At 33.6% G+C, this 115,343-nt stretch carries 92 protein-coding genes, 1 tRNA gene, 1 other RNA gene and 27 pseudogenes (2 of these 121 running past the window's edge); 58 read left to right on the plus strand and 63 right to left on the minus strand.

The window, feature by feature from the left end:
• The 3 genes from M3L71_RS04245 to M3L71_RS04255 form a co-directional block, all read left to right on the plus strand.
• Positions 1-807, plus strand: the 3' portion of a protein-coding gene (locus M3L71_RS04245) for a heme o synthase (protein WP_280143186.1). It extends 81 nt beyond the left edge of the window; only the last 807 of its 888 coding nucleotides appear in the window; its start codon lies off the left edge, out of view; its stop codon occupies positions 805-807.
• Between the two features lie 175 nt (positions 808-982).
• On the plus strand, positions 983-1,420 hold the full coding sequence (gene rnhA, locus M3L71_RS04250; RefSeq protein ID WP_280143187.1) for a ribonuclease HI: 438 nt from the start codon (positions 983-985) through the stop codon (positions 1,418-1,420).
• Positions 1,413-4,349 carry a YhdP family protein gene (locus tag M3L71_RS04255; protein WP_280143188.1) on the plus strand — a complete coding sequence of 979 codons (2,937 nt, stop codon included), beginning with the start codon at positions 1,413-1,415 and terminating at the stop codon, positions 4,347-4,349. The genes rnhA and M3L71_RS04255 overlap by 8 nt, the downstream gene beginning before the upstream one ends.
• A gap of 30 nt (positions 4,350-4,379) precedes the next feature.
• Here the strand turns inward: M3L71_RS04255 and M3L71_RS08430 are convergent, their stop codons facing one another.
• The 7 genes and pseudogenes from M3L71_RS08430 to M3L71_RS04285 all read right to left on the minus strand — a co-directional run bounded on the left by M3L71_RS08430 (position 4,380) and on the right by M3L71_RS04285 (position 9,480).
• Positions 4,380-4,793, minus strand: coding sequence for a YqaA family protein (locus M3L71_RS08430; RefSeq protein ID WP_012481730.1), 414 nt, complete (start codon positions 4,791-4,793; stop codon positions 4,380-4,382).
• A pseudogene (cysS, locus tag M3L71_RS04260) lies at positions 4,762-6,155 on the minus strand (cysteine--tRNA ligase). The gene M3L71_RS08430 and the pseudogene cysS overlap by 32 nt, the downstream one beginning before the upstream one ends.
• Positions 6,148-6,804 (minus strand): exopolysaccharide biosynthesis protein, encoded by a 657-nt coding sequence (locus tag M3L71_RS04265; protein ID WP_007302767.1) that lies wholly within the window; start codon positions 6,802-6,804, stop codon positions 6,148-6,150. The pseudogene cysS and the gene M3L71_RS04265 overlap by 8 nt, the downstream one beginning before the upstream one ends.
• Before the next feature lie 95 nt (positions 6,805-6,899).
• Positions 6,900-7,556 carry an exopolysaccharide biosynthesis protein gene (locus M3L71_RS04270; RefSeq protein WP_280143189.1) on the minus strand — a complete coding sequence of 219 codons (657 nt, stop codon included), beginning with the start codon at positions 7,554-7,556 and terminating at the stop codon, positions 6,900-6,902.
• 95 nt (positions 7,557-7,651) lie between these two features.
• Positions 7,652-8,308: an exopolysaccharide biosynthesis protein gene (locus tag M3L71_RS04275; protein ID WP_280143190.1), complete on the minus strand. Its 657-nt coding sequence runs from the start codon at positions 8,306-8,308 to the stop codon at positions 7,652-7,654.
• 126 nt (positions 8,309-8,434) lie between these two features.
• The gene (gene tatA, locus M3L71_RS04280; RefSeq protein ID WP_006013840.1) at positions 8,435-8,602 is read right to left on the minus strand and encodes a twin-arginine translocase TatA; all 168 of its coding nucleotides are present in this window, start codon (positions 8,600-8,602) and stop codon (positions 8,435-8,437) included.
• Between the two features lie 140 nt (positions 8,603-8,742).
• A complete protein-coding gene (locus tag M3L71_RS04285; protein WP_280143191.1) occupies positions 8,743-9,480 on the minus strand; it encodes an ABC transporter ATP-binding protein in 738 nt (245 codons plus the stop codon).
• Between the two features lie 151 nt (positions 9,481-9,631).
• Between M3L71_RS04285 and M3L71_RS04290 the strand changes: the two genes are divergently transcribed.
• Positions 9,632-9,705, plus strand: a tRNA-Arg gene (locus M3L71_RS04290).
• Positions 9,706-9,732: 27 nt separating this feature from the next.
• Here M3L71_RS04290 and M3L71_RS04295 read toward each other — a convergent pair.
• A complete protein-coding gene (locus M3L71_RS04295; RefSeq protein ID WP_280143192.1) occupies positions 9,733-9,939 on the minus strand; it encodes a hypothetical protein in 207 nt (68 codons plus the stop codon).
• Between the two features lie 50 nt (positions 9,940-9,989).
• Positions 9,990-11,603, minus strand: a complete 1,614-nt coding sequence (locus tag M3L71_RS04300) for an ankyrin repeat domain-containing protein (RefSeq protein ID WP_280143193.1) — start codon at positions 11,601-11,603, stop codon at positions 9,990-9,992.
• Positions 11,604-11,718: 115 nt separating this feature from the next.
• Between M3L71_RS04300 and glpX the strand changes: the two genes are divergently transcribed.
• Together glpX and M3L71_RS04310 are read left to right on the plus strand one after the other, a co-directional pair.
• Positions 11,719-12,642 (plus strand): class II fructose-bisphosphatase, encoded by a 924-nt coding sequence (gene glpX, locus M3L71_RS04305; protein WP_280144132.1) that lies wholly within the window; start codon positions 11,719-11,721, stop codon positions 12,640-12,642.
• 143 nt (positions 12,643-12,785) lie between these two features.
• On the plus strand, positions 12,786-14,222 hold the full coding sequence (locus M3L71_RS04310; protein ID WP_280143194.1) for a hypothetical protein: 1,437 nt from the start codon (positions 12,786-12,788) through the stop codon (positions 14,220-14,222).
• Positions 14,223-14,229: 7 nt separating this feature from the next.
• Here M3L71_RS04310 and ychF read toward each other — a convergent pair whose 3' ends face one another.
• Positions 14,230-15,324: a redox-regulated ATPase YchF gene (gene ychF / locus M3L71_RS04315; RefSeq protein WP_280143195.1), complete on the minus strand. Its 1,095-nt coding sequence runs from the start codon at positions 15,322-15,324 to the stop codon at positions 14,230-14,232.
• 118 nt (positions 15,325-15,442) lie between these two features.
• Here ychF and M3L71_RS04320 point away from each other — a divergent pair, with 118 nt between their 5' ends.
• Positions 15,443-16,624, plus strand: coding sequence for a hypothetical protein (locus M3L71_RS04320; RefSeq protein WP_280143196.1), 1,182 nt, complete (start codon positions 15,443-15,445; stop codon positions 16,622-16,624).
• Positions 16,625-17,017: 393 nt separating this feature from the next.
• Here M3L71_RS04320 and M3L71_RS04325 read toward each other — a convergent pair whose 3' ends face one another.
• On the minus strand, positions 17,018-17,794 hold the full coding sequence (locus M3L71_RS04325) for an enoyl-ACP reductase FabI (RefSeq protein WP_280143197.1): 777 nt from the start codon (positions 17,792-17,794) through the stop codon (positions 17,018-17,020).
• 292 nt (positions 17,795-18,086) lie between these two features.
• On the opposite strand from M3L71_RS04325, the pseudogene M3L71_RS04330 reads away from it, so the two are divergent.
• Positions 18,087-18,348, plus strand: a pseudogene (locus M3L71_RS04330) (IS6 family transposase); the annotation flags it as partial.
• 31 nt (positions 18,349-18,379) lie between these two features.
• Here the strand turns inward: M3L71_RS04330 and M3L71_RS04335 are convergent.
• Positions 18,380-19,386, minus strand: a pseudogene (locus M3L71_RS04335) (IS630 family transposase).
• 551 nt (positions 19,387-19,937) lie between these two features.
• Here M3L71_RS04335 and ssrA point away from each other — a divergent pair.
• The 4 genes and pseudogenes from ssrA to M3L71_RS04365 all read left to right on the plus strand — a co-directional run bounded on the left by ssrA (position 19,938) and on the right by M3L71_RS04365 (position 23,179).
• Positions 19,938-20,275: a transfer-messenger RNA gene (gene ssrA / locus M3L71_RS04340) on the plus strand.
• 16 nt (positions 20,276-20,291) lie between these two features.
• Positions 20,292-20,720, plus strand: coding sequence for a ClpXP protease specificity-enhancing factor SspB (locus M3L71_RS04345; RefSeq protein WP_264375599.1), 429 nt, complete (start codon positions 20,292-20,294; stop codon positions 20,718-20,720).
• A 638-nt stretch (positions 20,721-21,358) separates the two neighbouring features.
• Positions 21,359-22,257: pseudogene (locus M3L71_RS04360) on the plus strand (IS630 family transposase); the annotation flags it as partial.
• A gap of 59 nt (positions 22,258-22,316) precedes the next feature.
• Positions 22,317-23,179 (plus strand): annotated as a pseudogene (locus M3L71_RS04365) (IS630 family transposase).
• 25 nt (positions 23,180-23,204) lie between these two features.
• Here the strand turns inward: M3L71_RS04365 and M3L71_RS04370 are convergent.
• Both M3L71_RS04370 and M3L71_RS04375 read right to left on the minus strand, forming a co-directional pair.
• Positions 23,205-23,705 (minus strand): IS630 family transposase, encoded by a 501-nt coding sequence (locus M3L71_RS04370; protein WP_280144077.1) that lies wholly within the window; start codon positions 23,703-23,705, stop codon positions 23,205-23,207.
• On the minus strand, positions 23,674-24,078 hold the full coding sequence (locus M3L71_RS04375; RefSeq protein ID WP_280143199.1) for an IS630 transposase-related protein: 405 nt from the start codon (positions 24,076-24,078) through the stop codon (positions 23,674-23,676). The genes M3L71_RS04370 and M3L71_RS04375 overlap by 32 nt, the downstream gene beginning before the upstream one ends.
• A gap of 40 nt (positions 24,079-24,118) precedes the next feature.
• Here M3L71_RS04375 and M3L71_RS04380 point away from each other — a divergent pair.
• The 5 genes and pseudogenes from M3L71_RS04380 to M3L71_RS04400 all read left to right on the plus strand — a co-directional run.
• Positions 24,119-25,009: pseudogene (locus M3L71_RS04380) on the plus strand (IS630 family transposase); the annotation flags it as partial.
• Between the two features lie 13 nt (positions 25,010-25,022).
• Positions 25,023-25,337, plus strand: a pseudogene (locus M3L71_RS04385) (IS4 family transposase); the annotation flags it as partial.
• 54 nt (positions 25,338-25,391) lie between these two features.
• The gene (locus M3L71_RS04390; RefSeq protein ID WP_264336399.1) at positions 25,392-25,739 is read left to right on the plus strand and encodes a transposase; all 348 of its coding nucleotides are present in this window, start codon (positions 25,392-25,394) and stop codon (positions 25,737-25,739) included.
• 28 nt (positions 25,740-25,767) lie between these two features.
• Positions 25,768-26,277: an IS630 family transposase gene (locus M3L71_RS04395; protein WP_280144135.1), complete on the plus strand. Its 510-nt coding sequence runs from the start codon at positions 25,768-25,770 to the stop codon at positions 26,275-26,277.
• Positions 26,270-26,677, plus strand: a pseudogene (locus tag M3L71_RS04400) (transposase); the annotation flags it as partial. The gene M3L71_RS04395 and the pseudogene M3L71_RS04400, both read left to right, overlap by 8 nt.
• Before the next feature lie 19 nt (positions 26,678-26,696).
• Here the strand turns inward: M3L71_RS04400 and M3L71_RS04405 are convergent.
• A complete protein-coding gene (locus tag M3L71_RS04405; protein ID WP_280143200.1) occupies positions 26,697-27,584 on the minus strand; it encodes an Rpn family recombination-promoting nuclease/putative transposase in 888 nt (295 codons plus the stop codon).
• Between the two features lie 180 nt (positions 27,585-27,764).
• Entirely contained in the window at positions 27,765-28,544 is a 780-nt protein-coding gene (locus M3L71_RS04410) for a TomO hydrophobic C-terminal domain-containing protein (RefSeq protein WP_280143201.1), read from the minus strand.
• A gap of 227 nt (positions 28,545-28,771) precedes the next feature.
• On the opposite strand from M3L71_RS04410, the pseudogene M3L71_RS04415 reads away from it, so the two are divergent.
• From M3L71_RS04415 to M3L71_RS04435, 5 genes and pseudogenes are all read left to right on the plus strand, one after another.
• A pseudogene (locus tag M3L71_RS04415) lies at positions 28,772-29,786 on the plus strand (IS481 family transposase).
• Between the two features lie 24 nt (positions 29,787-29,810).
• A pseudogene (locus tag M3L71_RS04420) lies at positions 29,811-30,335 on the plus strand (recombinase family protein); the annotation flags it as partial.
• Positions 30,336-30,418: 83 nt separating this feature from the next.
• A pseudogene (locus tag M3L71_RS04425) lies at positions 30,419-31,313 on the plus strand (IS630 family transposase); the annotation flags it as partial.
• Between the two features lie 59 nt (positions 31,314-31,372).
• Positions 31,373-32,231 (plus strand): annotated as a pseudogene (locus M3L71_RS04430) (IS630 family transposase).
• Positions 32,228-32,371 carry a hypothetical protein gene (locus M3L71_RS04435; protein WP_280143202.1) on the plus strand — a complete coding sequence of 48 codons (144 nt, stop codon included), beginning with the start codon at positions 32,228-32,230 and terminating at the stop codon, positions 32,369-32,371. The pseudogene M3L71_RS04430 and the gene M3L71_RS04435 overlap by 4 nt, the downstream one beginning before the upstream one ends.
• 14 nt (positions 32,372-32,385) lie before the next feature.
• On the opposite strand, the pseudogene M3L71_RS04440 reads toward M3L71_RS04435, so the two are convergent.
• The 8 genes and pseudogenes from M3L71_RS04440 to M3L71_RS04475 all read right to left on the minus strand — a co-directional run.
• Positions 32,386-33,076, minus strand: a pseudogene (locus M3L71_RS04440) (IS630 family transposase); the annotation flags it as partial.
• Positions 33,077-33,460: 384 nt separating this feature from the next.
• Entirely contained in the window at positions 33,461-34,348 is an 888-nt protein-coding gene (gene ubiA / locus M3L71_RS04445; RefSeq protein ID WP_280143203.1) for a 4-hydroxybenzoate octaprenyltransferase, read from the minus strand.
• A 3-nt stretch (positions 34,349-34,351) separates the two neighbouring features.
• The gene (locus tag M3L71_RS04450) at positions 34,352-34,702 is read right to left on the minus strand and encodes a ribosome-binding factor A (RefSeq protein WP_264374680.1); all 351 of its coding nucleotides are present in this window, start codon (positions 34,700-34,702) and stop codon (positions 34,352-34,354) included.
• Positions 34,703-34,711: 9 nt separating this feature from the next.
• On the minus strand, positions 34,712-37,033 hold the full coding sequence (infB, locus tag M3L71_RS04455) for a translation initiation factor IF-2 (protein ID WP_280143204.1): 2,322 nt from the start codon (positions 37,031-37,033) through the stop codon (positions 34,712-34,714).
• 7 nt (positions 37,034-37,040) lie between these two features.
• Positions 37,041-38,594, minus strand: coding sequence for a transcription termination factor NusA (nusA, locus tag M3L71_RS04460; RefSeq protein WP_280143205.1), 1,554 nt, complete (start codon positions 38,592-38,594; stop codon positions 37,041-37,043).
• Between the two features lie 173 nt (positions 38,595-38,767).
• Positions 38,768-40,094, minus strand: a pseudogene (locus M3L71_RS04465) (IS4 family transposase).
• A gap of 30 nt (positions 40,095-40,124) precedes the next feature.
• The gene (locus M3L71_RS04470; RefSeq protein ID WP_349292738.1) at positions 40,125-40,832 is read right to left on the minus strand and encodes an efflux RND transporter permease subunit; all 708 of its coding nucleotides are present in this window, start codon (positions 40,830-40,832) and stop codon (positions 40,125-40,127) included.
• Positions 40,833-40,842: 10 nt separating this feature from the next.
• Positions 40,843-43,224: pseudogene (locus M3L71_RS04475) on the minus strand (efflux RND transporter permease subunit).
• Positions 43,225-43,376: 152 nt separating this feature from the next.
• Between M3L71_RS04475 and M3L71_RS04480 the strand changes: the two are divergent.
• Positions 43,377-44,027 carry a hypothetical protein gene (locus M3L71_RS04480; protein ID WP_280143206.1) on the plus strand — a complete coding sequence of 217 codons (651 nt, stop codon included), beginning with the start codon at positions 43,377-43,379 and terminating at the stop codon, positions 44,025-44,027.
• A 3-nt stretch (positions 44,028-44,030) separates the two neighbouring features.
• Here M3L71_RS04480 and M3L71_RS04485 read toward each other — a convergent pair whose 3' ends face one another.
• Positions 44,031-44,768 (minus strand): type I glutamate--ammonia ligase, encoded by a 738-nt coding sequence (locus M3L71_RS04485; RefSeq protein WP_280143207.1) that lies wholly within the window; start codon positions 44,766-44,768, stop codon positions 44,031-44,033.
• Between the two features lie 326 nt (positions 44,769-45,094).
• On the opposite strand from M3L71_RS04485, the gene dnaA reads away from it, so the two are divergent.
• Together dnaA and secF are read left to right on the plus strand one after the other, a co-directional pair.
• Positions 45,095-46,477: a chromosomal replication initiator protein DnaA gene (gene dnaA, locus M3L71_RS04490; protein ID WP_012481713.1), complete on the plus strand. Its 1,383-nt coding sequence runs from the start codon at positions 45,095-45,097 to the stop codon at positions 46,475-46,477.
• A gap of 157 nt (positions 46,478-46,634) precedes the next feature.
• A complete protein-coding gene (gene secF, locus M3L71_RS04495) occupies positions 46,635-47,510 on the plus strand; it encodes a protein translocase subunit SecF (protein ID WP_280143208.1) in 876 nt (291 codons plus the stop codon).
• Between the two features lie 5 nt (positions 47,511-47,515).
• Here the strand turns inward: secF and M3L71_RS04500 are convergent, their stop codons facing one another.
• Entirely contained in the window at positions 47,516-48,040 is a 525-nt protein-coding gene (locus M3L71_RS04500; RefSeq protein WP_280143209.1) for a TIGR02281 family clan AA aspartic protease, read from the minus strand.
• 113 nt (positions 48,041-48,153) lie between these two features.
• On the opposite strand from M3L71_RS04500, the gene yidC reads away from it, so the two are divergent.
• From yidC to nusB, 3 genes are read left to right on the plus strand one after another with little or no spacing between them, the layout of a single operon-like run.
• On the plus strand, positions 48,154-49,863 hold the full coding sequence (yidC, locus tag M3L71_RS04505; RefSeq protein ID WP_280143210.1) for a membrane protein insertase YidC: 1,710 nt from the start codon (positions 48,154-48,156) through the stop codon (positions 49,861-49,863).
• Positions 49,841-50,269, plus strand: coding sequence for a 6,7-dimethyl-8-ribityllumazine synthase (locus M3L71_RS04510; protein WP_280143211.1), 429 nt, complete (start codon positions 49,841-49,843; stop codon positions 50,267-50,269). Before yidC ends, M3L71_RS04510 begins: the two co-directional genes overlap by 23 nt.
• Positions 50,269-50,751: a transcription antitermination factor NusB gene (gene nusB, locus M3L71_RS04515; protein ID WP_280143212.1), complete on the plus strand. Its 483-nt coding sequence runs from the start codon at positions 50,269-50,271 to the stop codon at positions 50,749-50,751. The genes M3L71_RS04510 and nusB overlap by 1 nt, the downstream gene beginning before the upstream one ends.
• 45 nt (positions 50,752-50,796) lie before the next feature.
• On the opposite strand, the gene M3L71_RS04520 is transcribed toward nusB, so the two are convergent.
• The 3 genes from M3L71_RS04520 to M3L71_RS04530 are packed head-to-tail and all read right to left on the minus strand — an operon-like array spanning position 50,797 to position 52,004.
• The gene (locus tag M3L71_RS04520) at positions 50,797-51,396 is read right to left on the minus strand and encodes an IS630 family transposase (RefSeq protein ID WP_349292739.1); all 600 of its coding nucleotides are present in this window, start codon (positions 51,394-51,396) and stop codon (positions 50,797-50,799) included.
• Positions 51,397-51,406: 10 nt separating this feature from the next.
• Positions 51,407-51,754, minus strand: coding sequence for a transposase (locus M3L71_RS04525; protein WP_264336399.1), 348 nt, complete (start codon positions 51,752-51,754; stop codon positions 51,407-51,409).
• Positions 51,744-52,004, minus strand: a complete 261-nt coding sequence (locus M3L71_RS04530; protein ID WP_280143213.1) for a hypothetical protein — start codon at positions 52,002-52,004, stop codon at positions 51,744-51,746. Before M3L71_RS04530 ends, M3L71_RS04525 begins: the two co-directional genes overlap by 11 nt.
• 193 nt (positions 52,005-52,197) lie before the next feature.
• Between M3L71_RS04530 and M3L71_RS04535 the strand changes: the two genes are divergently transcribed.
• Entirely contained in the window at positions 52,198-52,392 is a 195-nt protein-coding gene (locus M3L71_RS04535; RefSeq protein ID WP_039833188.1) for a hypothetical protein, read from the plus strand.
• Between the two features lie 102 nt (positions 52,393-52,494).
• Here the strand turns inward: M3L71_RS04535 and dut are convergent, their stop codons facing one another.
• The 5 genes and pseudogenes from dut to M3L71_RS04560 all read right to left on the minus strand — a co-directional run bounded on the left by dut (position 52,495) and on the right by M3L71_RS04560 (position 55,475).
• Positions 52,495-52,956: a dUTP diphosphatase gene (gene dut / locus M3L71_RS04540; protein WP_280143214.1), complete on the minus strand. Its 462-nt coding sequence runs from the start codon at positions 52,954-52,956 to the stop codon at positions 52,495-52,497.
• Between the two features lie 581 nt (positions 52,957-53,537).
• Positions 53,538-53,693, minus strand: a complete 156-nt coding sequence (locus tag M3L71_RS04545; RefSeq protein WP_410543462.1) for a hypothetical protein — start codon at positions 53,691-53,693, stop codon at positions 53,538-53,540.
• Positions 53,668-54,669 (minus strand): annotated as a pseudogene (locus M3L71_RS04550) (IS630 family transposase). Before M3L71_RS04550 ends, M3L71_RS04545 begins: the two are co-directional and overlap by 26 nt.
• Positions 54,670-54,750: 81 nt before the next feature.
• Positions 54,751-54,852 (minus strand): annotated as a pseudogene (locus M3L71_RS04555) (hypothetical protein); the annotation flags it as partial.
• Between the two features lie 287 nt (positions 54,853-55,139).
• Positions 55,140-55,475: a transposase gene (locus M3L71_RS04560; RefSeq protein WP_280143215.1), complete on the minus strand. Its 336-nt coding sequence runs from the start codon at positions 55,473-55,475 to the stop codon at positions 55,140-55,142.
• Between the two features lie 82 nt (positions 55,476-55,557).
• Between M3L71_RS04560 and M3L71_RS04565 the strand changes: the two genes are divergently transcribed.
• Together M3L71_RS04565 and M3L71_RS04570 are read left to right on the plus strand one after the other, a co-directional pair.
• A complete protein-coding gene (locus M3L71_RS04565; RefSeq protein ID WP_280143216.1) occupies positions 55,558-55,905 on the plus strand; it encodes an IS630 transposase-related protein in 348 nt (115 codons plus the stop codon).
• 28 nt (positions 55,906-55,933) lie between these two features.
• Positions 55,934-56,719, plus strand: a complete 786-nt coding sequence (locus M3L71_RS04570) for an IS630 family transposase (protein ID WP_280144138.1) — start codon at positions 55,934-55,936, stop codon at positions 56,717-56,719.
• Here the strand turns inward: M3L71_RS04570 and M3L71_RS08435 are convergent.
• Both M3L71_RS08435 and M3L71_RS04575 read right to left on the minus strand, forming a co-directional pair.
• Positions 56,689-57,132 (minus strand): annotated as a pseudogene (locus tag M3L71_RS08435) (IS110 family transposase); the annotation flags it as partial. The gene M3L71_RS04570 and the pseudogene M3L71_RS08435 overlap by 31 nt on opposite strands.
• A gap of 66 nt (positions 57,133-57,198) precedes the next feature.
• Positions 57,199-57,672, minus strand: a pseudogene (locus tag M3L71_RS04575) (DNA-processing protein DprA); the annotation flags it as partial.
• A gap of 61 nt (positions 57,673-57,733) precedes the next feature.
• Between M3L71_RS04575 and M3L71_RS04580 the strand changes: the two are divergent.
• On the plus strand, positions 57,734-58,108 hold the full coding sequence (locus tag M3L71_RS04580; RefSeq protein ID WP_010405211.1) for a ferredoxin family protein: 375 nt from the start codon (positions 57,734-57,736) through the stop codon (positions 58,106-58,108).
• A gap of 32 nt (positions 58,109-58,140) precedes the next feature.
• On the opposite strand, the gene M3L71_RS04585 is transcribed toward M3L71_RS04580, so the two are convergent.
• Positions 58,141-58,401, minus strand: a complete 261-nt coding sequence (locus M3L71_RS04585; protein WP_280143218.1) for a hypothetical protein — start codon at positions 58,399-58,401, stop codon at positions 58,141-58,143.
• Between the two features lie 82 nt (positions 58,402-58,483).
• On the opposite strand from M3L71_RS04585, the gene M3L71_RS04590 reads away from it, so the two are divergent.
• The 3 genes from M3L71_RS04590 (at position 58,484) to argS (ending at position 61,596) form a co-directional block, all read left to right on the plus strand.
• Positions 58,484-58,831, plus strand: coding sequence for a transposase (locus M3L71_RS04590; protein WP_264336399.1), 348 nt, complete (start codon positions 58,484-58,486; stop codon positions 58,829-58,831).
• Positions 58,832-58,859: 28 nt separating this feature from the next.
• The gene (locus tag M3L71_RS04595) at positions 58,860-59,372 is read left to right on the plus strand and encodes an IS630 family transposase (protein WP_280144139.1); all 513 of its coding nucleotides are present in this window, start codon (positions 58,860-58,862) and stop codon (positions 59,370-59,372) included.
• Positions 59,373-59,889: 517 nt separating this feature from the next.
• Positions 59,890-61,596 carry an arginine--tRNA ligase gene (gene argS / locus M3L71_RS04600; protein WP_280143219.1) on the plus strand — a complete coding sequence of 569 codons (1,707 nt, stop codon included), beginning with the start codon at positions 59,890-59,892 and terminating at the stop codon, positions 61,594-61,596.
• A 62-nt stretch (positions 61,597-61,658) separates the two neighbouring features.
• On the opposite strand, the gene ccmA is transcribed toward argS, so the two are convergent.
• Together ccmA and M3L71_RS04610 are read right to left on the minus strand one after the other, a co-directional pair.
• Positions 61,659-62,282, minus strand: coding sequence for a heme ABC exporter ATP-binding protein CcmA (gene ccmA / locus M3L71_RS04605; protein ID WP_280143220.1), 624 nt, complete (start codon positions 62,280-62,282; stop codon positions 61,659-61,661).
• A gap of 3 nt (positions 62,283-62,285) precedes the next feature.
• Entirely contained in the window at positions 62,286-62,717 is a 432-nt protein-coding gene (locus M3L71_RS04610) for a hypothetical protein (protein ID WP_064085636.1), read from the minus strand.
• Positions 62,718-63,153: 436 nt separating this feature from the next.
• Here M3L71_RS04610 and M3L71_RS04615 point away from each other — a divergent pair, with 436 nt between their 5' ends.
• Genes M3L71_RS04615 through M3L71_RS04625 form a run of 3 tightly spaced genes read left to right on the plus strand, consistent with a single transcriptional unit; the run spans position 63,154 to position 64,335 of the window.
• Positions 63,154-63,468 (plus strand): hypothetical protein, encoded by a 315-nt coding sequence (locus tag M3L71_RS04615; protein WP_280143222.1) that lies wholly within the window; start codon positions 63,154-63,156, stop codon positions 63,466-63,468.
• Positions 63,458-63,835, plus strand: coding sequence for an IS630 transposase-related protein (locus tag M3L71_RS04620; RefSeq protein ID WP_280143223.1), 378 nt, complete (start codon positions 63,458-63,460; stop codon positions 63,833-63,835). Before M3L71_RS04615 ends, M3L71_RS04620 begins: the two co-directional genes overlap by 11 nt.
• Positions 63,832-64,335, plus strand: coding sequence for an IS630 family transposase (locus M3L71_RS04625; protein ID WP_280144140.1), 504 nt, complete (start codon positions 63,832-63,834; stop codon positions 64,333-64,335). The genes M3L71_RS04620 and M3L71_RS04625 overlap by 4 nt, the downstream gene beginning before the upstream one ends.
• 290 nt (positions 64,336-64,625) lie before the next feature.
• Here the strand turns inward: M3L71_RS04625 and M3L71_RS04630 are convergent, their stop codons facing one another.
• The 5 genes and pseudogenes from M3L71_RS04630 to M3L71_RS04650 form a co-directional block, all read right to left on the minus strand.
• Entirely contained in the window at positions 64,626-65,345 is a 720-nt protein-coding gene (locus M3L71_RS04630; RefSeq protein ID WP_280143224.1) for a hypothetical protein, read from the minus strand.
• A 57-nt stretch (positions 65,346-65,402) separates the two neighbouring features.
• The gene (locus tag M3L71_RS04635; RefSeq protein WP_280143225.1) at positions 65,403-65,654 is read right to left on the minus strand and encodes a recombinase family protein; all 252 of its coding nucleotides are present in this window, start codon (positions 65,652-65,654) and stop codon (positions 65,403-65,405) included.
• A complete protein-coding gene (locus M3L71_RS04640; RefSeq protein WP_280143226.1) occupies positions 65,641-65,952 on the minus strand; it encodes a serine integrase family protein in 312 nt (103 codons plus the stop codon). The genes M3L71_RS04635 and M3L71_RS04640 overlap by 14 nt, the downstream gene beginning before the upstream one ends.
• A 49-nt stretch (positions 65,953-66,001) precedes the next feature.
• Positions 66,002-66,361 carry a recombinase family protein gene (locus M3L71_RS04645; RefSeq protein WP_280143227.1) on the minus strand — a complete coding sequence of 120 codons (360 nt, stop codon included), beginning with the start codon at positions 66,359-66,361 and terminating at the stop codon, positions 66,002-66,004.
• Between the two features lie 298 nt (positions 66,362-66,659).
• Positions 66,660-67,664 (minus strand): annotated as a pseudogene (locus tag M3L71_RS04650) (IS630 family transposase).
• Between M3L71_RS04650 and M3L71_RS04655 the strand changes: the two are divergent.
• The 5 genes and pseudogenes from M3L71_RS04655 to M3L71_RS04675 form a co-directional block, all read left to right on the plus strand.
• Complete coding sequence (locus M3L71_RS04655; RefSeq protein WP_280143228.1) at positions 67,658-67,792, plus strand: hypothetical protein; 135 nt, start codon at positions 67,658-67,660, stop codon at positions 67,790-67,792. The pseudogene M3L71_RS04650 and the gene M3L71_RS04655 sit on opposite strands and share 7 nt — an antisense overlap.
• Positions 67,746-68,813 carry a hypothetical protein gene (locus tag M3L71_RS04660; RefSeq protein ID WP_280143229.1) on the plus strand — a complete coding sequence of 356 codons (1,068 nt, stop codon included), beginning with the start codon at positions 67,746-67,748 and terminating at the stop codon, positions 68,811-68,813. The genes M3L71_RS04655 and M3L71_RS04660 overlap by 47 nt, the downstream gene beginning before the upstream one ends.
• Before the next feature lie 138 nt (positions 68,814-68,951).
• A pseudogene (locus M3L71_RS04665) lies at positions 68,952-69,614 on the plus strand (IS4 family transposase); the annotation flags it as partial.
• A gap of 57 nt (positions 69,615-69,671) precedes the next feature.
• A pseudogene (locus M3L71_RS04670) lies at positions 69,672-70,677 on the plus strand (IS630 family transposase).
• Positions 70,678-70,690: 13 nt separating this feature from the next.
• Positions 70,691-71,037: pseudogene (locus M3L71_RS04675) on the plus strand (hypothetical protein); the annotation flags it as partial.
• A gap of 405 nt (positions 71,038-71,442) precedes the next feature.
• Here M3L71_RS04675 and prfA read toward each other — a convergent pair.
• A complete protein-coding gene (gene prfA / locus M3L71_RS04680; RefSeq protein ID WP_265030360.1) occupies positions 71,443-72,534 on the minus strand; it encodes a peptide chain release factor 1 in 1,092 nt (363 codons plus the stop codon).
• Positions 72,535-72,644: 110 nt separating this feature from the next.
• On the opposite strand from prfA, the gene yihA reads away from it, so the two are divergent.
• On the plus strand, positions 72,645-73,241 hold the full coding sequence (yihA, locus tag M3L71_RS04685) for a ribosome biogenesis GTP-binding protein YihA/YsxC (RefSeq protein ID WP_410543494.1): 597 nt from the start codon (positions 72,645-72,647) through the stop codon (positions 73,239-73,241).
• Complete coding sequence (gene argB, locus M3L71_RS04690; RefSeq protein WP_280143231.1) at positions 73,216-74,154, plus strand: acetylglutamate kinase; 939 nt, start codon at positions 73,216-73,218, stop codon at positions 74,152-74,154. Before yihA ends, argB begins: the two co-directional genes overlap by 26 nt.
• A gap of 370 nt (positions 74,155-74,524) precedes the next feature.
• Here the strand turns inward: argB and M3L71_RS04695 are convergent, their stop codons facing one another.
• On the minus strand, positions 74,525-76,057 hold the full coding sequence (locus M3L71_RS04695; protein WP_280143232.1) for a hypothetical protein: 1,533 nt from the start codon (positions 76,055-76,057) through the stop codon (positions 74,525-74,527).
• A 179-nt stretch (positions 76,058-76,236) separates the two neighbouring features.
• On the opposite strand from M3L71_RS04695, the gene M3L71_RS04700 reads away from it, so the two are divergent.
• The 5 genes and pseudogenes from M3L71_RS04700 (at position 76,237) to M3L71_RS04725 (ending at position 81,967) form a co-directional block, all read left to right on the plus strand.
• Positions 76,237-77,514 (plus strand): adenylosuccinate synthase, encoded by a 1,278-nt coding sequence (locus tag M3L71_RS04700; protein WP_280143233.1) that lies wholly within the window; start codon positions 76,237-76,239, stop codon positions 77,512-77,514.
• 140 nt (positions 77,515-77,654) lie between these two features.
• A pseudogene (locus tag M3L71_RS08585) lies at positions 77,655-78,792 on the plus strand (IS3 family transposase).
• Positions 78,793-78,934: 142 nt separating this feature from the next.
• Positions 78,935-81,064 carry a hypothetical protein gene (locus M3L71_RS04715; protein ID WP_280143235.1) on the plus strand — a complete coding sequence of 710 codons (2,130 nt, stop codon included), beginning with the start codon at positions 78,935-78,937 and terminating at the stop codon, positions 81,062-81,064.
• Between the two features lie 71 nt (positions 81,065-81,135).
• On the plus strand, positions 81,136-81,399 hold the full coding sequence (gene infA, locus M3L71_RS04720) for a translation initiation factor IF-1 (RefSeq protein ID WP_280143236.1): 264 nt from the start codon (positions 81,136-81,138) through the stop codon (positions 81,397-81,399).
• On the plus strand, positions 81,377-81,967 hold the full coding sequence (locus M3L71_RS04725) for a Maf family nucleotide pyrophosphatase (RefSeq protein ID WP_280143237.1): 591 nt from the start codon (positions 81,377-81,379) through the stop codon (positions 81,965-81,967). Before infA ends, M3L71_RS04725 begins: the two co-directional genes overlap by 23 nt.
• On the opposite strand, the gene M3L71_RS04730 is transcribed toward M3L71_RS04725, so the two are convergent.
• Both M3L71_RS04730 and M3L71_RS04735 read right to left on the minus strand, forming a co-directional pair.
• Positions 81,954-84,173, minus strand: coding sequence for a hypothetical protein (locus tag M3L71_RS04730; RefSeq protein WP_280143238.1), 2,220 nt, complete (start codon positions 84,171-84,173; stop codon positions 81,954-81,956). The two genes, M3L71_RS04725 and M3L71_RS04730, sit on opposite strands and share 14 nt — an antisense overlap.
• A 381-nt stretch (positions 84,174-84,554) precedes the next feature.
• Positions 84,555-85,892 (minus strand): alanine/glycine:cation symporter family protein, encoded by a 1,338-nt coding sequence (locus M3L71_RS04735; RefSeq protein ID WP_280144141.1) that lies wholly within the window; start codon positions 85,890-85,892, stop codon positions 84,555-84,557.
• 692 nt (positions 85,893-86,584) lie between these two features.
• Between M3L71_RS04735 and M3L71_RS04740 the strand changes: the two genes are divergently transcribed.
• The gene (locus tag M3L71_RS04740) at positions 86,585-87,316 is read left to right on the plus strand and encodes a hypothetical protein (protein ID WP_280143239.1); all 732 of its coding nucleotides are present in this window, start codon (positions 86,585-86,587) and stop codon (positions 87,314-87,316) included.
• A 305-nt stretch (positions 87,317-87,621) separates the two neighbouring features.
• Here M3L71_RS04740 and M3L71_RS04745 read toward each other — a convergent pair whose 3' ends face one another.
• From M3L71_RS04745 to M3L71_RS04755, 3 genes are all read right to left on the minus strand, one after another.
• Complete coding sequence (locus tag M3L71_RS04745) at positions 87,622-88,074, minus strand: protein-disulfide reductase DsbD domain-containing protein (protein WP_280143240.1); 453 nt, start codon at positions 88,072-88,074, stop codon at positions 87,622-87,624.
• A 339-nt stretch (positions 88,075-88,413) separates the two neighbouring features.
• Entirely contained in the window at positions 88,414-90,072 is a 1,659-nt protein-coding gene (gene groL / locus M3L71_RS04750) for a chaperonin GroEL (protein WP_280143241.1), read from the minus strand.
• Positions 90,073-90,161: 89 nt separating this feature from the next.
• Positions 90,162-90,452, minus strand: coding sequence for a co-chaperone GroES (locus M3L71_RS04755; RefSeq protein WP_007302813.1), 291 nt, complete (start codon positions 90,450-90,452; stop codon positions 90,162-90,164).
• Positions 90,453-90,564: 112 nt separating this feature from the next.
• Between M3L71_RS04755 and ygfZ the strand changes: the two genes are divergently transcribed.
• Entirely contained in the window at positions 90,565-91,362 is a 798-nt protein-coding gene (ygfZ, locus tag M3L71_RS04760) for a CAF17-like 4Fe-4S cluster assembly/insertion protein YgfZ (RefSeq protein WP_280143242.1), read from the plus strand.
• A gap of 885 nt (positions 91,363-92,247) precedes the next feature.
• Here the strand turns inward: ygfZ and M3L71_RS04765 are convergent.
• The 3 genes from M3L71_RS04765 to M3L71_RS04775 form a co-directional block, all read right to left on the minus strand.
• Positions 92,248-92,475, minus strand: coding sequence for a hypothetical protein (locus tag M3L71_RS04765; RefSeq protein ID WP_280143243.1), 228 nt, complete (start codon positions 92,473-92,475; stop codon positions 92,248-92,250).
• Positions 92,476-92,479: 4 nt separating this feature from the next.
• Positions 92,480-92,752 (minus strand): ankyrin repeat domain-containing protein, encoded by a 273-nt coding sequence (locus tag M3L71_RS04770; protein WP_264683355.1) that lies wholly within the window; start codon positions 92,750-92,752, stop codon positions 92,480-92,482.
• A 131-nt stretch (positions 92,753-92,883) separates the two neighbouring features.
• Positions 92,884-93,873: a ribonucleotide-diphosphate reductase subunit beta gene (locus M3L71_RS04775; RefSeq protein ID WP_280143244.1), complete on the minus strand. Its 990-nt coding sequence runs from the start codon at positions 93,871-93,873 to the stop codon at positions 92,884-92,886.
• Positions 93,874-94,002: 129 nt separating this feature from the next.
• Between M3L71_RS04775 and M3L71_RS04780 the strand changes: the two genes are divergently transcribed.
• On the plus strand, positions 94,003-94,341 hold the full coding sequence (locus M3L71_RS04780) for an outer membrane protein assembly factor BamE (protein WP_349292692.1): 339 nt from the start codon (positions 94,003-94,005) through the stop codon (positions 94,339-94,341).
• Positions 94,342-94,433: 92 nt separating this feature from the next.
• Positions 94,434-95,293: pseudogene (locus M3L71_RS04785) on the plus strand (IS630 family transposase).
• A 51-nt stretch (positions 95,294-95,344) separates the two neighbouring features.
• Here M3L71_RS04785 and M3L71_RS04790 read toward each other — a convergent pair.
• A complete protein-coding gene (locus M3L71_RS04790; protein ID WP_280143246.1) occupies positions 95,345-95,872 on the minus strand; it encodes a hypothetical protein in 528 nt (175 codons plus the stop codon).
• Positions 95,873-96,068: 196 nt separating this feature from the next.
• Between M3L71_RS04790 and recO the strand changes: the two genes are divergently transcribed.
• On the plus strand, positions 96,069-96,797 hold the full coding sequence (recO, locus tag M3L71_RS04795) for a DNA repair protein RecO (RefSeq protein ID WP_280143247.1): 729 nt from the start codon (positions 96,069-96,071) through the stop codon (positions 96,795-96,797).
• Between the two features lie 22 nt (positions 96,798-96,819).
• Here the strand turns inward: recO and M3L71_RS04800 are convergent, their stop codons facing one another.
• The 4 genes from M3L71_RS04800 to clpB are packed head-to-tail and all read right to left on the minus strand — an operon-like array spanning position 96,820 to position 105,723.
• On the minus strand, positions 96,820-98,196 hold the full coding sequence (locus tag M3L71_RS04800; RefSeq protein WP_280143248.1) for a PleD family two-component system response regulator: 1,377 nt from the start codon (positions 98,194-98,196) through the stop codon (positions 96,820-96,822).
• On the minus strand, positions 98,168-98,458 hold the full coding sequence (gene tatB, locus M3L71_RS04805; protein WP_280143249.1) for a Sec-independent protein translocase subunit TatB: 291 nt from the start codon (positions 98,456-98,458) through the stop codon (positions 98,168-98,170). The genes M3L71_RS04800 and tatB overlap by 29 nt, the downstream gene beginning before the upstream one ends.
• A gap of 5 nt (positions 98,459-98,463) precedes the next feature.
• Entirely contained in the window at positions 98,464-103,134 is a 4,671-nt protein-coding gene (locus M3L71_RS04810; protein ID WP_280143250.1) for an NAD-glutamate dehydrogenase, read from the minus strand.
• Between the two features lie 27 nt (positions 103,135-103,161).
• Positions 103,162-105,723, minus strand: coding sequence for an ATP-dependent chaperone ClpB (gene clpB / locus M3L71_RS04815; RefSeq protein WP_280143251.1), 2,562 nt, complete (start codon positions 105,721-105,723; stop codon positions 103,162-103,164).
• An 824-nt stretch (positions 105,724-106,547) separates the two neighbouring features.
• Between clpB and M3L71_RS04825 the strand changes: the two are divergent.
• Together M3L71_RS04825 and M3L71_RS04830 are read left to right on the plus strand one after the other, a co-directional pair.
• A pseudogene (locus tag M3L71_RS04825) lies at positions 106,548-107,551 on the plus strand (IS630 family transposase).
• 11 nt (positions 107,552-107,562) lie between these two features.
• A pseudogene (locus M3L71_RS04830) lies at positions 107,563-107,931 on the plus strand (zinc ribbon domain-containing protein); the annotation flags it as partial.
• Between the two features lie 262 nt (positions 107,932-108,193).
• On the opposite strand, the gene M3L71_RS04835 reads toward M3L71_RS04830, so the two are convergent.
• From M3L71_RS04835 to M3L71_RS04850, 4 genes are all read right to left on the minus strand, one after another.
• Complete coding sequence (locus M3L71_RS04835; protein WP_349292741.1) at positions 108,194-108,712, minus strand: IS630 family transposase; 519 nt, start codon at positions 108,710-108,712, stop codon at positions 108,194-108,196.
• On the minus strand, positions 108,691-109,068 hold the full coding sequence (locus tag M3L71_RS04840) for an IS630 transposase-related protein (RefSeq protein ID WP_280143223.1): 378 nt from the start codon (positions 109,066-109,068) through the stop codon (positions 108,691-108,693). The genes M3L71_RS04835 and M3L71_RS04840 overlap by 22 nt, the downstream gene beginning before the upstream one ends.
• Positions 109,058-109,501 carry an ankyrin repeat domain-containing protein gene (locus M3L71_RS04845; RefSeq protein WP_280143253.1) on the minus strand — a complete coding sequence of 148 codons (444 nt, stop codon included), beginning with the start codon at positions 109,499-109,501 and terminating at the stop codon, positions 109,058-109,060. Before M3L71_RS04845 ends, M3L71_RS04840 begins: the two co-directional genes overlap by 11 nt.
• Before the next feature lie 213 nt (positions 109,502-109,714).
• Complete coding sequence (locus M3L71_RS04850; protein WP_280143254.1) at positions 109,715-112,633, minus strand: PD-(D/E)XK nuclease family protein; 2,919 nt, start codon at positions 112,631-112,633, stop codon at positions 109,715-109,717.
• Between the two features lie 108 nt (positions 112,634-112,741).
• Between M3L71_RS04850 and M3L71_RS04855 the strand changes: the two genes are divergently transcribed.
• A protein-coding gene (locus M3L71_RS04855; protein ID WP_280143255.1) for a phosphoribosylformylglycinamidine synthase subunit PurL crosses the window boundary here: on the plus strand, positions 112,742-115,343 show its 5' portion. It continues 485 nt past the right edge of the window; only the first 2,602 of its 3,087 coding nucleotides appear in the window; it begins with the start codon at positions 112,742-112,744; its stop codon lies beyond the right edge, outside the window.

Consider the following 115,343-nt stretch of genomic DNA (forward strand, 5'->3'; position numbering starts at 1 on the left):
GTAGTGTTTACTGCAATTGCTGGAATGGTTGCTGCACCAGGTAGCATTCATCCTTTCCTTGCACTAATATCTCTTATGTGCATTGCTCTTGGTTCAGGATCTGCAGGTGCAATAAATATGTGGTATGACAGAGATATAGACTTGCTTATGGAGAGAACAAAAAACCGCCCTATACCTTCAGGTAGAGTTTCTGCAGAAAGCGCGCTTGAATTTGGCATAACTCTTGGAATATTGTCAGTATTTATCATGGCAATAGCAGTGAACCATGTTTCTGCTGCTTTGCTTGCAATTAGCATATTATTTTATGTTTTTGTGTATACAATTTGGCTCAAAAGGCGTACTCCGCAGAATGTTGTTATTGGTGGTGCAGCAGGCGCTTTTCCTCCAATGATTGGCTGGGCGGTTGTAACTGACTCTGTAAGCTGGGAAAGTTGTATTCTATTTTTAATAATTTTTATGTGGACTCCACCACATTTTTGGGCTCTATCTTTAAATAGATCTGAAGATTATACAAAAGCATCGATTCCAATGTTCAATATCGTTTATGGTCCAGAAAAAACGAGGAAATATATATTAATCTATAGCGTCTTACTCGTATTAACTAGCTTACTTCCAGCACTATTTTTGAAAAAGGCTCTATTTTACCTCAGTATGGCAATTATTGAAGGGTGTGTTTTTATTTGGTTTGCTGCATCCGTTATAAGGCTTAAGAGTCATAGCTCGCAGAAAAAAATGTTTTCTTATTCGATTTCTTATCTATTTTCTCTGTTTGCCAGCGTTATTTACTGTTCTATTGATTTGTTTTAACCATGAAAGAACATAAAAACTATCTTTTACTTTCTCTTCTAATAATGCTCGTTGTAGCACTTTTTTTTATTTCCATAATAAAATTTAAAGGTGCGGCTTAAATTGCCTCTATATCTATAAAAATTGTGATTTTATAGAAGCAACGATATACTTTATTAATTCACTACAGTTAAAGATGAAGAAAAAGGAAGTGACAATATACACAGATGGAGCATGCTCTGGTAACCCAGGGACAGGAGGGTGGGCAGCAATCATATTATTTCAAAATCATAGAAAGAACATCTGTGGTAGAGAAGAAAATACTACAAATAATAAAATGGAGTTAACAGCAGTGATCAATGGACTGAAGGTATTAAAATTTCCTTGTAATATCAGTTTGTATACGGATAGCCTCTATATTAAATACGGTATAACAGAATGGATAAATAAGTGGAAAATGAACGGCTGGAAGGCAAGTAATAAGAAGTCAGTAAAAAATATAGAATTATGGAAAGAATTACACGATGTTGCTTTGCAACATGAGATTAACTGGAAGTGGGTGAAAGCGCATAATGGTGATAAATACAATGAAGAAGCCGACAGCTTAGCAAGAAAAGCAATAATCGATGCTTAAAAAAATAGCTCTATCATTTTCTATAATTTTATTATTTATATTCTGCTTCTTTATCCCTTTTAAAGGGGAAGGTCCTTTAGAAATCAATATTAGTTATATTAATTTTTATATAAAGAAAAAAATATTAAAGATATTTACCAATTCGGATGTCAGCATGGAGAGTACCTCGGTTATTTGGCAGAAAGATGGCAAGCTAGTCATTACAGATTTAAAAATAACAAATCCTGACTTTACCATAGAAGTTCTTGAGCTTTTCGTACACTTTAAGTTAAGTTCCAAAAAGTTCTCTCAGGTTTTAGCTGGTAATGTACACATATATATCAAGAAGGAAGAGACCAGAGGAATAACAACATCTGTAATGACAGATAAGATGAGTAGTACAAAAAATCTGCTGAAGACAATAAGAAAAATTTTTTTCTACTTAAATGCAGACTCAAGGATTGAAATTACTAACATTTCTGTCAATAAAAGCACGGAAGGTGAGTTTTTCATCGATAAAGTATATGCAGGGAAGGGGGAAGATTTCAATGTTTTGGATATTCGTGTTCATACAAAAGATAAAAAGGGGATTCTAGATGATTTATCTATTATGATAAAAAATCGCAATAATTTGTTAAATTTGTATGGAACATTTTATAACCTAAAGTTGGGGCTATTTAACGAGTTTTCCACACTAGTTAAAAGTTACAATTTGGACAAAGAAATAGGGTTCAAAGGGAACTTCTCAATGAGAATTAGTGGAAAGGATGAAGTTATGGATGGAAACATATACGTGTTAAATACAGAGAGTCACTCAGGTAAAAACTTAGCCTTGACTAATGTAAATGTAAATTTGACATATAGTGATGAAATCATTAGCGTAAAAAACTTTCATTTTAAGTTAAATGATACTTACCTTTCTTTGATTGGCAAAATGAACTTTGGCACAAATCATGCTTTGCTTAGAGTTAATATTAGTAAACTTGTTGCAAAAGATTTATGTACTTATGTACCAGATGGTGTAGTAAATAGTAAATTTAAAAGCTGGTATTGTAATAATATTGATGGGGATGTTCTAAATACCATTGTAAGTTTCAATGGCAAAATTAACAATTTGGTTAATGACGATCTATCAGACATTGTAATTGTTGCTGATATAGAAAATTGCAGCGTTAAATTTGATGAAGATTTTGAACGAGTGGAGAAGTTGAACGGTGAGTTAACTCTCAAGGATAACAATCTCAAAATTATTGTAAATAGTGCCAAGTTCCAGAATTTCACTATCGATAGTAGTGATATTGAAATGAACTCTCTAAATAAGGAAGATTCAGTTCTTACCATTAACGGTCAGGCTGTAAGTGATGCTTATGGGTTATATGAGCCTATAAGATTTAAGCTGGATGATGTGGTAAAACTTGAAAAAGATAAAGTAGGTGGAATAGCAAAGTCTGTATTCAATTTTCGCATTTTTAATCTAAACTCTAGTGATAAAAAAGTAGATTTTTCGGCCAAATTTCATTCTGAAATTGATAATTTGGTGGTGTATAATGGAAGTTTTGGTAAGTATGATATTAAGCTCGATTTTGGGAGTGACTTTATAGATTTAAATGGTAGTGGTATGGTGAATAATACACAGCTTCTATTTGACCTCAAAAGTAGCAATAAAAATAGAGATTTTGCCTGGAATTTGACTGGAGATTTGCCTGCTCAAATACTTAATTTCGGTGATGGTTACATCAATGCAAATATAGAATCAGTGGTATATCAAGATAAGACGGGATATATTAATGGTAATATAGATTTATCAGAGCTTGAGTCACGTTCAAGCTACTTAGGGTGGAAAAACCATTTTGAAGATCACAATAAAGTTTTATTTTCTACAAGGCTAAAAGGAGTAGGTGAGTTGCTAATAGACAAACTAGACGTTGTAGGAAATGATCTAGACATAAAATTCAGCGGAAGAGTAGAAAATGGAAATCTATATTTAAATTCTAGCAACTTTAAATTACCTGATAATAATTTTAGTATAGAGATTGAGTCAGGTAAGGAGAAAAATGCCATAACTATTCATGGTGAGAAAATCAACTTAAGTGATGTTTTAGGTTTACTTGGCAAATATAGTAATCGATTAAATAACAACATAGAAGTTACTATGAATGTTGACAATATAATTATGAAAGAAGGAATTATCATAAAAGATGCTAAGCTAAATGTAACTTGTGCTAAAGGTGATTGTAGTGGAAGTCAATTCACAGGACAGTTTTTAGAAGATAACAGTAATATACTAGTAGAACATAGTGAAATAGGGCTTGAAATATATTCGGATAATTCAGGTATGCTTTTGCGTTCTTTAGGTATTGGTAAATCAGTTAAAAATGGCAAATTATCTCTTTATCTATCTTCTAAGAGAGAAAATGGAGAACATTATGGTATGTTATCTATCAGCAATTTCTATATCAAAGATGCTCCACTGCTTACCACTTTATTATCAATGTCTTCACTGCCTGGTATTGTAAATGCTATAAAGAACGAAGGTGTACATTTTTATAAGTGTAATGCACCTTTTTCATATAAAGATGGCACTGTTGAAATTGAAGAATCTTGGCTTGAAGGAGCGGAACTAGGCATTAGCACTAGTGGTACGCTCGATATTAAGGGTTATAAATTCCAGGTTGAAGGACAAGTAATACCGGCATACTCAATTAACAAATCTTTGTTGAAAATCCCTATAATCGGAAAACTTCTGACTGGTGGGAAGAGTAGGGGGATTATTTCAATAGACTACAAAGCAAATGGTGATGATAAAAACAACAACGTATCTGTTAATCCTATCTCTTCGCTAACCCCAAGCTTACTTAAGAGGTTATTAGGAGTATTTGATCGTATTATGACAAAAACTAATAAAAGCATTTTAAAAGGTAGTTTGAAGAAGAAATTTAGCTCAATATGACCAGAAGAAAAGTTGTTTATTGATGTTTAGTTAGATGGTAAACGTTAGATACAACAAACAGAGGAAGTTAGATAAAATAATTAAGGGAACAAGAATATAAAGGTTTAACTTGAAGTAACCGGATAAAATCTGAGTCACACTTCCAAGTGCTGGTACCCACGAAAGCAATGCAACTGCACAAATCAGTAGGTGCCTTACAATTTTTGGTGTTTTGTCTTCATTCTCTAATTTGTGATGTGATCTTCTGATAAAAATTGTTATTCTACCTAAATACCAGTTAGCTATTCCACCAAGACTGGATCCTAATACTCCAAAAAGTAATATAAGTAGTTGATCGTAGTTTGACCTAAAGCATAACATAGTGTAAAGTACAAAACCTTGATGTATGGGTAAGATAAGCGATGATACTAGGCTATCTATAAACAATAGGAGATAATTTTCCATACCAAGTTGTTGTACCATCTTCGTTGTCAGAAATTGTAACCCCCATTTGTTTCAATTGCTCTCTTATTTTGTCTGCAGTATCATAATCTTTATTTTGTTTTGCTACTTTTCTTAAGTCTATCAACCTTTCTATTTCTTGATGACTCACACCACTTGCAAACCACTCTTGATAACTTGACTCAAGAATACCAATGAACCTTGCGCTTTTAACAAACTTCTTAGTTAATTTGAGCCTGTCACATTCATTACTTGTCTTATTGATTTCTGTAGCCATTTCATGCAATATGGCTACAGCTTCAGGAATGTTTAAATCGTTTTTCAAAGCCTCTATAAAATCTTTAGAGACTTCTGCATCACTTTCCTCAATACATGTACTACGTAATAACCGATAAAACTTGTTTAAAGTTTCTTGCGACTCAGAGATAACATTTTCTGTCCAATCAAGTGGTTTTCTGTAGTGAGTTTTAAGCAGCGCATAACGTATTACTTCACCCTTTATTCCACTATCTAACAAATCCCTTACTTTGACTATATTAAATAAGGATTTGCTCATTTTCTCTTCATTTACCGTAAGAAACCCGTTGTGTACCCAATATTTTGCAAACGTTGACTCAGCAAATGCAGATTTACTCTGTGCAATTTCATTCTCATGATGAGGAAATTGCAAGTCTATACCCCCACCGTGAATGTCAAAATCTTTGCCAAGGTAAGCATATGACATTGCTGAACATTCTATATGCCACCCTGGTCTTCCCTCTCCCCATGGACTATTCCAGTGACTTGAAAGTTTATAGTCAGTTTCGTTTGCAGGTTTCCAAAGTACGAAGTCTCCTGGGTGTTTTTTATTTTCACCAACTTCAACTCTACTACCGTAGTTTAATTCATCAATTTTTTTTCCTGATAAAACGCCGTACTCAGGGTAAGATTCTACACTAAAATATACATGTTTATTGGATTCATAAGCATGACCAGCTTGCAGCAAAGACTCAATTAACTTGATAATGTTATCTATGTTTTCCGTTGCTTTTGGTTCATATGTTGGTTCTGCACAATTTATGCTTTCCATGTCTTCATGAAAAGTTTTAGTGTAATATTTGCTAATGCTTTCTATATTACTATTTTTCTCATTTGCTGCATTGATTATCTTGTCATCGATGTCGGTTATATTACGCACATAAGTAACTTTTCCATAACAAAATTTAAGCATTCGAAATAATACATCGTAAACAACAATAGAACGTGCATTACCTATATGTGCTGTATCATATACTGTTGGCCCACAAACGTACATTTTTATATGATCTTTATCGATCGGTGTAAAGGGCTCTTTTTTTTTGTTAAAGTGTTGTAAAGCTTAACCATATACAAAGCTTTTTAGAAAAGAAAATGCTCCAAATATAAGCTGTGGTCCTTTAACTATTACGACAAGAGTAAGTAATAACCCACACAATGATACTAATACTCCCATTATAGAGAGAAATCCATCTTTGCTCATGATACCCAGTGAAATGAGAGTTGTACCAATTGCAGGAATGAAGTTAGTTAAAGGAAGTGGGATTGCTATCGATAATGCACAAAGCAGCATTATAAATGCTAAAATATTTTCACCAGGACCACGAAAAATGAAAGACATTCTTGGTTTCATGAACTTTTCTATTTTTTTTAATGTAGGTGAAGTTTTCTCTACCACGAGAGCTAGTGTTGAACGTTGAAAAGATTTCCTTTCTAGCCAATTAGGCATCCAAGGAGAATCAAACCCAAATAGAAGCTGCAGTGAAAATAAGATTAAAGGTATAGAAAGAATGGTTGTATAGCCAGGTGGAACAGGTATAGGTACTGATAGCGGTAAAGAGAAGATGATTATTAAAATACCAAAACCGCGCTCATGTAAAGCTGTTTTAATATCAAATAATGTTACTTTATCATTATCGTTATTATTAGTATCTGCAACCTCTTTTAGAATATCAGAGGCCAATTTTTTATCTTCAGTCAATTTCACACTTTTTTCCACAGTTACCCTTTAATAACAATATAACTTCTAACTAACATAGTTATTGCTATATTTCAATATCGATTATTCATTTCATGCTGTACTTCATTCTTTTATTAAAGTGTTGTAAAGCTTTTAAGAAAAGAAAGCGTTACGGTTATAAGTTTTGGTCCTTTGGTTATTACAAGAAGGGTAACCAATAACGCACAGAATGAAAATAACACTCCCAGCGTAGATAAAAATCCATCTTTACCCATAATGCCGAGTGAAATAAGAGTTATACCAATTGCAGGAAGGAAGTGAGTAAAAGGTAATGGAAGAGCTATTATTATTGCACAAAGCAACATCATAAAAGCTAGAATCTTTTCACCCGGACCAAGAAAAATAAAAGACATTCTTGGTTTCATGAACTTTTCTATTTTTTTTAATATAGGTGAAGTTTTCTCTACCAAGAGAGCTAGTGTTGAACGTTGAAAAGATTTCCTTTCTAGCCAATTAGGCATCCAAGGAGAATCAAACCCAAATAGAAGCTGCAGTGAAAATAAGATTAAAGGTATAGAAAGAATGGTTGTATAGCCAGGTGGAACAGGTATAGGTACTGATAGCGGTAAAGAGAAGATGATTATTAAAATACCAAAACCGCGCTCATGTAAAGCTGTTTTAATATCAAATAATGTTACTTTATCATTATCGTTATTATTAGTATCTGCAACCTCTTTTAGAATATCAGAGGCCAATTTTTTATCTTCAGTCAATTTCACACTTTTTTCCACAGTTACCCTTTAATAACAATATAACTTCTAACTAACATAGTTATTGCTATATTTCAATATCGATTATTCATTTCATGCTGTACTTCATTCTTTTATTAAAGTGTTGTAAAGCTTTTAAGAAAAGAAAGTGTTACGGTTATAAGTTTTGGTCCTTTGGTTATTACAAGAAGGGTAACCAATAACGCACAGAATGAAAATAACACTCCCAGCGTAGATAAAAATCCATCTTTACCCATAATGCCGAGTGAAATAAGAGTTATACCAATTGCAGGAAGGAAGTGAGTAAAAGGTAATGGAAGAGCTATTATTATTGCACAAAGCAACATCATAAAAGCTAGAATCTTTTCACCCGGACCAAGAAAAATAAAAGACATTCTTGGTTTCATGAACTTTTCTATTTTTTTTAATATAGGTGAAGTTTTCTCTACCAAGAGAGCTAGTGTTGAACGTTGAAAAGATTTCCTTTCTAGCCAATTAGGCATCCAAGGAGAATCAAACCCAAATAGAAGCTGCAGTGAAAATAAGATTAAAGGTATAGAAAGAATGGTTGTATAGCCAGGTGGAACAGGTATAGGTACTGATAGCGGTAAAGAGAAGATGATTATTAAAATACCAAAACCGCGCTCATGTAAAGCTGTTTTGATGTCGAACAATGTTACTTTATCACTATCGTTGTTATTGGTATCTGCAACCTCTTTTAGAATATCAGAGGCCAATTTTTTATCTTTAGTCAATTTCTCACTTTCTTCCACGATTAACCTTTAATAACATTCTAACTAACATAATTATTACTGTACTTCAATCATACCTCTTCAATTCTTTAGCCTTGTTTAAACAAATGACACGCACTTTAGTGCGTGTCACGAAACATAAGGAAGCTAACGATCTGGTTCATTAGATGATAGTTTCTCTGAATCCTTAAGTTCTTGTTTAAGGTTTTTAATGCCTTTGCCTAAATCACCCATAACTTGTGGTAACCTACCTGCACCAAACAGAACTAAGATTATTATTAAGACTAGAAACAGCTGCCATGGACCTAAACTCATTTGTACCTCCGTTGAAAATATTAACTTTTAGGTATTAAAACTTGACTGAAGCCAAGTGATACATAAATTATATCACTTTTATTGAATTATAAATCAAGAGTTTTTAATTATCTTATAATAGTTTTAGCCTAACATTAAGTTTAGTTTAGCTGTAGAGTAAAAGGAAGCTCACTAAAAAATTTTGCTAACGTATCATCTTTAGGTCTGTGGTATATGTAGCTAGGAACTCCTGATTGAATAATTTTACCATTTTTCATCACGTAAATAAAATCTGCAACTTTCAACGCTTCTTGCGGATCATGAGTTACCATGAGTACAGGAATATTTTTGCTTCTAAAAAGTGACAATATATGGTGCCTTATTCGATATTTGAGCAGTATATCTAAATTAGAAAATGGTTCATCGAGCAAAACAACATCAGGATTTTGCGCCATTACTCTTGCTATTGCAACTAATTGTTGCTGTCCTCCTGATAAAGCATGAGGGTACATGTTTTCATATTTTTCTATATCAAATAGCTTTAAGATTTCCAATGCAGTAAGGTATTTTTCTTTCTTAGAAGTACTGCAAATAGCAAAAGTTATATTTTCTATTACTGTTTTATGAGGAAATAATGCAGAATGCTGAAAAATCAATCCGATATTTCTACGCTCTATAGCAATTGACACTTTGTTACCTGCAACTAATTTATCATTTATAACAATGGTTCCAGATTTTGGATTTTCTATTCCTGCGATTAATTTTAGAATTGTTGACTTGCCACAGCCAGAATGACCTAGTAAACAGGCAACACTTCCTTTCTTCACTTGAATGTTGATGTTGCTTAAAGCAAAGCCATCTTGATTACTATAAAAGTAACTAATATTGTTAACTAGCATTAATCTTTCAATTGGAATCGTATTATTAAATATAACAGTATTACATTCAAGAAATACAGAAATATTTTTTATTATTGTGAATTAATTGTACAGGGTGCCTAGAAAAATGCGAGACTTTTTGCTATAATTTTGCATAAATAGCAGAAGACATGGGACTATAGCTCAGTAGGATAGAGCGTTGGATTCCTAATCCGAAGGCCGTGCGTTCGAATCGCACTAGTCCCACTTAATTTTGATAAAGTGGTTTAACAATCAAGAAATTATAATTGGTTTGAAAAGTGATTCTAGGAGCTGGATTGCATGGTTTCTCAAACTTGAATTTACATGTTCAACCTTATTTTCTCTCATTTCGCTGTAACTTGGAAGTGTAAAATTTTTTACATGTAATCCAGTTACTATTACAACTAAAATAGCTAGGACACTGCAAACTAATGCACCAGCTAAAGATGGAACCATCACAGCAGAAGCAACAAACAATCCTGCAATAACAACTCCAACAACATCACTCCTTAATGAGGCGTAAAAACTCTCCTTACTTTTTTTTTGTATTTAGTTTCTTTTTCATGTGGTGGAGAAAGTTGAGCATCTCCAAAGCCGTTAGCTTTATTATCATTATTTGGTGTGACAGTTGGGCCAGTCCTTGTTGATACAGGTGCTTCATTTTTGTTATTATTACCATTAGTGCTAACTGGAGGCACTGTTGCTACAGGTCTACTAATAACATTTCTATTACTATTGGATACACTACTTGTTTCTATGTGGAATGTTTCTTGTTCCTTATTTGTTGCTGATCCATGCGGCACAATTATTTCTCGATCATTTTGTATCAGTGCTGTCGCTGCTACAGAATTCTTTTCTGCAAAAGCAGTGCAGAATGCATCATCTTTTAATTTTTGGTATAATCTGTACAATTCATCTTCAGGATTTAACTTTGATTGCTCTGCATTAACACTTTGCAGTAACGTGCTCAGAATCTCAGCATTGTCATCATCAGTGTAAGAGACAACAAAGCATAATATAGATTTTTCTCCTTCAATTTTGCTAACGTAATACCTTCCTTCTTGACCGATTGCATTGATGATGGTCATTCCATTTTGTAAGAGAAATTTTATAACGTTCAAATTTTGATCTTTAATTGCATATTCTAGTACAGCATTTTTTTCACATTTGCTCTGAAGATTAATTTCCTTCCTTCTTAACCTTTTTTGCAAATCTTCAAAACTAGTAACTGTGCTATCCTGTTTTGTAACCCTATCTATATCAAGACACAGATTCCTAATGTCATCATTATTTAGCGTGAGACCAGTTCTTGTATTACTGACATTGGACTCCGCTCCATCAGGTGTGTTTTGCTTCTCTTTTTTGTTTATTGCTGATCTAAGCAGTGCAATTATTACACAGCTTGAGAGATATTTATTGTGATCAGAATTTCTGAAGTCGACTTTAAACTCAGAATCTATTTGAAGTTGTTCTCTGAGTGATAATTTCCCTTCTTCAATTATTTTTAGAAGATTTCTTATACCATCTTCTGGTACGCCTTTCATATACTTTAAAAGTAACCTAACTTTTGTTAGTTCACCACCTATAGAGGCATGACTCAGAGCCTGAACTTTTTCTTCTCCAGTAAATCTTTTGTTATCCAAGAGTACCTTCATAATGTCAGTGTCCTCATTGCAAGTAGCTGTGTTGAGAGCCTCCAGTATTTTCGCATGATCTATGTAATCTAAAAACGGCTCAAACCCTTGAACATTGACTTGAATAATAGCACTATTTAAAGCAATAATTTTTTCTTCTTCTTCAAACTTACCACTATTCAAAAGTATCCTTACAACATCAGCTTGTTTATTTTCTACAGCTATGTCCAACATAGTTCTACCACCGCTGCTTTTTTTAACTTTAATATCTAACTGCGCAAACAATTCAACAATTCTTAGAAATACAGCAGAATCGTCTGAAACACCGTGCCTTTCTGAATAGATGGCATCTGCAAGTAAATCAAAAATTTTTGCATCTGTTGGCCCACTTTGTTTTAGCTTCTCACCAAATTCCTGAGAAGCTATATTAGGATTATCAGTTACAAATTTCTTTACATCTTCATAAGTTAAATTACCGATCATATTCAAATCTTACTATTATTGCTATACGCTTATTATATCAACTTTTTCATTATTCAGTCAAGTAATCTTGCAGTATCAAATGGCATGATATATATATTGATTTATGATTCTCGAGCAAATGATAGAAGATTTAGCCTATAAGTTAGTGAAAGTAACCGAAGCTGCAGCACTTGCTGCATATAAATTGGCAGGCCTTGGTAATGAAAAAAAGGCCGATCAGGTTGCAGTTGATGCAATGCGTACGGTGCTAAACTCAATGGAAATAAATGGTACAATTGTGATTGGGGAAGGGGAGAGGGACGAAGCACCCATGCTATATATCGGAGAAAAAGTTGGCACAGGAAGTGGCCCTGAGATTGACATCGCTGTTGATCCACTTGAGGGCACTACGATTTGTGCTCATTATAAACAAGGGGCAATGTCTGTTCTTGCTGCAACAAAAAAAGGTAATTTTTTACATGCACCTGATGTTTATATGGAAAAGATAGCAGTGGGAAAAAATCTCCCAGAGGGTGTAGTCTCACTAAAAAATAGGATTGAGAAGAATCTGGACAATTTAGCCAAGGCAAAAGGATGTAAAGCAAGTGATCTTATAGTAACTGTACTTAAACGTGAAAGACATGATGAATTAATAGCAAAAATTAGGAAGCTAGGAGCAAAAGTGAAATTAATAGATGATGGTGATGTTGCAGCCATAGTTTCGCTAATAAATGGCAATCACGATATGTATATCGGCACAGGAGGAGCTCCAGAAGGAGTGCTTGCAGCAGCAGCGCTAAGCTCAATCGGTGGTCAGATAGAAGGAAGATTAATATTTGACACTGATCAATTAAAAGCAAGAGCAAAAAATTTGAATATCACTGACCCAGAAAAAATCTACACCGTGAAAGACATGGCAAGAAGTGAATCAGTGTTCATTGCAACTGGAGTAACAAATGGAGAGTTTGTGGATGGAGTAAAGTTTGGCCAAGATATTTGTCTGACTAATTCATTAATAATATTGCCTGGTAAAGTAATAAAAATACAAACAAAATCAATATCTTAAACATTTGTCATATGCTGATTATAAAATTTTTATAGAAGGAAGATACTTATAATTGTCTTAAAAAAATGAATTTACATATTAATTTTAGCTTTACAACATTTGGCATTAAGTTATAGTTAAATAGTAATACTAAGAGATGCTTAATGTTTAGTTCACTAACTAATTTTTTTACTAATACGTCTAAAAAGAAAAGTTCTCAATCTGAAGAAAATAATAATTCTTTCTCTAACAGCACAGAAAGTTTATTAGTCCAATCTACTAAAAAAAATCCTCAACTTGATGATCAAAGTAGAACTGACGCGTCTCCTCAAATAAATCTTCAATTTAGTGAGGATGATGTAAAAAACGTGCTCCAAGACTTCGAAAAATTGGATTTTAAGAAAAGTAATGAGTGTTTTAACGAAATAGCAGAAGATTATGAAAGGAGGAAAAAAAGTGACCTTTTTAACTACGTAATATTGAATAAGCGAAAATACATAACAGATATATTAGATCAGAAGCTTGCCCACAAAGATCAAGAAAATTTTAGGAAGAAATTTAGTGAATATCTTCTTAAAATAAACGAGAAAATGAATTATGGGAAAGAATTTCAAAATAAACTTCAATTGTTTCAAGATAGGGCAGAAGAAGTATTATCAGATTTTAGAAAATTGAATTTTGGCCTTAAGGATAATTTGTGTACAGATGATAAGGATAACGTAAATTATAATAAAGGCTGGCCTGCAGATCCATTTGACAAAATAGCGAATTATTATCGATGTAATAAGAACATTTTCCTTTTTAATTATGTGGTATTAAGTAAGCAAAAAGAAATAATAAGTATATTGAATGAAAAGTCTATTCCTGAAGACAAGGGAGAGAATTTTAAAAAGAGGTTGGGTAGATATCTTCTTCGAGTCGAAGAAGGGATGAGTAACGGGCAGGAATTTCTCAAAACTGATAGTGCAGTTGCCTTTTTTGATGGATGTTATGTGCCATGCGCATATGCAAAACGTTCTCTTAATCATTATGATCATCTTAGTATTAATATTTCTAAGCCTGGGTTTAGCTTAGAAATCAGCCGTCTTTTCACTGACAAAATTGAAGGGATGGAAAGAAATAAAAATGAGGTAAAGATAGTAGAAATATACAGTAACGATAAAAGAATAGCAACGGTTGAGAAGAATGATAATGGAAAAAAAAATTACCGCTTTGCAAAAGATGCAACATGCAACATGAAAATTAGGTGGAGTGCAGAAGATGAGAAAGGTAATTCTGTTGACTGCTTTATTAGTTTAAATGCAAATCCTAGTAATATTGAGATTGGTCAGGTAACTATTAATGGTAAAGATGTTCAAGTAAGGGAAATTTTAGAATTAGCTAAGCAAAATAAGGATATGCTTATAGAAAATCAAGCTTTATATGAATTTTTAGAAGAATGTCTGGAGAACGTATTATGTGAGGAGGAGAAGAATATACAACCACAGGAGAAAGAAGTTCTTACAACACCTAGCTCCATTCTCCATGACGTGGAACTAGATGAGATCAGCGAAGAGGAAGCCATAAAGAAATGCTGGACTGCCGGGTACTTTGGTAGTTAGATGTATACTACACATTAAACCTAAAGTGCATTATATCGCCATCTTGCACGATATAATCTCTGCCTTCGAAGCGAATTTTCCCTGCATCTTTGCAAGCTAATTCGCTTCCATATTTTATATAGTCTTCAAAGCTTATGGTTTCTGCTTTTATAAAGCCCTTTTCAAAATCAGTGTGAATTACACCTGCTGCTTTGTCAGCTGTTGATCCTATCTTTATTGGCCATGCACGTGCTTCTTTGGGGCCCACAGTAAAAAAAGTTATCATACTTAGCACTTCATACATAATACGTGCTACTCCATCAAGTCCTGATTCTTGTAAGCCAAATTCTGATAAAAAATTCTGTTTTTCCTCTTCACTATCAAGATTTGCAATATCTGCTTCAAGTTTCGCTGAAATACAATAAAATTTGCTTTTATTTTCTTCCGCCATTTTTTCCACCCTTTTAGATAGTTCATTACCAGTTATGATATTCGTATCTTCAACATTGCATACATACATAACAGGCTTTGTTGTTAGCAATTGAAGCAACTTCATCTCATCTTCATCGATATTCTCCAAGCTTCTTGCCGGTTTACCTAATTTTAAAGTAGCTAATACCTCTTGCATTAATTCAAGTTGTCTCTTTAGCTCTTTATCACCTTGCTTTGCTTTCTTTTCCAATTGAGGAAGCCTTTTTTCTATGCTATCAATATCAGCTAGAATTAACTCCATTTCCACTATTTCAGCATCTGATATTGGATCTATTTTACTGTTTACATGGCTGATATCGTCATCCGTAAAGCACCTGAGCAGATGAACAATGGCATCAACTTCTCTGATATGACTCAAAAATTTATTTCCTAGTCCTTCACCCTTGCTCGCACCCTTAACCAAGCCGGCAATATCGACAACTTCCAGTTGATTGTAGATTATTTTCCCCGAGTGAGCAATCGAGGCAATTTCTTTCAAACGCTGATCTCGTATTGGCACTTTGCCAACATTTGGCTCGATTGTGCAAAAAGGATAATTTGCAGCTTCAGCTGCACTTGACTCTGTAAGTGCATTAAATAAAGTTGATTTTCCTATATTTGGTAACCCAACTATACCACAGTTAAAGCTCATATTTGCTATTTAAAGCCTTAATTATTGCATAATTAAAAAATTTTTGCTATAGCTAATTAGTTACTTATTAATAAGTTAGTTAATATAATAACATATAGCTTGAATTAAGGTAGAAATTATGGTTGGGCTTAGAAAACGGAAATTACCAAATGGTTTTGACAGTATTGAAAATGCTAAAGGACGCAAGACTTCAGAGAGTAATGTAGAAAAAGAACCTTCTAATAACCAAGTAGTTAAATATGATACTGCAGGTGATGGCAATTGCTTTTTTCATGCAGTGTTTGGTGATAACAGTTCTGGTACATATAAATCTGAAAGAGCGCAAGATATGAGAATGGAATGGCACAAATTTTTAAGTCGATTTACGTCTTTAGATGATCCAAGTATGCCAGCTCCTTTAAAGGATCATCTAGAAAAGGTTTTTAATATGTTTTTTAATAAGCCAGGGGATTTAACTGGCAAGTCTGATAAAATAAAGGGTCTGGTTAAGCAAACAAATAGGAAAATTGAAAATGCTGAAGGTAATGTGAAGAGGTTAGTAAGTAGAGCTGTTAGCAAATTTAATATATCGCATAATCAAGCTGTGCTTAATCTAAGTGAATATGCAGAGGCTCTTGATGGCATTGGTGAGAGTGACTATAATGCAGAATATAACAGTGATTTTATTACACGCTCATTTCTTGACAAACCTGAACTCTATCAATCCTATCTAGAAGCAATAGAAAGTAAAAGTTATTTTCCTTTTATTGAAGAAATTCAATTATTAGCTTCTTTAGCTAACATTGAAATTAATGTCCGTTGTAAAGTTAGCGGCAGAGAGAAACAACAAAAGTTTGAACCAAATCCTGAAATGATAAACAATGATCAACTAAATCAGATGTTTAATCGTGCGAGTTATAAATTAAATGACGAGTTATGGGGTAGTAAAGAGAGAGAAACAATATATCTTGAAGGAAATCATTACTCTAGGGCTAAAATTGTAACTCAAGAGTTAATAAAACAGCAGCAGGAGCAAGAAGACTTTCTATTAGCAAAACAACTTCAGATAGATGAAATTTTGGAATATTGTGATCTTTCAAAGGATATCTCTGAGAGAGTAGAGATTGAGAGGGAGTTTGATGAGTTATTGGCAAAAAATGCTGATGGAAAAATTGGTGATGTTATAGGGAAGTGCATTAATGATGTACAGCAACGTATAAAATGCCTTGAGGAGCCAGTCTTATCAAGAAGGTGCAGTGTGGAAGAAGCACGTGTAGAAAAAACATTTTATCAACAACAACTACCACAACCTGTAAGATAAGTCTTCATAGTCTATATACTTCTATAGGGGGCATTCTATAATAAAAGCCATGCTCATTTTAACCACTGCTTAATAAGAATAAAGTCTTAGCAAAACAAACACAAGAACAATAGGATTTCTTGCTTGCAAAGCAACTCCAAGATCGGGAGGAAAAAGACTTTTTCCTTGCAAGGCAACTTCAAGAGCAACCCTCACGCACAATCCCTTAACCCAAATGGAGGAAGTAAAAATAGAAGATCAGCAGCAACAAATACTTATAAAATAATAACTCTATGGTTAATGTGCGAGATTTAATTAAAAAATGTTGTCATTCGAGTAGCTGACACTGGGCTCCAATGTCAATTACTCGGATAACAAAAAAACACAGGCTTCACATGCATCTGCAGTACTGTATTAGTCTACTATCTTCATTCCCACAACATTATACCCTGAATCAACATGTAAAATTTCTCCAGTTGTACCACTACTCAGGTCGCTTAATAAGTATAGTGCTGCCTTGCCAACATCTTCTATTGTAACATTGCGTCTAAGTGGAGAATTACTTCTATTCCATTCCGATATGGAGTGAAAGTCACTTATTCCAGAAGATCCCAAAGTTCTGATTGGACCAGCAGAAATTGCATTTACTCTGATGTTCTGTGGTCCGAGATCACATGCTATATATTTTACACTTGCTTCAAGTGCTGCTTTACATAAACCCATCACATTATAATTTGGCATAACTTTTTCAGCACCATAGTAGGATAAAGTAAGTAAACTACCGCCATTTAACATCATTTTTTCCGCTCTTTGCGCTAAAGCAGTAAAAGAATAGCACGATATATGCATTGCATTAATAAAGTTGTTTAGTGAAGTATTGACATATTTACCATTTAGCTCATTTTTATCGGAGAATGCTATTGCATGTACCAAAAAATCAATAGCACCCCACTTCTCCTTTATTTCCTTAAAAGCATTATCTATAGTTTCCTCATTTGAAACATTACAGTGCAATATTAACTCTACATTTAATTCACTTACTATTGGTAATAATTTCTCTTTTATTGTTTCATTTTGATAAGTGATTGCAAGCTCAGCTCCATGTTCTGAGAGGGTCTGTGCTATACCATATGCTATTGACCTTTTATTTATTATTCCGGTTATTAACCCTTTTTTGCCCTGCAATATCATAGAATTATTTGCCTTTTTTATAATTTGAAATATTAACTAGGCAAAGTCAATTATGTTTTAACTGTAGCTAACGTATAAAAAAGGTTCTGTTGCATCTATAAACCATAGGAAAGAAGATCATTAAAGGTGGGATTATAGGAGTTATGAAGCCATTAACATAGCAAAATTCTCAAAAGTAGAAACATTATTTTAATAATTTGTCTTTTTTGAATCATACGAATATTTTCGGTTCTGTCTCATTTGTAGGGAAGTAGAAAGAAGAATGATATAATTGTCTAAAAAAAAAGCAAAGATGTTTCGTATCAATCAAAAATTGTTGCCATATTTCAAAGGATTTAGCTTTTCAGAGGATGTTATCTGTATACATGAAATGTCGATTCTCTTTGAGCTATCGAGATTTGGAAGAAATGATGAGTATAAGGGGAGCAAAATGCTACGTTACAAAGGTGGGTTATCACCACTGATAGATGAGGCAGTAAGGAAAAGAAAGAAGCAGGTTGGTAGTAGTTGGAGAGACTTACATTAAATTAAACGGTAAATGGGTTTATTTATATACTGTACTCTTGTGTGTTATACCAAAATCCATTACTGACGGAACAAATAAGAAACATTACAAACTCGTTTAATAGTAGTACTGGAAATATTGACAATAGAATTACACAAAACATCTTCAAGTAAACCTATGGTATCGTAGATACTATTGCGTAAAGTATTGTATTTGATATATTGCCACAACCTTTCAACAGGATTCAGTTCCGGTGAATAAGGAGGCAAGTATATGATGGTAATGTTTTCCTGAATTTTCAAACTTTTTGATCTATGCCAACTTGCACAATCCATTACAAGAAAGGCTTCTTTCGTGCCTAAATCTTTCGACATCTGCTCCAGAAATATATTCATACAATCAGTGTTTACATATGGAGCAAGTAGGCTGATTTTCTTACCACTTCTTGGATTTACCGCACTTTAGATATAGAAATTTTGTCTACCAATTTTCATTTTAACCTGCGCTCTGACCCCTTTTTTAAACCATCCGTGTCCGATTTTTGAATGAGTCCCAAATCGTGATTCATCAAAAAAAACACCTCCCTTTTAGGGTGGAAATTGACTATTTTATTGAAGTATCTTTTAAACTCTTCTTGCTTGTTTTTATCTTGTTTATGGTGCATTGGCCTCGGTGTTATGTAAGAAAATTTCATCCTTTGTATCTCACGGTGCACTGTTGATTTGCTGATGTTTAGGGCAAATTCCTCTGAGATTTTTATTTGTACTTCCTTAATAGTAATATTTGGATTTCTTTCTACCCATATTTCAATTTGCTCACGTTGATTTTTGTTTAATTTGCTTTTTCTTCTCCGCTGAAACGGGGCAAATAATTTTTCTACTCTACCAAATTTTAGATGCTTTATCCATTCAGTCAAAGCAGTCCTTGAAATTTTACATATTCTTGCCACAGCGCTTATACTACTTTCTTTTCCTGCTATCACCGCTTGTAACTTTTTTGAAACATATGCGTTATTTCTTACCTTTTTTAACATTTCTTTCGCTAAATTTACAACTCTTTCGTCTAATAGTTTTGACCTTAATGCCATTTATACCTCGCTATTTCACTTACTCTAGTATGACTTTTTCCCCATTATTCTCTATCTGTTCTTTCTATAGCGGGAATTGGTATTACCTTCACTACTATAAACTCTTATTTTAAACCGTTTGGACCATTATGAAAAGAGCTATAATTTTCCACAGTTGTCTGCATTTTTTGTTCCACAACTTATCTTTTTTTTCGGCTTGTGCCATTTCTCACACTGTCTCTTGCTTTCTTGAACTCAGAAATTCAATAGCTACAAAAGCATTTGAGTAGTTTTTTGTTAAGAATTAGGCATAGAATCCCCCATATTTATTAATAAAGAACAGAAAAAATGTAACGCACATACGACAGAGATTAAGCATATGTGTGCACCCATGTGCGCTGAAGAAGATACGCTACATTTTTACTGAGTTTGATTATTTGATAGAAAAGTCTGCAGACGAAGATAGATTTTGAGCTCTAAAAATACCTCTACTGTGAGTATACTAAGATTAGATAAATAGGCGAAGTAATTTTTATATTAGTTTTTTAGTTGCCAATCAATTTTGAGTTCAATAACTTGACATTTATTCAATACTACTTTATAATGAGCATGTGTATTTTTTATACACTATGGCAATAAAATTACCTTGTAATAGTTGTATTGGACCCGAGGGCAGTACTCGGCGCCTCCACCATATTTTTTGATTGATACGGGGGCGAGTAAGGATCGACATGCATAGTAAAGATGGTAGCTTTGCTCGGTTAGATACCACCGCTAAGAGTTCACAATTTAGATGCAAACGATAACTTTGCTGCTGAAGACAATGTTGCATTAGCTGCTTAATTTAGGCACTATAACTTCATTGCTATAAGCACGGTTTAGGGAACGCCGGGTAACAGAAGTTCCCCCAAACATGTAAGGGTTATATGGATAAAACAGATTATCAGAAGTCGATTAGTTATGCTAAATTTCAAGTTATCAAAAAGGCTTTGAATACTATATTAGATAATGTTTTTACTCCTCACTTAGAGATACTGTTTTTTACGCGCTTTAATGGTGTTGTCATACCAGACTACTTGAAAGAATCATACCCTACTCAAATGCTTATTATATTACAGCATCAATTTTTTGGTCTAAAAGTTCTTGAAGATAAGTTTAGCGTCAGTTTGAGCTTTCGTGGAAAACAAGAACAAGTCACTGTGCCGTTTTTTGCTATTAGTGAGTTTCATGATAAAATTTCAGGAGATACTTTAGTATTTAGCGTTGATTCTGATAAAGAATATGAAAGTGAGAAATGTGCTGAAAAGTCATCAAATGGTAGTATTATATCTATAGATCAACTTTACGATAAGTAGTTACTTCATTTTATAAATAAAAAATATTGTATCTGTTCAGGATATCGACAAGACCATAGAGTAAAAGTGAGTTTATAACAAATGGTATCATTTGAGTAGCTGACATTGGCTTTCACATAAAAAACGTTGTAAAGCGCTTTCATGTTTACCAACGGTTCTGTTGCATCTATAAACCATAGGAAAGAAGATCATTAAAGGTGGGATTATAGGAGTTATGAAGCCATTAACATAGCAAAATTCTCAAAAGTAGAAACATTATTTTAATAATTTGTCTTTTTTGAATCATACGAATATTTTCTATGCCTGTGATGGTAATCTTTGCGGAATGGAAGCTTTTAAACCCAAGCATTGGCTTTATTAGTTTTTTGATAAATCTATCAACAATATTATTTAGATATTTTATTTGAAGAACTGTAATCTTCAGAAATTTCTTCATTCAAATCATCAAGAGCAGCAGTATTACTGCCGCTTTTATCAATTACAATTTTCTCAGGAAGACAGTTACTCCTGAAGGCTTTACGAAAGAATGCAAGTGCTGAAGACTTGTCTCTACTTATACCAATTACCGCTATAGAAAGAACAGATAGAGAATAATGGGGAAAAAGTCATACTAGAGTAAGTGAAATAGCGAGGTATAAATGGCATTAAGGTCAAAACTATTAGACGAAAGAGTTGTAAATTTAGCGAAAGAAATGTTAAAAAAGGTAAGAAATAACGCATATGTTTCAAAAAAGTTACAAGCGGTGATAGCAGGAAAAGAAAGTAGTATAAGCGCTGTGGCAAGAATATGTAAAATTTCAAGGACTGCTTTGACTGAATGGATAAAGCATCTAAAATTTGGTAGAGTAGAAAAATTATTTGCCCCGTTTCAGCGGAGAAGAAAAAGCAAATTAAACAAAAATCAACGTGAGCAAATTGAAATATGGGTAGAAAGAAATCCAAATATTACTATTAAGGAAGTACAAATAAAAATCTCAGAGGAATTTGCCCTAAACATCAGCAAATCAACAGTGCACCGTGAGATACAAAGGATGAAATTTTCTTACATAACACCGAGGCCAATGCACCATAAACAAGATAAAAACAAGCAAGAAGAGTTTAAAAGATACTTCAATAAAATAGTCAATTTCCACCCTAAAAGGGAGGTGTTTTTTTTGATGAATCACGATTTGGGACTCATTCAAAAATCGGACAGGGATGGTTTAAAAAAGGGGTCAGAACGCAGGTTAAAATGAAAATTGGTAGACAAAATTTCTATATCTAAAGTGCGGTAAATCCAAGAAGTGGTAAGAAAATTAGCCTACTTGCTCCATATGTAAACACTGATTGTATGAATATATTTCTGGAGCAGATGTCGAAAGATTTAGGCACGAAAGAAGCCTTTCTTGTAATGGATTGTGCAAGTTGGCATAGATCAAAAAGTTTGAAAATTCAGGAAAACATTACCATCATATACTTGCCTCCTTATTCACCGGAACTGAATCCTGTTGAAAGGTTGTGGCAATATATCAAATACAATACTTTACGCAATAGTATAGCTCTTTTCATAATGGTCCAAACGGTTTAAAATAAGAGTTTATAGTAGTGAAGGTAAGTATGCCAGCAGCATATAGTTATGATTTAAGAAAAAAAGCAATGGAGGTACTAGACGAAGGGGAAAGCAGAGAAACGGTAGCAGCAAGATTTAAAATTGGAAGAACTACATTATGGGAGTGGCAGCAAAGAAAAAAAAGAAACAGGAGATTTTCAGTCGAAAAAACTTGGAAATGGAGGTTATAATCATAAAATTACCGACTGGAATAAATTTACTGAATTTGCCAAAAAAACATGGTGGAAAAACTCTATCGGAAATGGCTAAGCTTTGGAGTAATGTTAGTATCCCAACGATTCATCTAGCTCTTAAAAAAATTGGACTCACACGCAAAAAAAAGACATATGGATACAAAGAAAGGAATGAAGAAAAACGTGCTGAATTTTTGAAAATTATAGCAACGAAAGAACCTCAAAACTTAGTATATATAGATGAATCTGGTATTGATAATACCGAAGACTATCCCTATGGATATTCTCAGAAAGGACAGCGATTTTATGCCCTAAAATCTGGAAAGAAAACTCAACGAATTAGCATGATTGCAGCTCTAAATAGTAGAAAAATAGTTGTTCCGTTAACATTTGAGGGCCATTGTAATATGGATATCTTTAATAAATGGTTTGAGCAGTTTTTGACACCGATTTTGGAACCTGGACAAACTGTTATCCTTGATAATGCTACTTTTCATAAGTCTAATAAGATTACTGAACTTGCTAAAGAAGTTGGTGCTGAAATTTTGTATCTTCCTACGTATTCCCCAGATTTCAATAAAATTGAGCATCATTGGTTTGCTATAAAAAATAGAGCTAGGAAAAACATCCCTCTATTCACATCTTTTCGTCATGCTGTTGATTCTGCTTTTCTATGAACTTTCCGGACTATTATGAAAAGAGCTATACTATAGTATTTTCTAAAATGAATGGATAAATTTCCATTATGGTATTACCAACCAAAAGTTGTAAGTCTGTACATTTATACATTAGAGGTCTGAGGCGGCTTTTGATGGTATGCCAACAGTGTTCTATGGGATTCAAATCTGGTGAATATGTTGGAAGATACAGCACATGAAAGCCAAAAGACTCTATTAATGATTTTGTTTTAGTGGTCTTATGAAATGTAGCATTATCCATAACTATGGTTGTGCCAAGTGGCAATTTAGGTAATAACATCTTCTCCAACAATATATTGAATACCTCTTTTTCACACCCACCTTTGAAAGTCATTGGTGCAATAAATCTCATTCCAATCCACCCGGCTACTATACTGATTCTCTCTCGAGTTCTCCCTGGAATATCTGCATAAATTTTCTTTCCTCTTGGAGCACGTCCATATTCTCGGTATAACTTATTATCAACTCCTGCTTCATCTATATATAAGATGCTGGAATGTTCTATTTTGAGATTTTATCAATAAATTGCTGCCTATCTTCTTGATTGCGCTCTTGATATAGTGTGACTTTTTTAAAGTAATTTTTAGCTGTTTTAGTCTATACCAAATTGAATTTATTCCAAATCCAAGATTTTGTTTCATCTCTGCCAGAGTATGATCTGGATTCTTTGTAACATATTCTTCGAGTATTTTTGGGTCTATTTTTCGAATAAAGCTACCGTTTTTAGATGGCTTTAAGCTTTCACCATCAGCTTTCTTTTTTAACCAGCGGTACAGAGTTGCTATTCCTATCTCCATGAGCTCTGCTATCTCAACCTTTGTCTTCCCTTTTTCTATCATCAATACTGCCTTTTCCCTTAAATCCACACTATATGCCATTATAACTCAAATACTTTGTTATACCTTTATCATTTGCTTTGGGAAATACTATAGTATAAGCGCTGTGGCAAGAATATGTAAAATTTCAAGGACTGCTTTGACTGAATGGATAAAGCATCTAAAATTTGGTAGAGTAGAAAAATTATTTGCCCCGTTTCAGCGGAGAAGAAAAAGCAAATTAAACAAAAATCAACGTGAGCAAATTGAAATATGGGTAGAAAGAAATCCAAATATTACTATTAAGGAAGTACAAATAAAAATCTCAGAGGAATTTGCCCTAAACATCAGCAAATCAACAGTGCACCGTGAGATACAAAGGATGAAATTTTCTTACATAACACCGAGGCCAATGCACCATAAACAAGATAAAAACAAGCAAGAAGAGTTTAAAAGATACTTCAATAAAATAGTCAATTTCCACCCTAAAAGGGAGGTGTTTTTTTTGATGAATCACGATTTGGGACTCATTCAAAAATCGGACACGGATGGTTTAAAAGGGGTCAGAACGCAGGTTAAAATGAAAATTGGTAGACAAAATTTCTATATCTAAAGTGCGGTAAATCCAAGAAGTGGTAAGAAAATCAGCCTACTTGCTCCATATGTAAACACTGATTGTATGAATATATTTCTGGAGCAGATGTCGAAAGATTTAGGCACGAAAGAAGCCTTTCTTGTAATGGATTGTGCAAGTTGGCATAGATCAAAAAGTTTGAAAATTCAGGAAAACATTACCATCATATACTTGCCTCCTTATTCACCGGAACTGAATCCTGTTGAAAGGTTGTGGCAATATATCAAATACAATACTTTACGCAATAGTATCTACGATACCATAGGTTTACTTGAAGATGTTTTGTGTAATTTTATTGTCAATATTTCCAGTACTACTATTAAACGAGTTTATAATGTTTCTTATTTGTTCCGTCAGTAATGGATTTTGGTATTATTTCATAAGTCGTTATAAATCCGATACTAACATATATGATATAGAGACAGGTCAAAAAATAGATTTACTAGAACATTTGGGAGATCGATCTTTTCTAGAACAGGAGGTATTGTTAGGAAAAGAGACAAGGGTTAAAGTAAGAATTATATTTAAAAAACTAACTGAAGAACAAGCTGTGGCTAGAAGAAGAAAGGCTAATAGGTTAGCAAGATCACATGGATACACATCTTCTCAAAGGAACCAAAAGTTACTAAATTGGTCAATATTTATAACTAATGTTCCAAAAAGTAAGATTAATGCTGAGCAAATACTAGTATAGTATTTCCCAAAGCAAATGATAAAGGTATAACAAAGTATTTGAGTTATAATGGCATATAGTGTGGATTTAAGGGAAAAGGCAGTATTGATGATAGAAAAAGGGAAGACAAAGGTTGAGATAGCAGAGCTCATGGAGATAGGAATAGCAACTCTGTACCGCTGGTTAAAAAAGAAAGCTGCTGGTGAAAGCTTAAAGCCATCTAAAAACGGTAGCTTTATTCGAAAAATAGACCCAAAAATACTCGAAGAATATGTTACAAAGAATCCAGATCATACTCTGGCAGAGATGAAACAAAATCTTGGATTTGGAATAAATTCAATTTGGTATAGACTAAAACAGCTAAAAATTACTTTAAAAAAAAGTCACACTATATCAAGAGCGCAATCAAGAAGATAGGCAGCAATTTATTGATAAAATCTCAAAAATAGAACATTCCAGCATCTTATATATAGATGAAGCAGGAGTTGATAATAAGTTATACCGAGAATATGGACGTGCTCCAAGAGGAAAGAAAATTTATGCAGATGTTCCAGGGAGAACTCGAGAGAGAATCAGTATAGTAGCCGGGTGGATTGGAATGAGATTTATTGCACCAATGACTTTCAAAGGTGGGTGTGAAAAAGAGGTATTCAATATATTGTTGGAGAAGATGTTATTACCTAAATTGCCACTTGGCACAACCATAGTTATGGATAATGCTACATTTCATAAGACCACTAAAACAAAATCATTAATAGAGTCTTTTGGCTTTCATGTGCTGTATCTTCCAACATATTCACCAGATTTGAATCCCATAGAACACTGTTGGCATACCATCAAAAGCCGCCTCAGACCTCTAATGTATAAATGTACAGACTTACAACTTTTGGTTGGTAATACCATAATGGAAATTTATCCATTCATTTTAGAAAATACTATAATGTTCCAAAAGTAAGATTAATGCTGAGCAAATACTAGTAGTTTACCGAATAAGATGGCAAATTGAATTATTGTTCAAATTATATAAGAGTAATATAAGGATTGATAAGCTGAGAGGAAAGCCATACAGAGTATTATGTGAGCTATATGCCAAATTGTGTGCAATTCTTATATTTCATGGAATAGTGGGTTGCACAGAACTGAAAAAAAATACGGAGCTTAGCTTAACAAAGGCATTTATTGAGCTAAAAAGACGGGTTAGAGAGTTATTTTTAGCACTAAATAATAAAATTAAAGGCTTAAATATTTTTCTCAAAAAGCTTACCATAACTTGGTCGCAGTTTTCATTAAAAGACAAGTGCAGAAAAACTAGGGTATCCACCTTAACTTCTCTAAATTTGCTCACAATCTCTTAACTTGACGCGTATGGTTTATTTAACACTCCCAAACTTTCTGCAATTCTTTAATCTCACTTATGGAAAGACCTGTACACTTGAGAATAGTATCAATATCAACATTATTAGCCAGCATCGCTTTTGCTACTTCAATTTTCCCTTCAATTTTCCCTTCAATTTTCCCTTCCTCTCTAGCGTCATCAAGTTTTTGAGCGAGGATGGCTTCTCCTTTACGTAGATCCATTATTCTCTCTTCATAAGCTACTAAATCTTTTTCATTCCAGCGAAACCTATCTAATTCATCATATGCTAGCTTTATTATTGGCGATTCCTTTGCTATTTTCTTTAAATCTTCATCTGTGGTTTCTTCTGCATATTTAAAAAAGAAACACCACCTTTCTATCGTGCTTTCTAACAGCTCTACTTTATTTTTTGCAAATTTAGGTAATTCAATAAAGATAAATTGCAAATCTTTTAAGTAGTGTCCATTGGTTTTTATATCTCGTATATTATGAGTAGAAATATAGTCAACTTCTTCAGGAAGTAAGTTACAATTAGAAATAGCAATAAAGAAGACCTTCTTTAAATCAATGTAATTACCAGATTTATCTAATTGCCTTGAATAAGCCTTAGCAGCGTATAGTTGAGCACGTTTTTCAAAGCCTTTATCACGAGCGAGCTGCATTTCGATGACAAATCTATTACCAATAGAATCTTTGCAAAGGACATCAACAATACTTTGTTTATCAGAGGCAATCTCAGGGTCCATGATAGTGCTTAAGAATTCAATTTCTTTTATTTCATTACTTCCAGAAAATCCTAAGATATCGTTCAAAAAGTGGATAAGAATATTTTTATTTTTTTCCGTTCCAAAGATTTTTTTGAAACATAAATCATTGCGAGGATCAAGAAATTTAGAAATGGCCATAGTACTCAGAGAAAAATTAATAATTATACACTATTCTGCACAAATATTCAATATTTTTACGTCTAAAACCGTATTTGTTAAGCTTCAAATATAAAGAGTGACTTTTATTGAGTGGAATGTTAGGTAAGCAATTTCAAAAGAGTCTCTCTTTGCCACTCCAGTTCATTTAAGCGTAAGCATCTAAACAATAGTATGTTCCTCATTAGTTACAAATTCTTCGACATTGCTATTTTCAAGTGAATTTGAAGGCCTATCATAATAGGATACGATTGCAGCAGCAATTAGACAACAAACTCCAACTGCTATTCCTACCGCTAACATTCCTGAGTAAACTGCAATAGCTACTCCTAAAGCAACTCCAGCTATTGCTAGCGTAGAAGCGGCTACAATAGGTAGTTTACTTTTCTTTTCACTTCGCGTAGCATCATTATTTAAATTACTCGGCTGTTGATTATTATTTTGAATACTATTTTTTTGATCTGAAACTGGTATTTTAGTACTGCCACTTTCAGTAGTTATGTTACTAGAGTTACCGTTGGTTGTTAAAAATTCTGGTTGTGTACTTTGTTGATTACCATTACTTTCGAGTTCTGAAGAAACTTCACTGTGCTCACTAACGTTTGTACTTATCTGTCCAACATTGCCAGTTGTTTCACTTACATGCTGAGGAACTTGCTCATCAACACTGGAAGAATAAGATTGACTAACTGCTTGCAGTTGCTTATTGCTTGGATTGCCAAGGTTTCTGCTTGGTGCATTCAACACTGCAACGACTGCACATAATTGCATCCTTGGAGCGTGCCGTACTGCAACATCTTTAAAGTTAACAAAGTCAATCAGAGATTTTTTATGAACCCCAAGTTTTACTTTCAGCTCATCTCTGTTTTCTTCCAAACAGGCTTTTATTTTATCAATTGCATCAAAAAAGTAGAATCCTTTTTGCCGACAAAATTTGATCAATGGCTTATGGTTGTCTTCGAATATTCTAGCCTCTATTTTAGGCATTATTTTAGCTTTAAGCTGCAGATTTTCCGGACTGACATATAAACCATCAACTTCCAGTTTGTGTGATTCATAGAGGTTATTACATCAAAAATGTAAGATAAAATAAAAACTTTGACTTGTGATAGTTTAAATACCTTATTAAAATAATATGAATAAATTCATCAACAAGAGGCAATCAGTAAATGGATACCAAAGTTAAGTTGCGTCTGAATTGGATAGAATTATACAAAAATTAGGTCATGCAGGCAAAGTATGTCAACACTATAACATTTTACGCTTTACCTTACGAAAATGGTACAAACGTTATGAAAAGCTAGGTGAACAGGGATTGTCAAACCTTAGTAGCAGGACTAAAACTTTACCCTTACAAAAAATCAACAAGTCAAATGAACAGCTCATTCTTCATCTGAGAAAAGCTAGAAAATTAGGAGCAAGACGTATTCGAGCTGAATTAAAGCGTTTACATGATATCTCTTTTGCATTGGCTACTATACACAAAGTTTTGAAGAAACACGATGTAAGTCTTTTACGTATTAAGCGCCACTATCGCAAGCAGATTAAGCGTTATAACTGCAAAGTGCCAGGAGAGCGTGTACAAATGGATGTTTGCAAAATATCTTCGGGGCTTTATCAATATACTGCTATAGATGATTGTACGCGTTATAAAGTTATCGCATTATACTCAAGGCGTACTTCAAAAATACTCTGGATTTCCTAAAACAATTAAGGGAAAGGGCTCCATTTCATTGTCAAAGGATTCAGACCGATAGAGGACAAGAATTTTTTGCTTACGAAGTGCAAGAGTGTCTAAAAGAATGGAAAATAAAATTCCGTCCAATTAAGCCGTTTTCCCCACATTTAAATGGTAAAGTAGAAAGAGCGCAGCGTACAGATTTAGATGAATTTTATAGTAGCGTTAACATTAAGGATTATGAATTGCAAGTCAAGCTTAGGGATTGGGAAGAATATTATAATAAACAACGTCCTCATAGCTCTCTTCAGGGAAAGACTCCTTGGGAAAAATATAAAGAACTGGAAAAAACAATTCCTTGTCTAAGTGAAATACAAAAAAATTATATCTCATCAAAAGAAACATTTGTCATGCAAAATTACAAACACAACCAAGAGTTAAAGTCACTTCAAAAAATAAAACCTCTTAACAGGTATTTTAAGTTCAGACTTGATCTGACAAATTAGTTGCAATAACCTCTATGAATCACACAGTTAAATAGAGAAGGTTACCGAACAAAATCAGATATCTTTAAAAAAGCGACGGTAAGGAGAATAATAACAAATCCAATATATATGGGAAAAATCAGGCATTATGAAAAAGAGTATGAAGGAAAGCATGAAGCAATAATAAAAGAGGAAAAATGGCAAAAAGCACAAGAATTGATAAAGAATCAGCCATATAGAAAAGCAAAATATGAAGAAGCTCTGCTAAAGGGAATAATTAAGTGCAAGAGCTGTGATGTGAATATGACACTGACATATGCAAAAAAGGAGAATAAGAGATATCGATATTACGTATGCAACAATCATTTAAGGGGAAAAGGTTGTGAATCAGAAAACCGAAATGTAATAGCAGGAGAAGTAGAAAAAGAAGTGATGAAGAGAGCTGAACAGCTATATGAAAATTGGACAGAAAAAGCAGAAGAATGGAAAAATTTAAGTTTTGGAAAGCAGAAAGAAGTAGTGAAGAAGTTAATAAAGGGAGTGATGGTAAAAGGAGAGGTGATAGAGGTGATACCAATTCCCGCTATAGAAAGAACAGATAGAGAATAATGGGGAAAAAGTCATACTAGAGTAAGTGAAATAGCGAGGTATAAATGGCATTAAGGTCAAAACTATTAGACGAAAGAGTTGTAAATTTAGCGAAAGAAATGTTAAAAAAGGTAAGAAATAACGCATATGTTTCAAAAAAGTTACAAGCGGTGATAGCAGGAAAAGAAAGTAGTATAAGCGCTGTGGCAAGAATATGTAAAATTTCAAGGACTGCTTTGACTGAATGGATAAAGCATCTAAAATTTGGTAGAGTAGAAAAATTATTTGCCCCGTTTCAGCGGAGAAGAAAAAGCAAATTAAACAAAAATCAACGTGAGCAAATTGAAATATGGGTAGAAAGAAATCCAAATATTACTATTAAGGAAGTACAAATAAAAATCTCAGAGGAATTTGCCCTAAACATCAGCAAATCAACAGTGCACCGTGAGATACAAAGGATGAAATTTTCTTACATAACACCGAGGCCAATGCACCATAAACAAGATAAAAACAAGCAAGAAGAGTTTAAAAGATACTTCAATAAAATAGTCAATTTCCACCCTAAAAGGGAGGTGTTTTTTGATGAATCACGATTTGGGACTCATTCAAAAATCGGACACGGATGGTTTAAAAGGGGTCAGAACGCAGGTTAAAATGAAAATTGGTAGACAAAATTTCTATATCTAAAGTGCGGTAAATCCAAGAAGTGGTAAGAAAATCAGCCTACTTGCTCCATATGTAAACACTGATTGTATGAATATATTTCTGGAGCAGATGTCGAAAGATTTAGGCACGAAAGAAGCCTTTCTTGTAATGGATTGTGCAAGTTGGCATAGATCAAAAAGTTTGAAAATTCAGGAAAACATTACCATCATATACTTGCCTCCTTATTCACCGGAACTGAATCCTGTTGAAAGGTTGTGGCAATATATCAAATACAATACTTTACGCAATAGTATAGCTCTTTTCATAATGGTCCAAACGGTTTAAAATAAGAGTTTATAGTAGTGAAGGTAAGTATGCCAGCAGCATATAGTTATGATTTAAGAAAAAAAGCAATGGAGGTACTAGACGAAGGGGAAAGCAGAGAAACGGTAGCAGCAAGATTTAAAATTGGAAGAACTACATTATGGGAGTGGCAGCAAAGAAAAAAAAGAAACAGGAGATTTTCAGTCGAAAAAACTTGGAAATGGAGGTTATAATCATAAAATTACCGACTGGAATAAATTTACTGAATTTGCCAAAAAAACATGGTGGAAAAACTCTATCGGAAATGGCTAAGCTTTGGAGTAATGTTAGTATCCCAACGATTCATCTAGCTCTTAAAAATTGGACTCACACGCAAAAAAGACATATGGATACAAAGAAAGGAATGAAGAAAAACGTGCTGAATTTTTGAAAATTATAGCAACGAAAGAACCTCAAAACTTAGTATATATAGATGAATCTGGTATTGATAATACCGAAGACTATCCCTATGGATATTCTCAGAAAGGACAGCGATTTTATGCCCTAAAATCTGGAAAGAAAACTCAACGAATTAGCATGATTGCAGCTCTAAATAGTAGAAAAATAGTTGTTCCGTTAACATTTGAGGGCCATTGTAATATGGATATCTTTAATAAATGGTTTGAGCAGTTTTTGACACCTATTTTGGAACCTGGACAAACTGTTATCCTTGATAATGCTACTTTTCATAAGTCTAATAAGATTACTGAACTTGCTAAAGAAGTTGGTGCTGAAATTTTGTATCTTCCTACGTATTCCCCAGATTTCAATAAAATTGAGCATCATTGGTTTGCTATAAAAAATAGAGCTAGGAAAAACATCCCTCTATTCACATCTTTTCGTCATGCTGTTGATTCTGCTTTTCTATGAACTTTCCGGACTATTATGAAAAGAGCTATATCTACGATACCATAGGTTTACTTGAAGATGTTTTGTGTAATTTTATTGTCAATATTTCCAGTACTACTATTAAACGAGTTTGTAATGTTTCTTATTTGTTCCGTCAGTAATGGATTTTGGTATTATTAGACTTATGAAAAGTAGCATTATCAAGGATAACAGTTTGTCCAGGTTCCAAAATAGGTGTCAAAAACTGCTCAAACCATTTATTAAAGATATCCATATTACAATGGCCCTCAAATGTTAACGGAACAACTATTTTTCTACTATTTAGAGCTGCAATCATGCTAATTCGTTGAGTTTTCTTTCCAGATTTTAGGGCATAAAATCGCTGTCCTTTCTGAGAATATCCATAGGGATAGTCTTCGGTATTATCAATACCAGATTCATCTATATATACTAAGTTTTGAGGTTCTTTCGTTGCTATAATTTTCAAAAATTCAGCACGTTTTTCTTCATTCCTTTCTTTGTATCCATATGTCTTTTTTTGCGTGTGAGTCCAATTTTTTTAAGAGCTAGATGAATCGTTGGGATACTAACATTACTCCAAAGCTTAGCCATTTCCGATAGAGTTTTTCCACCATGTTTTTTTGGCAAATTAAGTAAATTTATTCCAGTCGGTAATTTTATGATTATAACCTCCATTTCCAAGTTTTTTCGACTGAAAATCTCCTGTTTCTTTTTTTTCTTTGCTGCCACTCCCATAATGTAGTTCTTCCAATTTTAAATCTTGCTGCTACCGTTTCTCTGCTTTCCCCTTCGTCTAGTACCTCCATTGCTTTTTTTCTTAAATCATAACTATATGCTGCTGGCATACTTACCTTCACTACTATAAACTCTTATTTTAAACCGTTTGTACCATTATGAAAAGAGCTATACCTTTCATTATGTATTGTATAACATTAATAATTGCTTATTTTGTGCTTTCTTGGCCACACTTTGTGCAACTCTTGGCTCAAGAAATTTCCATTCTTTGTCACTTACATCACCTGGATATATTTTTTACTGATCCTATCATATTATCTTCCTGATTTCCTTTCAAGATATGTTCTAAAAAGTAGAATCCGTTCAGCAGGGTGACAAAATAAGATAGAAAAGACAGCAATAGAAATAAATGGTGTCATTTCAATATGATGCTTTCTCTGTCATCCCAGTACTTGACACTGGAATGACAACATTTTTGCTTCGATATTTACACATTAGCCATGCATCTGAACGGATACAAAAGTAGAATTTAGAATTCTATCTAAAAGGATACCGAAAAAGAGCAGGAGTCCTATCTGGGAATTATTTTTAAATATGGACATGCATTGATTAGAATCGTCTGGATTGAAATTTTTGTGTTGGTGGTGAAATATGAATCCTATGGCAAGTAAAGCAATATAAAAGATGTTATTTAATGATGATAGTATACCAGCGTACAACCATGCCATTAAGGATATTAAATAAAATCTTTTCAACCAAGATTTTGTTGTATTGCCAAAATATAATGCAGTAGATTTCATTCCTAATTTCTCATCATCTTTTTTATCTTGATGAGCGTATATAGTATCATAACTAAGCGTCCAAAAGACGCATCCTATATAAAATAGCAAGGATTCTATGCTAATCTGGTTTGTTATTGCTGCTGAACCCATGAGTGATCCCATGTTGAAAGTAAAACCTAAAAACAATTGTGGCCACCAAACGTAACGCTTTAGCAAGGGATAGATAACTATCATGCACATTGAAATTATTCCAAGTATAAGAGTAGTTTTATTGGTTAATAATAAGATTACCAGGGCAATAGACAGTAACAGTGAAAGTAAAGCCAAAGCCTGCTTTATGTTTAATGAACCACTTGCAAGTGGCCTATATTTTGTTCGTTCAACATGTGCATCTATTTCTCTATCGAAGATATCATTGATTATGCACCCTGCGGGTCTCATTAAAAATGCACCTATAGTAAACAAAACAAGGAGAAAAAGAGCCTGATACGATAGAGAAGTTGAGGCTAAAAGAATGCCGCTTAAGCTAGAAAATAGCACAAGCCATAAACCTGTTAAACTGTTTATTCTCATTAATGAGAAATAATGGTTGAAATACATTAATTAAGTGTGATTATGTAATATTTTGCTTACATTGACAAAATTATCGAATGCTAAATCAGGCTTAAAAACTAACTCAGGTATAAATCGCAAATCAACATAACACAATATAGATTTACGTATTGACCATGCAGATTGGTTCATTTCATTAACAACAGTGCTGATATCATCATTATCATTTTGGATGTTTAATGAAGATAACACAATATATACATCTGCTTTCTTCAAATCTTTGCTTAGCTTTACATCAGATACTACTACTTTTTCATTAAGCACATTACTTTCCATTAAGACTTTTGATATTGCCCTATGTAATACCGATGCTACTTTTAGGTTTCTAATTTCCTTTTTCATATTCAACTACTATAACGTCCTTTCTTCTTGCACTAATTGATAAGCTTCCAAAATGTCTCCAACTTTAATATCGATATTACCCTCTAGCGATATTCCGCATTCAAAATTTACACCCACTTCTTTAACATCATCTTTAAATCTACGTAGTGCTTTTAACTTTCCTTCATGTACCAATTTGCTGCCACGTACTACCTTAATTAAAGAATCTTTTTTTATAACTCCATCAGTGACATAACATCCGATTATATTACCGGCTTTGGATGCATTAAATATTTGCCTTACAGATGCAGAACCAACACGAACCTCTCGTGTAACAGGCTTTAACATTTTAGTTAGATACATCCTCATGTCTTCAATAAGCTCATATATTATATTGTAAGTATGTATTTCTATACCTTTTTGTTTTGCTAATTCTCTTATTTTTGAATCCACTTTTACATTAAAAGCTAAAATTACTGCGCTTGATGCTTCTGCAAGCAGCACATCTGAATCTGTTACTCCTCCTACTGCTTTGTGTAGAATATTTAATTTCACTTGCTCTTTACCAAGCTTATCAATTGAGCTTGATATTGCTTCAATAGAACCAGTGACATCGCACTTTAAAACTACAGATAGTTCTTCTGTTTCACTATCATTACGACTGAATATATCTAAATTACTGTCGTCTAAATCTTCTTGCTTTTTCTTGATTAATTCTAACCTGTATTCAACAATTTCACGAGCCTGCCTTTCAGAGTTTACAACAACAAATTTATCTCCAGCATTTGGTACACCATTTAAACCAGTAACTTCAACTGGAGTAGAAGGTAGTGACGCTTTTTCTCTTTGACTAAGGTGATTAATCATACTGCGTACTTTGCTGTATGTTGTACCAACTATCAATATGTCACCAATCTTTAATGTTCCTTCTTCAACTATTAATGTAGCTGATATTCCTTTAGCTTTATCTATTTTGGACTCTATTACCCATCCAAGTGCTCGACAATCCTCTATGCCTTCTAGCGTCATTAATTCAGCAATTAATAAAATTGCCTCTTCTAGTTTATCTAAGTTGATTTTCTTTTTTGCTGATACTGGCACAATTATAACATCACCACCAAGTTCTTCGGGGATGAGGTCATACTGAGGCAAACTATTAATTATTCTTTCTACATCGCCAGGTTGTGATTTATCAATTTTATTAATGGCAACTATAATAGAGACATTTGCTGCTTTTGCATGGTTTATTGCTTCAACTGTTTGTTTCATGATTCCATCATCAGCTGCAACTACTATCACAACTATATTAGTAATATTGGCACCACGTGCACGCATTGCAGTAAACGCCTCATGCCCTGGTGTATCAATGAAAGTAATTTTTTGCTTATTTTTTGTCGTTAATTGATAAGCACCTATATGTTGAGTGATGCCACCTGACTCTTTTTCTGCAACATTGGATTCACGAAATGCATCAAGCAATGATGTTTTACCATGATCCACATGTCCCATAAAAGTAACGATAGGTGGTTTTGGTCTTTTAGGTAAGTTTTCTCTGTTGCTTATGAAGAGTAAATTCTTTTCTTTATCAGCATCACTTACTCGTTTAGCCGTATGATTAAATTTTTTTGCTATTTCGCATGCTATATCTGGATCTACTAGATCATCTACTCTATAGCTCTCCCCAACTTCTTCTTTGAGCATTTTTAGCACACTCTTGCTATCTTCTGCCATACGAATAGATAACTCCCTGATAGTTATTTTGTCTGGTATAATAACTTCTCTTGCTATATTTTTGCCCTTAGTAAACTTTGATTGTTTACTTCTTATACCAAATTTTTGCTTAAATACAGGGAGGTGTTCATTTCTTTCATCTATTGCCCGTGTAATTACTAGCTTAGAATGCTTAGAGTATATATCTTTGCTAGCTTTAAAAGACTTTTTATCATTGTTCTCATATTCAATACTATCTTCTTTTTGTTCAACTGAGTTAGTATTACTTAAAACTTCCTTATTTATTTCTTTAGGTACAGAGTGTGATTCATTTTTATCTTCAGCTTCTTGATTGCTTTCTTCTTTTTTTACTTTCTCTTCTTGTTCTCTCTGATTCCTTTCTTTCAGCAAAGTAGCATTCTGTACAGCATTAATGCGGGAAATTTGTTCTTTTTCAGTTAAAGAGCCTGATTTACTCTCGTCAAATAAACTATATTCTTCTGCAGAATGAATTTTTCTTCTTTTTTTTACTATTGTAGTACCAGTACTTTGACTATTTAAAGAGTTTAAATTAATGTCTAATTTAAGCTTGCTTAAGCCTTGTAGGGTTAATTTTTTATTACTGATATCTTCATTATTCATATTGTTTTTATATTAATCCAAGCTTTTTACGTGCTTCTATGATTATTAAATCTGCTGTATCTTTTAGATTGTCTTTATTATTAGTTGAGGAAGAGAGTATGCTACAAAACTCATAATTTGATAAATCTGCTATGTCCTCTAAAGTTTTAATATTATGTTTACTAAGAGCAATTTTATTATCTATTGATAAGGCTAAGTTGATTACATCGTCTTCCATACCTAAATTTTTTAGCTCTTCTATTTTTCTATCATTCTCTGCTTTCAGGTAATTATTTGCTCTATTATGAAGTTCATTTGCAATATCTTCATTGAAGCCCTCTATTGAAGCAAGTTCCTTAATTGAAGTGTTAGATATATCTTCTACACTTGAAAAACCTTCTGTTACCAATAATTGGCCCATAATCTCTTCTAAGTTTAAAGCTTCAGCAAATAAAACTGAACATTGACTAAATTCTTTGTTTCTTCTTTCTGATTCTTGCTGAGTGCTTAATATCTCAATTTTCCATCCAACAAGCTCTGAAGCTAATCTTACATTCTGACCCTTTTTTCCTATAGCTAAACTCAATTGATCTTCAGCAACTATTAACTCTATACAATTTTCATTTTCGTCAATAATGACCTTTGATACTTCTGCAGGAGTAATGGCTTTAATAACAAATTGACCCAAATCTGATGAGTAATGTATGACGTCGATTTTTTCACCGTTTAATTCGTGTATAATAGTTTTTATTCTATCTCCTTTAACTCCAACGCAAGCACCTACTGGATCGATATTCTTATCAGATGAAAAAACAGCAACTTTAGATCTTGAACCAGCGTCTCTAGCTATACCTTTAATTGTTATCAATCCGTCAGCAACTTCTGGTACTTCTTGATTCAACAATGCCTCTAAAAAGCCTTCATGAGTCCTAGAAAGAATGATTTGACGTCCATCGTCATAGCGCTTAACAGCCTGTATGTAAGCTTTAACCTTATCGCCTTCACGAAATGACTCACCACCAATTAAGTTTCGTAAAGGGAGGTATGCTCCAATTCCGTTTATGTCTATAATAAGATCTGAATATTCTACTTGTTTAACGATGCCATACCTCATTTCTCCTACCTTATCTTTAAACTCCTCATATTGCTTTTTTAACTCTTCATTTTTGATTATTTCAGAAATCTTTTGCTGGGCAATTCTTGCTGAAACAAGATCAGTGTTAAGAGAAATCAACTCACTAATAGTATCTCCAACTTTTGCATCTTCTTTTATTAACTTAGCTTGTGTCAACTTAATTAAGTCACACTCATTTTCATTTGATTCATCATTAATGACTTTTAGTTGTCTATATGAGGTAACTTTGCCTGTGTTTCTATCTATATTAACTACAATTTTACTTTTGCTACCATACTTTTGTTGAGCTACTGCTTCGATAGCACTTTTAAGTGCATTTATTATAATATTAAAATCCAAACCTTTTTGAAGTGAGAGCTCTCCCGCTGTTTTTATTACATCAAGGCTCCCAACTATGTTATTCTTGTTGCTTTTCTGCTTAACACTGCTTTTACGATTAGCAATCATATAAATAAATCCAATTTAATTAGTTATAATTATAGCTTCAACAGGTAAAGAACGCTATCTTAAATGTTAAATGATTGCTAATTTAAGTCAAGTTTTTTCATGTCTTTGTATGACAAGCAACGCCGGAGTAAAGAGTAAAGTTAAGACCGTTGCAGCCAATCATACGCGTCGAGTTAAGAGATTGTGAGCAAATTTAGAGAAGTTAAGGTGGATACCCTAGTTTTTCTGCACTTGTCTTTTAATGAAAACTGCGACCAAGTTATGGTAAGCTTTTTGAGAAAAATATTTAAGCCTTTAATTTTATTATTTAGTGCTAAAAATAACTCTCTAACCCGTCTTTTTAGCTCAATAAATGCCTTTGTTAAGCTAAGCTCCGTATTTTTTTTCAGTTCTGTGCAACCCACTATTCCATGAAATATAAGAATTGCACACAATTTGGCATATAGCTCACATAATACTCTGTATGGCTTTCCTCTCAGCTTATCAATCCTTATATTACTCTTATATAATTTGAACAATAATTCAATTTGCCATCTTATTCGGTAAACTACTAGTATTTGCTCAGCATTAATCTTACTTTTTGGAACATTAGTTATAAATATTGACCAATTTAGTAACTTTTGGTTCCTTTGAGAAGATGTGTATCCATGTGATCTTGCTAACCTATTAGCCTTTCTTCTTCTAGCCACAGCTTGTTCTTCAGTTAGTTTTTAAATATAATTCTTACTTTAACCCTTGTCTCTTTTCCTAACAATACCTCCTGTTCTAGAAAAGATCGATCTCCCAAATGTTCTAGTAAATCTATTTTTGACCTGTCTCTATATCATATATGTTAGTATCGGATTTATAACGACTTATGAAATAAGCTCCTATTTCATTGATGTGTTTAAAAGAACTTGGCACAAAATAACCCAAATCAGATATTAGTAAATCGTTGTTCGATATATTGCTTAAATGGCTTCTATAACCCTGATCTGACCTTATTCCTTCAGTTATATTAAGCTGGTCTAATGTCTGGTTTAGGTAGTCAAAAACTAATTGTAACTTTATTCCAGACTTAGTATTGCTTTCATAACCACTGTAGCTGGTACCATAACCTTTATACATGTCTTCCATACTGTTAGGTAAGCTAATGTAGCTGCTGTCTAATAATTTAACACCTCCAAAGTGCTTCAAGATTCTGCAATCAACTTGTAAGGTATTTTTAAGTAACGTTAAAGATTCATTATACATTCTTTTCATAAATTCCACTGCTTCCTTGGTAAATCTAAAGTCCAGACCTTGTTTTGTTATATTTATCGAGTCTTCATTCAATAATTGACACACTGTCTCTATACTACAATTATCAACCCCTATATTATCCAAAACGATGGCTTTTATGAACGACGAGCCTTTTAGCTTCCTCTTTCTTTTTATGAACCCTGTTGTAGCTGAGATTTTATCTGCTTTTTCATTAAAAAATTCTTTGAGCTTTTTTGAGATGCAAACTATTCTTTTCATTGTATAAGTTCTCCGTTTTCTTTGTTAGATTTAAGAGAACTTATATCTTTTTTTTCTCTTCCTTACACTAAGTTTATTACCACAGTTCCTTAACTTGACGCGTATGGTTGCAGCCAATATTCCACTTGCTATGGTTGCTGAAATATCAACCCACCACTGGCTTGATGGAGCATCATATGTGATTTGTAGCGTAAAAAAACTGATATTTAACCTAGTAATCATAGGTATTAAACCAAGAACTGTAGTTGCAACGGTAAGTAGTATTGGCCTGATGCGAGAAATTGAAGCGTTTATTATACATTGCTTAATGTTATTTTTGCGCACCTTAATTTGCTGATGAAAGGCATCAAGCAATAGTATATTATTATTCACTATAATTCCTGCTAAAGCAATTATCCCCACTCCACACATGACAACTACAAAAACTTTCTGAATAAGAAAGAAAATGAAAAATACACATGTTGTTGATAAAAACACTGCTGTCATTACGATAAATGTATAGTATATGTTGTTAAACTGTGCCACTAGCACCAATATCATCAATGTAATTGCTAATATAAAAGCCTTTAATAAAAATGCTCCTGATTTTTGTTGATCTTCCTTATCACCTTTGAAATCAATCTTTACTCCTTTACTACAGTCTTGAGTAATCGAATTTTGAATGAACTTAACTCTTTCATCAACAAGATAGCCAGTATCAACGTCAGCATAGATTGTTACTGTGCGTGATCCATCAATCCTACTTAGTTTATTTGCCTTTTTTTTCGGGAACGTATTTCACTATTCTACTCATAGAATATGGTCCATTTGCTGTATTAATAAAAAAGTTATCTATAGTTTTCATGTTGCGATTCTTTCTGGGAAAGCGTAGTACAATATCAATTTCTTCATCTGCGTTATTTGGTCTATATTTTCCAATTAATACTCCATTTGTAACCATCTTTATAAAATCACCGATGGTTGCAACACTTACTCCAGAGCTTGTAGCCTTACTCTTATCAATACTCATATTCCACTCTATTTCAGGTGATGATCTACTATCTTGAATATTTATAAATACAGATGAAGGTTGGTCCATAATTTTTAGGATTTTCTCTGCTACTGAATTCAAGTTGGATGCACTTCCGCTTAAGTTAATTTGTATTGGCTTGTCAGCTGATGGTCCTGACTTTTGTTCCTGTACGTCAATTATTACTCCTTTTATGTTTTGTACACTACTCCTTATATCATTTAGTATTTGCGTATCTTTGCCCCTGCAGCGCCAATCTACAAGTTCCAATTGAATTTTGGCAATAACGTTGTCTGAAAATTTTCCTGATCGAGCATAAAAAACATAAATTTCCTTTTCAACACCCAAAATACGTTCTTCTACTTTCTTAAGTATCAAATCTCGTTCTTTGGCTGATAAGCTTTCTTTTACTTTAACGCTGATTAAAATGTTATCTGAATCTACATTCGGAAAGAACTTTAATCCAGGACCAAAAGTAAAATATAATATACTAGACAAAAATAAAACAAACACAACAACACATACAAATTTTTTGGGGTGATCTAAGACTTTCTCTAACATACGTACATAAGTTCTTATTATAAGCCCAGTATTTTTTATCTCACCACTTTCTATAGCACTCATTCTTATTATTTCTTTTTTTGAAGTTATGGAAGGTTTACCAAATATTGCACCAAGTGTTGGTATAAAAACCAAAGCCATAATTAGCTATCCAGTTAAAGTTAGAATTATTGTAATTGGTATGTACTGCATAAATTTACCGACTGTATCGGGCCAGAGTAACAGAGGGAAAAACACTGCTAATTTAGTCAATGTTGATGATAAAACTGGATAGAACATATCATGAACTGAGGTGCAAAAGGCTTCTACTTTATCCATGCCACAAATCATCTTTCTATCAGCATATTCGCTGATTACAATTGCATCATCAACCAGCATGCCAACTGCCATAATTAAACTGAAGAGCACAACTATATTTAGAGTAATACCCATGAGGTAAAGAGCCATTATTCCTATTAGAAAGGAGCTAGGTATTGATAGTGCAACAAGAATAGCAGCCCTTGTTCCCATAAAGAGCATTATTATGGTTAATATTAGTAATACGGCAAATATTATACCATTTTCCAAGTCGTCAAGCACATCACGTACATTTTTTGACTGGTCATTCAAATAAACTACTTTTAAATTTTCAGGTAATTGATCTTTTGCTTTGTCCATTAAGTATTTTACTTGATTTACCGTGTCTATTATGTTTTTTCCATTACGTTTTGAAATTTCTAGTACAATGCTAGGTAGTCCATTAATACGAGCAAATCCTTGGTGATCCTCAAACCCAAGGTATACTTTTGCTATATCTTTGATTCTCAAAACTGCATCACTTTGAGATCTAATAGGAATATTCATAATATCTTCTATGTCTTTTAATAACCCTGATATTTTAATCGAATATTTACCGGTATAATTTTCTAGTGATCCGGCTCCTACCAATCTGTTGTTGTTTGATATAGCTTGAAATATCTCATTTGATTGAATGTTATATTTTGTTAGAACTGTGGGCTCAATTATAACTTCCACTGTTTCTTTACGCATACCTGCTACTTCAACTTTAAGAACATTTGGCAGAGATTCTATTTCTTTCTTTAGTTTGCGTGCTATTTCAGTTAAAGTTCTTTCCGGCAAATTACCAATCAAGCCAACGTTTAGTATCGGAAATAAGCTCAAGTCTATTTCATTGATTATCGGAGATTCTGCTTCAATAGGTAATTTTGATTTTATGTTTAAAAGCTTTGAACGGACATTATCGAGCACTTCTTTATTATTATACTCTGTTCTAAATTCGATTATCATGTGAGCACCATCATTAGTTGCAAAAGCTCTCAATTCTTTTACACCTTGGATGGATCTTAGTTCATTTTCTATAGGAAGCACTAATAGCTTTTTACTATCCTCGACAGAAATACCAGGAAACCCGACAAATACACTAATTATAGGAATCTGTATATCAGGATTGCTTTCTCTTGGCATCTTTATATAAGTGTATGAGCCGAAGGTAAAAATCACGATAAGCAATAATATTACTGTTCTATTCCTCTCTACAAGTAAGCTTTTCATGCCAAACATTATACGTATTTATATCATATTATATCTAAGATAAATTATATATTAATTAATCCTCATATAGCTTTATGTAAATGATTAAAATTTTTACAATTTTGCAAGCGTAAGAAAATTTCTATATAATATGACTTTAGTATGATATTTGAGGGATTATTATGGTAGCAGTTTTAAGTGTGACAGAAGGCAAGAATAAAGTGATCGTATCTGGGTTGGTTGGTGTTTCATCAACTTTAGTATTTTTAACAGTGATTCACATTGCTGCAAAGATAGCCATTATAGTTACTGCTGCTGCAGTTACTTACGCATTACTTTCATTGCTTAATAAAGCAGGAGCTAAGTCTGTTAAAACTGATGATATGTCAGAAGATGAAGGGTATAGCAGTGTTGATGAAGGTGAAGAAAAAGATACCGTAAAAGAACCAAAAAGAACTGAAACTGAGCTAGAAGAAGAATTAAAAAATAAAAGGGCAGAAGAAGAAATGAAAAATGGACTACCTAAACATATGGATTTCAAAGGTAATTCACTTTCTAAAAGTGCTGATACTAAAGATAGTCATTTCGTTTCTAGTGCTACAAATATTGTTATGGAACCTTTACCTAAACACATGGATGCACTTGGTAATCCACTTCCTGAGCAGCCACCGAGCAACCTTACCAATATAGGGCTTGGATCATCTAAAAGTACGCAGAAACTATCTGCTGCAGACTTGCTATTACAGTATGGGAATGTAAATAATGATGTGAGGAAAGTGCTAGAATGGCCAATTACCTCAAAGGAGTTTAATGGGTTAGGGTTTAACAGGTAGTTGCTATATCAAACTCTCCATCTTATATTGAGGATCAGATGCAATGCCATACACTCTATTTGGCGGAGCAATTTTGTTCTCTATACCAAAAACTATACCTTCAATTATTGCTGTGAGTACTTTTTCAAGGTTACAATCTGCTCCAGGAACACGGTGCTCTAGGCGGCATCTTTTGGAATCGTTGCCAAAATAGGGAATTCTTATCGCAGAAGTTCTGTTATTCACTCCCCAACTAATCGTAGTTGGAGTATGAATATCTGGGTGCTGAAATCTTAAATATGAATCATCATTTGGAGCAAAAAACAACATATGTTTTTTCATCATTGCACATAATCCACCTATGCTGTGAATCAGGTGGTCACTATATTTTTGCTTATTGCCATAAAATAAGTTATTATTATTTGAATCCATGAGGCTAACATGTACATTTAGTGCGCTGCCTGCTCTATCCAAATAAGGTTTTGCTTTAAAAGAAACATTACCATCAAACTCTTGTGCTGTTCCAATCAGTAATTTTTTTACTAACTCAAAATGCATAATTAAATTATCAGGACTCGTATAACAATCACTTTTTATCTCGTATTGGTTTAAAGAACTCTCTTTCTCACAAAAAAATCCAAGAGAAGCTATTTTATTTTTGATGCTATTCAGAAATAAATATTCTTTTTTTATTCCCTCAGTGTAAAACTCCAGTTCAATACCGAATACAGTATTATGACTCAAATTACTTAATATAATCACAAATTTACTTCAATAAATTTATACTAAATCAGCTATATTTATACAAGTACTTTACTTATTTATCAGTAAATTTAATATCTTATTTATACATAATATATTACTATTTTTTAATAACATACTTCTAATCCTCGGTACAAGCGACATTTACAAATTGATTGTTTTTATTTCAAAAAAATGATCAATTTTAGTGCTTTTATACTCTTTACAACTCGTCAAAAAATCCTCATAATTTTAGATATGTATTAAGTAGTGTTAGCTTTTTATCTTGCAGTAAGCTATTGATTATCTTGCATCTTTCTGATTATTATTCTTTCTTGGTGTGGTATATGAACTTAACTAACCCTAAGGTTTCTACTATGTTTTTTGATCAGATTATTACAGTAACGGACCACAATGTTACTTGGGAAAAAATCCAAAATTATCTCCATAATCTCTATGGAGAAGCAACATATAACAGCTGGCTGAGTTCACTAAGATTTATCAGCAACAGAAATGGAGAAGTTTTGTTGTCTGTACCAACAAGATTTATAAAGGAGTGGATTACAGTTCACTACATGGAAAAAATATTGTCATTATGGCAAAGCGAAGATCAAAGTGTATGTTCTATTGATATTCAATTAATTGAAGAAAGAAATTCAAATTCTAATACGATACTAAAAAATAGAGAGGAAAATAATCATAATCTTGGTTCACCACTAGATACCAGATTCACTTTTGATAATTTTGTGGTAGGAAAGTCAAATGAGTTAGCATTTACAGCGGCAAAGCGTGTAGCGGAATCTATAGATCCAATATCAGGAAGCAACCCTTTATTTCTATATGGTGGAGTGGGACTTGGTAAAACACATTTAATGCATGCTATAGCTTGGGACATAGTCAATTCTCCGTCAGCAAAAAGAAAAGTGGTGTATTTATCAGCAGAGAAATTTATGTATCAATATATTACGGCGCTGCGGAGCAAAGATATTATGTTATTTAAAGAGCAATTTAGATCAGTAGATGTATTGATGGTAGATGATGTGCAATTTATCAGTGGTAAAGATAGTACACAAGAAGAATTTTTTCACACTTTCAATGCATTGATAGACCAAAATAAACAATTGGTTATATCAGCTGATAGGTCTCCTAGTGATCTTGATGGAGTAGAAGAAAGAATAAAATCACGACTTGGTTGGGGATTAGTTGCAGATATTAATGAAACAACTTTTGAATTAAGACTTGGTATATTGCAGGCGAAAGTGGAACGAATGAATATGTATGTTCCCAAGGATGTCCTAGAATTTTTGGCAAGGAATATAAAATCCAATATAAGAGAACTAGAAGGAGCATTAAATAAGGTTGCTCATACCTCTTTAATTGGAAGAAGCATGACAGTAGAATCAGCTAGTGAGACCCTAATTGATCTTCTTAGGTCAAATCATAGGTCAATCACAATAGAAGAAATACAGAAAAAAATAGCTGAATTTTTCAATATAAAGATTGCAGATATGCAATCTAATAGAAGGCTCCGCAGTCTTGCGAGGCCGAGACAAATAGCTATGTATTTCGCAAAGAAGTTTACGCAAAAAAGTTTACCGGATATTGGAAGAAATTTTGGTGGTAGAGATCATGCTACTGTTATACACGCAGTCAAACAAGTGGAAAATTTCATAAGAACTGACCCAAAATTTGCTGATGAAATCAATCGATTAAAAAAGATGTTTAAGTAGCACTTTATTAATGACAACCATGCTGTTTTCATTTTTTTGATCAAATATCTTTTTCAAGTAGATTAAGTAAATCAAAGATCATTATTAGTATAAGCTAAGAGAAAATAGCTAGTCGATTGCTTAAAAAGTATATAAAATCACAATTTAAGTAGGAAATATGGCAATTAGACTTATTACAGATAATCTTGATATAAAATTTAGTAAATATAGAAATTTGACAGCACTTGTTAGCGTTATTCTTATCATTTTTTCAATGCTTACTTTTATGCTGCGAGGAATGAATTTGGGTATAGACTTTACAGGTGGAATTTTGATAGAGATAAAATCTTCAAGCAAGGATGATTCTATTCTCGGTATATTAAAAGAGAGTGGATTTACGATACAGAGTTCAAAAGCTGGTGATAACTTAGTTGTGCGGTTTAAAGATGAGGGAGATGAAGATAAAATTAAAAAGGTTAAAAGTATATTAGAGAGCAAATTAGGTAATTTAGTAACTTATCGCAAAATAGATTATGTTGGTCCACAAATAGGCTCAACGCAGATATTTGAAGGGATATCAGCCATGTTAATTGCAATTATTGGAATATTTTTTTATGTTTGGCTTAGATTTAACTGGCAGTGTGGACTTGGTGGAATAATGGCACTGATCCATGATGTGATTTTAACTCTTGGCTTTATCAGTTTAACGAGTATTGAGTTTAATATTTCATCAGTTGCAGCTCTCCTTACCGTAATTGGCTACTCAATCAATAACTCAGTGGTTATATATGATCGGATTCGAGAGTATCAAAAAAGTGGAAAAAATGCAAAAATAGGTGAAGTAGTTGATGCCAGCATTAATTCGACGCTATTTCGCACTATGTTAACTTCAGGTACCACTCTTCTTGCCGCTCTTCCTTTAGTGCTGATTTGTACAGGTGTGGTCAGAGACTTCTGCTTAATCATTTCTTTTGGCATTGCAATCGGCACCTGTTCCGCAATATTTATCTCTGCTCCTATATTGACCTGCAGAGCGTTGATAAGTAGAGTATAGAACGTTTAACTACGATATAATATTAGCTTGTTATCCCTAATAGTGAAATGAAAATATCTCAAAAAGCTCATACCAAGTAATGAATGGGACATAGAGTGAGTATTAACACTAGCGTGCACATCATTAATTAAAAAATTTCCTATTTTAACTTGAGGTATTTGAACCACTCCAGCTTTTATTTGACCTTTTGCAGTTTCATATATTTTAAAGTCTTGAATGTTTTGTAAGTTAATACCAGCATGTAACGCATCTTTTTGCGATAGAACAATATCAGTTGCTCCGGTATCAAGCAAAAACGTTATATTACGATCATTGACTTGAGCTTGAATATAAAAGTGTCCATCGTATGACTTTGTAAATTCAATACTTCCGCCATTTTGAACCCTTCCTTTGTACGGTAGAAAAGTGCTCAGAAACCTATTGATTAGTTTATCCCCTTGTGAATCAATAAACATTGCAGTAATGACTGTTATCAGTAGCCAAATAACTAGATTTTTTGCTGCATTCATATTATTAAAATTTGAAGCCATAAGAGTAAATTTTTAAGATTAGCGTTAAAAGCTATTATTAAAAATAAGTAAATTTTATTGTTTTAGTACAATATTTAATATATACTTTAAGGAGGTATCTTCGATTTCATTTCATGTCAGAAGCAAAAAATTTAATTTTAGCAACAATTCTTTCTATATTGATTATAGTATTATGGCATATTATTTATGATAATTTTCTTAACACGAGCCAAAGCCAACCATCGATTGAAAATATTGAAGATATCGAATCTTCTAACGACCTTGCTCCTATGATATACCAAAATCGTTCTGAAATTATTAATTCTACTAGAGAACAGAGAGTTAATTTAACCAATAACATGCTTGAAGGATCAATTTCTCTGAAAGGTGCAAGGTTTGATGACTTAATCTTAACTAACTACCACTTAGAACCGAGTTCTTCTTCTCCACAAGTGGTGTTACTGTCACCTGCAGAATCAAAAGATGTATATTTCGCAGAATTTGGGTGGCTCGATCCGAATGAAAAGATTAAAGTTCCAGATTCTAAAACAGTATGGCAAGCAGATAAACTCAATCAAAAAGAGGTCGATTTATTTTGGGATAATGAAAATGGCATTTTATTTAGAATGAAAATTAGCCTTGACGATAACTACATGTTTAAAGTTGAGCAAATTATTGAAAACAATACAAAAGATAATGTAGTTTTGGTTCCCTATGGTAAAATCAATCGTAAACGTGATAATATTAACGAATCCTATTGGATATCACATGAAGGAGTACTAGGTGCATTTAACAATAAACCAGAGGAGTGGACATATAAGGATATTTCCAAGAAACGTTTAATAAAGGCCAGCACAAGTGAAAAAAGTTGGTTTGGTTTTGCTGATAAATATTGGTTTACAGCTATCATACCTGAAAAATCTGATCAAATAAATGTAAGTATTAAGCATACGAATGTTAATAACATTGATAAGTTTCAAGTAGATTTTGTTAAACCTTACAAACACATACTCCCTGGTGCAAGTGTTTCTACTCTGAACTACTTTTTTGCTGGGGCAAAGAAGTTGAATTTACTTGATTCTTATAAAGACACTCTTAATATACCTTTATTTGATAAGGCTGTAGATTTTGGTGTACTTTATTTTATAACCAAGCCAGTGTTTTTACTGCTTGAATATTTTAACTTTGTTTTGAAAAATTTTGGCTTAGCAATATTATTGCTAACTTTAGTAATCAAACTTTTGATGCTTCCATTATCTAATAGATCATATATTTCGATGTTCAAGGTGAAAAGCCTGCAGCCTGAATTAACTCGTATAAAAGAGTTGTACAAAAATGACAGCTTAAAGCAGCACAAAGAGACAATTGCGTTGTTCAAGAGAAACAATGTAAATCCAATGTCGAGCATTTTACCTATGCTCATACAAATACCAGTATTTTTTTCTCTGTATAAAGTATTATTTGTTACTATAGAGATGAGACACGCCCCTTTTTATTTATGGATTAAGGATCTTTCAGCTTCTGATCCAACAAACATTTTTACATTATTTGGGTTGTTTAATTATAACTTTCCTATTTCTATAGGCATTTTACCTATAATTTTCGGCGCTACCATGATAATTCAGCAGAAGCTAAGTGAGAAAGATCAAACCAGTAAAGATGATATTCAAGTAAATGTTATGAAGTTTTTACCTTACATTTCTGTCTTTATTTTTTCTTCTTTTCCTGCCGGCCTGGTAATATATTGGATATTTAGTAATATTATAACTCTGGTTCAACAATCATTAATAAAGTTGCTTTTAACAAGAAAAGTAGGAATGAATGTCGAAAATACTAATAGTTAATTCAGTTTATTATACTGAAATAGCAAACCTTTTGCTTGAGGGTGCAACTGATAAATTCAAAGGAAATAATATTGGTTACGAGATAATTAAAGCGCCTGGTACGTTTGAGATACCAGCTGCAATTCTTTTTGCGGTCAAAGGCAAGAATACTAATTATGATGGTTATTTAGCTCTTGGGTGCGTGATTCGCGGTGAAACTGATCATTATAAATACGTTTGCAAAGGAGTAATCGAAGGCTTAAATGAAGTTATTATGCATTATGCAATACCCCTTGGTATGGGCGTAATTACCGCTGACAGCAAAGATAAAGCACTAATTAGAGCTGACAAAAATAAAAAGAACGTTGGTGGCCATGCAGCCTCAACTGTTTTGCATATGATAGATTTATACAACAAATTAAAGTAATGGAGGAAAAACCGGTAGATAAAAAGTGGCGTATAAAAAGAAGTGCGGCAAGATTTCTTGCTGTACAAATTGCTTATTCAAATATTTTCGTAGGTTACAACAAAAGCACCTTTAAACTGGAAAATTGTGAGCTTAAGGACTACATAAGTAAGTTGAAAGATATATTTGAATGTGAAGAATTTGAACATCAGTTCTTAGAAAACTTGTTATATAAGGTTATAAAAAGCAGTGAAGAATATGATAAAATAATAGAGTCTTACTTACACCCAAGCTGGTCCCTTTCACGGTTAAATCTTATAAGCTTATCTATTTTGCGTGTTGCAATATGTGAGTTGATTAATTGCGATACACCAGTTCCAGTTGTTATCAATGAGTATACTAATATTGCATCTGATTTACTTGATAAACCAAGCGAAATTGGTTTTATTAATGGGTTATTGGATAAGGCAAAAGATGCAGTCAGACTAAATAAAAATCCTTAGCAAATTTCTTATAAGTATGTGAATATCTATTTTTTGAGATAGTTTCTACAATAAGTTTAAGTAAACTAACACTAAAAAATGAAGGGCAGACTTATTTAGTCTACCCCTTTTATACTTAGCTGGGTAATGATCTATAGTATTTTCTAAAATGAATGGATAAATTTCCATTATGGTATTACCAACCAAAAGTTGTAAGTCTGTACATTTATACATTAGAGGTCTGAGGCGGCTTTTGATGGTATGCCAACAGTGTTCTATGGGATTCAAATCTGGTGAATATGTTGGAAGATACAGCACATGAAAGCCAAAAGACTCTATTAATGATTTTGTTTTAGTGGTCTTATGAAATGTAGCATTATCCATAACTATGGTTGTGCCAAGTGGCAATTTAGGTAATAACATCTTCTCCAACAATATATTGAATACCTCTTTTTCACACCCACCTTTGAAAGTCATTGGTGCAATAAATCTCATTCCAATCCACCCGGCTACTATACTGATTCTCTCTCGAGTTCTCCCTGGAACATCTGCATAAATTTTCTTTCCTCTTGGAGCACGTCCATATTCTCGGTATAACTTATTATCAACTCCTGCTTCATCTATATATAAGATGCTGGAATGTTCTATTTTTGAGATTTTATCAATAAATTGCTGCCTATCTTCTTGATTGCGCTCTTGATATAGTGTGACTTTTTTTTAAAGTAATTTTTAGCTGTTTTAGTCTATACCAAATTGAATTTATTCCAAATCCAAGATTTTGTTTCATCTCTGCCAGAGTATGATCTGGATTCTTTGTAACATATTCTTCGAGTATTTTTGGGTCTATTTTTCGAATAAAGCTACCGTTTTTAGATGGCTTTAAGCTTTCACCAGCAGCTTTCTTTTTTAACCAGCGGTACAGAGTTGCTATTCCTATCTCCATGAGCTCTGCTATCTCAACCTTTGTCTTCCCTTTTTCTATCATCAATACTGCCTTTTCCCTTAAATCCACACTATATGCCATTATAACTCAAATACTTTGTTATACCTTTATCATTTGCTTTGGGAAATACTATATCTTTCTTTTGTTGTTCAGCTTCTGGTGATTTAACAATTGAGCTTGGCACAAGTCTAATGATGAGTTCTTTAGGATCATTTTCTTCAGTGCTAAAACCTAACGTTTTTGACTTTTCTTCATGTATTAATTCATACTCACCTTTATCATTTTTTCTTCCTAATGAATTTATCTTTAATAATCCATCATTGTTATTCATTTCCTTACTTGTAGCAGTAATGTATTAACTTTTACTTTCTAAGCTAAAATATATAAGATACTCATCGGTGATAATACTGCCATCTGGATTCTTATTTCGGTTGTGTTTTTTGATATACTCAAAATCTTCATCTTTTACTTTCACAAATAGATCTCCTGTCTTTTTGATAATAGAAACTACCTGAGTTTTAGTCATGGAATATATTGCTAAACTAGCCAGTGCAACAGCAGCAAATGCTAAAACACTTATTCCAAGTGGTGTAGCTGCAAAAACTGCAATTGGCGCTAAAATCGAAGTTGAAGACACCCAATACGGTGTTGAAAGTGCTACTGCTGTGCCTATAACATACAGAGAAGTAAGCGCTACAAGTGCAATGTTTGTTTTGTGACGGTGGTTTTTAAAAATTGATATAATTTCCTCTTAAAATAAGTTAATAATATATTAATATTACATATCAAAAAATCAATACGGTCAACTTACATATAAAAAACTACCTACCGCTTGAGCCAAAGCCCCCTTCATTGCGGACGGTTTCTTCTGTGCAGAATTCTTCTCTGTCATCCCAAATTACCTGAGATACAGGAGTGATGAGGATTTGTGCGATTCTATCTCCTCTTTTTATTTCATATGGCTGATTACTTAGATTGATTAGGCAAACTTTAACTTCACCTCGATAATCGGAGTCTATAGTGCCCGGAGAATTTAAGACAGTGATTCCATGTTTTGCAGCAAGCCCAGAACGTGGGCGAACTTGTCCTTCAAAACCGTTTGGTATTGCAATCACAATGCCAGTTGGAATAAGTAACCTTTCAAGTGGATTTAAAATAATAGAGTCGTCCAATCCAGCATAAAGATCCATGCCAGCACTCTGCATAGTTGCATAACAGGGAAGAGGCAAGCTTTTGCCATGTGATAACTTTTTTACTTCTACTTTAATTTTATCTCTTTGCATTTTTATTCACCAGTTATGAAAATTTGATTGTAGCATGTAAATTATGCCTGTAAAAGATAAGAAAACTACTTGACAAATCTTTCAGCTTACTTACTATAAAATTCAAAGTGTTTTATTACCTTCAATCTGTTCAGATTAAACGACAAAAGTATTATACAGTTGGCGTCTTATAAATCTTTCCGCTATGTGCACTTTATGTCTTCACAATAATTTCTACCTAATATAAGCTGAAACGGGCTTATAAAACGTTTAAAACAGTACGTTTGTATAGAGGGTGTCATTCCAGCGCGTGACGCTGGTTCCTGGATCTAAGTGTCTGGGCACTGGGATGAGAAAAAAGGGGCTACTTGAATGACACCTTATGTTCCAGCACGTGACACATAATTGTACGAACATTCATTTTTGAATACAGCAAATGGTCAATGACCAGACACTGGCATCCAGAAATTTTATTAGGTTGGTAAGCACAAAAGTAGTTGCTTTATGCTAAAACACAACGGTTGAAAGACTCGATTCCAGCGTCACGCGCTGGAATGACATCAAAGGGTGTAATAGTTTAGACTTGATCTGACAGGCGTGAATTATCTGACAGAAGAATTGACAAAGTCAAAACCAAAATCAGCATCCTGTTTAATGCTATCAATATTTTTCTGATAAGCAATATGCATGCTATCAAAAAAGGTTTGCATAGGAGTCTTATACCAAAATCCATTACTGACGGAACAAATAAGAAACATTACAAACTCGTTTAATAGTAGTACTGGAAATATTGACAATAAAATTACACAAAACATCTTCAAGTAAACCTATGGTATCGTAGATACTATTGCGTAAAGTATTGTATTTGATATATTGCCACAACCTTTCAACAGGATTCAGTTCCGGTGAATAAGGAGGCAAGTATATGATGGTAATGTTTTCCTGAATTTTCAAACTTTTTGATCTATGCCAACTTGCACAATCCATTACAAGAAAGGCTTCTTTCGTGCCTAAATCTTTCGACATCTGCTCCAGAAATATATTCATACAATCAGTGTTTACATATGGAGCAAGTAGGCTAATTTTCTTACCACTTCTTGGATTTACCGCACTTTAGATATAGAAATTTTGTCTACCAATTTTCATTTTAACCTGCGTTCTGACCCCTTTTAAACCATCCGTGTCCGATTTTTGAATGAGTCCCAAATCGTGATTCATCAAAAACACCTCCCTTTTAGGGTGGAAATTGACTATTTTATTGAAGTATCTTTTAAACTCTTCTTGCTTGTTTTTATCTTGTTTATGGTGCATTGGCCTCGGTGTTATGTAAGAAAATTTCATCCTTTGTATCTCACGGTGCACTGTTGATTTGCTGATGTTTAGGGCAAATTCCTCTGAGATTTTTATTTGTACTTCCTTAATAGTAATATTTGGATTTCTTTCTACCCATATTTCAATTTGCTCACGTTGATTTTTGTTTAATTTGCTTTTTCTTCTCCGCTGAAACGGGGCAAATAATTTTTCTACTCTACCAAATTTTAGATGCTTTATCCATTCAGTCAAAGCAGTCCTTGAAATTTTACATATTCTTGCCACAGCGCTTATACTACTTTCTTTTCCTGCTATCACCGCTTGTAACTTTTTTGAAACATATGCGTTATTTCTTACCTTTTTTAACATTTCTTTCGCTAAATTTACAACTCTTTCGTCTAATAGTTTTGACCTTAATGCCATTTATACCTCGCTATTTCACTTACTCTAGTATGACTTTTTCCCCATTATTCTCTATCTGTTCTTTCTATAGCGGGAATTGGTATCAGTAATTACTAACCCGCCATTTTCAGTGATTCTTTTATATAGATCAAAATTTTCTCTTGGGTATACTACGTCAATTCCTCTTGCTGTGACAGCAATGGTTCTCTAATTGCGTACAAGTCAACAATAATTTTCACATAGATCAAAATAGCATATTTCCTCCATAATCCTTGATATAAATTAAAAATAGCATGCTTCCATGGTTCTCTCCGCGGTCTGATATGGCTAGTTTAATTTTAGCCAAGCCGCACTATACTTGTTAGGGCGGAAGTGGATGGCAACATGTTGTTTACGAAGTCTACGCTTCAACCATAGCTCTTGCTTATCCCTTCCATCGGCATTACTATCTTTACTTTCAATAAAATTATTGTCCTATACTCCTTTAGTGTTTATTGATAATAAAATTCTGTTTTATCAACCAACATTCTATGCATAATTAAAGCTAGTTTTCTTGCTAATGCAACTACTGCTTTCTTTACACCCTTCTTTTTTGCAAGCTTTATTCCCCAGCTTTTTAATTTGAATTTTTTCTTGCTAACTGTCAGTATTGTATGCGCAGCTTCATACAACATATTTCTACATTCTACCGGTCCCATCTTTGATATGCTACCATGACGATTAACTTCTCCAGAAGCGTACTGTCTTGGCGTCAATCCCATATAGGCTCCGACTGTATCAGATGTTTCAAACCTATGTGGATTATCAATTGTAGCCTTATACGTCATTGCTACTATAATACCAACTCCTGGTACAGTATAGTATTTCCCAAAGCAAATGATAAAGGTATAATAAAGTATTTGAGTTATAATGGCATATAGTGTGGATTTAAGGGAAAAGGCAGTATTGATGATAGAAAAAGGGAAGACAAAGGTTGAGATAGCAGAGCTCATGGAGATAGGAATAGCAACTCTGTACCGCTGGTTAAAAAAGAAAGCTGATGGTGAAAGCTTAAAGCCATCTAAAAACGGTAGCTTTATTCGAAAAATAGAACCAAAAATACTCGAAGAATATGTTACAAAGAATCCAGATCATACTCTGGCAGAGATGAAACAAAATCTTGGATTTGGAATAAATTCAATTTGGTATAGACTAAAACAGCTAAAAATTACTTTAAAAAAAAGTCACACTATATCAAGAGCGCAATCAAGAAGATAGGCAGCAATTTATTGATAAAATCTCAAAAATAGAACATTCCAGCATCTTATATATAGATGAAGCAGGAGTTGATAATAAGTTATACCGAGAATATGGACGTGCTCCAAGAGGAAAGAAAATTTATGCAGATATTCCAGGGAGAACTCGAGAGAGAATCAGTATAGTAGCCGGGTGGATTGGAATGAGATTTATTGCACCAATGACTTTCAAAGGTGGGTGTGAAAAAGAGGTATTCAATATATTGTTGGAGAAGATGTTATTACCTAAATTGCCACTTGGCACAACCATAGTTATGGATAATGCTACATTTCATAAGACCACTAAAACAAAATCATTAATAGAGTCTTTTGGCTTTCATGTGCTGTATCTTCCAACATATTCACCAGATTTGAATCCCATAGAACACTGTTGGCATACCATCAAAAGCCGCCTCAGACCTCTAATGTATAAATGTACAGACTTACAACTTTTGGTTGGTAATACCATAATGGAAATTTATCCATTCATTTTAGAAAATACTATAGTTAATAATTTGCAATCTTCGTCTTTCTTGCCTTTCTCTGATAATATTTTATCAAGCTTTTTTATTGATTCTTCTATTATTTCCAAACTACAAACTAATGCTTCAATTGAATCCTTACTGACTTTATCTAGATCTTTTATTGCTTCTTGCACTTTTAAAGAAAAGATTACAATCTTTGACTTCTTGCCAAGATTTATTCCGTATATCTTCAATAGCCCTCTTATTGTTCCCATAATTTGCTCTCTGCAATACATTAACTGCCTTCTACTTCCGAGCGTTACCTTAACTTGACAAGACTCATCTGATTTTACTAATACCTCTTTATACAGCCCAGCTCTCATCATTTGTGCTATACCCCTTGCATCATTTTTATCGTTTTTATTGATTCTCGCAGACAATGATGCTGCCATATGCCTCGCATCTACACAAATTACTGGTAATTCAAAGCTCCTTAACTCTTTGCACATCGATATTGACAATTGCCCACTTTCTATTCCTATGGATTCGTATTCTCTGCTTTGACTAAGCAGAAACTCAGCTATTGCACTGCTCTCACTTGCAACAATTTCTTCTTTAACAATTTTTCCTTTCTCATCAACGATACTTACAAAAGTTTCTTTGAGTGACAAATCTAATCCGCTATAATATTTCATAAGACTACTCCTACTGTAAAGGTTTAAATTATTTTTGAAGAACAGATTCATTGAACTTGTTACTTCGTGCTAAAATAATGGAGTATGTCTCTCCATCATTCAATCGCAATTACAGTATGTTGGGTGATTTTTGTATATTACACTGTTTGCTGGAGTATCGATCCCTCTTGCAAGTCCAGAAATTACGATGAAACCAACTTCGCTTAAATCAAGTGCCAACTTATTGGCAAAATTTCTTCCATTGATTGAAGAATTACGTCCACCGATTATTGCAATTATCTCACGGCTTAACAATGATATATCACCAAGTGTAGTTATTACAGGAGGACAACTCGGTATATTCCTTAAAATGTCAGGGTAATCTGGATCACATGCTGGTATTATTTTGGCTCCAATTTTTTCTGCATTCTTAATTTCTTCTTGTACATTTTTAATTCCATAATCCTTGTTAGCCAATTCATTAAGATACTTAAGCACTTCATCTAGTGAGCCACATGCTCTTAGTATACTAAAAAACTTTACTGGTCCCAAAGTTCTAGCCAAGCTTAGCCATATTTCTAATTCTTCGTTATTTAATTTATTTATCTTCATAAAAGGCTTGAATTTCTTATCAGTTTAGTGTACTCAAGACAATGCAAATATACAGTATTTTATGACGCATTTTGTTACAGATAAATGCATAAAATGTAAATATACGGACTGTGTAGAAGTATGTCCCGTTGACTGCTTTTATGAAGGTAAAAATATGCTCGTGATTAACCCAGATGAGTGTATTGATTGTGGAGTGTGTATACCTGAATGTCCAGTAGATGCAATTGTAACTGATGATTCCATAAAAGATATTCTAGAGCTAGATGAAGGCTTACTGAACAATGAACAAAAAATCTTTAAATCATTTTACAACATAAATGTAGAATATTCGCAAAAGTGGCCAAATGTCACAGCTAAAAAGCAACCCCTAGATACAGCAGAAGAGTATAAAGAAAAAAAGGATAAAACAGCTTATTTCGACGAAAATTTAGGGTAATAGAGTACGAAAGTGGACTCACACTTTTTTGATTAAATAGACATTGAATTGTAAGCATCTATTTCATCTGCCATAGACGATAATTGTGCACTCTCAAAACGGAGATTGCTTGCAATGTCTATTAATTTCTCACTAATTTGTGAACGAGGTTCAGGCACTGAAAAGAAAGCATCACATCTAGCCTTGCACAGAGATTTGTCTGTTTCATTGAACGCCTCTTCACAGTTTTTATGGCAAATATGAGATAGGTTGCGTGCCTGAAACGTTAATGAATTCGAGTTTTGTGTAGACATAACCATAATATACTCTTAAATTAAAAAACTATAGTATTTCCCAAAGCAAATGATAAAGGTATAATAAAGTATTTGAGTTATAATGGCATATAGTGTGGATTTAAGGGAAAAGGCAGTATTGATGATAGAAAAAGGGAAGACAAAGGTTGAGATAGCAGAGCTCATGGAGATAGGAATAGCAACTCTGTACCGCTGGTTAAAAAAGAAAGCTGCTGGTGAAAGCTTAAAGCCATCTAAAAACGGTAGCTTTATTCGAAAAATAGACCCAAAAATACTCGAAGAATATGTTACAAAGAATCCAGATCATACTCTGGCAGAGATGAAACAAAATCTTGGATTTGGAATAAATTCAATTTGGTATAGACTAAAACAGCTAAAAATTACTTTAAAAAAAAGTCACACTATATCAAGAGCGCAATCAAGAAGATAGGCAGCAATTTATTGATAAAATCTCAAAAATAGAACATTCCAGCATCTTATATATAGATGAAGCAGGAGTTGATAATAAGTTATACCGAGAATATGGACGTGCTCCAAGAGGAAAGAAAATTTATGCAGATGTTCCAGGGAGAACTCGAGAGAGAATCAGTATAGTAGCCGGGTGGATTGGAATGAGATTTATTGCACCAATGACTTTCAAAGGTGGGTGTGAAAAAGAGGTATTCAATATATTGTTGGAGAAGATGTTATTACCTAAATTGCCACTTGGCACAACCATAGTTATGGATAATGCTACATTTCATAAGACCACTAAAACAAAATCATTAATAGAGTCTTTTGGCTTTCATGTGCTGTATCTTCCAACATATTCACCAGATTTGAATCCCATAGAACACTGTTGGCATACCATCAAAAGCCGCCTCAGACCTCTAATGTATAAATGTACAGACTTACAACTTTTGGTTGGTAATACCATAATGGAAATTTATCCATTCATTTTAGAAAATACTATAGTGTTACTGATAATCTAACGAATGCTGTTCAATATGAAGAAGATAGGGAAAAACTTACCGCAGATGAAGTAGATAAAAAAGATGAGGAAAAACCTACCGCAGATGAAGGAAATAAGGTAAAACCTACCGTAGATGAGTGTAAACTACACCCATGCTGCAAGTATTATTATAATTTGTGTTTCAACGATTGTTATGATTCATGTTGTAGTAATCATGACGTAGCATGGTTTAATACTTGCGACGATGGCAACACAGTAATGCTGAATACAACTTGGGATTGGGAAATAGAACTACCTGGAATTATATGGTATCCGGAGTTTTTTGACTTTGGTTATTCTGAATTAATGTTGATCTAAGTTTATGGTTTCAGAGTATAATGCTATGATATACGAAAAGTTGCTGTCTAAGTTTAATCTATCAAGTGTTACATCAGCCTGTTAAAGCAAAAGAGAAAATGAAGGTAAAATAGTTAAGATAACCCTTCAACTCCTTCCATTTATCAACTATACTGCTATAGATTTTAGCAGTATAATAAATGAACATTTTCAAGCAGGTTTCCTCTCTAATTTCCAGCAAATTAAATAAGTTGAAGCAAAGGGGTGTTATAAGTACGAATGCAACAAACTTTATTGTAGAGCCTCCGAGCAATAGAGCACATGGAGATATTTACACAAATGTTGCTATGGTGCTTGCAAAGCATGAAAAAAAGAATCCAGTTGAGATTGCAGGGATCTTAGCAGAAGAATTTAAATCTTTTGATGAAGTTGCAAAAGTGGAAATAGCAGGTCCTGGGTTCATCAATATGCACTTAAAAATGGAAGTATGGCATGGGATTTTAAAACAAATAAATGAGCTAAAAACGGAGTTTGGCACTCTCAACATTGGAAACAATCAGGCCATCAATGTTGAGTTTGTATCCGCAAATCCAACTGGGCCACTACATATTGGTCATGCAAGAGGGGCAGTGTTTGGTGATGTTTTAGCAAATTTGCTAAAGAAAGTTGGTTATAAAGTTACTAAGGAGTACTATATCAATGATGCTGGAGCGCAGATAGATACGCTAATTCGGTCAGTATATTTGCGGTATAAGGAAGCTCTGGGAGAGAAAATTAGCATCGAAAAAGGTTTATACCCAGGTGAATATTTAAAACCAATAGGGGAGGGGCTAGCTAAAAAATATGGCAAGGAGCTTAGAGAAGAGGAAGATAATCGAGTAATTATAGAATATACTTTAAGTTCTATTTTAGAACTCATAAAGGAGGACATGAGCTTGCTTGGAGTCAATCATGATATTTTTACTTCAGAGTATGAGCTACAAAAAAATGGCAAAATCGAAGAGAGTATAAAGATATTATCTGATAAGGGTCTTGTGTATGAAGGATACTTGGAGAAACCAAAAGGCAAAGAAAGTGAAAGTTGGACTTCCAGAAAAGAAATGTTATTTCGCTCTACAACATTTGGTGATGATGTTGACCGCGCACTAAAAAAAGAGGATGGTAGCTGGACTTATTTTGCATCGGATATTGCTTACCATTTTGATAAGATATCACGTGGTTTTAACAATATGATCGTAGAGCTCGGCAGTGACCATGGCGGTTATATTAAAAGGCTTAGAGCAGTTGTCTCTGCGCTCAGTGATGATCAAGCAAAGATAGAGGTAAAACTGCATAATATTGTGAATTTCTTCGAAAATGGCAAACCTGTTAAGATGTCGAAAAGATCAGGAAATTTTCTTACAGCTAGGGATGTAGTGGAAGAGGTTGGCAGGGATATAACTCGTTTTATAATGTTAACACGCAAGAATGATATGGTCTTGGACTTTGATTTTGCTAAAGTTAAAGAACAGTCAAAAGACAACCCTATTTTTTATGTGCAATATGCGCACGCCCGTGCTCATTCGTTAATGCGTAATGCTCCAAAAGAACTCCCAACAGCAGACCCTTCACTTTTAAAGACAGATGGGGAGCTATTCCTGATAAAAACCTTAGCAAAGTGGCCAGATGTGGTAGAAATATCTGCAAGACTTTGTGAGCCACACATAATCACTTTCTACTTACTTGAAGTTGCAGAAGCGTTTCACGTTTTATGGGGATATGGCAAAAGTGATTTAAATATGCGGTTTATACTGGAGAATAACTTAAATTTCACCGCTGCAAGAATGTTTCTCGTCCAAGCCTTAGCACACGTCATTGCTTCTGGACTTTCGATTTTTAATATAGAGCCTTTGCAAGAGATGAGTTAATTTTAATGCGTAATATTAAATGTGATAATAAATTATTGATGTAAGTACAATAAGGCCAAAAATTATACAAGAGGTCTGTTAAAATGACGTATGTCGATTGTCTTGAAGTCACACAATTGTTCTGTAGAGCTATGTCCTGTAATAATTACTGTACCGTTCTGCTCAGAGCGTATTGATATTAGGTTCAATACTAATTCACATGTTGTGCTATCAAGATTACAGAAAGGTTCATCTATCAGCCAGATATTTGCATTAGAAATTAAAAGGCGGGCAAGCGCAACTCTTCTTTTCCAGCCTGCAGAAAGTTCACCATATCTAATGTTAAATACAGGTCGCAACTCTAAACAATAAGCAGCTGCCATAACTGATTCTCTAGTGTTCCGTATTCTTGCCCAGAATTCTATGTTTTCACCAATTGTTAAGCTATCTTTACAGGCGTTTTTATGTCCTACGTAAACCATGGAAGATATAAAGGATTTTGGATCATCATATATGTCTTTTCCGCAGTATCTTATATTGCCTGATACTGGCGGTAAGAGTCCAGATAAACTTCTGATTAAGCTGGTTTTGCCGCTACCATTTGGACCAGTGATTAAGATTTTTGATTTTGGCTCAGCTTTTAAATTGAGGTTTTTAAATAATACTTTGTTATTACGAGCACAGGATAGATTTTTACATTCAAGCATGGATTATCTGCCTTTCCCTTTATATTTACCCTTAGTTGAAGACTGAGCTTTTATAAATAGCTCCCAAAATCCTTTCTTATCACCTTCTCTGTGTATCAATTGTGCAAAATGTTTCATTAAACTATTACCCATCATAACCATCTTTGTCCATTTACCTAACGGTTTTGCTATATCAACTATTTCTAGATCTTCTTTGTAAACTTGCATATTCTTTTGTTTCTCCCTTAGCATTTCCTGTTGTTTCATCAACTCTTTTTGCTTATTTTTTTGATATAATTCGTTAAATCTTCTATTTTCTTCCCACTCTTCTTTGAGAACTTTTAGAGGAAATATAATTTTTCTAATATGATTTTTGTATATTTTTCTCAAAAAGAGAAATACTGCAATTATAGTAAGTAATATCGTGCTATATGTAATGATTTGTCCGAATGGCATTTTTATACTCAGCTTATTGGCAAGCGGTATTTACAATTATACCATAACTATAGAAATTTTACAATTTTTTTCTGGATAAAGATAGTAGACTAAAAATTTCTAAAGAACACAAGCAACGTATTTACGTACAGGCTATCAACTACTACACTCAAAACTGACAAGTGATTAATCATTGGAGAGTAGAGGAATCACGGCTCTCTAATGAATAAAGGTGGACTGTGTCAAGCTGGTGAGTAAGGTGGAAATTGAAGAAAATCTAATTGTTGGTTATCATGCTAGATCTACAATATAAGTTATAAAAATTTTAATCATTTTGGCTTATAATAATTTCTGAGTTAACCTTAGATTTCCTGAGCTGTGGTTTCTTTTACCCATGTTGAATTCCTAGCTTTTATACTCTAATTTAATTCCAGTTTTGACTATATAGGAGGTCACAATGTCAAACAATATCTATAGCGATCAAGTTGATAATAGTAATTTATATGCCAACAAACTTTTTTATGATGAAGAGGGTGAGCAAGTCGAAAATCTAGGAGATCAGGTTGCGGAAAAAGAGGATGATAAATCAGAAGAAGATTTACTTCGTGACTGTAGAGATGAAACTAAGAAGGAAAAAGATAAGTTAATACAGTGTAAAAAAGATGCTGTGGAATCACAAAGAGAAATTACACAATTAGAAGAAGAAGCTATAGTATTTCCCAAAGCAAATGATAAAGGTATAACAAAGTATTTGAGTTATAATGGCATATAGTGTGGATTTAAGGGAAAAGGCAGTATTGATGATAGAAAAAGGGAAGACAAAGGTTGAGATAGCAGAGCTCATGGAGATAGGAATAGCAACTCTGTACCGCTGGTTAAAAAAGAAAGCTGATGGTGAAAGCTTAAAGCCATCTAAAAACGGTAGCTTTATTCGAAAAATAGACCCAAAAATACTCGAAGAATATGTTACAAAGAATCCAGATCATACTCTGGCAGAGATGAAACAAAATCTTGGATTTGGAATAAATTCAATTTGGTATAGACTAAAACAGCTAAAAATTACTTTAAAAAAGTCACACTATATCAAGAGCGCAATCAAGAAGATAGGCAGCAATTTATTGATAAAATCTCAAAAATAGAACATTCCAGCATCTTATATATAGATGAAGCAGGAGTTGATAATAAGTTATACCGAGAATATGGACGTGCTCCAAGAGGAAAGAAAATTTATGCAGATATTCCAGGGAGAACTCGAGAGAGAATCAGTATAGTAGCCGGGTGGATTGGAATGAGATTTATTGCACCAATGACTTTCAAAGGTGGGTGTGAAAAAGAGGTATTCAATATATTGTTGGAGAAGATGTTATTACCTAAATTGCCACTTGGCACAACCATAGTTATGGATAATGCTACATTTCATAAGACCACTAAAACAAAATCATTAATAGAGTCTTTTGGCTTTCATGTGCTGTATCTTCCAACATATTCACCAGATTTGAATCCCATAGAACACTGTTGGCATACCATCAAAAGCCGCCTCAGACCTCTAATGTATAAATGTACAGACTTACAACTTTTGGTTGGTAATACCATAATGGAAATTTATCCATTCATTTTAGAAAATACTATAGTGAATTAAAGTCACAGGTTCAAGAAGAGAAAGGGAAGGTAGAACAAACTAAGAATGAAGCTGAGGCAGCAAAGGCAGAAGTTGATGAGTTAAAATTACAGGTTCAAAAAGAAAGGGAGAAGGTAGAACAAACTAAGAATGAAACTGAGGCAGCAAAAGCAGAAGTTGATGAGTTAAAATTACAGGTTCAAGAAGAGAAAGGGAAGGTAGAACAAACTAAGAATGAAGCTGAGGCAGCAAAAGATGAGTTAATACAGTGTAAAAAAGATGCTGAGAAGATGAAAGAAGGCTCTGAACAGTCAATTAATCAGGCAAAGTATGATGATGCTCAAGCAGAAGCCAAACAAGCAAAATTGGAAGCTGAGCAAGCAAGAATAGAAGCTTTGACTACTACGACAATGTTGTAAATTTTGACCTTTTTCATTGTGATGTTCTGTAGAATGAGGTATATCTTTTACTCGAAACACTATATTTACTTCTTCAATATCAACCTCAATTCGCTTAACTAATATTCTGATAACATTACGTTTAGTTAGCCAATCTAAATCATCAAGCTTTGATTTAATATTGGAAAAAAACTCTTCTAAATTGTTTACAACGAGAGTTAATTCTTGTTGTAGATTTTTTCGATTGAATATTTTTTTCTTTTCCTCTTTAACTATTTTTAAGCTCTGTTTTGCTGCTTTAATTCGTGGTTCAAATTCTTCTTTGCTAATATACCCTTGAGTATAGCTATCAATAAGTCTTGAAATGCCTTGTTTCAGCTTATCATCTTGTTTTTTAAGTGAATCAGTTATTTGATCACATGGTGATTTTTGAAGTTCTGAGAGCCTACGCTGATATTCCTTTAAAATTCTGTTTGGATTTTTTAATAGGCTTTTAACTTCTTCCCACACAGCTGTCTCTAATGTAGAAGCACGAATTGTTTTACTATTACAAATCTTATTACCAGCAAAACGGTAAGCATCTGAGCCAATACAACGATAACATTTTTTGAGACTTGCCATATCTTTTAGCATAATAAGAATACTGGCAACGCTTGCATACCAATAAGCCTTGCAATAGATTAGTTGTTCCTATTTGTCTTGCTCTTTGCCTTTTGCGTTCTCAGCTAATTGCTTTTGAACTATATCAAACAAATCTTCATCAACTATTTTAGGTACTGGAATGTAAATCCAATGTTCCCTTCCAACACGATAGGTAGAACTATTATTTTTAGGTTGTTCACAGGAATGTTTGTATGGTCTTATTTGCGGCAGCTTTGCACCTACCTTTGTTTTACCAAAAGCTGCTTGTCCTTTATAGACAGGATTTTTAGTGTACCACAAAGCGTGCCTTTATTCCAGAATTTCCCTTCGCTGACATGATAGACATGGTATTTAGCTGGCGACATACTTCTCCAGCACTCATTCTTTCTCTGCCTATCCAAGAAAATAGCTTACGAACCACTTCCGCTTCTTCTTCATAAACTTCAAACCGAGCTTGTCCTCCTTCCATCTGTTTATTTATATAACGGTAGCCGTAAGGAGCTCTACACATTACATTTACACTACCTTTTTTAGCTGCATAAATTTTTCCTCGACGACATCGTTCAGTAATCTTTGTGTGTTCATATTCTGCTATCATACCTTGCATTTGTAACAATAAATGAGCTTATGGACTATCATTAATCTGATTATTTAAAAAAAATTACTTCTACTTTTGCTTTCTGTAATTCTTCAAGTAAAACCATCTGATATGCATATTTACGCGATAAACGATCAGGAGAATGAATATAGATTATGTCAATTTTACCTTCTGCTACTTTATTACGTAATTTTTCTAAGGCAGGACGAACTAAATTAGATCCACTATAGCCATTATCAACGAATTTATGTTCATCTAGCAATTCATGCCCATCTGCTTTAATTTTATTTTCTAAAGCTGAAAGTTGACTTGCAATCGTATTCTCTTGTACTTGTTTTTCTGAAGAAACTCTTGCATATAAGCTTACTGTTAACATTTGATCCTCCTTGAAGTTCTTTTTTATTTGCATTTACTGAATACTTTAGCACTGGCATTAATTTTGTGTAGGCGTATAATAAATATACCTCTGCCAACCTATCAGGTTCATAACTAACTCGTATGGCAAATCTTTCTTTACTGTTCATAACATTCCATTTAAATAATATGCTCATTATTAATCCACTACATTAAAGCTGATAATTAGTTCGTCATTAGCGTCATAAATAAATGGAGCTCTTACTTTTGGACATAAAAGTTTTCTGGAAATACTTTTTTCAAGTTTTAAATTATTGGCAACATTGTCGTAGGTGTATTGATACCAAAATCCATTACTGACGGAACAAATAAGAAACATTATAAACTCGTTTAATAGTAGTACTGGAAATATTGACAATAAAATTACACAAAACATCTTCAAGTAAACCTATGGTATCGTAGATACTATTGCGTAAAGTATTGTATTTGATATATTGCCACAACCTTTCAACAGGATTCAGTTCCGGTGAATAAGGAGGCAAGTATATGATGGTAATGTTTTCCTGAATTTTCAAACTTTTTGATCTATGCCAACTTGCACAATCCATTACAAGAAAGGCTTCTTTCGTGCCTAAATCTTTCGACATCTGCTCCAGAAATATATTCATACAATCAGTGTTTACATATGGAGCAAGTAGGCTGATTTTCTTACCACTTCTTGGATTTACCGCACTTTAGATATAGAAATTTTGTCTACCAATTTTCATTTTAACCTGCGCTCTGACCCCTTTTTTAAACCATCCGTGTCCGATTTTTGAATGAGTCCCAAATCGTGATTCATCAAAAAACACCTCCCTTTTAGGGTGGAAATTGACTATTTTATTGAAGTATCTTTTAAACTCTTCTTGCTTGTTTTTATCTTGTTTATGGTGCATTGGCCTCGGTGTTATGTAAGAAAATTTCATCCTTTGTATCTCACGGTGCACTGTTGATTTGCTGATGTTTAGGGCAAATTCCTCTGAGATTTTTATTTGTACTTCCTTAATAGTAATATTTGGATTTCTTTCTACCCATATTTCAATTTGCTCACGTTGATTTTTGTTTAATTTGCTTTTTCTTCTCCGCTGAAACAGGGCAAATAATTTTTCTACTCTACCAAATTTTAGATGCTTTATCCATTCAGTCAAAGCAGTCCTTGAAATTTTACATATTCTTGCCACAGCGCTTATACTACTTTCTTTTCCTGCTATCACCGCTTGTAACTTTTTTGAAACATATGCGTTATTTCTTACCTTTTTTAACATTTCTTTCGCTAAATTTACAACTCTTTCGTCTAATAGTTTTGACCTTAATGCCATTTATACCTCGCTATTTCACTTACTCTAGTATGACTTTTTCCCCATTATTCTCTATCTGTTCTTTCTATAGCGGGAATTGGTATGAGGTGCGAAATTGGACAAGAGAGAGAAGAAGTTATGCGGTGTAAAATTGACAAGGTAAAAGAAGAACTTATGCAGTATAAAATTGACATGGCAAAAGCAGAGAATAAGTGTTATAAAAAAGCAGCTGAAGAATGTAAAAAAGAGAAAGGAAGTGATAAAGAAGAACTTATACAGTGTAAAATTGACACGGCAAAAGCAGAGACTGAGTGGTATAAAAAAGCAGCTGAAGAATGTAAAAAAGAGAAAGGAAGTGGTACAGATAAACCTTGTCCCAATGGAGGAGGTGGAACTAATGTAGTCAAACCTGTTACTAATGGAGGAAGGGATGAAAATAGAGAAATTACGTCTCAAAAAATAACCCCAGATTGTAGCAAGGAAGAAATTTGTGGATCTTATGCTCGTTTTTATGGAGAAAATGGAAAGATAGGTTATCAAGGTTTTAATACATCTGATTTATTAAAGAATTTGTATTCTGAGATGTGCGGTAATCCTAACATTGCACCATATATAGAAAAGGGAGCAGAGGGTGGTTATGGTGCAGTAAATTTTAAATTTGCCTTTACTGATACTCTTAGTTCAATAAGCTACTTTAGTGATATAAAATGTGATAAATGCATTAATAGTCCACAAGAGTTAGCGTGTCAAGAAGAAGGGATTAAGAGTTTCTTCTACTCTAACGACTACTATGCTACTAAAGAATGCAACAAGAATTTTTTTTCTAGAGAATCATGTCCTGATCTCGTTAAAGAGTTCGGTGAAATAAGTGTTATGAAAGCAAAACAAGTTGCACAATTGATACTTGTTAATAACTCAGGACAAATGATAGATAAAGAGGGCAATAACACTCAAATACACTATAATTTATTAAAGCCTTATCTAAAGGCTAATGGTAAAATCAAGTACTGTGGAAATGACCAAAAGTGTAAGGATTATATTCCAATCATGAAGAAAGTTGCATGGGATACTGATAAGGAAGTACTGTTAAAAACTGTTTTTGATGATATGCAAAGAGCGAGTCCTTACTATGAAGATAATCATGTTTCTGATGATACTAATTTTATATAAGACTAAATGTTTCTGGGGAGTGTTAAATAAACCATACGCGTCAAGTTAAGGAACTGTGGTAATAAACTTAGTGTAAGGAAGAGAAAGAAAAGATATAAGTTCTCTTAAATCTAACAAAGAAAACGGAGAACTTATACAATGAAAAGAATAGTTTGCATCTCAAAAAAGCTCAAAGAATTTTTTAATGAAAAAGCAGATAAAATCTCAGCTACAACAGGGTTCATAAAAAGAAAGAGGAAGCTAAAAGGCTCGTAGTTCATAAAAGCCATCGTTTTGGGTAATATAGGGGTTGATAATTGTAGTATAGAGACAGTGTGTCAATTATTGAATGAAGACTCGATAAATATAACAAAACAAGGTCTGGACTTTAGATTTACCAAGGAAGCAGTGGAATTTATGAAAAGAATGTATAATGAATCTTTAACGTTACTTAAAAATACCTTACAAGTTGATTGCAGAATCTTGAAGCACTTTGGAGGTGTTAAATTATTAGACAGCAGCTACATTAGCTTACCTAACAGTATGGAAGACATGTATAAAGGTTATGGTACCAGCTACAGTGGTTATGAAAGCAATACTAAGTCTGGAATAAAGTTACAATTAGTTTTTGACTACCTAAACCAGACATTAGACCAGCTTAATATAACTGAAGGAATAAGGTCAGATCAGGGTTATAGAAGCCATTTAAGCAATATATCGAACAACGATTTACTAATATCTGATTTGGGTTATTTTGTGCCAAGTTCTTTTAAACACATCAATGAAATAGGAGCTTATACCAATTCCCGCTATAGAAAGAACAGATAGAGAATAATGGGGAAAAAGTCATACTAGAGTAAGTGAAATAGCGAGGTATAAATGGCATTAAGGTCAAAACTATTAGACGAAAGAGTTGTAAATTTAGCGAAAGAAATGTTAAAAAAGGTAAGAAATAACGCATATGTTTCAAAAAAGTTACAAGCGGTGATAGCAGGAAAAGAAAGTAGTATAAGCGCTGTGGCAAGAATATGTAAAATTTCAAGGACTGCTTTGACTGAATGGATAAAGCATCTAAAATTTGGTAGAGTAGAAAAATTATTTGCCCCGTTTCAGCGGAGAAGAAAAAGCAAATTAAACAAAAATCAACGTGAGCAAATTGAAATATGGGTAGAAAGAAATCCAAATATTACTATTAAGGAAGTACAAATAAAAATCTCAGAGGAATTTGCCCTAAACATCAGCAAATCAACAGTGCACCGTGAGATACAAAGGATGAAATTTTCTTACATAACACCGAGGCCAATGCACCATAAACAAGATAAAAACAAGCAAGAAGAGTTTAAAAGATACTTCAATAAAATAGTCAATTTCCACCCTAAAAGGGAGGTGTTTTTTTGATGAATCACGATTTGGGACTCATTCAAAAATCGGACACGGATGGTTTAAAAAAGGGGTCAGAACGCAGGTTAAAATGAAAATTGGTAGACAAAATTTCTATATCTAAAGTGCGGTAAATCCAAGAAGTGGTAAGAAAATTAGCCTACTTGCTCCATATGTAAACACTGATTGTATGAATATATTTCTGGAGCAGATGTCGAAAGATTTAGGCACGAAAGAAGCCTTTCTTGTAATGGATTGTGCAAGTTGGCATAGATCAAAAAGTTTGAAAATTCAGGAAAACATTACCATCATATACTTGCCTCCTTATTCACCGGAACTGAATCCTGTTGAAAGGTTGTGGCAATATATCAAATACAATACTTTACGCAATAGTATCTACGATACCATAGGTTTACTTGAAGATGTTTTGTGTAATTTTATTGTCAATATTTCCAGTACTACTATTAAACGAGTTTGTAATGTTTCTTATTTGTTCCGTCAGTAATGGATTTTGGTATAACTATGAGCAAGGAAGGACTGCTGTTCCACTTGATAAATTATATGAAATGGCAGAAACGTTATCGATTAATATTACAGATCTACTAATAGATGAAGGTAGTAAAGTAGAAAATGAGCTACAGGATTTGATAAAAGAATACAAAGAAATTGAGAGCCAAGTAATGCATTAAGAGAGTCTCTGTTTGAAAGCATGCAAATTTGCGAAGAGAAAGTGAAAAGAGCAGAAAAGATGAAAATTGCAAAGGATTTAGTGAAAGGAGGAATTTCTATTGATACTGTCTTTATTGTCAACAAGTTATTTAGCTATAAAACAACAAAAAATTTATCTGCATTTTCTATAAATTAGTGTAACTGTGGATAAATACTTTAAGTGTGTGTGGACGTAGTGTTCCGTAGAGACACAAAGAATGGTCATAAATGAGCAAACTGAGTGTTTAAGCTACGCAATAGATGAGGGTAGGTCCCTCAAAGTCGGTTTGCAAGAGCAGGCTTTAAATAACCATAAGCTGCTTTGGTAAAGAGCTAAATATTTTGCTTTTTCTGTAAAAAGTTTACTAGCTTCTCCATATATACATATAGATTATTTAACTCTAAGGTGTTACTATTAACATATTGATTAAAGTCAACTTCCATAGTTTCCGTAAGTTATAGAGCTGCTAATTACAGCATAAATTTAAATAATTGTCAACCTTATGAACAACTAACTTTACTTCTTTTTAACCTGATACCTATGCTTTGTTTCAAATTTCCATCAAAAAGTAACATTACCCCCTCCAGTCAACCTTTCTGCTTCATTTCGTGAAGTCAATGCCTCAATAAATTCATCTAGTTCACCTTCTTTTATAATCTGTTCTAGTCGATGTGAAGTGAGATTAATTCTATGATCTGTTATTCTTGATTGTGGAAAGTTATAAGTTCTTATACGTTCAGAGCGATCTCCAGAACCAATTTGGCTTTTCCTCATTGTTGACCTTTCCATTTCTTTTTTTTGTCTTTCAATTTCGTATAGCCTTGCTCTCAAAACTTTGAGCGCTTTAGCCTTATTTTTGTGCTGCGATTTTTCATCTTGCTGTATTACAACTATCCCTGTTGGCAAGTGGGTGACCCTTACTGCGCTGTCAGTTGTATTCACTGATTGCCCTCCAGGACCACTGGATCTATAAACATCTATGCGTAAATCTTTTTCTTCTATTTCAAAGTCAACCTCTTCTACTTCAGGTAATATTGCAACAGTAGCTGCGGAAGTGTGCAATCTTCCTGAGGATTCAGTTTCTGGCACTCTTTGTACTCTGTGCACCCCTGACTCAAATTTCAGTCTTGCAAAAACTTCTGTTCCATTAATGAGTGCAGAAGCTTCCTTATAGCCACCTATACCTGTATTGGAAATACTTATTGGCTCAAACTTCCAATTTCTTCTTTCTGCATATTTTTGATACATACGAAATAACATCGCTGCAAATAATGCTGCTTCTTCTCCTCCTGTGCCTGCTCTAATTTCTAATATTGCATTTCTTGAGTCATCTTCATCTTTGGGTAATAATGCCAACTTTAGTTTTGCTTTTACTTTCGGTAATAGTATCTTTTGCTTCTCAAGAAGTTCTTCTTTTGCTAACTCTTTTATATCACCATCGCTGTTCTCATCTTTCATGATTTCTTCTAAATCTGAAATTTCCTCTTTTAATATATTATATTCATCGATTATCTCGATAATTGGTCTGAGTTCAGAGTATTCCTTTGAAAAACTAACGAATTCTTTTTGACTCAAATTGGTAGGGTTTTCCAGATTTCTCTCTACATCAGAAAACTTTTTTTTTAAGTCTTGTAAATTATTCTCTATATCCATATAGTACAGGTCTAGTTTTCAGCTGTTTAAGTAAGTAATATATACTGAAATAAAAAATTTCTTATATCAAGCAATAACACTATAATTGTCTCGAATATTTCTACCTAAGTATAATGGCAAAACAGATAACATCAATCTGCAGCTTCATATTTGGAGCTTCAGACAAAAAATCATTACCAGATGAGTCGGCTCCAGAGATTGCATTTGCTGGTAGATCAAACGTAGGAAAATCAAGTTTAATCAACTTGCTGATAAACAGCAAAAAAGCTGCAAGAGTTTCTTCTAAACCTGGATGCACTAGACAAATAAATTTTTACTCTATGTACAATGATAAGTTTAGGATTGTCGACCTACCGGGTTATGGCTATTCTTGTGCAAGCAAGGAAGAAGCAGTACAATACTTAAACCTAATTGAGTACTATCTAATTCACAGGAGAAATCTAAAAAGAGTGTTTGTGCTTATAGATAGCAAGGTAGGATTAAAAGAAATAGACAAAGACTTTGTTTATTGGTTAATATGTAATAATATTAACTTTAATATTGTGCTAACAAAAATAGATAAAGCGAATCAGGAAAGTCTAGATGCTATTCTAGAAAATACTCAAAAGTGGGTTAATAATGAACATGTATCAATTCATCAAATAAGCATTCGTGTTAAGCATAAAATCACCAAGGTAAGAGATGAGTTTTTCAAATTTACAAGATAAAAAAATGAAAAGTGATGAATCTTTAAATGGTAAGATGCCATTGAAGGAAAAAACAGAAATATTATTTGAAGTTCTGTCTAACATACCTAAATTTGTAGGCGAAACTTTTATCATCAAATGCAGCAGTGTAATAATCTCAGATGAAACGCTGCTTAGTGCTTTTGCGCATAATGTTGTTCTGTTGAAACAGCTTGGTATAAATACGGTGGTAGTTCATGACGGAGAATATGAAATTAACTTAGTGTTAAAAATGCTAGGTATGAATGATAAGTTTATAAATGGTGTCAGACTTACAGACAAAAGCACTATGAAAATCATTGAAATGGCACTGTGTGGTTCAATTAATAAAAAAATTGTTCAGCATATAAATTCTGCTGGTGGTTCAGCCATTGGACTATGTGGAAAAGACGGCAACCTCATAAAAGCTGAAAAGATAAGCACTACTCTTAGGGAAAATAGATTAAATAATATTGAAAAAATACTAGACATGGGATTTATCGGTAGACCAACTGAAATCAATCCTGATATATTATTCTTTATTGAAGAATCAGATTCTATACCAGTTATTGCACCTATCGGTTATGGAAAAAATGGAGAAACATATCATATTGATACTGATAGCACTGCAAGTGCAATTGCACTTTCAGTTTACGCATCTAAAATGATAATCTTGAGTGATACAGATGAAGAAATAAACAAAGTTGGCAATGGAAGAGTCTTGATTAAAAATTTAAAAGAATCGATTGATTGTGGAAAAATTAAAGGAGAAAAATTTGTTGAAAGGATTATGTCATATACTAAAATGGTAGAAGAATGTGCAGGGGTTGTTCACATGGTTGATGGTAGAGTACCTAACATTATACTTGATTTATTTACTGAGAATAATTCAGGTATATCAATAATGGATGATTAATAGCTGTACTGCTTATAACCATATGAACATTGAAAATTTGGGAATAGCTTATGTCAAATTCCTATTCTCTTTTCCAGTTTTTTAGGTTTTTTTTCTTGCAAGCATAATAGTTTCGTATACATAATGAAAGCAAATGGTATTTTTAGCTTGATAACAGAGGAAAATAAAGAGGGCTTGGGTGTAACACTCAAATAATGATTTACCTTATGGATACCGCTAGAAAAGTTGACTAAGGTATACAATTCTCTCTGCGTCAAGTTACTCAAGATATCGAATCTACAAACGCTTTTGATTGAGTGTGTTTTATCAATTTGAGTGCTTTAAATGAAAGGCGAAAATTGAGCATACTACGCCTCTTTACACAGTATCTTTAATGCAAATGCCCATGTGATTCCATAGATAATCTCTGTTTTTTTATTTTATCTGTCCATTTATCATTCTCTATATCTTGTTTGTTGGTTGCTCTTTTTTCTTGCTCAACAATTGCCTTATCTATCTTCTGATGAATTGCATCAATTGCATTAATTGCATTTTTTTCTTTGTATACTTCGCTTTTTCCTTCAACAATTAAATTGGTAAAAATATTTACAACAAACTGCACTTGATTATGATTAACCTGACCTTTTATCGAAGAAGGTAAAGAGTTTAATTCCATCAATACTTCTGATGCTGTTTTATCTTGAGTGGAAAGCCCTAAATTATCTGCTACTTCACTTATTAATAACTCTCTGTTTTCTTTATTATCTTCCAATTTAGTATAATCACGCAGTAGATCCATAACTGCAGATACTCTGACTTCAATAATATCATCAACATCTTCACCTACTAGAGCAACTCCTGATTCCAATAACTTCTCTCTGAGGTTTTTGCTTAAAAGATTAATAAATTCTTCATTTGCATCTGATCCTATGGTTGATATCGTACCATCTAAATAGTTATTTACTTTGATTTGAGTACCTAAGTCATGCTCTATTTGTATTTTTGTCTCATATTTAAATCCTAGTTCTGCACAGAATTTCTGAAAATATTCTTTAATAATGTCAAACAAGGTCTTGCCATTATCTTTATAATTTTTTAACTCTTCAGGAATAGTGAGTGATAATTTACCTTCTTTATATATTATATCATCTTTGTCATTTTGAGATTCGAGTATGAATTCTAATGAGCTGGATAGGTCACATATTTTCTCTTCCGGATTGTCAATCGTGGTTATAGGCATTGCCATATCAGACGTCACTTTTATGCAGTTGTGGTCGGTGCAGTAAATGTTTAGCGCTTTTTTAGGACTGTGTGGAGTTAAATTACAACTACTGAGTGCGGCATGAGATTCATTAAATATACCAGCCCCATACCCTGCTTGATTACAATTGGTGACTAACTCTTCTAAAATAGCATCACTTGGTATTTCTGCTTCAGCGTATCTAAACATTTCCTTGAAAGTTTCCTTTGCTAATGCACGGTAATCTTTTTTGGAGAATAGATGATAAGAGCTTCTCCCTGTGTTATAAAATCTCTCAAATTCCTTTCTATATTCATCAGTTTTTTTCTCATCAGCAACTGTAGGGCTATTACAATGATTTTCCCAAACTTCAGATAGTCTATCTTGATCAAGCTCCTTAAGTACTGGTTCCATAAAAGCTTTACCTTCTTCGGACAGATTATCAAAATTATCACGGTTAAAAATCTCATTTCTATAATCTTTAGCTCCTTCCTTAAATGCAATAATAAGATTTTTATCTATCTCTTTTCCGTTAATAATAAAATTCATCCTTTGAAAATCTAAGAACATTGTTTCACCGGAATTCGCTAATTTATTATCTTGATCTGTTCTTAATTTAAGAAAATTAAATTCTTTAGCTGTAGCCTTTAATCTAACTACTGGATTCTTCTTTGCCTCTTTCATGATTAACACCTTACTATAAATATGCTGTAAGTTGTACCATATAATGATGAATAATTTTATAATATATAAAAAAGTCGATAGTCTATTTCTTTATTTTAGGGATATAGGAAAGGCGTAGATTTCTCTTTTCATTTGTAGCATGCTGCATTAATATTTACGTATTAATCTAGAAAATAGTGATGAATAATATTGTAATTGTTGGTCTGCAATGGGGTGACGAAGGCAAGGGTAAAATAGTAGATTATCTTTCTGAGAATGCAGATGTAGTTGTGAGATTTCAGGGAGGAAATAATGCAGGGCACACTATAGTAATAGATGATGAGGTTTATAAATTAAATTTACTGCCCTCTGCTGTTTTGAGAGCGGACAAAATATCTATTATAGGAAACGGTGTTGCTCTTGATTCACATGCTCTAGTCTCAGAAATAGAGTCATTGAAAGTTAAAGGAGTGGACGTAAACTATAACAACTTGATGGTATCCGAGAGCTGTCCATTAATACTTAGCGTACATAAGGACAAGGAAAAGCTATTTGAAGATTTAAACGGAAATCACAAAATTGGTACAACAAACAAAGGGATAGGGCCATGTTATGAAGATAAAGTTGGCAGGAGAGCTATACGCCTTTGTGACTTAGAAAACACAGATGAGCTCAATCAAAGAGTGGATGCTCTCCTGAGTTACCATAATGCTATCAGAAAAGGACTTAACTACCAGGTAGTTAAAAAAGAAGAAATATTAAAGGAAATTCAAGAGATTTCAGAAAAAATTCTTTTATATAAAAAACCTGTGTGGAAGATACTAAATGATTTTATGAAAGAAGGTAAGAAAATAATATTTGAAGGCGCTCAAGGCGCATTTTTAGATATCGACCACGGAACTTACCCTTTTGTTACTTCAAGTAATACCGTAGCATCGCAAGCGATAACAGGATCAGGATTATCCTACAATGCTCACATTATTGGTGTAGCAAAAGCGTATACAACAAGAGTGGGTAATGGTCCATTTCCTACTGAACAAAATAACGAGATTGGAGACAGCTTATTTTCTATAGGTAAGGAACTTGGAACAGTAAGCAATAGAAGAAGGCGCTGCGGATGGTTTGACGCAGTTTTAGTGCGCCAGGCCGTACAACTCTCTGGAGTTTCAAGCATTGTATTAACCAAATTAGATATTCTTGATTCTTTTGATACTATTAAAATAGGCACTGGTTATAAGTATGGCGGAAAAATGTATGATTATTTACCCGCATCACATTCAATACAAAAAGAATTAGAGCCAATATATGAAGAATTTCCTGGTTGGAAAGACAAAACTCAAGGCAAAAGGTCAGTTAAGGAATTACCTGCAAATTTGATGAAATATGTGAGAAAAATAGAAGAATTAATAGGTGTACCAATTCATCTAATTTCAACTAGTCCCAATAGAGAGGATGTTATTAAGCTTAAAAATCTATGAAAACGTCTTGTTAACTTTTATCTAATAAAAAACGATACTTGTGTGACTTCAAGCAATCTATTTGACCTTACCCAGAAAAAGTAGACAGGTAGTTAAGACGTTTTGAGGTAAAATAAAAGGTTATTTCAAAGAGGTTTAACATGGCAAGTAGAAGGGAATATACAACAGAGTTTAAATTGGAAGCAATAAAATTAGTAAAAGAAACAGGTCAATCATCAGCAAAAATAGCAAGAGATCTGGGTATTAACGGCGATTCATTAAGCAGGTGGGTAAAAAAATACAATGATAAAATGTCTGGGACAGACGCGTTTCCAGGAAAAGGAAAGTTGGATCCTTATGACAAAGAACGGTTTGATTTAAAGAAAGAACTGGCAAGAGTAACTAGAGAAAGAGATATTTTAAAAAAAGCCCTGGGATATTTTGAAAACCAAAAAGAGTGAAATATTCTTTTATAAAAGAGCATGAAAACTGCTGTAAAATAAGAGAGCTATGCAGGTTTTTGAACGTATCTGCTTGTGGTTATTATAAATGGATTTCTAAGGAAAAAAGTAATAAAAAATCAACAAGAGAAGAGCTCATAAAAGATATTCAAAAGATATATCAAGCGTCACAATGCAGATACGGAGCTCCACGCTGAATTAAAGGTTTTAGGTAAAAATTATAACATCAAAACAGTGCAAAATGTTATGCAGGAAAATGGCATTCAAGCCCAACTTAGACGAAGGTTTAAGACTAAGAAACTTCAAACAGACAATAGAGTTATAACTCCTAACATATTGGATCAGAATTTCACCACTGATCAGCCAAACAAGATATGGGATTACATACATAAACACCAACGAAGGATGGCTATATTTGGCAGCAATAATAGATTTATATTCACGCATGGTAGTTGGTTGGTCAATGAGTAATTCAATAAATAAGCAATTAGTTATAGATGCTTTATTGATGGCTGTTGATAGGCGCAAACCCGTTAAAAATCTACTATTTCATAGCGATCAAGGATCACAGTACACCTCTAAAAATTATCAATTTTTACTGAATACAAAAAGTATTATTTCTAGCATGAGTCACAAAGGTTGTTGTTACGATAATGCTGTTTCGGAGAGCTTTTTTAGTTCACTAAAGAGGGAATTACTCATTGATACCTCACAACACTCCGCACAAGAAGCTAGAACCGCAATATTTGAATACATAGAAATTTTTTATAACAAACAACGTAGACATTCTACTATTAACTATTGCATTCCTGAAAAATTTGATTCATCATTTTCATGAAAAAAACGTCTTAACTACCTGTCTACTTTTTCTGGGTAAGGTCAATTATGCAAGGTAGCAGCGTAAACGTACAGTGACCAGTGTGTTTTTCTTAAATACATGTTGATTGTTATAATATAAACATAGTTAAAGGAGGCGTATTATGATTGCAGGTTTGACTAAGGGAGACAAAGCAGTAAAAGCGGAAAAAACAAGTGATCAGCTGAGAGAATTGTCAGTTGCAGAATATGTAGTTAAGTCAATACATGACTTGCAAAAATTGCATAATAGATTATGTTCATCACAGGGCAACAATTGTGTTAATGATAGAGAGAAGTTTGTCCAAGGTAGTGATGGGCTTGGTATATTTCAATTTCTCAAAAGCTATATTAATGATGCAGAAAAAAATGATCCTTCCATTAAGAACCTTACTATAATGAAATTTCTTCGCTCAATTATAGAAGATAGGGAACTGTATAAAAAGTTATGCAGTTTCGATGATTTTCTCGATTGTGAGTTAGAAAATTTGAGAGATAAGATAAGCTTATTAGCGCTTTTGAGAGAAAAGATGGACTTTACTGATATACAAAAAGCTTATGGTAATTGGCGTTTTAGTAATCTAATAGGTGATAATGATTTTAAGCGAATGTATGTGGATGAAGCAGTAAAAGAAAGAGAAAAGCCTGTTAATGAGGACTTTGAGAAAAATATAGGTAAATACATAGAGTTAGTAAAGGAAGGAAAAGAAGTTGCAAGTAGGTATTTTGGAAAATGGAAAGAGGACTTTCAAGTTTACTGTGAAGAAATTGACAATAATAATAAAGTTTTGAATATTAACCTTACTCATTACGACAATAGTGAGCCAACAAAGATTAGTGACGTTTTACAGCAAGAGAAAGATATTAAAGAACTGAATATCTATTGCAATAAAAAACATGAAATACACGCTCATAAAAAAGATAAGAAAAGATATTATGAATTTAAAGAAGGTGCATATTATGAAATGACAATCACTTGGGCTGCAAAAGATGGATCAGGAATGTGTACCATGATTATGAATGTGAGTAGCGATGGCATAACTGAAATACTAAAATTTAATGGTGAAGATTTTGTTTCATCGAAGGAGATTCTAGAATTAATAAAGCAAAACGATGAATCATATATTCAAGGTCTCTCCTTATATGATGCTGTAATGGAATCACTAGAAGAGAATAGGGCTACTCCTATTAATCTTTACAATGAATCTATGGTGGCTTATCAAGGTAAGGAACCAGAGGGGAAGTTAGATCATAAAGTTGATGCTGATAATAGCCTTCCTTCTTCTCCTTCTATTAATAGCAATGCATTGGAAGACAATTTACTGCACACTGAAACTCAACCAGAAATTGCTTCACAACAAATAACTGATTTACAAAACAGTTTTGGAAAAGAAGAGGGAAAAAACACGGAATTGCAAACTGAACTGGCACAAAAAGATGAAAAGTTAGCAAGTGTGTTAGCAGAGTTACAAGAGAAAGCACAAGAACTTAAAAATGTATGTGAAGCAAAAGGAAAGCTAGAGGGTAAGCTAAAAGGTGTTAATACAGAGAAGAAGGAGTTAGAAGACAAATTAAAAGAAGCAGCACACATAATGAAGGAAAAGGAGAAGTATATAAGCAATTTAAAACTTCAAGTGCAAGAGTTGAAACATGAGCATAAAGCACAACTGGAATCTTATGAACAAGGGATATGCAAACTAGCATGGGAAGTTGAAGAGTTAAGAAGCAAGCTAGAGTGTGAGAATGAATGGGATGATAAAGTTGTAGAAATAGCTGATCGACTGGGAGAAAAAATTCATGCTGATGAACAAAGAAGCCTCAATAATCAATTTTATACTCCAACAAGAAATATTTTTAATGAGACTAATAATGAGTCTTGTGTTCCACTGCAAGAAAAGATGACGTTACTCAGATCTTCAAGCTCTGATGGCGGGTATGGTAGTGATAATGGTTTATCTTCTAACATGAGTTCTATTGAACAAAGAAGCTTCAATCATCAATTTTATACTCTAGCAGGAAACGTTTTTAGTGAGCCTGATAGTGCCTCACAAAAGAAGACAGAGTTATCCAGATCTTCAAGTTTTGATAGTGGAGTTGATAGCGATGAGGAAAATTGTGATAATGATTTATCTTCTAACATAACTTCTATTGAGAAGGTAGTAGAGAGTAGAAGCGTAGGTAGCTCGCTTTCCTCTTGCATTGTTAAGGAGATGATTGGAGTTAAGTTGCAAGAGCAATACTCAAGTAGAGTATAAAAATCTCCTGTATTGATAATAATTTAAAATCTATAGTAGACTGAAAAAGATTATTAAATTATAATACGACAATGATAAAAGAAGACAAATCAAAAACAATTTGTGAAGTGGAAGGGGCAGTAACTGCTTTACTACCTGCAGCAGAATTTAGAGTGAAGCTGGACAATGAACATGAGATTATCTGTCATGTATCAGGGAAAGTGAGAAGAAGTAAAATACGCATAATTATAGGCGATAGGGTGTTGGTTGAGATGAGTGTTTATGATAGGAATGCAAAAAAGGGTAGGATAATTAGAAGGCTTAAAGGTACAAGTGACAGAACGATCTCTAAATAATCTTATTCTTGCTTCATCATCGAAAAGGCGTATAGCTTTACTAAAACAAATAAATATTGAGCCAGGTTTAATTGTGCCAGCAGACATAGATGAAGTTCCTTTAAAAAAGGAACTTCCAAGAGATTACTCAATCCGTATGGCAAAAAGTAAAGCTGAGAAAACACAAAGTTCAAATCCAGATTACTTTGTGCTTGGTGTTGATACAGTTGTTGCTTGTGGTAGAAGGATACTGCTCAAAGCTGAAAACGTTGAGCAAGCAGAAAAATGCGTTCGCTTGTTATCAGGAAGAAGGCATAGAGTATACACCAGTGTGTGTTTATTAACTCCTGATCAATCTAAACAGCATATTACGACTGTAGTTACAATAGTGAAATTTAAGCGTCTCAGCGAACAAGAAATTAAATATTATTTAGCATCAGAAGAGTGGAAAAACAGGGCAGGGGGTTGCAACATACAAGGTCTTGCAGGAATGTTTGTATTATTTTTACGTGGCTCATACTCTTCTGTAATAGGGTTACCATTACATGAAACCCATTGCTTGCTAAGTAATTACTTTAACCTATACTAATACCACTGTCCTTTTTTTGTTTTTCTTCAGCAATAAGTTTAGCCCAGATTCTATTTCTATTTGCCAATGCAATTCTATTGCGATCAGGACTATCATTGCGTTCTGTTAAAGTATCTTTTCTTTCCTCTTCTACTATTCCAGATTTCAGTTGTGCTGCATCTTTTTCTAGCAATTTATATAGTTCGCTATTTTTGTCTATAGTCAGATTAGTATTATCATTTTCTTGTTCTGCCACTTTTCTTTCTAATAACTTACGTACAGGGTCATATTTTTTACCTTCTTTTATTTCTTTCAACATACTTTCTGAGAATAAATCTTTAGTAGCCTGGTCTCTCAATCCTTTATTCAATTTTTCCAATGTATCTTTTGGTTCAATGGTTTCTAATTTCTTCTCTAATTGCTCAGAATTGACCTGAAAATTATAGTTACTAGTGTAAGTTGGAGATGAGTAACCTGAGTCGTTTGTTTTTGTTTCTGCTGCATTTTCTTTTAGCAATCCAGCTGCTAATAAATGTTCTTTGATTTGTTCGCTCATTTCTTTCTGATCCACCGGTTTTAGTGGGAACTTCTGAGTTTCTTTATCCAACTTACTGGTAAATTCCGTAAGTAGGGTATCATCTCTTTGTTCAACATTCATTAGGCTCGCTTTTAACTGTCCAGAATTTACTCGAGATTTTTCATGATTAGAGTGAGTTGTAGATGAATAGCCCGAATCGTTTGTTTTTATGTCTGTTGAGCTGTATTCTAGAGATTCACTTTCTTGTAATTTATCTTCGGTTTCTTTTTGTTTATCGTTTCCTCTTTCTTCGTTTTCCTTAGTGCTAAGATAATCTTTTTCTTGTTTATAATCTGACTGAGGATTTGAAAGCGTTATATACTCATCTTCGTTATCGCTCCAACCATCTTCGAAGTCAGAAAATTCTTCATCATACTCACTTTCACTACGTAATAACTCATTTTTTGCTTTCCATGCAAGAATAGAAGCTACATCATTTAGTGGTTGCTTATTTCCAGTATTGCGTGATTCTTTAACTTTTTTGAATGCAACGTCTTGTGCTGGTGCAGCGCTTTCAGTAGCTGTAGGATCAAAAATTGCACCTTTTTGCCGATTATTAGATATTTGCTCACTTTCATCTGATTTTTGGCTTACAGGTACAGCATGTCCAAATGTAGCAAATGTAGGATTGTCATACCGTTCATCCTCTTGTGTATTATCTTGATTGTAGATTACAGACTTGGTGAAAATAGTACTGCTTGAAGAAGCATCAGAATATGGAGAATTGTAGTTATTTCTACTATTAATCCGTATTGGCTGATACTCATCTTTTTTCTGATTATTAGGTAATGAACTAGCTCTAGGTGGCAGTGACGGTGGAATCTTTTTAGCAGATGCGTTATTAGAATTTGTAGTGCTAGTCGTTACATGCTTAAACTCAACTTCTTGATCTTGAGTAGCTTGAACGCCAATACCTTTACTAATATCACTTTCTATGAAAGTTTCAGATGATTGTTGTTTCTCTTGTTCTTGTCCTTTCTCCTTGAATTGTATTTGATATAGGAATAAGCCACCTATTTTTACATCTGTGTTTGCTTTTAATTGTTCCTCAGTAACACCATTACGTTCAGTGAGATCTACACCATCTTTATCAATCTTGATTTTGATAGTACATTTTTTTCCATTTTTGTCATGCCAATTCAAAGTCATTTCATATGAACCATCGGTTACAACATAATGCCTTATTCTTTTCTTTCCTTCTTCGGCAACAAAACCGTGCATTCCGCTCTTTCCATCACTATGCAGCGTTGAAAATCCCAAAATTCCTTTCTTCTGACAAAAGTCACTATTTAAAAACTCGCTGATTTTAAACTCTTTTTTGTCATCTACCAGTGTAATACTTGCGTGATCGCCATATATTGAAACTCCTGCGATATCATCAACATACTCTTTTAACCTTGCTTTAACTTCACTTTCAAGCTTTTGTTCGGCTTTCTTTATCTTGTTCTGCTCTGGAAGAATAACTTCATAAGCTTTATTTTTGTCTTCATCTGTCTCCAAATTCCAGATGGGGTGCTTTATTAGAAACTTTACTGCATTAAAACCAACTCTGGAATTATAAATTGGGTCGTCTTCCTTTTTTATTTCATCGAATAAAGTAAAAAATCCTCGAATGAATTCATGATATTGTTGTGTGCTTTTAGTATTCATATTTTTCCTCACTAATAACCCTCTGCCTTTTAGCCTTATCTAGTACAATTATTACGGGAATTGATTTAGTTTTTATTAAAGAAGTTGTATTGCTAACGTGATGACATGAGCTATTTTATGTTCACATCAAGCAATTTAAGTTGTCATTCCAGTCTGGAATATAGATTTTTCTAGACTTGATCCTATAGTCAAATTCATAACTACAAACGTTATAATATAAGAGTAATTTTCACCAAAAAGTATGTCATTCTAGTATCTGACACTGGGATCCAGTCGCAACTCAGTTAGTGAGCATACAATTATTATGTTAAAACATAACATTTTTGATGAAGTTCATGAAAGGCTGGATTCCAGACTGGGATGACAACTTAAAATATTGCTTTAGCTCTGTTTTTGCAACTTCAAGTATTTGCTACTCATAGTAAATACTTCTGGATCTTGAGAAGTGAGCTTGAGTATAGCAAGTATGTTAATAAAAAGCAAAGCAGCAATCGAGATATCAGCTATATCCCAGAGTAACTTAACTCCACCAATTGCACCAAATGGAATGATTAAGGTAAAAACTACAGTCCAGATTTTGGTGTATTTATTATCCATAGATACATAGCGTATTGTTTGTTTTGAACAAAAAAACCAAGTAAAGATAGTAGTAAAGGCAAAACAAAACATTATAGCCATAATTAAATAGTCAGTATAGGGCCAATTCATAGCTTTTCTAAAAGCAAATATGCACATGTTAGTGCTCTCCAAATCAGTAATCCAAGAATCTGTGACAAGCAGTACCATTGTTGTAATGAATACTATGAGTGCAACTATAAAAGGAGATATTATTGTGATTAGACTCTGTTCAATGATAAATTTATTGTTATTTTTTTTAGGAGTAATCGAGGAGTGTACAATTCCTTCGAGGCCAAGTCCTATATCTGTTGCAAAAATACCTCGCAGAGTTCCTACTTGAATAATAGTCAATATTTCTAAAATTAAACCTAAAGATAAGCCAGAGTTAAAGCTACTAGTTATAAAAAAATTGCTTGTTATTAGTTTTAGAGAAGGAAGAATATTTTCACTAAACTTAAATAATATGATACCGCAAAGTGTGAGGTAACTTACCGTCATTATCGGTATCATAGCCGATATAAAAATTTTAATTTTTTTTAAGCTGAGAGCTGCAACAACAAAAAATATTATGGCCATTACAATGCCGCCAATGACTACAGGTATATCTACCATGCTTAGTGGTATTGATAGAGAATTTACCTGAACAAGGTTACCAACTGTTATTGAAACCATCATCATAATAACTAGAAACACAACTGTAGCTTTTCTAGAGTTAAATGCATCAGCCATGTAGGCTACAGGTCCACCTATAAAACGTCCATTTCTTTCTTTTCTGGTTTTTATACTTAGGTAACAAGTAACATATTTTATCACAGAAGTAACAACAATAATTATTGCCATCCATAAAATGGATCCCGGTCCTCCGGTTTTTAGAGCAACAGCAGTTCCTGAAATATTTCCTACTCCTAAATTTCCCCCTAAGATTGTAAACAGAGCAGCTATAGAAGAAAATTTATTTTCTCCTCTTTTAGCTCCAATAAATGAAAGGGCATACGGTAGTCTAAATATCTGCAACCATTTTAGTTTAACCGATAGGTAAACAGCAGCAACTAGTATGAGTAGTATTGTTGGCAGTAATAAAACAAACTTTACTGTATCCATCTGTAAAAGAGAGATTTTTACTTGAGTATATAGCAAAAGTTGAAAAATACCTAACCTATTTTCTATGTATGACTTCGGTTCCATTATTCTAGCACCTCTTATCTTGTCATACCAATCACAACTGTATGAACATTGTAATATGGTACAATGTTAAAACAATGTCATTCCAGACTGGAATCCAGAAAATGAACAATGGATCCTAGTTTTAGCTACTCGGATGATAAGAAAAGGATACTTGAATGACAAGAACGGGGACACTAGAAAGAAATGGGTGTCATTCCAGTGCTTGACACTGGGATGGCTTTGTTGCACACTCAAGAGAAAAGAACTGGCAGTTACTGACAAAATTCATTATAGAATAGCCATTTAACCATTGAAGAAAAAATATGCCACAGCAAATGAAAGTCAGTAAATGCAATGAATATAACAAATTTCTCCAAGAAAGAGGAAATATTTTTCATTTAGGTAAGGTGTTGATAAGAAGTTTAAGCTACAAGAGCATTAAATACACTGATGAAGTACAGAGAATATCTAAATCACATATTGAAGCAACCTTCAACAAGTGTAGATGGAGCACAAGCACAATCTTTAGCAGGTGAAAAGAAACAAAACTATAGTTTTTGTTATTGTTTAGTGTTGACTTAGAAGGTCAACACTAATATACCTCTATATAATTTAATGTGTGCAGCTATATGTTAGATAATCCTAAAGGTCTAATTAAAACTGACCTGAATCAAAATACAAATGAAAATTTTTATTTACGTGCAAAGGATAAGTTCTTTAAAAATGTAAGCCCAGGTAGCAAAATATCTATAGATTCTGAAGATAAGAACGAAGAAGTTAGTATTGATTATGATGAAGTGTGGTTTAAACACTTTTCTACTGTGGTTCCTAGTGAAGAAGGACAGGAAAAGTATAGATATGAAGTTAATGGCAGATATGAATACAAATATGCTAATAAGTACGATAGCAAAAATATTGTAGGCAAAATTGCTAACAACATTGCACAAGATGTAAAGGAAAGTATAAAAGACAATACTTTAGAATATATAGGAATTAAAGAAAGTAGAAAGAAAGGTAAGATTAAGCCTGCACTCAGAATTATGCTTGGCGATTCTACAAAATCAATAAATGTGGTTGATGTTTTAAATAGTGATCTATGCAGAAAATATGGTGTAGATGGAATTACATTATTACTGCCTAGTAAAAGCAAGTGTGAAACAAGGGGAATACGCTGCAGAGTTGATGAGAATGGAGTAAGAATTTATGAAGTAGCTAATGGCTCATATTATATGAATTTAAATTGGTATTTTGAGGGGAAAGAGTGTAAAATGAAAATTAGCATTAGCGATAATGGTTCTGTAGAGTTTATTGAAAGCAATGGTGTTACTTGGGATCAATTAGCTGCACATATAAAGAAGTAAAAGTAGGAAGACAATATGAAGCGAAGCCTTTATATGAAGCATTGTCATATTTAAAGCGAGAAGGCTCTGAAGTAATAAAAGGATTTTATCCTTCAACAAGTGTGGAAAGCATACAAATTACTACAGGAGTTAATAAGCAAGCAGCTCTTTCAAAGTTATAATTTTCGTTGTTGATTGAAATGAAGCCTTTTGGGGACCAAAAGGCTTCATGATCGAAATTTTTGGAAAGATCTTTATTGGAAAATTCAGGGACAGGAATAACATTTTTAAGCTATCGTATAACTATCACTTGCTCGCTGGGAGCTCTATTTTTCATACCACTCATTTATGAGTTTATTGATATCAGAATCTATAAAATCCTTTAGTGGTTGACTGGTTTTTATCTCGGCATTTTTATGGATACACCTATCTTTACATATTGCGTACTTTATATGAAAGTTAATATCAGCGTATTCCTGATTTGGAATGATATTGTTTTTAAAGGGAAATAACACCATATCTTCATATATGTTACTAACAAATGTAACTTCCCCAACTTTATCTTCATGTTCCTTGGGAGTAGGACAATGAATATCTATATTTGATATGTTACCCTGACAGTCAAAGGAAGTAGGAAGGCCGAAATCTCCAGGGTCTTTGTAATATATATGCCAACCTGGTTTTATTGTAACCTTTATTGCGCCTTCAATGGTAAGGTTTGCTTTATTTACCTTACCAATGAGCAGATCAAATTTTGCAACTTCTTCTTCAGCGCACAATTGAGTGCAAGAAAAAAAGTAAAAGTAGGATTGAGTATATACGTATTTTCATAAATACTCTATTTATGAAGAAAATAATTTAAGTTCTATCTATTATAATAAAAATATTATATAAATCATTTGTTAATATAATATTATGCTAATACAAATATAGTAGCAATTATAACTTTCATATATTATTTTTTTATTTTTAAGCAGTTATAATATTAAAGGGACGTAACAAATATAAATAGTAGTGGCTTTGCATAGAAAATCACAAATTTATTTCCTTTATAAATGTAAGACTTTTTAGAACTAGAAAGATACCTTGGAGCAAGTTGCTCCAAGGCTCTTGTTTACTTAGAATCCACCCATTCCGCCCATTGCTCCTGCACCCATAGGTGATGAAGCATTTTCTTCTTTGTTTGGTAGATCAACTATCATAGATTCAGTAGTAATAAGTGCGCTTGCTACAGACACTGCCGTTTCAAAAGCAATACGAACTACTTTTGCCGGATCAATTACACCAGCTGTTGATGCATTAGCGTAGTTCATAGCCTCAACGTTGTATATAAGCTCTTTATCATTCTGCTTAATCAAATAGTCAATTATAACAGCAGATTCAAGACCAGCATTTTTAACCAATCTTTTGATTGGAGCACTGAGAACTTTTTTGACAATGTTGATACCTATTTGCTCTTCATCGCTTGAAGCTTTTAGCTTATCAAGAGAAGATGCAGCATAAAGAAGCGCAACTCCTCCACCTGGAACTATCCCTTCTTCAATTGCAGCTCTTGTTGCATGCAGAGCATCTTCGACTCTATCTCTACGCTCTTTAACTTCCACTTCAGTTGCTCCACCAACTTTGAGCACAGCAACGCCGCCTGATAATTTCGCTAAACGCTCTCTCAGCTTTTCTTTATCATAATCAGAGGTTGAAGTTTCAATCTGAGATTTAATCTGGTTAACTCTAGCATCTACTCTGTTTTTTTTATCAGAGTCGCTGTCTTCACTAACAATTGTAGTATTGTCTTTAGTGATTTTAACATTTTTGGCAGTACCAAGATCTTCAAGAGTCAAATCTTCCATCTTGATTCCAAGCTCATCTTTTATTACATACTTAGCACCTGTTAAAGCTGCTATGTCTTCGAGCATCTCCTTTCTCCTATCACCAAAACCTGGAGCTTTTACTGCAGCAACTTTTAGACCACGTAATTTGTTGATCACTAAAGTGCTTAATGCTTCACCTTCAACATCTTCTGCAATGATAAACAAAGGTTTACCAGACTTAAAAATAGCCTCAAGAATAGGAAGTAAAGGTTGAATAATATTAAGTTTTTTTTCTGTAATCAGCAAATATGGATCATCAAGCTCCACGCTCATCTTTTCATTATTTGTAACAAAGTATGGAGAGAGATAACCACGGTCAAACTGCATACCAGTTGTAAGTTCAACTTCTAATTCTTTTGAACCCTTACTCTCTTCAACAGTGATGACGCCTTCTTTTCCAACCTTTTTAACAGCATCAGCAATGCTATTACCAATATCTTTATCACCATTTGCAGAAATTATTGCAACTTGTGCAACTTCATCCATTTTCTCTAAAGAAATTGTGCGAGACATTGATGTAATCTCCTTTAATATCACATCTTTTGCCTTCTGTATTCCATTTTTGATACAAATACGATCATTTCCAGCTGCAATTGACTTTGAAGCTTCCATTATCATATTGCTAGTCAGTATTGAGCATGTTGTGGTACCATCACCAACTTTGTCATTACACTGAGAAGCACTTTGAGCAATGGTGCTTACTATCGCAGAGTGTAATGGTTTTTCAGGCTTTATACCTTTCATTACCTTATAGCCATCCTTTGTGACCTCTGGTCCACCATATGGCTTGCTAATTCCTACTGTATTTCCCCTAGGCCCTGCAGTTGCTCCCACCGTTGAGTCAACCATTGCTGCAACTTCACGAAAGGCTTCTTGCAACTGTTCGCCTGATACTACTATGTTAGCCATTTTTATCACTCCTTAAATTAATAAAAAATTTAGAATATTAAAATACATAATGCACTATATAGCGCATTAGTTTAGTAAAATAGGAATACCTACTTGATAACAGCAAGTAGGTCTGACTCCTTCATCACGACATACTTTTCATTATCATGCTCTACTTCTGTCCCAGCCCACTGCCTGTAGAAAACCTTATCACCAGTTTTTACAGTTAAAGCTATACGCTCTCCGCTTGAGTTGCGTGAACCACTACCAATTGCTATAACTTCACCTTTAGTAGGCTTCTTTTCAGCACTTGATGGTAGTACAATTCCACCTTGTTTTTCTTCAGTAATAGGCTTTATTAGCACGTTATCATCTAATACATTCAAATTTACACTTGACATTTATGTTTCCTCATTAATAGATTAACCTACAATTCTATGTAGTCATCTAAGGGTTACATTTCAAGGGTTGGAGTTAGTAAAAGTGTATAATTAAGGTTTGAACAGAAGTTTTATGGGTTACATACCGCTAGCAAACCGTAGTCTAATATCTTTATACGGACCAGATACGAGAGATTTTCTTCAGGGTGTTATAACAAATGATATTAATAAACTAAGTAGCCAGCAGGCAATTTACTCTTTATTACTCAACCCTCAGGGAAAATATCTGTACGATTTTTTCCTCATTGAGCATGATAAATATATTTATTTGGAGTGTGAAAATGCCCATCTACAGCAAATAATTGAAAAATTAGACTTGCTCAAAACTTACCTTAGAGTGAGGATTAAAGACATTAGTTCACTATATAAGGTTGGAGTTTTGTTTGATGCTAAGTTGGCAAAGTGTAGTAGTAAGTCACAAGTTATTTTTCAAGATCCAAGGCACAAGCTGCTAGGAATGAGGATCATACATAAAGATGAAATAAAAGAACCGGTTGGAGATTTTATTCAGTATGAAAAAGTTAGAATTAAAAACCTTGTCCCAGATGGAGCAAAAGATATGGTGCAAAATTCATCATTTCCTCTGCAATATGTAATCGATAAGATAAATGGTATAAGCTTTAATAAAGGGTGCTATATAGGTCAGGAAGTTGTAAATCGAATGAGCAGACAAGAAAGATTCAGAAGGAAACTTTACCTTGTTGAGGGAAAAAATGTACTTCCAAATATTGGCACTAAAGTAATCAGTGAACATAATGAAGAAGTAGGAGAACTACGCTCTAGTGTCGACAATATTGGACTTGCATTGCTTGATACTGGAAAAAGCCACGCAAATTTATATGTCGGTGGAGTTAGCATTAAGACGTTATAAAATATCTATTCGGGTAAAAGCCCCTTTTTCTTGTTTAAGTTATTCACAGAATTGTTAATAACTAAGTTGATAACCTAGTAGAGTATATAATTTTACATTTCTGAGTACTTTGGAGATCTATAATAAATATGATCTCCAAATACTAATATATATATAATTGAGAACAAAAAAACTGTGGATAAATTTGAAAAAGATCAAAAAAGACATCAAAAAGAGTATGAAAAGAGTATGATTAGATTGAAATATTTACAGAAAAACTTACTCAATTGATAAATATCTTAACACTTTTTTGATAAAAGACAATATAGAGGGTCGTATTGGAGCTAAAAGATAAAATTTTTAAGTGCTTTTGAAGTGATACTTTAGGTATTTTAAAAGTAATACTTTTAAAGTATCAATTGAACATTTTTGAGCATTAATCTGGAGGTTCAACAGGCACTTTTTTATGCTGTTTGAGAAGAGCAAAAATTGCATTTTCTCTTGCTGAAAGCTTGTTTTTCTTATATTTTCCATAATATACATTATGTAATTTTCGATACTAATAAAAATATCTGCCAATCTTTTAAACAACAACCTATCGAACCTCCGGATTAGTACTTAAAAGGAACTATTAAAGTACCTCTTTAAGATTAAGTTCCTACTTTCAAAATACTTAAAATTCTAACCTTTAGCTCCAATACGACCCTCTATATTGTCTTTTATCAAAAAAGTGTTAAGATATTTATCAATTGAGTAAGTTTTTCTGTAAATATTTCAATCTAATCATACTCTTTTTGATGTCTTTTTTGATCTTTTTCAAAGTTATCCACAGTTTTTTTATTCTCAATTATATATAAAAAATTTGGAGAAAAGAGGAAGAAGTCTCTTCTTCCTTTTTTTACTTAACTACACTACCATACTTGCCGCTGTACTAGCTTTTTGTTCTGCGTCAACGCTATCTAGCTTCTCACTAGGAACCATTGCATATGTAATACCAAAAACAACAAACCCTATTGCTATAGCAACAGCTGCGCCAATAAAAGCCGATATTAGTAATGAAAGACCAGCAGCAGCAAAAAGTCCATTACCAACTCCCACTCCAGCCGTAATACCAACAATAGCACCAAATTTCATTGCTTTATTGCTTGTATTTATCTTCTGCCTTTTTTAAAAGCTGCTTTGATTCATCACGGGCATGTTTTCTTGCAGTCATTCCATAATGATCCTTTATAAAAAGATTAGCACCTGCATCTAGTAAAATTTGTGTTACCTCTTTGTCATGACTATTGTGCAAAGGAGTTTTTCCGAAAGAATCTCGTGCATTAACATTAGCACCTTTGTCTAATAGATATCGTATTAACTTCTTCTTCTCCTCCTCTAAGCAATCAAAATCTCCAACTATTACATGCAATAATGTAACTTTATATCTATACTCTCTTTTCTCTAAGCTAAATAGATGATTTATGTCAAATTCTTCCTCCTTCCACCTTTGATATGTATCGCAAGCTTCCGTTGAAACGATAAAAAAGGTTGAAGTTACTGCTATTCACTTTTTGTATAGTTTTTAGCAAAAGCTTCCTCCCAAGTGCCTTGAGTTGCTGCACGGCTATACTCTGTTACTGTATTTTCAAAGAAATTTGTATGTTCCACGCCATTTAGTATTTCATCAAGCCACGGAATAGGGTTATCTTTAACATTATATATAGATTTAAGACCTAATTGCGTTAACCTTCTGTTTGCTATGTAACGTATATAATTGCGCACTTCCTCTGCAGATAGCCCTTCAACATCTCCTAAATCAAAAGCAAGACTTATAAATTCATCTTCAAGTTCAACAATAGTGCGACATGCAGAATATAATTCTTCTTTGAACTCGTCATTCCAAATTTCATTATTCTCTTTAATAAACGTATTGAACAAATTGATAATTGAATTGGTATGCAAGGTTTCGTCACGTGCTGACCAAGCAATTATTTGCCCCATACCTTTCATTTTTCCAAACCGTTGAAAATTGAGCAAAATTGCAAATGATGCAAATAACTGCAATCCTTCAGTGAAGGCACCAAATACTGCTAAAGTTTTAGCAACATGTTTTTTATCGTGCTTTTTACTTTCCTCAAATTCTAACATGTATTCATACTTCTTTCTCATAGCATCATATTTTAAGAATGCTTGATATTCACTTTCTGGCATGCCAATCGTATCTAGAAGGTATGAATAGGCTGCAATGTGTATAGTCTCCATATTGGAAAAGCTTGCAAGCATCATACATATTTCTGTTGGCTTAAATATATTTGAATAATGCCTCATATAGCAATTATTTACTTCAATATCTGCTTGAGTAAAAAACCTAAAAATCTGGGTCAATAAATTTTTCTCTACATTAGAAAGTTTAGTTTTCCAATCTTTCACATCATCAGCAAGAGGAACTTCTTCAGGTATCCAGTGTATCCTTTGTTGCTGCAACCATGCATCATATGCCCAAGGATAATTAAAAGGCTTGTATATTGGATCTGCTTCTAGCAATGACATAAGGTACCTAATTATTTTGAAGTAAATATTATATTAAATGATATTGAGAATCAGTCAATTTAACTTTTTTGAAATTTGACGACAGATAGTTTATCAGTGTATTATGATTTCAAATAACTAATTGATAAAATGCGGGTATTAATATTTTCTGTTTTACTGTTTTCAGTAGGCTGCATGCACACTATCTATAATCACGGAGTTCCTGGCATTAATCTTGAACTGTGGAGCAAAATAAAAGTAGGTGATGATAGAGAAAAAGTGGTTCATACTTTAGGATTGCCAACATTAGTATCAAAGTTAGACGAAAATGTTTGGTACTATGTCTCATATAAAATTAAACAAGCTAACTTCTTGGGAAAAAGGAAGTACAGTAGTAAGTCTCTGCAAATTTCGTTTAATCATAATGACGAAGTTACAGATATAAGAGAAATCAACGTTGCAGAAAGGTCTTTAGCTGTTGTTGATTGAAAATTTGCTGATCTATTTTTCATCACAAGTATAGCTCTTTTCATAATGGTCCAAACGGTTTAAAATAAGAGTTTATAGTAGTGAAGGTAAGTATGCCAGCAGCATATAGTTATGATTTAAGAAAAAAAGCAATGGAGGTACTAGACGAAGGGGAAAGCAGAGAAACGGTAGCAGCAAGATTTAAAATTGGAAGAACTACATTATGGGAGTGGCAGCAAAGAAAAAAAAGAAACAGGAGATTTTCAGTCGAAAAAACTTGGAAATGGAGGTTATAATCATAAAATTACCGACTGGAATAAATTTACTGAATTTGCCAAAAAAACATGGTGGAAAAACTCTATCGGAAATGGCTAAGCTTTGGAGTAATGTTAGTATCCCAACGATTCATCTAGCTCTTAAAAAATTGGACTCACACGCAAAAAAGACATATGGATACAAAGAAAGGAATGAAGAAAAACGTGCTGAATTTTTGAAAATTATAGCAACGAAAGAACCTCAAAACTTAGTATATATAGATGAATCTGGTATTGATAATACCGAAGACTATCCCTATGGATATTCTCAGAAAGGACAGCGATTTTATGCCCTAAAATCTGGAAAGAAAACTCAACGAATTAGCATGATTGCAGCTCTAAATAGTAGAAAAATAGTTGTTCCGTTAACATTTGAGGGCCATTGTAATATGGATATCTTTAATAAATGGTTTGAGCAGTTTTTGACACCTATTTTGGAACCTGGACAAACTGTTATCCTTGATAATGCTACTTTTCATAAGTCTAATAAGATTACTGAACTTGCTAAAGAAGTTGGTGCTGAAATTTTGTATCTTCCTACGTATTCCCCAGATTTCAATAAAATTGAGCATCATTGGTTTGCTATAAAAAATAGAGCTAGGAAAAACATCCCTCTATTCACATCTTTTCGTCATGCTGTTGATTCTGCTTTTCTATGAACTTTCCGGACTATTATGAAAAGAGCTATAACTAATTCAGGTAACGTAAATTCACCTATTTAGAATAAAATCTAACGTTACTTCGCGCCAAATGTGATGATGCTCAGCAGGTAAGCCAATTAACGGGCTACATTTATACACTGCACGCATTGCATTATCTGCTGCTGATCTAAAAAGAGGATTATTTTGATAAGAACTGCTATCTGCTACGTTGGCTACAACGATCTCGCCTTTACTGGATAATAATAAGTTAATTTTTATACTAAAATTTTCTTTATAAACTATGCCCTCAGGAATGCTCCAACACTCTGTCAGTTTATCCCTTATAGAATTAATAATTTCTGTTACAGCCAATTCATCATCTTTGTTCTCAATATTTTTCTTATCTCTTATTTCATTTTTCACCTCTTTGATGTCTTCTCTTAGTTTTCTTTCTACACCCTTTTTTCTTTTGGGAATAGGAATACCCTCATCAATTTCCTGTATTTCAATAATTTGCCTCGGTTGTACTAACTCAACTAATTCTTTTTTTCTTTGTGGTATATGAATAACTGATGAATCATTCGTTTGGGCTTTCATTGAAAAAAGCAAAAAACAACATAGAGACAAAAGAAGAATATAATTAAAATAGAGAGGGCGCATATGTTAAGAAGCTTGTTTTACTGGTTTAAAGCTAATATTGCACATAAAGTCAATATATTTCAGTTGACTTAAACTCAAATTTGCTACACTAATTTTATTATCTCTATAATATCATATGGTCAATATACTCTAAATGAGATGGAAAGATGAAGGTGTTATTATAGCTGTTAAAAAATACGGTGATAAAAATTTAATTCTTTCTCTATTTACAAAAAATCATGGAAAGTGCAGAGGATTAACTAGGTTAACAAACAATAGCAATTATAAGTTTCAAATAAGTAATCTATTACATGCAGAATGGAGTGCTAAGCTACCTGAAAATCTAGGTTTTTTAAAGTGCGAATTGATTGAATCTCCATTTCATCATTTCTTTCAAGATAGGTTAAAAAGCATTGCTATTGTTTCTTTCTCGTCTATATTAGAAAAAGTGCTTCCAGAAAGTGAATCCTGCATCAAGTTGTATGATAATTTTAGACACTTCATCGATGTAATAAAACATAATAGCCAGTTTTGGCAAAGTCATTACCTTAACTTAGAGCTTCTGCTTCTTACGCAACTTGGATTTAAGTTAGACCTATCAAAATGTGCTGTAACAGGTGTGAAAGAAAATCTACAATTTATTTCTCCAAAAACTGGTAGAGCAGTGTCAAAAAAAGTAGGTGACTGTTATGCAGATAAATTACTACCTTTTCCACAGATGTTGCATGATGTATACAATAACAACCTACAAAATAGCTACTCATATCAAGAATTCAGACTAGGGTTAAAAATTACAGGGTATTTTTTAAATAAATATCTATTTCTGCAGTTAAATGCGAAATTTCCGGAGTTGAGAAATTTTATGATATCATTTGAATCTTAGTTACTACTTATTTAAAAGAACTTCAACCAGTAACCACTCTATTTCTACCACTGTTTTTTGCTTTATATAAATATTTGTCAGCACGTACTATAAATTTTTTAACATCATCAAGGTCAGATCTTTTCATTGCTGAAACTCCAATGCTCACAGTTACATTATGGGTTGTATTTTTATCCACAAGTATAAAAGGTTCTTTGGCAATAATTTTCCTTATTCTCTCTGCAATAGTATACGCATCTGATACATTGGTATCTGGCATTACAACAACAAATTCCTCACCACCAAACCTAGCTAATAAATCTGTCACTCTGATATTTTCAGAAATTCTTTTCTGTATTTCCTTTAAAAGTTCATCTCCAGCATTATGCCCAAAGTTATCATTCACCATCTTAAAATAATCTATATCAAGTATCATAAGAGATAAACTTCTATCTTTTTCCACAGAATCCTTAACAATATTTCTTAAGTGTGCATCAAAATATCTTCTATTATAACAGTTAGTTAATGGATCCTTTATAGACATTTCCACATTATTAAATAAATTCATTCTCAAGGCATCTTGATACCTTTTGCGTTTCACTTGCAAATTAACCCTAGCTATTAATTCACTCTCATCTAAAGGTACTGTTAAATAATCATTAGCACCTACATCAAGTGCCTTTACTAAATTGCTTTTATCATAATCTTCAGAAAGGATCAGAATTGGTGTATAACGTGTTTCTACTTTACTACGAAACTTAGAACACAACCGTAGGCCGTCAGTTTTTGAAAACTGCATGTCAGAAATAATCAGGTCGTAATTATCCTTAATACCGACCTTTAATGCTTCTTTTGGATCGTGCAGTATTTTAATTGATCTGAAGCGTTGCTTTAGAACATTGTGTATCTGCTCTGCTTGAAAGGTGTCCTCATCTACAACAAGTATGTTAGCATCAAAAATCTGATTAGAATAATCCATAATACTGCTTTCTGCTACTCCACCAATCTCAGCATTAGTTTCTCCTCTCAAGCACAACTCATCTATTATCATCTTTAAGCGCACAAGAGACTTAATTCTTGCAGATAAAGCAGTTTCATCTATCGGCTTAGTTAGAAAGTCATCCGCACCAGCATTAATTCCTTCCACTCTATCATGAGTGTCATGCAGCGCAGTTACCATAATTATTGGAATATAAGTCGTTAAGGGATCATTCTTTAGCTTCTTACAAACCTCAAAACCACTCATTTTTGGCATCATGACATCAAGTAAGATAATATCTGGCTGATGTTCCGCTACTAAATCTATCGCCTCCTCGCCATCATAAGCTACAATAACTGTATAGTACTCTGCTTTTAGCTGAGCCTCCAAAAGCTTAACATTAGATGGTATATCATCTACTACTAGGATTTTTGCTGTCATTTTTTGTACTATCTACATTGTAAGTAGGATAAAGCTTGCCATCTTCACCAATTATGTAATTGACTTTTTCAACGTTATGCTCTTCATATAATTCTTTAATTCCGGTATCCTTCAACAATTTCCTAACTCTTGATTTTACAACCCAGAAATACCTATATATATTTTTAATAAGACTAAGAAATACAGGTACTTTACTTTTATCAAGAACAATTATACTCACTAAAGCTACAACTAAAATTTCTGAAAGACCTATATTAAACATTTTTCCTATGAAGCAAGTACTTTAACTCTCCTGATTATGAGTATTAATTTACTTAAATCAAGTTTATAAGCGACCATCTCATCTAAAAAGCTATTGTAGCGCTCTATATAATCCTTATCATTAATAGCCCAAGTTTGAACCTTGTCTACATGATTATCAGTAGCTTTTATAACTTTAACAGCTAGCTTATGTTGATAATTGCTTAAATCATCTAATAAATCATTAATTAAGCTGCGATCCCAATAGGAAGAATGGCTTTTCATCTTGCCAGCAACTGTTCTAATCATATCAAATCTTAGCAGCGACTTTAATTCAAAGTATATTCTACCAGCCTCAAGGATGGACAAAGATGTCTGCTCAGCAACAGATATAACGTCCAGCGCATAAATAAGAATACGTAGATCAGCAACCCTTTTTGCTAGATCTTTATTTATGTTAAGCTCTAACAAAGAAGCTAATCCATGATTATAGACCTCTAATAGGTGCTCATCTAAAATATCATGGCCTAAAGTTTCAATTGCACCCCTAAATTTTGTAACACCATCTAGTTCTACAAGATTAAGCTTACCAAGATTTTTTACTAACCAAAATGATACCCTACCAATAAATTTTTGCACACTTCTCACTACTTGCAAATATGAATCAACATCAATTTTTCCATCCAATTCATCAATTTTCTGCCAAAGGCTACTTAAATTATATAGGTGATTAACAACGATATATATGTTAACTGCTTCATGTACTTTAATTCCAGTACTCTCAACCAAATTATTAATAAATATACAGCCCATCCTATTTACTACATCGTTTGTAATGCAAGTAGAAATAATTTCCCTACAAAGTTGGTGTTTCAATATGGAATCCTTGAACTCTGTTACCATCCTTTGTGGAAAGTAATTTAGTAAGTAATCACGGCACAAAAAATCTTTTTCAGGTAGCTCAGAGTGTATAACTTCATTTTTTATTGCTGTTCTTGCATAAGACATCAGAACAGAAAGCTGAGGAGAACAGAAACCTTCTCCATCAGTTAACATTCTTGCTACCTCTTCTTCAGCTGGAAGAAATTCTACATCTCGGTTTAGCAGCCCAAATTTCTCTAAACTGAGTAACAATTTATGGTGCTGCTCCAACTTTTCTTTAGCTTGCAAGCACTCAAGAAGCAATGCTTTTGTTTCAATCCTGTTATGGTTTTCAAGTACCTTAGATGCAACTTCATCTATCATGCTAGCCAGTATTTCATTCCTTTTTTCCAAGGAAATTCCCCCTTCTTTCATAATTGCAACAAAAGCAATCTTGATGTTAACTTCAAGATCGGAACATATTACTCCTGCTGAATTATCAACAAAATCTGCATTGATGTACCCACCTCTCTTAGCATACTCTACCCTTCCAAGATGCGTGCAACCAAGATTGCCACCCTCTATAAACATAGAAGCTCTAATATCCTCACCATTCACTCTTAACTCATCGTTTGCTTTATCACCAACCATGCCATGGCTTTCACTCTTTGCCTTAACAAATGTGCCAATTCCTCCATTCCATATGAAGTCCACTTTTGCCTTGAGCAGATACCGAATCAAATCATTTGGAGATAAGATATCTTCCACTATATCAAAGCACTTTTTCATTTCTTGAGAAATGTCTACTTGCTTGCTGCTACGCTCAAATACCCCACCACCATAAGAAATCAAATCTTTATTGTAATCCATCCAAGTGGAAAACGGTAATTCAAAGAGGCGTTTACGCTCTGCGAAACTTTTTTCTGCGTCAGGGTTTGGATCAACAAAAATATGCATATGGTTAAATGCACCAATCAAGCGCATATTTTTTGAAAGCAGCATACCGTTTCCAAACAGATCGCCAGCCATATCTCCAATTCCAATAACAGTTGCATCTTGGTAAATATCCTTATTCATTCTCCAAAAATGCCGCTCTGCTGCAATCCATGCACCTCTTGCTGTAATACCCATTTTTTTGTGGTCGTAACCTGCTGATCCACCAGATGCAAATGCATCTCCAAGCCAAAAATTACATTCATAAGCTATTTGGTTAGCATAATCAGAAAATGAAGCAGTGCCTTTATCTGCCGCAACTACCAAATATGGATCATCTTCGTCATACCTAATTACATTCTCTGGTGGAATTATTTTGCCATCAACTACATTATCAGTAATATCAAGCATTCCTCTAATGAAATTCTTGTAGCATTCAACACCTTTCTCTCTTAAAGTGTTTTTGTCTTTATAAACTTGCTTTATTACAAACCCACCTTTTGCACCAACAGGTACAATGACCGCATTTTTTGTCATCTGGGCTTTCATGAGGCCCAAAACTTCAGTGCGAAAATCTTCCGTCCTATCTGACCATCTCAAGCCGCCACGGGCCAATTTCCCTCCTCTTAGATGTATTCCTTCAAAAAGGTTTGAATAAACATACAATTCACGATATGGACGCGGATCAGGTAAATCATTTATCTTACTTGAATCAAATTTTATAGATAAGTAAGGTTTATCATCCTGATAATAACTGGTCCTCAAAATGGCCATCATCAAATTAAATATCGAACGTAAAACATAATCATGTGAAGCATTGCTGATTTCCTTTAGAAGATCCTCGATTTTTTCTGTCAAAATGCTAGTAGTTTCTGCCCTATCAATATCTATTTTAGTATCAAATCTTGAATGAAATAATTCTACTAAATACCTTACTACTTTTGGATACTCTGATACTACTTTCTGGATATATTCTGGGTTATAGCTAAATGATGTCTGCTTTAGGTAGGCGCTTAGCGCTCTAATCAGAAGCACTTCCTTCCACTCGAGCCCAGCAACAATGATCAAGCTGTTAAAATAGTCATTTTTTATTTCCTTGCTGAACACTTTTACAAGTGTTACCTCAAACTGCTCTTTTAAAGTAATGTTGTCTATTAATTCATCAACTCTTGACAACACAAAATGATGTGTCCATATTCCACCGTTGATTTCTATATAATAACCATTATGAGATAGAATCTTAGCCCCTAAATTCTTAGTAACCTTTAATATCTTTGACAATTCAAGGCCTCCGTTGCTTGGAGTGTAAACCTTCAATTGATAGTTGAGATTGTCACGAGTAAGCCTCAAATCAACTTCGCTGACTTTTTTCTTTCTCACTATCTCCAATTTTTTCATATCATAATACGCATCATGAGGTTCAAAATTCTCTTGATAACTTATCGGAAATGCCTTGCAATAGCGGATAAATATATCCTCAACAGTGCTAAAAGTATTATATAAATTGTCTATAAAACGATCTTCCCACTTTTCTGTAATGTTTCTTAACTTGTTTTCGATACGCAAAACTTCATCATCAAAAACGCTAGCGCTTTTGGTTCTTAGCACCACGTGTAATTTCATCAAATCATATTCATTGATAATGTGATTGTTATAAATATCTGAACTTTCTGCATTCGTTTCATCTTTCAATATATCGCGTATCTTAAACATTAGTCTTGCACTAGCATAACGCATCGGTATCAATACTATGCAACTAATAAAGTTCCCTACCTTTCTCAAAAATAATTTGACTCTTGGTCTAATCGCAAGAAACATGATCGAGGTGCAAGTTTCAAATAACTCATCTTCATTTGATTGGAATAATTCGTCACAAGAAAATGCCTGTAAAATGGAAATTAAAGCTTTATTGTTATGGCCACCAGGAAAAAATCCCGCCTTTTTTTCTATTGTTGTAACCTTATCCTTTATTACCGGAATAGTTCGAATATCTTGCACTTCTGCTATAGAAGTAAATAGCCCAAAAAAATGCTGTTCCCTTATTACATCACCCTGATCATTAAATTCTTTCACTCCTATACAATTCATATAGGTACGCCGATGAACTATTGAGATTAGGTCTGATCTTAGTATGTATAAAGAATTCAAGCTTTCAGAAGAAATTGATGAATTTTGGTACTCTTCACTTGCTCTCATTAACCCGATGCTCTCCTTACCACTTAGAGCAAGCTTCCCTTCTTTATTAGTAATGTATTCTTGATAACCTAAAAATACAAAATTGTTATTTTTCAACCAAGCTAGAAAATCTCTGCCTCCAGCATCCAATGCCGGATGCTCAAGAAGCTTCTTGAGCATCAATTGCCAGTCCTTTACAACGCAGTTAACTGCTTTTAGCGTCTTTCGTAGAGATTCTTCTAGTGTATCAACAAAGCTACCACTTATGCCTTTAATAATTACATATATTACTGACTCTTTGATTCCATTACTTTCTTCCAAAAGATGAATTTTATCTATTAGGCTATTTTTTCTTTGAACATTAATTATGCTGTTACTATAATAGCATATAGTTAAACCGTGTGACTTAATAGTGGAAATGACAGAATCCACTAAAAAGGGCATGTCATAATTTGTGATTTTAATTATAGTGAAATTGCCTTCTATTCCTGAAATATCATTTACATTACTTACTGCCAATTTACTTTCTTCTTTTTCTTTTTTAAGAATGAAGTTGTATGCATCTTCTGCAATGTATAAAAGAAATTTATCGTTGACTTTTAGGTCACTATTATAAACAAAATTATAAAAGTACTGTATAAACTCTTTAATTTTTTCTTTCTCTTTTTTATTCCCTTGATCAACTAGCTTAAATAAAGACTCAACATTAACATTATGATTTATACACATTTTTCAAAACAAAAATACACAGCGAATCTAGATCTTTTTAACTAAGATTTCGTTACCAGAAGTATACACTATTAGCTCATCTCCTTCTACTATTTCCCCCGATAAAACTAACTTAGCTAGATTATTTTGAATGCATTCTTGTATTACCCTTTTCAGAGGCCGCGCTCCATATTCAGGGTCATATCCAGTTTGTGCTATTAGTTCTTTAGCTTCTTGCGATAAACTAATACTCATTTTACGCTTAGCAAGCATCTTTTGTAAATAAGAGAATTGAACATCTATAATTTTATCAATGTCATCTTTGGTTAAGCTGTGGAATATAATAATTTCATCCAGTCTATTTAAAAATTCTGGACGAAACGCTGACTTAACTATTTTCATCACCTCATCTTTCACAGATTCGGTAGCTCCTCTTAGCATCACCTCAGCACCAAGGTTAGAAGTTAGAATCAGTATGGTATTGCGAAAATCAATCAATTTACCGCGGCTATCGGTGAGCCTGCCTTCATCCAAGATCTGCAGCAATATATTAAATATATCTGGATTTGCCTTTTCTATCTCATCAAACAAAATTACCTGATATGGTCTTCTCCTTACTGCCTCAGTTAACCTGCCACCTTGTTCATAGCCAACATATCCTGGAGGCGCACCAATTAACTTTGAAACGGAGTGTTTTTCCATATATTCTGACATATCAAAGCGTAGAAGTGCTGATTGATCATCAAACAAAAATTCGGCAAGGGATTTTGCCAACTCTGTTTTTCCAACTCCGGTTGGACCTAAGAATAAAAATGAACCAAAAGGTCGATTAGTATCCTGAACACCAGAGCGGGAGCGCCTTACTGCATTACTTATCGCTTCAATTGCATCTCTCTGCCCTATTACTCTTTTTCCTATTTCATTTTCCATGTTAAGGAGCTTTTCCTTTTCACTATGCATCATGTTATCAACTGGAATGCCTGTCCATTTTGAAACAATATTTGCAATATCACTCTCAGTCACTTCTTTCTTTAGGAAACTATCAGTAACTTTTTCCTGATTTTTTAACTCATTTTCAAGTTGAGGAATCACACCATACATCAACTCCCCTGCCCTTCCTAAATTTCCATTGCGCTGAGCCAGTTCCAACTCTTTTCTCGAGTTATCCAATTTTTCAGCTGTTTCTTGTATTTTAGCTATCTTATTCTTTTCCATCTGCCATTTACTGCTTAAGTCAGCAAATTTACTGTTTAGACTCTCAATTTCCTCATTTATCTTTTTTAAACGTTGCTTAGAGTTTTCATCACTTTCTTTTTTCAAAGCCTCTGACTCAATTTTCAGCTGTATAATCTTTCTTTCAAGCTCATCAACAACCTCAGGCTTGCTGTCCATTTCAATTCTAACCCTACTTGCTGCTTCATCAATTAAATCGATCGCTTTATCAGGTAAAAACCTATCTGTTATATATCTATTAGAAAGCGTTGCAGCAGCGATTATTGCACCATCTGTGATTCTAATACCATGGTGCAGCTCATACCTCTCCTTCAAACCCCTCAGTATTGAAATAGTATCAGTCTCAGTCGGTTGAGAAATAAACACAGGCTGAAAACGCCTTGCAAGCGCAGGGTCTTTCTCTATATGTTGACGATACTCATCCAAAGTTGTAGCCCCTATACAGCGAATTTCTCCACGCGCAAGAGCAGGCTTGAGCAAATTTGAAGCATCCATCGCACCACTTGTCGCTCCTGCTCCCACTAAAGTATGAAGCTCATCTATAAACAAAATAACTTTTCCCTCTGCTTTTGAAATCTCATTAATCACTGCTTTTAGTCTCTCTTCAAACTCCCCTCTAAATTTTGTTCCAGCAATTAATGCACCAAGATCCAAAGCTAAAACTTTTGCATCACGCAAACCAAGTGGTACATCATTTGCAACAATTCTGTTTGCTAAACCTTCAACTATTGCAGTTTTTCCAACACCAGGTTCACCTATCAGTACTGGATTATTTTTTGTTCGCCTCAACGATACCTGCATAGTTCTTCTGATTTCCTCATCACGACCAATTACAGGATCAAGCTTACCTTGCATAGCAAGCTCTGTAATATCTTTTGTATACCTCTTTGCCGCATTTAATTTTTCCTCGCTATTTGGAGAGTCTGCACTGCCACCTTTTCTCATTTCTGCAATAACTGAATTTAATTTTTGCGGTGTTACACCACCTTCTGCTAAAATTTTACCTACAATTTCATCTTTTTGTGCAGCAAGGCCCTGCAGTAACCGCTCAACAGTAACAAATGTGTCTTTATTTCTCCTCGCAATACCAATTGAATCATCAAAAACTTTTGCTACCTCTCTTGAAAGCTGAAGCCCACCACTACCTGGTCCTCCAACCACTGGAAACTTTTTAATTGCACTACTCACAGCATCAGAAATATTCTGAACATTTCCACCACAAGCGCCTATCAAATCCTGAACTAAACCTGACTCATCTTCAAGCATTACTTTAAGTAAATGTTCAGGCATAAAAATCTGATGCCCAGCTCCCAATGCTTTCATTTGAGCGCTCTGGATTAGGCTTTTTGCTTTTTCGGTAAATTTATTCAAGTCCATAATACAAATTTAACTCATACTTGCTGTTATATATAACAAATACTTTCTCAATTTTAAACTTAAAGTCATTTATAAATAAAAATTTTCTAAGTTCATACAAAACAAGAAAAAGCAGATTCTCTACAAAAGAGAAAACTTATATTAAAATATTAATTTGTTTTAAAACTAAATTAATGTTAAGATATAAAGCATATAGCTTAATTTTTTTTATAAAAGAGCAATGGATATCAATGATTTTAACATAAAGAACTTAACAACAATTTCTATAGTACAAGAAATAAAGAATGGCGTTAGGCTTGTTCCAGACATAATCAAACCTGGAATACAGGGTATATTTTAGGTTCTGTTGCATCTATAAACCATAGGAAAGAAGATCATTAAAGGTGGGATTATAGGAGTTATGAAGCCATTAACATAGCAAAATTCTCAAAAGTAGAAACATTATTTTAATAATTTGTCTTTTTTGAATCATACGAATATTTTCTATGCCTGTGATGGTAATCTTTGCGGAATGGAAGCTTTTAAACCCAAGCATTGGCTTTATTAGTTTTTTGATAAATCTATCAACAATATTATTTAGATATTTTATTTGAAGAACTGTAATCTTCAGAAATTTCTTCATTCAAATCATCAAGAGCAGCAGTATTACTGCCGCTTTTATCAATTACAATTTTCTCAGGAAGACAGTTACTCCTGAAGGCTTTACGAAAGAATGCAAGTGCTGAAGACTTGTCTCTACTTATACCAATTCCCGCTATAGAAAGAACAGATAGAGAATAATGGGGAAAAAGTCATACTAGAGTAAGTGAAATAGCGAGGTATAAATGGCATTAAGGTCAAAACTATTAGACGAAAGAGTTGTAAATTTAGCGAAAGAAATGTTAAAAAGGTAAGAAATAACGCATATGTTTCAAAAAGTTACAAGCGGTGATAGCAGGAAAAGAAAGTAGTATAAGCGCTGTGGCAAGAATATGTAAAATTTCAAGGACTGCTTTGACTGAATGGATAAAGCATCTAAAATTTGGTAGAGTAGAAAAATTATTTGCCCCGTTTCAGCGGAGAAGAAAAAGCAAATTAAACAAAAATCAACGTGAGCAAATTGAAATATGGGTAGAAAGAAATCCAAATATTACTATTAAGGAAGTACAAATAAAAATCTCAGAGGAATTTGCCCTAAACATCAGCAAATCAACAGTGCACCGTGAGATACAAAGGATGAAATTTTCTTACATAACACCGAGGCCAATGCACCATAAACAAGATAAAAACAAGCAAGAAGAGTTTAAAAGATACTTCAATAAAATAGTCAATTTCCACCCTAAAAGGGAGGTGTTTTTTTTGATGAATCACGATTTGGGACTCATTCAAAAATCGGACACGGATGGTTTAAAAAGGGGTCAGAACGCAGGTTAAAATGAAAATTGGTAGACAAAATTTCTATATCTAAAGTGCGGTAAATCCAAGAAGTGGTAAGAAAATTAGCCTACTTGCTCCATATGTAAACACTGATTGTATGAATATATTTCTGGAGCAGATGTCGAAAGATTTAGGCACGAAAGAAGCCTTTCTTGTAATGGATTGTGCAAGTTGGCATAGATCAAAAAGTTTGAAAATTCAGGAAAACATTACCATCATATACTTGCCTCCTTATTCACCGGAACTGAATCCTGTTGAAAGGTTGTGGCAATATATCAAATACAATACTTTACGCAATAGTATCTACGATACCATAGGTTTACTTGAAGATGTTTTGTGTAATTTTATTGTCAATATTTCCAGTACTACTATTAAACGAGTTTGTAATGTTTCTTATTTGTTCCGTCAGTAATGGATTTTGGTATGAGTTCAGAGAATAAGGTAGAATTTATACCAATAAAAAAGAAAGGAAACAAATGCACATTAATCGAACCAGAAGGAAAAACAAATAATGCGTTACTGAAAGCATTGGTAAGAGCCCATTCGTGGAAACGGCAACTAGAAGAAGGTAAATACGCAAATATAGAAGAGCTGAGTACCAAAATTAATATAGGTACAAGACGTATACAGCAAATTTTGAGGTTGAACTATTTAGCACCAGAAATTAAAGAAGATATAGTAAGTGGAAGACAGCCAAGAGGTTTGAAGTTAGTGGAATTGAGAGAAATACCGATGCTGTGGAGTGAGCAGATGGAGAAGTTTTACGGGTTTAAGCAAGCTGTCTGCCAGTAAAAATAAGATAATTTCTTCGGAAGAATCTATAAATTATTTACAATTCTTTAATCTCGTTTTTGGAGAAATTAGTAAACTCAACACTCCCATTAAATTTGATAAATTGATTGCAAAAAGATAGGATTTTCAGTAAGTTGGCCTTTCATAGGTAACAAAGCCAACCTTCCTGATATTTCTCTTTACCTTGAGTTATAATCCTGCCACTGTTGTTTTATTCACTACAGCTTCAGCATTGCTATTCTCAAGTGAGTTTAAAGGGTTATTACAATATAGTATTTTCTAAAATGAATGGATAAATTTCCATTATGGTATTACCAACCAAAAGTTGTAAGTCTGTACATTTATACATTAGAGGTCTGAGGCGGCTTTTGATGGTATGCCAACAGTGTTCTATGGGATTCAAATCTGGTGAATATGTTGGAAGATACAGCACATGAAAGCCAAAAGACTCTATTAATGATTTTGTTTTAGTGGTCTTATGAAATGTAGCATTATCCATAACTATGGTTGTGCCAAGTGGCAATTTAGGTAATAACATCTTCTCCAACAATATATTGAATACCTCTTTTTCACACCCACCTTTGAAAGTCATTGGTGCAATAAATCTCATTCCAATCCACCCGGCTACTATACTGATTCTCTCTCGAGTTCTCCCTGGAACATCTGCATAAATTTTCTTTCCTCTTGGAGCACGTCCATATTCTCGGTATAACTTATTATCAACTCCTGCTTCATCTATATATAAGATGCTGGAATGTTCTATTTTTGAGATTTTATCAATAAATTGCTGCCTATCTTCTTGATTGCGCTCTTGATATAGTGTGACTTTTTTAAAGTAATTTTTAGCTGTTTTAGTCTATACCAAATTGAATTTATTCCAAATCCAAGATTTTGTTTCATCTCTGCCAGAGTATGATCTGGATTCTTTGTAACATATTCTTCGAGTATTTTTGGGTCTATTTTTCGAATAAAGCTACCGTTTTTAGATGGCTTTAAGCTTTCACCATCAGCTTTCTTTTTTAACCAGCGGTACAGAGTTGCTATTCCTATCTCCATGAGCTCTGCTATCTCAACCTTTGTCTTCCCTTTTTCTATCATCAATACTGCCTTTTCCCTTAAATCCACACTATATGCCATTATAACTCAAATACTTTGTTATACCTTTATCATTTGCTTTGGGAAATACTATAGTTAGAAGTTTTGCTACCTCCGTATGGCCATTTACAATAGCATATGTTAGGGCAGAGAATTGACCTTTACGTTTCACATTTAAATCAGCTCCATTTGCTATTAGAAGTTGTACTACCTCAAGATGACCATGGGCAGCAGCATGAATTAGAGCAGTTATGTTTCCCCGAGATTCTGCATTAACATTTGCTCCCTCTTCTATCAAGTATTGTAATATCTCTAGTTGACCATTGTCAGCAGCCCATATTAAAGCAGTTCTCCCATAATCATCATCTATTGTATTAATAATTGCTCCACTCTGTATAGCTTGCTGAACAAAATCTAGCTGTCCTTTTTTAGCAGCATCAATTAGCTGCGTATTTAGCTGTTTTTGTGATGGCATATACTCCTCCTAAAAAATATACAATTTAAAGCTATTTTAGCCGCTATTTAAGTTTTAATGGCTAAAATTGATTGAATCACTTTTTAGTGTTTTTTTATGATTATTTGAGTCTAGCAAAGATGAGTCTATATCACAATCTAGTAATTCTCCTACTGCACTTAGTAAACCAGCTGTACAACCAGCTATTTTGATCTGGATGAGAGGAGATATAATTTATAACCACTCCCCTATCCTTTCTAGTTGTTTGTAGATGTTAAATCTCAGGAATTTATCAAAATAAGGAGAGGCAATGAAGGGAGTAGTATCTCTTAAGTAATTAGATAAGAAATCTGGTAGAATATTCTGAAATTCATGCATTTTTTGTCTATAATCTTTCAAAGCAATAACCTTTATTTTATCATAATCAAGTTTCCAATAAGCAAGCTCCGAGACTTCTTTTTTTGTTGTGTATTCCACTGCTAAAGCTTGTAAAATTAATTGCGGGAAAAATCCTGACATAACTTCCTCATTTGAAGGTGGTGAACCAAGTTTATAGTCTATAATTGCTACTTGCCCACCTGGTAGATACTCAACTCTATCACATCTTGCTGTCAATAAAATTTCCTCTGTCATTCGAGTATCTGACCAGCTCTTATTACACAATTGTCTGGTGTGTTCATTTGCAATCAAATTTTCTGGATCCAAGTAGTCAAGCACTGGGATGACACCCTTATTCTTAGTGGAAGTTGTACAGCATCCGCGCAGTTGTGTGTCACGCGCTGGAATATGAAATATCGGATAGGAAAAGCTCTTCTCCAACTCAACTTGATTGTTTCCAGTACTATCAAACTCAACAAAAGATTGAATTATCCTCTGCAACCTTACCCACCACATATTTGAAAAGTGGAATCGATTAGACGAGAATATTTCTCGTGCAATACTCATCAGCGACTTTTCGTTGCGTAAATATCTTGCAAGAATATTGTGTACCATAGTGCCAAACTCCAATATCGATGGCTTAAAATTTAAGTCTTTCAACTGTCTAAGGTTCAGTATGTATTCAACATAAAATGAATAAGGGTTACGAATCAGTTTTTCTACCGCACTGCAAGACATCACTTGCATTTTTTCTTCTCTGACTTTGGCTTGAGGTTTTGGCATAGGCTGAGTACATGGAACAATGCACTCAGGTGTATTTAATATTCTTAGCCAATTGCGATAAGGATATTTTGGTTCTTGTAACAGAACTTCCAAACGGCGCAATAGAATTGATTTTCTATCACTCACTAGCCTCGTAATATAAACCTTGCCGGCACCAAATAAATTGCGCAAAGTATACAAAAAGTACCCTTGCTCTTCTTGCACAGAAGGAAGGTTAAATTTTTCTCTATTCAGTGCACTCAAAAACGGATTCTGAAAATTTGGTATATCATTAAATCCAGCAAGTATTACAACTTTATTTTGATATAAGCTAAATTTATCAAAGTTATTTTCTGGAGAAAAAAACTTCCTTTTTAAAAATAATATCAGGATTTGACTATATAACTCTAAGGAACACTCAATTGCTATACCGTCACATGCATTTAAGAAATCACGAGTAAAATTACCTATTTCACCATTTAGCTCTAGAAAATTCACATTAGAAAGCACATTAACACACTGTAAATGAGCTGATGCTATATCAGAAATAGGATAATTTATAAGATTAAGTAAAAGATTAAATATAGTTTCTAATCTACTGATAATAATTAATATATCTTCTTTATATCTTAGCTTTTTACAAGTACTAATAGCGTTGATAATATCCTTAAGACCATTTATATCAAAGCTACGCAATACTTCTATCTCAAACTCAGATAAAATACGAGTGTACTCTTCTTGAGCGTAACCAAAAGTCACTAGACTATGTTTAAGAAGAGAAAGCAATGCCACACCGTTCCATTTTGAGTTCAAAATCTCAATACTATAAAGCAGAAGCGTCACATAAGAATAGTTTTTCGATATGGGGCACACCATACGAGCTGCAAGTAATTTATCAAAGACAAACAAAGAAACGTTTTCATAACCTTCATTCTCCATAATTAGTGACGTCACCTGTGCTTCTTCCTCTCTGGAATCACAAGTGATGACTTCAATATTGCCAATATATCCATTACTAACTTTACTTAGATCGGCAGTTGTATCAAAGACATAATCTAGTTCAGGACTGCCTGTCATCCCAGCCCTCTGATTTTTAGTGTACGAACATTGTAATTTGCAGGTAATTTGAGTAGTAGATGATGTCATTCCAGTGCTTGACACTGGAATCCAGTTTCTATTGTACAGCCACCTGGTGCACTCATTTAAAGTTAAGTTTTCTGGATCCGAGTGTCTGGGCACTGGAATGACATCAGAACACTCTTCTGGCAGAAAACTTACATCCTCTCTGCCTATACTTAAATAATCGAGCAGATCTTTCAGGCAACATTGATAATGTTTTTTATCAAGTGATTGCCAATCTTTCTCTTTAATTTTCAAATTCAGATTAGGTAAAATTATCTTTCCAAATGGCAGGTCGTATACAGCTTTAATCAACAACTTATAAATCTCCTCCTTTCCAATTCCAATAAAGATCATATGCTGATCTTTCTTCAGGGAGGATATCATATTGTTTATGTAGTCACTCTTATGCTTTAGTATATCTACTACTCCTAAATTTTTTAAAGTGTTACTCCAAGTTTTGATAAGTAAATTTATGAAATTCTCCATTTTCTTCGAATGCTCATCAAGCTGATAACAATCCGCTATTTGGGTATATTGAAGTAATGACGGCAAACTGTAAACTAGATCGATTGGAAAACTATCATTGTGTTTTTTATTCCACTCCAATATAAATTGAATGAGTAGCAGCGTTCTCTTTGTCGGGTTAATAACTTCAACTCTATCAAGATTTAATATTAAATCTTCTTCATCAATGTTTTCTAGTGAAACTATCTCTGGCAAAATTATAGTTCTGTAATTCTTGAATGCACTCAGCAATGCTATCACATCCCTCTTGCAGGGAAGTATGATCTTTATCTCGGGAATTTTTTCTCTTTCATATTCAGAAAATATGTGCTGAACCAATACATTGAAAAAGGACTCATTCACATTAACGGTAAAAACTCTTCCCACTAACAGTAACAATTAATACAACAGTTTTATTGTATAGAAATTATTTAAAATATAAATGTGCTCGCAGTTTATTATGCTATGATATATTAAAGTCTTTCACAATATTACATGGCAAACATCAGAATAGAAGTTTTTAATAAATGTGAACAAGTTGGCCGCAGAAGGGTAGTTAATGTTTACTTGATTTACATAAGCAAAGAATTACCATCAAAATTACATGAAGAAATTTGTGGGCTATTTTATAATAAAGTCATACAAGACTGCCGTTATTATTCCTACAATGAAAACCTTGAAAAAGTTCAATATAACTTCATAGAATCACAAGCAAAGTGGGGCTTGGAGATAAGCTTTTTACCTGGCATGACCGATAACGTAGGAAACACGGCAAAACAAATTGTTAGAGAATATCTAATGAGCAAAGGCCACATTGATGAAAGTGTTTCTATCAAGGCAAGAAGTTCAAAATTGATTCTAAGTCAAGGAGGTTTTCCAACCGAAGATGACATAAAACAGGAATTCAATCCTATTACTGAATATTGCACACTTGTCTATAAAGAAAACGGCAATTGCCATTGGAAGTATTACAGTAAACCAAATACCCCACCTGGTGTCATTACAGAGCGTGACCAGGAAAAAAAAGAATGGATTCCAGTGTCAAGCACTGGGATGACACCAGGTAATAATGGAGCAAAATCTGTCAAACTCAATGTAAGTGACCAAGAGCTTGAAAAAATCAGCAGAGATGGAATCGATGGTAATGGCACTTTGGGGCTCTCGCTGGCAGCAATGAAAGCTATAAAGGATTACTTTAAAAAACTCGGTAGAAATCCATATGATATTGAACTTGAGTCTCTGGCACAGACTTGGTCTGAACATTGTAAACACAATATTTTTTGCTCCCCTATTGATGAAATAAAAGATGGTCTATATGCTCATTATATTAAGCGTGCAACGCGTGAGATAAATTCTAACATATGCGTGTCAGTTTTCTCCGACAACGCAGGAGGAATAATTTTTGATGACGATTACTTGATTGTAGATAAAGTTGAAACTCACAATAGTCCTTCAGCTCTCGATCCGTTCGGTGGAGCAATGACTGGAGTGCTTGGAGTTAATCGAGATATAGTCGGTTTTGGCAAAGGTGCAGAACCTATCATGAATACTTATTACTTTTGCTTTGCCAAAGAATCAAAAGGCAAATTTTATAGAGATAAAGAGCGTACTGATAAAATCTTACCACCAAAATATATAATGAAAGAAGTGATTCACGGTGTTAATGTTGCTGGTAATTGCTCCGGTATTCCAACGCAACTTGGATCGGTATACTTTGACGATAGATTCTGTGGAAAGCCATTAGTTTTTGTTGGAAGCATCGGAATTATTCCACGGAATATAAATAATGCACCTTCACACATAAAAGAACCCAAAAACGGTGATAAAATCGTAATTATTGGTGGAAGAGTTGGAAGGGACGGAATTCACGGTGCAACTTTTTCTTCAGAGGCATTGTCGGGAAACAGCCCTTCAACAATTGTGCAAATTGGTGATCCTATAACACAAAAAAAATTATCCAACGCCGTCGTAAAAGCAAGAGATCTTGGTCTTTATAATGCAATAACGGATAATGGAGCAGGCGGTCTATCATCGTCCATTGGTGAAATGGGAAAAGACGGATTTGAAGTTGATTTGAGCAAGGTTCTCCTTAAAAACGATGGTATGGCTCCGTGGGAAATATGGATATCAGAATCACAAGAGAGAATGACCTTAGCAGTGCCAGAAGAAAATCTTCCTGCGTTTAAGCAAATCATGAAAACACATGATGTGGAGGTCTGTGTAATTGGAGAATTCAACAAAAGTGGCAAAGCCGTTGTTAAATGTCCCCCAGGGGCAGTAATAATGAACATCGAAACTGAATTTCTGCATGACGGTAATCCCAAAGTGCATTTACAAACAAAGCCATGGTCTGGAAAATCTAACCCATACGCTGTCATTCCAGAATTCTCTCCTGTTATCCCAGTGCTTGACACTGGAACCCAGCAGGCTTTGTCTGCAAATAAATCTAAAACTTTATGTCAAAATACGTGCGATGGCAGAGTTGAGCTTGAGATAGATTCCAGTGTCAATCACTGGAATGACACCTTTGCACTAAAAGAAATGCTAAGCAGACCAAACATACGCAGCAAAGAGTTTATAGTGGTGCAATATGACCATGAGGTTCAAGGATCGTCAATACTGAAACCACTGCAAGGCAAGGGAAGAGTGTGCAGTGAAGCTGTTGTCTCGAGGCCAGTCCTTTCTTCAAACAAAGGTGTTGTAAAATCGCAGGGATTTGGCTCAAGTTATGGAGAAATTGACACTTATCACATGGCAGCATGTGCGATTGACACTGCAATACGCAACTACGTAGCTGCAGGAGGAAATATAAATCATCTAGCGTTGCTCGACAATTTTTGCTGGTGTGATGCTTATAATCCAGAAAGGCTGTGGCAACTAAAGAGAGCTGCAGAGGCTTGTTACGACTTTGCAACTGCATTTAAAACACCATTTATATCCGGAAAAGATAGTATGTTTAACGACTTTAAGGGATATGATGAAAATGGCGAGAAAGTGATGATATCTGCACCACCTTCACTACTCATTTCAGCAATTGGAGTTATAGACAATATTGAAAATGCGGTATCGCTTGATGTGAAAATGCCGGGGGACTTGA

Source organism: Wolbachia endosymbiont of Frankliniella intonsa, from assembly GCF_029856955.1.
In the GTDB taxonomy this organism is placed as follows: Bacteria; Pseudomonadota; Alphaproteobacteria; order Rickettsiales; family Anaplasmataceae; genus Wolbachia.

What these genes read in the sequence shown, in the direction of transcription:
- rnhA (WP_280143187.1), top strand. Translation starts at nt 983, where the DNA reads ATGAAGAAAAAGGAAGTGACAATATACACAGATGGAGCATGCTCTGGT.
- M3L71_RS04255 (WP_280143188.1), top strand. Translation starts at nt 1,413, where the DNA reads ATGCTTAAAAAAATAGCTCTATCATTTTCTATAATTTTATTATTTATA.
- M3L71_RS08430 (WP_012481730.1), bottom strand. Translation starts at nt 4,793, where the DNA reads ATGGAAAATTATCTCCTATTGTTTATAGATAGCCTAGTATCATCGCTT.
- tatA (WP_006013840.1), bottom strand. Translation starts at nt 8,602, where the DNA reads ATGAGTTTAGGTCCATGGCAGCTGTTTCTAGTCTTAATAATAATCTTA.
- M3L71_RS04285 (WP_280143191.1), bottom strand. Translation starts at nt 9,480, where the DNA reads ATGCTAGTTAACAATATTAGTTACTTTTATAGTAATCAAGATGGCTTT.
- M3L71_RS04310 (WP_280143194.1), top strand. Translation starts at nt 12,786, where the DNA reads ATGTTTAGTTCACTAACTAATTTTTTTACTAATACGTCTAAAAAGAAA.
- ychF (WP_280143195.1), bottom strand. Translation starts at nt 15,324, where the DNA reads ATGAGCTTTAACTGTGGTATAGTTGGGTTACCAAATATAGGAAAATCA.
- M3L71_RS04320 (WP_280143196.1), top strand. Translation starts at nt 15,443, where the DNA reads ATGGTTGGGCTTAGAAAACGGAAATTACCAAATGGTTTTGACAGTATT.
- M3L71_RS04325 (WP_280143197.1), bottom strand. Translation starts at nt 17,794, where the DNA reads ATGATATTGCAGGGCAAAAAAGGGTTAATAACCGGAATAATAAATAAA.
- M3L71_RS04345 (WP_264375599.1), top strand. Translation starts at nt 20,292, where the DNA reads ATGGATAAAACAGATTATCAGAAGTCGATTAGTTATGCTAAATTTCAA.
- M3L71_RS04375 (WP_280143199.1), bottom strand. Translation starts at nt 24,078, where the DNA reads ATGGCATATAGTGTGGATTTAAGGGAAAAGGCAGTATTGATGATAGAA.
- M3L71_RS04390 (WP_264336399.1), top strand. Translation starts at nt 25,392, where the DNA reads ATGGCATATAGTGTGGATTTAAGGGAAAAGGCAGTATTGATGATAGAA.
- M3L71_RS04405 (WP_280143200.1), bottom strand. Translation starts at nt 27,584, where the DNA reads ATGGCCATTTCTAAATTTCTTGATCCTCGCAATGATTTATGTTTCAAA.
- M3L71_RS04435 (WP_280143202.1), top strand. Translation starts at nt 32,228, where the DNA reads ATGAACTTTCCGGACTATTATGAAAAGAGCTATATCTACGATACCATA.
- ubiA (WP_280143203.1), bottom strand. Translation starts at nt 34,348, where the DNA reads ATGTATTTCAACCATTATTTCTCATTAATGAGAATAAACAGTTTAACA.
- M3L71_RS04450 (WP_264374680.1), bottom strand. Translation starts at nt 34,702, where the DNA reads ATGAAAAAGGAAATTAGAAACCTAAAAGTAGCATCGGTATTACATAGG.
- infB (WP_280143204.1), bottom strand. Translation starts at nt 37,033, where the DNA reads ATGAATAATGAAGATATCAGTAATAAAAAATTAACCCTACAAGGCTTA.
- nusA (WP_280143205.1), bottom strand. Translation starts at nt 38,594, where the DNA reads ATGATTGCTAATCGTAAAAGCAGTGTTAAGCAGAAAAGCAACAAGAAT.
- M3L71_RS04480 (WP_280143206.1), top strand. Translation starts at nt 43,377, where the DNA reads ATGGTAGCAGTTTTAAGTGTGACAGAAGGCAAGAATAAAGTGATCGTA.
- dnaA (WP_012481713.1), top strand. Translation starts at nt 45,095, where the DNA reads ATGAACTTAACTAACCCTAAGGTTTCTACTATGTTTTTTGATCAGATT.
- secF (WP_280143208.1), top strand. Translation starts at nt 46,635, where the DNA reads ATGGCAATTAGACTTATTACAGATAATCTTGATATAAAATTTAGTAAA.
- M3L71_RS04500 (WP_280143209.1), bottom strand. Translation starts at nt 48,040, where the DNA reads ATGGCTTCAAATTTTAATAATATGAATGCAGCAAAAAATCTAGTTATT.
- yidC (WP_280143210.1), top strand. Translation starts at nt 48,154, where the DNA reads ATGTCAGAAGCAAAAAATTTAATTTTAGCAACAATTCTTTCTATATTG.
- M3L71_RS04510 (WP_280143211.1), top strand. Translation starts at nt 49,841, where the DNA reads ATGTCGAAAATACTAATAGTTAATTCAGTTTATTATACTGAAATAGCA.
- nusB (WP_280143212.1), top strand. Translation starts at nt 50,269, where the DNA reads ATGGAGGAAAAACCGGTAGATAAAAAGTGGCGTATAAAAAGAAGTGCG.
- M3L71_RS04525 (WP_264336399.1), bottom strand. Translation starts at nt 51,754, where the DNA reads ATGGCATATAGTGTGGATTTAAGGGAAAAGGCAGTATTGATGATAGAA.
- M3L71_RS04530 (WP_280143213.1), bottom strand. Translation starts at nt 52,004, where the DNA reads ATGAATAACAATGATGGATTATTAAAGATAAATTCATTAGGAAGAAAA.
- M3L71_RS04535 (WP_039833188.1), top strand. Translation starts at nt 52,198, where the DNA reads ATGGAATATATTGCTAAACTAGCCAGTGCAACAGCAGCAAATGCTAAA.
- dut (WP_280143214.1), bottom strand. Translation starts at nt 52,956, where the DNA reads ATGCAAAGAGATAAAATTAAAGTAGAAGTAAAAAAGTTATCACATGGC.
- M3L71_RS04545 (WP_410543462.1), bottom strand. Translation starts at nt 53,693, where the DNA reads ATGTTTCTTATTTGTTCCGTCAGTAATGGATTTTGGTATAAGACTCCT.
- M3L71_RS04560 (WP_280143215.1), bottom strand. Translation starts at nt 55,475, where the DNA reads ATGACGTATAAGGCTACAATTGATAATCCACATAGGTTTGAAACATCT.
- M3L71_RS04565 (WP_280143216.1), top strand. Translation starts at nt 55,558, where the DNA reads ATGGCATATAGTGTGGATTTAAGGGAAAAGGCAGTATTGATGATAGAA.
- M3L71_RS04580 (WP_010405211.1), top strand. Translation starts at nt 57,734, where the DNA reads ATGACGCATTTTGTTACAGATAAATGCATAAAATGTAAATATACGGAC.
- M3L71_RS04585 (WP_280143218.1), bottom strand. Translation starts at nt 58,401, where the DNA reads ATGTCTACACAAAACTCGAATTCATTAACGTTTCAGGCACGCAACCTA.
- M3L71_RS04590 (WP_264336399.1), top strand. Translation starts at nt 58,484, where the DNA reads ATGGCATATAGTGTGGATTTAAGGGAAAAGGCAGTATTGATGATAGAA.
- argS (WP_280143219.1), top strand. Translation starts at nt 59,890, where the DNA reads ATGAACATTTTCAAGCAGGTTTCCTCTCTAATTTCCAGCAAATTAAAT.
- ccmA (WP_280143220.1), bottom strand. Translation starts at nt 62,282, where the DNA reads ATGCTTGAATGTAAAAATCTATCCTGTGCTCGTAATAACAAAGTATTA.
- M3L71_RS04610 (WP_064085636.1), bottom strand. Translation starts at nt 62,717, where the DNA reads ATGCCATTCGGACAAATCATTACATATAGCACGATATTACTTACTATA.
- M3L71_RS04615 (WP_280143222.1), top strand. Translation starts at nt 63,154, where the DNA reads ATGTCAAACAATATCTATAGCGATCAAGTTGATAATAGTAATTTATAT.
- M3L71_RS04620 (WP_280143223.1), top strand. Translation starts at nt 63,458, where the DNA reads ATGGCATATAGTGTGGATTTAAGGGAAAAGGCAGTATTGATGATAGAA.
- M3L71_RS04630 (WP_280143224.1), bottom strand. Translation starts at nt 65,345, where the DNA reads ATGCTAAAAGATATGGCAAGTCTCAAAAAATGTTATCGTTGTATTGGC.
- M3L71_RS04640 (WP_280143226.1), bottom strand. Translation starts at nt 65,952, where the DNA reads ATGATAGCAGAATATGAACACACAAAGATTACTGAACGATGTCGTCGA.
- M3L71_RS04645 (WP_280143227.1), bottom strand. Translation starts at nt 66,361, where the DNA reads ATGCAAATAAAAAAGAACTTCAAGGAGGATCAAATGTTAACAGTAAGC.
- M3L71_RS04655 (WP_280143228.1), top strand. Translation starts at nt 67,658, where the DNA reads ATGCCATTTATACCTCGCTATTTCACTTACTCTAGTATGACTTTTTCC.
- M3L71_RS04660 (WP_280143229.1), top strand. Translation starts at nt 67,746, where the DNA reads ATGAGGTGCGAAATTGGACAAGAGAGAGAAGAAGTTATGCGGTGTAAA.
- prfA (WP_265030360.1), bottom strand. Translation starts at nt 72,534, where the DNA reads ATGGATATAGAGAATAATTTACAAGACTTAAAAAAAAAGTTTTCTGAT.
- argB (WP_280143231.1), top strand. Translation starts at nt 73,216, where the DNA reads ATGAGTTTTTCAAATTTACAAGATAAAAAAATGAAAAGTGATGAATCT.
- M3L71_RS04695 (WP_280143232.1), bottom strand. Translation starts at nt 76,057, where the DNA reads ATGAAAGAGGCAAAGAAGAATCCAGTAGTTAGATTAAAGGCTACAGCT.
- M3L71_RS04700 (WP_280143233.1), top strand. Translation starts at nt 76,237, where the DNA reads ATGAATAATATTGTAATTGTTGGTCTGCAATGGGGTGACGAAGGCAAG.
- M3L71_RS04715 (WP_280143235.1), top strand. Translation starts at nt 78,935, where the DNA reads ATGATTGCAGGTTTGACTAAGGGAGACAAAGCAGTAAAAGCGGAAAAA.
- infA (WP_280143236.1), top strand. Translation starts at nt 81,136, where the DNA reads ATGATAAAAGAAGACAAATCAAAAACAATTTGTGAAGTGGAAGGGGCA.
- M3L71_RS04730 (WP_280143238.1), bottom strand. Translation starts at nt 84,173, where the DNA reads ATGAATACTAAAAGCACACAACAATATCATGAATTCATTCGAGGATTT.
- M3L71_RS04735 (WP_280144141.1), bottom strand. Translation starts at nt 85,892, where the DNA reads ATGGATACAGTAAAGTTTGTTTTATTACTGCCAACAATACTACTCATA.
- M3L71_RS04740 (WP_280143239.1), top strand. Translation starts at nt 86,585, where the DNA reads ATGTTAGATAATCCTAAAGGTCTAATTAAAACTGACCTGAATCAAAAT.
- groL (WP_280143241.1), bottom strand. Translation starts at nt 90,072, where the DNA reads ATGGCTAACATAGTAGTATCAGGCGAACAGTTGCAAGAAGCCTTTCGT.
- M3L71_RS04755 (WP_007302813.1), bottom strand. Translation starts at nt 90,452, where the DNA reads ATGTCAAGTGTAAATTTGAATGTATTAGATGATAACGTGCTAATAAAG.
- ygfZ (WP_280143242.1), top strand. Translation starts at nt 90,565, where the DNA reads ATGGGTTACATACCGCTAGCAAACCGTAGTCTAATATCTTTATACGGA.
- M3L71_RS04765 (WP_280143243.1), bottom strand. Translation starts at nt 92,475, where the DNA reads ATGAAATTTGGTGCTATTGTTGGTATTACGGCTGGAGTGGGAGTTGGT.
- M3L71_RS04775 (WP_280143244.1), bottom strand. Translation starts at nt 93,873, where the DNA reads ATGTCATTGCTAGAAGCAGATCCAATATACAAGCCTTTTAATTATCCT.
- M3L71_RS04780 (WP_349292692.1), top strand. Translation starts at nt 94,003, where the DNA reads ATGCGGGTATTAATATTTTCTGTTTTACTGTTTTCAGTAGGCTGCATG.
- M3L71_RS04790 (WP_280143246.1), bottom strand. Translation starts at nt 95,872, where the DNA reads ATGAAAGCCCAAACGAATGATTCATCAGTTATTCATATACCACAAAGA.
- recO (WP_280143247.1), top strand. Translation starts at nt 96,069, where the DNA reads ATGAGATGGAAAGATGAAGGTGTTATTATAGCTGTTAAAAAATACGGT.
- M3L71_RS04800 (WP_280143248.1), bottom strand. Translation starts at nt 98,196, where the DNA reads ATGACAGCAAAAATCCTAGTAGTAGATGATATACCATCTAATGTTAAG.
- tatB (WP_280143249.1), bottom strand. Translation starts at nt 98,458, where the DNA reads ATGTTTAATATAGGTCTTTCAGAAATTTTAGTTGTAGCTTTAGTGAGT.
- M3L71_RS04810 (WP_280143250.1), bottom strand. Translation starts at nt 103,134, where the DNA reads ATGTGTATAAATCATAATGTTAATGTTGAGTCTTTATTTAAGCTAGTT.
- clpB (WP_280143251.1), bottom strand. Translation starts at nt 105,723, where the DNA reads ATGGACTTGAATAAATTTACCGAAAAAGCAAAAAGCCTAATCCAGAGC.
- M3L71_RS04840 (WP_280143223.1), bottom strand. Translation starts at nt 109,068, where the DNA reads ATGGCATATAGTGTGGATTTAAGGGAAAAGGCAGTATTGATGATAGAA.
- M3L71_RS04845 (WP_280143253.1), bottom strand. Translation starts at nt 109,501, where the DNA reads ATGCCATCACAAAAACAGCTAAATACGCAGCTAATTGATGCTGCTAAA.